Annotated in this window: 107 protein-coding genes, 2 tRNA genes and 1 pseudogene (2 of these 110 cut by a window edge); 50 read left to right on the top strand and 60 right to left on the bottom strand. The window is 59.1% G+C overall.

The window, feature by feature from the left end:
• The 3 genes in view from K1W69_RS13570 to K1W69_RS13560 are tightly spaced (at most 16 nt apart) and all read left to right on the top strand, a layout consistent with a single transcriptional unit that may run on beyond the window.
• On the top strand, window positions 1-440 hold the final stretch of the coding sequence (locus K1W69_RS13570) for an ABC transporter ATP-binding protein (protein WP_220228865.1). 1,414 nt of this gene lie to the left of the window's left edge; only the last 440 of its 1,854 coding nucleotides appear in the window; its start codon lies off the left edge, out of view; the stop codon is at window positions 438-440.
• Window positions 437-1,255, top strand: a complete 819-nt coding sequence (gene dapB / locus K1W69_RS13565) for a 4-hydroxy-tetrahydrodipicolinate reductase (RefSeq protein WP_220228864.1) — start codon at window positions 437-439, stop codon at window positions 1,253-1,255. The genes K1W69_RS13570 and dapB overlap by 4 nt, the downstream gene beginning before the upstream one ends.
• A gap of 16 nt (window positions 1,256-1,271) precedes the next feature.
• Window positions 1,272-1,907, top strand: coding sequence for a 2,3-bisphosphoglycerate-dependent phosphoglycerate mutase (locus tag K1W69_RS13560; RefSeq protein ID WP_220228863.1), 636 nt, complete (start codon window positions 1,272-1,274; stop codon window positions 1,905-1,907).
• A 9-nt stretch (window positions 1,908-1,916) separates the two neighbouring features.
• Here the strand turns inward: K1W69_RS13560 and K1W69_RS13555 are convergent, their stop codons facing one another.
• From K1W69_RS13555 to K1W69_RS13540, 4 genes are all read right to left on the bottom strand, one after another.
• Window positions 1,917-3,482: an inorganic phosphate transporter gene (locus tag K1W69_RS13555; protein WP_220229342.1), complete on the bottom strand. Its 1,566-nt coding sequence runs from the start codon at window positions 3,480-3,482 to the stop codon at window positions 1,917-1,919.
• Between the two features lie 178 nt (window positions 3,483-3,660).
• Entirely contained in the window at window positions 3,661-4,185 is a 525-nt protein-coding gene (locus K1W69_RS13550) for an NUDIX hydrolase (RefSeq protein ID WP_258571030.1), read from the bottom strand.
• Window positions 4,146-4,541 carry a (R)-mandelonitrile lyase gene (locus K1W69_RS13545; protein ID WP_220228862.1) on the bottom strand — a complete coding sequence of 132 codons (396 nt, stop codon included), beginning with the start codon at window positions 4,539-4,541 and terminating at the stop codon, window positions 4,146-4,148. Before K1W69_RS13545 ends, K1W69_RS13550 begins: the two co-directional genes overlap by 40 nt.
• A 201-nt stretch (window positions 4,542-4,742) precedes the next feature.
• Window positions 4,743-5,204 carry a MarR family winged helix-turn-helix transcriptional regulator gene (locus tag K1W69_RS13540; protein ID WP_220228861.1) on the bottom strand — a complete coding sequence of 154 codons (462 nt, stop codon included), beginning with the start codon at window positions 5,202-5,204 and terminating at the stop codon, window positions 4,743-4,745.
• Window positions 5,205-5,317: 113 nt separating this feature from the next.
• Between K1W69_RS13540 and K1W69_RS13535 the strand changes: the two genes are divergently transcribed.
• On the top strand, window positions 5,318-7,279 hold the full coding sequence (locus K1W69_RS13535) for an FAD-binding monooxygenase (RefSeq protein ID WP_220228860.1): 1,962 nt from the start codon (window positions 5,318-5,320) through the stop codon (window positions 7,277-7,279).
• Window positions 7,280-7,292: 13 nt separating this feature from the next.
• Here K1W69_RS13535 and hemW read toward each other — a convergent pair whose 3' ends face one another.
• Genes hemW through rph form a run of 4 tightly spaced genes read right to left on the bottom strand, consistent with a single transcriptional unit; the run spans window position 7,293 to window position 10,214 of the window.
• A complete protein-coding gene (hemW, locus tag K1W69_RS13530; RefSeq protein WP_220229340.1) occupies window positions 7,293-8,462 on the bottom strand; it encodes a radical SAM family heme chaperone HemW in 1,170 nt (389 codons plus the stop codon).
• Entirely contained in the window at window positions 8,459-9,070 is a 612-nt protein-coding gene (rdgB, locus tag K1W69_RS13525; RefSeq protein ID WP_220228859.1) for an RdgB/HAM1 family non-canonical purine NTP pyrophosphatase, read from the bottom strand. Before rdgB ends, hemW begins: the two co-directional genes overlap by 4 nt.
• A 7-nt stretch (window positions 9,071-9,077) precedes the next feature.
• Window positions 9,078-9,491, bottom strand: coding sequence for a VOC family protein (locus K1W69_RS13520; RefSeq protein WP_220228858.1), 414 nt, complete (start codon window positions 9,489-9,491; stop codon window positions 9,078-9,080).
• A 6-nt stretch (window positions 9,492-9,497) separates the two neighbouring features.
• Window positions 9,498-10,214 (bottom strand): ribonuclease PH, encoded by a 717-nt coding sequence (gene rph / locus K1W69_RS13515; RefSeq protein ID WP_220228857.1) that lies wholly within the window; start codon window positions 10,212-10,214, stop codon window positions 9,498-9,500.
• 198 nt (window positions 10,215-10,412) lie between these two features.
• On the opposite strand from rph, the gene hrcA reads away from it, so the two are divergent.
• Together hrcA and grpE are read left to right on the top strand one after the other, a co-directional pair.
• Complete coding sequence (gene hrcA, locus K1W69_RS13510; RefSeq protein ID WP_258571029.1) at window positions 10,413-11,489, top strand: heat-inducible transcriptional repressor HrcA; 1,077 nt, start codon at window positions 10,413-10,415, stop codon at window positions 11,487-11,489.
• 140 nt (window positions 11,490-11,629) lie between these two features.
• Window positions 11,630-12,283, top strand: a complete 654-nt coding sequence (gene grpE / locus K1W69_RS13505; protein ID WP_220228855.1) for a nucleotide exchange factor GrpE — start codon at window positions 11,630-11,632, stop codon at window positions 12,281-12,283.
• 26 nt (window positions 12,284-12,309) lie between these two features.
• Here the strand turns inward: grpE and K1W69_RS13500 are convergent, their stop codons facing one another.
• On the bottom strand, window positions 12,310-13,335 hold the full coding sequence (locus tag K1W69_RS13500; RefSeq protein ID WP_220228854.1) for an adenosine kinase: 1,026 nt from the start codon (window positions 13,333-13,335) through the stop codon (window positions 12,310-12,312).
• A gap of 193 nt (window positions 13,336-13,528) precedes the next feature.
• Between K1W69_RS13500 and K1W69_RS13495 the strand changes: the two genes are divergently transcribed.
• Complete coding sequence (locus K1W69_RS13495) at window positions 13,529-14,242, top strand: sulfate transporter family protein (protein WP_220228853.1); 714 nt, start codon at window positions 13,529-13,531, stop codon at window positions 14,240-14,242.
• Here K1W69_RS13495 and nth read toward each other — a convergent pair whose 3' ends face one another.
• Window positions 14,243-14,992 (bottom strand): endonuclease III, encoded by a 750-nt coding sequence (gene nth, locus K1W69_RS13490; RefSeq protein WP_220228852.1) that lies wholly within the window; start codon window positions 14,990-14,992, stop codon window positions 14,243-14,245.
• Between the two features lie 22 nt (window positions 14,993-15,014).
• Here nth and K1W69_RS13485 point away from each other — a divergent pair, with 22 nt between their 5' ends.
• Window positions 15,015-15,518 carry a DUF2244 domain-containing protein gene (locus K1W69_RS13485; RefSeq protein ID WP_220228851.1) on the top strand — a complete coding sequence of 168 codons (504 nt, stop codon included), beginning with the start codon at window positions 15,015-15,017 and terminating at the stop codon, window positions 15,516-15,518.
• Between the two features lie 12 nt (window positions 15,519-15,530).
• Here K1W69_RS13485 and K1W69_RS13480 read toward each other — a convergent pair whose 3' ends face one another.
• Window positions 15,531-16,778: a penicillin-binding protein activator gene (locus K1W69_RS13480; RefSeq protein ID WP_220228850.1), complete on the bottom strand. Its 1,248-nt coding sequence runs from the start codon at window positions 16,776-16,778 to the stop codon at window positions 15,531-15,533.
• A 141-nt stretch (window positions 16,779-16,919) separates the two neighbouring features.
• Here K1W69_RS13480 and rsmI point away from each other — a divergent pair, with 141 nt between their 5' ends.
• The gene (gene rsmI, locus K1W69_RS13475; protein ID WP_220228849.1) at window positions 16,920-17,804 is read left to right on the top strand and encodes a 16S rRNA (cytidine(1402)-2'-O)-methyltransferase; all 885 of its coding nucleotides are present in this window, start codon (window positions 16,920-16,922) and stop codon (window positions 17,802-17,804) included.
• Entirely contained in the window at window positions 17,801-18,172 is a 372-nt protein-coding gene (locus K1W69_RS13470; RefSeq protein WP_220228848.1) for a YraN family protein, read from the top strand. The genes rsmI and K1W69_RS13470 overlap by 4 nt, the downstream gene beginning before the upstream one ends.
• A 62-nt stretch (window positions 18,173-18,234) precedes the next feature.
• Here the strand turns inward: K1W69_RS13470 and K1W69_RS13465 are convergent, their stop codons facing one another.
• The 3 genes from K1W69_RS13465 to K1W69_RS13455 all read right to left on the bottom strand — a co-directional run bounded on the left by K1W69_RS13465 (window position 18,235) and on the right by K1W69_RS13455 (window position 20,396).
• Entirely contained in the window at window positions 18,235-19,227 is a 993-nt protein-coding gene (locus K1W69_RS13465; RefSeq protein WP_220228847.1) for a BMP family lipoprotein, read from the bottom strand.
• Window positions 19,228-19,407: 180 nt separating this feature from the next.
• On the bottom strand, window positions 19,408-20,067 hold the full coding sequence (msrA, locus tag K1W69_RS13460) for a peptide-methionine (S)-S-oxide reductase MsrA (RefSeq protein ID WP_370688261.1): 660 nt from the start codon (window positions 20,065-20,067) through the stop codon (window positions 19,408-19,410).
• A gap of 11 nt (window positions 20,068-20,078) precedes the next feature.
• The gene (locus K1W69_RS13455) at window positions 20,079-20,396 is read right to left on the bottom strand and encodes a hypothetical protein (RefSeq protein ID WP_220228845.1); all 318 of its coding nucleotides are present in this window, start codon (window positions 20,394-20,396) and stop codon (window positions 20,079-20,081) included.
• 254 nt (window positions 20,397-20,650) lie between these two features.
• On the opposite strand from K1W69_RS13455, the gene K1W69_RS13450 reads away from it, so the two are divergent.
• Window positions 20,651-20,740: transfer RNA gene (locus K1W69_RS13450), tRNA-Ser, on the top strand.
• 123 nt (window positions 20,741-20,863) lie between these two features.
• On the opposite strand, the gene K1W69_RS13445 is transcribed toward K1W69_RS13450, so the two are convergent.
• Window positions 20,864-20,975: transfer RNA gene (locus K1W69_RS13445), tRNA-OTHER, on the bottom strand.
• Between the two features lie 30 nt (window positions 20,976-21,005).
• On the bottom strand, window positions 21,006-21,425 hold the full coding sequence (locus tag K1W69_RS27470; RefSeq protein WP_370688260.1) for a helix-turn-helix domain-containing protein: 420 nt from the start codon (window positions 21,423-21,425) through the stop codon (window positions 21,006-21,008).
• A gap of 357 nt (window positions 21,426-21,782) precedes the next feature.
• On the opposite strand from K1W69_RS27470, the gene K1W69_RS13435 reads away from it, so the two are divergent.
• Both K1W69_RS13435 and K1W69_RS13430 read left to right on the top strand, forming a co-directional pair.
• Window positions 21,783-22,481 (top strand): DUF2971 domain-containing protein, encoded by a 699-nt coding sequence (locus K1W69_RS13435; protein ID WP_220228843.1) that lies wholly within the window; start codon window positions 21,783-21,785, stop codon window positions 22,479-22,481.
• Window positions 22,482-22,894: 413 nt separating this feature from the next.
• Window positions 22,895-24,193 (top strand): flavin-dependent oxidoreductase, encoded by a 1,299-nt coding sequence (locus K1W69_RS13430; RefSeq protein ID WP_220228842.1) that lies wholly within the window; start codon window positions 22,895-22,897, stop codon window positions 24,191-24,193.
• Between the two features lie 121 nt (window positions 24,194-24,314).
• Here the strand turns inward: K1W69_RS13430 and K1W69_RS13425 are convergent, their stop codons facing one another.
• Genes K1W69_RS13425 through K1W69_RS13400 form a run of 6 tightly spaced genes read right to left on the bottom strand, consistent with a single transcriptional unit; the run spans window position 24,315 to window position 31,933 of the window.
• Window positions 24,315-25,277, bottom strand: coding sequence for an alpha/beta hydrolase family protein (locus K1W69_RS13425; RefSeq protein WP_220228841.1), 963 nt, complete (start codon window positions 25,275-25,277; stop codon window positions 24,315-24,317).
• Window positions 25,277-26,308 carry an oligopeptide/dipeptide ABC transporter ATP-binding protein gene (locus K1W69_RS13420; protein ID WP_220228840.1) on the bottom strand — a complete coding sequence of 344 codons (1,032 nt, stop codon included), beginning with the start codon at window positions 26,306-26,308 and terminating at the stop codon, window positions 25,277-25,279. Before K1W69_RS13420 ends, K1W69_RS13425 begins: the two co-directional genes overlap by 1 nt.
• Window positions 26,305-28,218 carry a dipeptide/oligopeptide/nickel ABC transporter permease/ATP-binding protein gene (locus tag K1W69_RS13415; protein ID WP_220228839.1) on the bottom strand — a complete coding sequence of 638 codons (1,914 nt, stop codon included), beginning with the start codon at window positions 28,216-28,218 and terminating at the stop codon, window positions 26,305-26,307. Before K1W69_RS13415 ends, K1W69_RS13420 begins: the two co-directional genes overlap by 4 nt.
• Complete coding sequence (locus K1W69_RS13410; RefSeq protein ID WP_220228838.1) at window positions 28,215-29,159, bottom strand: ABC transporter permease; 945 nt, start codon at window positions 29,157-29,159, stop codon at window positions 28,215-28,217. The genes K1W69_RS13415 and K1W69_RS13410 overlap by 4 nt, the downstream gene beginning before the upstream one ends.
• Before the next feature lie 13 nt (window positions 29,160-29,172).
• Window positions 29,173-30,696: an ABC transporter substrate-binding protein gene (locus K1W69_RS13405; protein WP_220228837.1), complete on the bottom strand. Its 1,524-nt coding sequence runs from the start codon at window positions 30,694-30,696 to the stop codon at window positions 29,173-29,175.
• Between the two features lie 58 nt (window positions 30,697-30,754).
• Entirely contained in the window at window positions 30,755-31,933 is a 1,179-nt protein-coding gene (locus tag K1W69_RS13400) for a CaiB/BaiF CoA transferase family protein (RefSeq protein WP_220228836.1), read from the bottom strand.
• A gap of 173 nt (window positions 31,934-32,106) precedes the next feature.
• Between K1W69_RS13400 and K1W69_RS13395 the strand changes: the two genes are divergently transcribed.
• The 3 genes from K1W69_RS13395 to K1W69_RS13385 all read left to right on the top strand — a co-directional run bounded on the left by K1W69_RS13395 (window position 32,107) and on the right by K1W69_RS13385 (window position 36,292).
• Entirely contained in the window at window positions 32,107-33,057 is a 951-nt protein-coding gene (locus K1W69_RS13395) for a LysR family transcriptional regulator (protein ID WP_220228835.1), read from the top strand.
• A 114-nt stretch (window positions 33,058-33,171) separates the two neighbouring features.
• Window positions 33,172-34,233: a TRAP transporter substrate-binding protein gene (locus K1W69_RS13390; RefSeq protein ID WP_220228834.1), complete on the top strand. Its 1,062-nt coding sequence runs from the start codon at window positions 33,172-33,174 to the stop codon at window positions 34,231-34,233.
• 115 nt (window positions 34,234-34,348) lie between these two features.
• Window positions 34,349-36,292: a TRAP transporter large permease gene (locus K1W69_RS13385; RefSeq protein WP_220228833.1), complete on the top strand. Its 1,944-nt coding sequence runs from the start codon at window positions 34,349-34,351 to the stop codon at window positions 36,290-36,292.
• A gap of 641 nt (window positions 36,293-36,933) precedes the next feature.
• Here K1W69_RS13385 and K1W69_RS13380 read toward each other — a convergent pair.
• Window positions 36,934-38,145 carry a cytochrome P450 gene (locus K1W69_RS13380; protein ID WP_220228832.1) on the bottom strand — a complete coding sequence of 404 codons (1,212 nt, stop codon included), beginning with the start codon at window positions 38,143-38,145 and terminating at the stop codon, window positions 36,934-36,936.
• A 25-nt stretch (window positions 38,146-38,170) separates the two neighbouring features.
• On the bottom strand, window positions 38,171-38,578 hold the full coding sequence (locus K1W69_RS13375) for a carboxymuconolactone decarboxylase family protein (protein ID WP_220228831.1): 408 nt from the start codon (window positions 38,576-38,578) through the stop codon (window positions 38,171-38,173).
• Between the two features lie 122 nt (window positions 38,579-38,700).
• Here K1W69_RS13375 and K1W69_RS13370 point away from each other — a divergent pair, with 122 nt between their 5' ends.
• Entirely contained in the window at window positions 38,701-39,384 is a 684-nt protein-coding gene (locus K1W69_RS13370; RefSeq protein ID WP_220228830.1) for a GntR family transcriptional regulator, read from the top strand.
• A gap of 34 nt (window positions 39,385-39,418) precedes the next feature.
• On the opposite strand, the gene K1W69_RS13365 is transcribed toward K1W69_RS13370, so the two are convergent.
• The 4 genes from K1W69_RS13365 to K1W69_RS13350 all read right to left on the bottom strand — a co-directional run bounded on the left by K1W69_RS13365 (window position 39,419) and on the right by K1W69_RS13350 (window position 43,068).
• Complete coding sequence (locus K1W69_RS13365) at window positions 39,419-40,174, bottom strand: SDR family NAD(P)-dependent oxidoreductase (protein ID WP_220228829.1); 756 nt, start codon at window positions 40,172-40,174, stop codon at window positions 39,419-39,421.
• A gap of 40 nt (window positions 40,175-40,214) precedes the next feature.
• Window positions 40,215-41,003, bottom strand: coding sequence for an SDR family NAD(P)-dependent oxidoreductase (locus K1W69_RS13360; protein WP_220228828.1), 789 nt, complete (start codon window positions 41,001-41,003; stop codon window positions 40,215-40,217).
• Window positions 41,004-41,005: 2 nt separating this feature from the next.
• Window positions 41,006-42,190, bottom strand: a complete 1,185-nt coding sequence (locus tag K1W69_RS13355; protein ID WP_220228827.1) for a serine hydrolase domain-containing protein — start codon at window positions 42,188-42,190, stop codon at window positions 41,006-41,008.
• A gap of 77 nt (window positions 42,191-42,267) precedes the next feature.
• Window positions 42,268-43,068, bottom strand: a complete 801-nt coding sequence (locus K1W69_RS13350) for an N-acyl homoserine lactonase family protein (protein WP_220228826.1) — start codon at window positions 43,066-43,068, stop codon at window positions 42,268-42,270.
• Window positions 43,069-43,211: 143 nt separating this feature from the next.
• On the opposite strand from K1W69_RS13350, the gene K1W69_RS13345 reads away from it, so the two are divergent.
• The 7 genes from K1W69_RS13345 to K1W69_RS13315 all read left to right on the top strand — a co-directional run bounded on the left by K1W69_RS13345 (window position 43,212) and on the right by K1W69_RS13315 (window position 49,802).
• A complete protein-coding gene (locus K1W69_RS13345) occupies window positions 43,212-44,228 on the top strand; it encodes a TRAP transporter substrate-binding protein (RefSeq protein WP_220228825.1) in 1,017 nt (338 codons plus the stop codon).
• Window positions 44,229-44,301: 73 nt separating this feature from the next.
• Window positions 44,302-44,820, top strand: coding sequence for a TRAP transporter small permease subunit (locus K1W69_RS13340; protein WP_220228824.1), 519 nt, complete (start codon window positions 44,302-44,304; stop codon window positions 44,818-44,820).
• A complete protein-coding gene (locus tag K1W69_RS13335; protein ID WP_220228823.1) occupies window positions 44,813-46,129 on the top strand; it encodes a TRAP transporter large permease in 1,317 nt (438 codons plus the stop codon). Before K1W69_RS13340 ends, K1W69_RS13335 begins: the two co-directional genes overlap by 8 nt.
• Before the next feature lie 23 nt (window positions 46,130-46,152).
• Window positions 46,153-47,082, top strand: coding sequence for an NAD(P)-dependent oxidoreductase (locus K1W69_RS13330; RefSeq protein WP_220228822.1), 930 nt, complete (start codon window positions 46,153-46,155; stop codon window positions 47,080-47,082).
• Entirely contained in the window at window positions 47,079-47,795 is a 717-nt protein-coding gene (locus K1W69_RS13325) for an SDR family oxidoreductase (RefSeq protein WP_258571028.1), read from the top strand. The genes K1W69_RS13330 and K1W69_RS13325 overlap by 4 nt, the downstream gene beginning before the upstream one ends.
• 307 nt (window positions 47,796-48,102) lie before the next feature.
• Window positions 48,103-49,236, top strand: coding sequence for a TAXI family TRAP transporter solute-binding subunit (locus K1W69_RS13320; protein ID WP_220228820.1), 1,134 nt, complete (start codon window positions 48,103-48,105; stop codon window positions 49,234-49,236).
• A 110-nt stretch (window positions 49,237-49,346) separates the two neighbouring features.
• Window positions 49,347-49,802, top strand: coding sequence for a MaoC family dehydratase (locus K1W69_RS13315; protein ID WP_220228819.1), 456 nt, complete (start codon window positions 49,347-49,349; stop codon window positions 49,800-49,802).
• Window positions 49,803-49,810: 8 nt separating this feature from the next.
• On the opposite strand, the gene K1W69_RS13310 is transcribed toward K1W69_RS13315, so the two are convergent.
• From K1W69_RS13310 to K1W69_RS13290, 5 genes are all read right to left on the bottom strand, one after another.
• Window positions 49,811-50,560, bottom strand: a complete 750-nt coding sequence (locus K1W69_RS13310; protein WP_220228818.1) for an SDR family NAD(P)-dependent oxidoreductase — start codon at window positions 50,558-50,560, stop codon at window positions 49,811-49,813.
• Window positions 50,557-52,086, bottom strand: a complete 1,530-nt coding sequence (locus K1W69_RS13305) for a class I adenylate-forming enzyme family protein (RefSeq protein ID WP_220228817.1) — start codon at window positions 52,084-52,086, stop codon at window positions 50,557-50,559. The genes K1W69_RS13310 and K1W69_RS13305 overlap by 4 nt, the downstream gene beginning before the upstream one ends.
• Before the next feature lie 10 nt (window positions 52,087-52,096).
• Entirely contained in the window at window positions 52,097-52,555 is a 459-nt protein-coding gene (locus K1W69_RS13300; RefSeq protein WP_220228816.1) for a MaoC family dehydratase, read from the bottom strand.
• A complete protein-coding gene (locus K1W69_RS13295) occupies window positions 52,543-54,534 on the bottom strand; it encodes a TRAP transporter permease (RefSeq protein ID WP_220228815.1) in 1,992 nt (663 codons plus the stop codon). The genes K1W69_RS13300 and K1W69_RS13295 overlap by 13 nt, the downstream gene beginning before the upstream one ends.
• A gap of 81 nt (window positions 54,535-54,615) precedes the next feature.
• Window positions 54,616-55,512 (bottom strand): DUF6282 family protein, encoded by an 897-nt coding sequence (locus K1W69_RS13290; RefSeq protein WP_258571027.1) that lies wholly within the window; start codon window positions 55,510-55,512, stop codon window positions 54,616-54,618.
• A gap of 223 nt (window positions 55,513-55,735) precedes the next feature.
• On the opposite strand from K1W69_RS13290, the gene K1W69_RS13285 reads away from it, so the two are divergent.
• The 3 genes from K1W69_RS13285 to K1W69_RS13275 are packed head-to-tail and all read left to right on the top strand — an operon-like array spanning window position 55,736 to window position 58,103.
• Window positions 55,736-56,605 (top strand): fumarate hydratase, encoded by an 870-nt coding sequence (locus K1W69_RS13285; RefSeq protein WP_220228813.1) that lies wholly within the window; start codon window positions 55,736-55,738, stop codon window positions 56,603-56,605.
• A complete protein-coding gene (locus tag K1W69_RS13280) occupies window positions 56,598-57,221 on the top strand; it encodes a fumarate hydratase C-terminal domain-containing protein (RefSeq protein ID WP_220228812.1) in 624 nt (207 codons plus the stop codon). Before K1W69_RS13285 ends, K1W69_RS13280 begins: the two co-directional genes overlap by 8 nt.
• Before the next feature lie 33 nt (window positions 57,222-57,254).
• Window positions 57,255-58,103, top strand: a complete 849-nt coding sequence (locus K1W69_RS13275) for a cupin domain-containing protein (protein WP_220228811.1) — start codon at window positions 57,255-57,257, stop codon at window positions 58,101-58,103.
• 9 nt (window positions 58,104-58,112) lie between these two features.
• On the opposite strand, the gene K1W69_RS13270 is transcribed toward K1W69_RS13275, so the two are convergent.
• On the bottom strand, window positions 58,113-58,904 hold the full coding sequence (locus tag K1W69_RS13270; protein WP_220228810.1) for an HpcH/HpaI aldolase family protein: 792 nt from the start codon (window positions 58,902-58,904) through the stop codon (window positions 58,113-58,115).
• 161 nt (window positions 58,905-59,065) lie between these two features.
• Between K1W69_RS13270 and K1W69_RS13265 the strand changes: the two genes are divergently transcribed.
• The 5 genes from K1W69_RS13265 (at window position 59,066) to K1W69_RS13245 (ending at window position 65,119) form a co-directional block, all read left to right on the top strand.
• Window positions 59,066-60,142, top strand: a complete 1,077-nt coding sequence (locus K1W69_RS13265; RefSeq protein ID WP_220228809.1) for an Ldh family oxidoreductase — start codon at window positions 59,066-59,068, stop codon at window positions 60,140-60,142.
• Entirely contained in the window at window positions 60,139-61,155 is a 1,017-nt protein-coding gene (locus K1W69_RS13260) for an NAD(P)H-quinone oxidoreductase (RefSeq protein ID WP_258571026.1), read from the top strand. Before K1W69_RS13265 ends, K1W69_RS13260 begins: the two co-directional genes overlap by 4 nt.
• A 37-nt stretch (window positions 61,156-61,192) precedes the next feature.
• A complete protein-coding gene (locus tag K1W69_RS13255) occupies window positions 61,193-62,065 on the top strand; it encodes a DNA-binding transcriptional regulator (RefSeq protein ID WP_220228808.1) in 873 nt (290 codons plus the stop codon).
• A 188-nt stretch (window positions 62,066-62,253) separates the two neighbouring features.
• Complete coding sequence (gene recQ / locus K1W69_RS13250) at window positions 62,254-64,092, top strand: DNA helicase RecQ (RefSeq protein ID WP_220228807.1); 1,839 nt, start codon at window positions 62,254-62,256, stop codon at window positions 64,090-64,092.
• Between the two features lie 478 nt (window positions 64,093-64,570).
• Window positions 64,571-65,119, top strand: a complete 549-nt coding sequence (locus tag K1W69_RS13245; protein ID WP_220228806.1) for a lipocalin family protein — start codon at window positions 64,571-64,573, stop codon at window positions 65,117-65,119.
• 73 nt (window positions 65,120-65,192) lie between these two features.
• On the opposite strand, the gene K1W69_RS13240 is transcribed toward K1W69_RS13245, so the two are convergent.
• Window positions 65,193-66,296 (bottom strand): hypothetical protein, encoded by a 1,104-nt coding sequence (locus K1W69_RS13240; protein ID WP_220228805.1) that lies wholly within the window; start codon window positions 66,294-66,296, stop codon window positions 65,193-65,195.
• 516 nt (window positions 66,297-66,812) lie between these two features.
• Between K1W69_RS13240 and K1W69_RS13235 the strand changes: the two genes are divergently transcribed.
• From K1W69_RS13235 to K1W69_RS13225, 3 genes are read left to right on the top strand one after another with little or no spacing between them, the layout of a single operon-like run.
• Window positions 66,813-67,937, top strand: coding sequence for a UDP-galactopyranose/dTDP-fucopyranose mutase family protein (locus tag K1W69_RS13235; RefSeq protein ID WP_220229338.1), 1,125 nt, complete (start codon window positions 66,813-66,815; stop codon window positions 67,935-67,937).
• A gap of 12 nt (window positions 67,938-67,949) precedes the next feature.
• Complete coding sequence (locus K1W69_RS13230; protein ID WP_220228804.1) at window positions 67,950-68,936, top strand: glycosyltransferase family 2 protein; 987 nt, start codon at window positions 67,950-67,952, stop codon at window positions 68,934-68,936.
• Entirely contained in the window at window positions 68,937-70,181 is a 1,245-nt protein-coding gene (locus tag K1W69_RS13225; RefSeq protein ID WP_220228803.1) for a glycosyltransferase family 2 protein, read from the top strand.
• Between the two features lie 3 nt (window positions 70,182-70,184).
• Here the strand turns inward: K1W69_RS13225 and K1W69_RS13220 are convergent, their stop codons facing one another.
• The 3 genes and pseudogenes from K1W69_RS13220 to K1W69_RS27060 form a co-directional block, all read right to left on the bottom strand.
• Window positions 70,185-70,841: a hypothetical protein gene (locus tag K1W69_RS13220; RefSeq protein WP_258571025.1), complete on the bottom strand. Its 657-nt coding sequence runs from the start codon at window positions 70,839-70,841 to the stop codon at window positions 70,185-70,187.
• Window positions 70,842-70,847: 6 nt separating this feature from the next.
• Window positions 70,848-71,171 (bottom strand): annotated as a pseudogene (locus tag K1W69_RS27465) (glycosyltransferase); the annotation flags it as partial.
• Between the two features lie 672 nt (window positions 71,172-71,843).
• On the bottom strand, window positions 71,844-71,966 hold the full coding sequence (locus tag K1W69_RS27060) for a hypothetical protein (RefSeq protein ID WP_258571024.1): 123 nt from the start codon (window positions 71,964-71,966) through the stop codon (window positions 71,844-71,846).
• A 271-nt stretch (window positions 71,967-72,237) separates the two neighbouring features.
• Here K1W69_RS27060 and cysK point away from each other — a divergent pair, with 271 nt between their 5' ends.
• Complete coding sequence (cysK, locus tag K1W69_RS13215) at window positions 72,238-73,734, top strand: cysteine synthase A (RefSeq protein ID WP_220228801.1); 1,497 nt, start codon at window positions 72,238-72,240, stop codon at window positions 73,732-73,734.
• Window positions 73,735-73,754: 20 nt separating this feature from the next.
• On the opposite strand, the gene K1W69_RS13210 is transcribed toward cysK, so the two are convergent.
• From K1W69_RS13210 to K1W69_RS13200, 3 genes are all read right to left on the bottom strand, one after another.
• A complete protein-coding gene (locus tag K1W69_RS13210; protein ID WP_220228800.1) occupies window positions 73,755-74,987 on the bottom strand; it encodes an HlyD family secretion protein in 1,233 nt (410 codons plus the stop codon).
• A 3-nt stretch (window positions 74,988-74,990) separates the two neighbouring features.
• Window positions 74,991-75,443 carry a hypothetical protein gene (locus K1W69_RS13205; protein ID WP_258571023.1) on the bottom strand — a complete coding sequence of 151 codons (453 nt, stop codon included), beginning with the start codon at window positions 75,441-75,443 and terminating at the stop codon, window positions 74,991-74,993.
• A gap of 147 nt (window positions 75,444-75,590) precedes the next feature.
• On the bottom strand, window positions 75,591-76,463 hold the full coding sequence (locus K1W69_RS13200) for a sugar phosphate isomerase/epimerase family protein (RefSeq protein ID WP_220228799.1): 873 nt from the start codon (window positions 76,461-76,463) through the stop codon (window positions 75,591-75,593).
• 78 nt (window positions 76,464-76,541) lie between these two features.
• On the opposite strand from K1W69_RS13200, the gene K1W69_RS13195 reads away from it, so the two are divergent.
• Entirely contained in the window at window positions 76,542-77,012 is a 471-nt protein-coding gene (locus K1W69_RS13195; RefSeq protein WP_220228798.1) for a Rid family hydrolase, read from the top strand.
• 55 nt (window positions 77,013-77,067) lie between these two features.
• Here the strand turns inward: K1W69_RS13195 and K1W69_RS13190 are convergent, their stop codons facing one another.
• Window positions 77,068-77,457 carry a hypothetical protein gene (locus K1W69_RS13190; RefSeq protein ID WP_220228797.1) on the bottom strand — a complete coding sequence of 130 codons (390 nt, stop codon included), beginning with the start codon at window positions 77,455-77,457 and terminating at the stop codon, window positions 77,068-77,070.
• Window positions 77,458-77,570: 113 nt separating this feature from the next.
• Between K1W69_RS13190 and K1W69_RS13185 the strand changes: the two genes are divergently transcribed.
• Window positions 77,571-78,368 carry a helix-turn-helix transcriptional regulator gene (locus tag K1W69_RS13185; RefSeq protein ID WP_220228796.1) on the top strand — a complete coding sequence of 266 codons (798 nt, stop codon included), beginning with the start codon at window positions 77,571-77,573 and terminating at the stop codon, window positions 78,366-78,368.
• 6 nt (window positions 78,369-78,374) lie between these two features.
• On the opposite strand, the gene betC is transcribed toward K1W69_RS13185, so the two are convergent.
• The 5 genes from betC to K1W69_RS13160 form a co-directional block, all read right to left on the bottom strand.
• Window positions 78,375-79,883 carry a choline-sulfatase gene (betC, locus tag K1W69_RS13180; protein WP_220228795.1) on the bottom strand — a complete coding sequence of 503 codons (1,509 nt, stop codon included), beginning with the start codon at window positions 79,881-79,883 and terminating at the stop codon, window positions 78,375-78,377.
• A 16-nt stretch (window positions 79,884-79,899) separates the two neighbouring features.
• Window positions 79,900-80,958: a quaternary amine ABC transporter ATP-binding protein gene (locus tag K1W69_RS13175; protein WP_220228794.1), complete on the bottom strand. Its 1,059-nt coding sequence runs from the start codon at window positions 80,956-80,958 to the stop codon at window positions 79,900-79,902.
• 12 nt (window positions 80,959-80,970) lie between these two features.
• Complete coding sequence (locus K1W69_RS13170) at window positions 80,971-82,005, bottom strand: ABC transporter permease (protein ID WP_220228793.1); 1,035 nt, start codon at window positions 82,003-82,005, stop codon at window positions 80,971-80,973.
• A gap of 233 nt (window positions 82,006-82,238) precedes the next feature.
• Window positions 82,239-83,210, bottom strand: a complete 972-nt coding sequence (locus K1W69_RS13165; RefSeq protein ID WP_220228792.1) for an ABC transporter substrate-binding protein — start codon at window positions 83,208-83,210, stop codon at window positions 82,239-82,241.
• 157 nt (window positions 83,211-83,367) lie between these two features.
• Complete coding sequence (locus K1W69_RS13160) at window positions 83,368-84,243, bottom strand: LysR family transcriptional regulator (RefSeq protein WP_220228791.1); 876 nt, start codon at window positions 84,241-84,243, stop codon at window positions 83,368-83,370.
• Window positions 84,244-84,466: 223 nt separating this feature from the next.
• Between K1W69_RS13160 and K1W69_RS13155 the strand changes: the two genes are divergently transcribed.
• The 3 genes from K1W69_RS13155 (at window position 84,467) to K1W69_RS13145 (ending at window position 88,295) form a co-directional block, all read left to right on the top strand.
• Window positions 84,467-84,769 carry a hypothetical protein gene (locus K1W69_RS13155; RefSeq protein ID WP_220228790.1) on the top strand — a complete coding sequence of 101 codons (303 nt, stop codon included), beginning with the start codon at window positions 84,467-84,469 and terminating at the stop codon, window positions 84,767-84,769.
• Window positions 84,770-84,808: 39 nt separating this feature from the next.
• On the top strand, window positions 84,809-87,247 hold the full coding sequence (locus K1W69_RS13150; RefSeq protein ID WP_220228789.1) for a tetratricopeptide repeat protein: 2,439 nt from the start codon (window positions 84,809-84,811) through the stop codon (window positions 87,245-87,247).
• A gap of 226 nt (window positions 87,248-87,473) precedes the next feature.
• Window positions 87,474-88,295 carry a ferredoxin--NADP reductase gene (locus K1W69_RS13145; RefSeq protein ID WP_220229336.1) on the top strand — a complete coding sequence of 274 codons (822 nt, stop codon included), beginning with the start codon at window positions 87,474-87,476 and terminating at the stop codon, window positions 88,293-88,295.
• Window positions 88,296-88,313: 18 nt separating this feature from the next.
• On the opposite strand, the gene K1W69_RS13140 is transcribed toward K1W69_RS13145, so the two are convergent.
• Genes K1W69_RS13140 through K1W69_RS13120 form a run of 5 tightly spaced genes read right to left on the bottom strand, consistent with a single transcriptional unit; the run spans window position 88,314 to window position 94,814 of the window.
• Window positions 88,314-88,895: an amino acid synthesis family protein gene (locus K1W69_RS13140; protein WP_220228788.1), complete on the bottom strand. Its 582-nt coding sequence runs from the start codon at window positions 88,893-88,895 to the stop codon at window positions 88,314-88,316.
• Window positions 88,888-89,742 (bottom strand): UPF0280 family protein, encoded by an 855-nt coding sequence (locus tag K1W69_RS13135; RefSeq protein WP_220228787.1) that lies wholly within the window; start codon window positions 89,740-89,742, stop codon window positions 88,888-88,890. The genes K1W69_RS13140 and K1W69_RS13135 overlap by 8 nt, the downstream gene beginning before the upstream one ends.
• A 1-nt stretch (window position 89,743) precedes the next feature.
• The gene (locus K1W69_RS13130; protein ID WP_220228786.1) at window positions 89,744-91,210 is read right to left on the bottom strand and encodes a 6-hydroxynicotinate reductase; all 1,467 of its coding nucleotides are present in this window, start codon (window positions 91,208-91,210) and stop codon (window positions 89,744-89,746) included.
• Window positions 91,207-93,954 carry a molybdopterin-dependent oxidoreductase gene (locus K1W69_RS13125; RefSeq protein WP_220228785.1) on the bottom strand — a complete coding sequence of 916 codons (2,748 nt, stop codon included), beginning with the start codon at window positions 93,952-93,954 and terminating at the stop codon, window positions 91,207-91,209. Before K1W69_RS13125 ends, K1W69_RS13130 begins: the two co-directional genes overlap by 4 nt.
• A complete protein-coding gene (locus tag K1W69_RS13120) occupies window positions 93,951-94,814 on the bottom strand; it encodes an FAD binding domain-containing protein (RefSeq protein ID WP_220228784.1) in 864 nt (287 codons plus the stop codon). The genes K1W69_RS13125 and K1W69_RS13120 overlap by 4 nt, the downstream gene beginning before the upstream one ends.
• A gap of 127 nt (window positions 94,815-94,941) precedes the next feature.
• Here K1W69_RS13120 and K1W69_RS13115 point away from each other — a divergent pair, with 127 nt between their 5' ends.
• Together K1W69_RS13115 and pncA are read left to right on the top strand one after the other, a co-directional pair.
• Complete coding sequence (locus K1W69_RS13115) at window positions 94,942-95,379, top strand: MarR family winged helix-turn-helix transcriptional regulator (protein ID WP_220228783.1); 438 nt, start codon at window positions 94,942-94,944, stop codon at window positions 95,377-95,379.
• A gap of 23 nt (window positions 95,380-95,402) precedes the next feature.
• Complete coding sequence (pncA, locus tag K1W69_RS13110) at window positions 95,403-96,020, top strand: bifunctional nicotinamidase/pyrazinamidase (protein ID WP_220228782.1); 618 nt, start codon at window positions 95,403-95,405, stop codon at window positions 96,018-96,020.
• Here the strand turns inward: pncA and K1W69_RS13105 are convergent.
• From K1W69_RS13105 to K1W69_RS13080, 6 genes are all read right to left on the bottom strand, one after another.
• The gene (locus K1W69_RS13105; RefSeq protein WP_220228781.1) at window positions 96,017-96,712 is read right to left on the bottom strand and encodes an ABC transporter ATP-binding protein; all 696 of its coding nucleotides are present in this window, start codon (window positions 96,710-96,712) and stop codon (window positions 96,017-96,019) included. The genes pncA and K1W69_RS13105 overlap by 4 nt on opposite strands.
• Window positions 96,712-97,434 carry an ABC transporter ATP-binding protein gene (locus tag K1W69_RS13100; RefSeq protein ID WP_220228780.1) on the bottom strand — a complete coding sequence of 241 codons (723 nt, stop codon included), beginning with the start codon at window positions 97,432-97,434 and terminating at the stop codon, window positions 96,712-96,714. The genes K1W69_RS13105 and K1W69_RS13100 overlap by 1 nt, the downstream gene beginning before the upstream one ends.
• Window positions 97,422-98,366: a branched-chain amino acid ABC transporter permease gene (locus K1W69_RS13095; RefSeq protein ID WP_220228779.1), complete on the bottom strand. Its 945-nt coding sequence runs from the start codon at window positions 98,364-98,366 to the stop codon at window positions 97,422-97,424. The genes K1W69_RS13100 and K1W69_RS13095 overlap by 13 nt, the downstream gene beginning before the upstream one ends.
• Window positions 98,363-99,289 (bottom strand): branched-chain amino acid ABC transporter permease, encoded by a 927-nt coding sequence (locus K1W69_RS13090; RefSeq protein ID WP_220228778.1) that lies wholly within the window; start codon window positions 99,287-99,289, stop codon window positions 98,363-98,365. Before K1W69_RS13090 ends, K1W69_RS13095 begins: the two co-directional genes overlap by 4 nt.
• 66 nt (window positions 99,290-99,355) lie before the next feature.
• Window positions 99,356-100,660 (bottom strand): ABC transporter substrate-binding protein, encoded by a 1,305-nt coding sequence (locus tag K1W69_RS13085; protein ID WP_220228777.1) that lies wholly within the window; start codon window positions 100,658-100,660, stop codon window positions 99,356-99,358.
• Window positions 100,661-100,879: 219 nt separating this feature from the next.
• Window positions 100,880-102,316 (bottom strand): hypothetical protein, encoded by a 1,437-nt coding sequence (locus tag K1W69_RS13080; RefSeq protein ID WP_220228776.1) that lies wholly within the window; start codon window positions 102,314-102,316, stop codon window positions 100,880-100,882.
• 38 nt (window positions 102,317-102,354) lie between these two features.
• Here K1W69_RS13080 and K1W69_RS13075 point away from each other — a divergent pair, with 38 nt between their 5' ends.
• The 3 genes from K1W69_RS13075 to K1W69_RS13065 are packed head-to-tail and all read left to right on the top strand — an operon-like array spanning window position 102,355 to window position 107,002.
• Window positions 102,355-103,146, top strand: a complete 792-nt coding sequence (locus K1W69_RS13075) for a copper chaperone PCu(A)C domain-containing protein (protein WP_220228775.1) — start codon at window positions 102,355-102,357, stop codon at window positions 103,144-103,146.
• A 56-nt stretch (window positions 103,147-103,202) separates the two neighbouring features.
• Window positions 103,203-105,263, top strand: a complete 2,061-nt coding sequence (locus K1W69_RS13070) for a hydantoinase/oxoprolinase family protein (RefSeq protein WP_220228774.1) — start codon at window positions 103,203-103,205, stop codon at window positions 105,261-105,263.
• Window positions 105,260-107,002 carry a hydantoinase B/oxoprolinase family protein gene (locus K1W69_RS13065; RefSeq protein WP_220228773.1) on the top strand — a complete coding sequence of 581 codons (1,743 nt, stop codon included), beginning with the start codon at window positions 105,260-105,262 and terminating at the stop codon, window positions 107,000-107,002. Before K1W69_RS13070 ends, K1W69_RS13065 begins: the two co-directional genes overlap by 4 nt.
• A 17-nt stretch (window positions 107,003-107,019) precedes the next feature.
• On the opposite strand, the gene K1W69_RS13060 is transcribed toward K1W69_RS13065, so the two are convergent.
• Window positions 107,020-108,333, bottom strand: a complete 1,314-nt coding sequence (locus tag K1W69_RS13060; protein ID WP_220228772.1) for an adenylate/guanylate cyclase domain-containing protein — start codon at window positions 108,331-108,333, stop codon at window positions 107,020-107,022.
• A gap of 49 nt (window positions 108,334-108,382) precedes the next feature.
• Window positions 108,383-108,946: a LuxR C-terminal-related transcriptional regulator gene (locus K1W69_RS13055; protein WP_220228771.1), complete on the bottom strand. Its 564-nt coding sequence runs from the start codon at window positions 108,944-108,946 to the stop codon at window positions 108,383-108,385.
• Between the two features lie 151 nt (window positions 108,947-109,097).
• Between K1W69_RS13055 and K1W69_RS13050 the strand changes: the two genes are divergently transcribed.
• The 4 genes from K1W69_RS13050 to K1W69_RS13035 form a co-directional block, all read left to right on the top strand.
• The gene (locus K1W69_RS13050) at window positions 109,098-110,303 is read left to right on the top strand and encodes a substrate-binding domain-containing protein (protein WP_220228770.1); all 1,206 of its coding nucleotides are present in this window, start codon (window positions 109,098-109,100) and stop codon (window positions 110,301-110,303) included.
• 107 nt (window positions 110,304-110,410) lie between these two features.
• Entirely contained in the window at window positions 110,411-111,178 is a 768-nt protein-coding gene (locus K1W69_RS13045; RefSeq protein ID WP_220228769.1) for an ABC transporter ATP-binding protein, read from the top strand.
• Entirely contained in the window at window positions 111,175-111,897 is a 723-nt protein-coding gene (locus tag K1W69_RS13040; RefSeq protein ID WP_220228768.1) for an ABC transporter ATP-binding protein, read from the top strand. The genes K1W69_RS13045 and K1W69_RS13040 overlap by 4 nt, the downstream gene beginning before the upstream one ends.
• 9 nt (window positions 111,898-111,906) lie before the next feature.
• Window positions 111,907-112,820, top strand: partial view of a branched-chain amino acid ABC transporter permease gene (locus tag K1W69_RS13035; protein WP_258571022.1) — the 5' portion only. Its footprint extends 79 nt past the window's final position; the window shows 914 of its 993 coding nt (coding positions 1-914); the start codon lies at window positions 111,907-111,909; its stop codon lies off the right edge, out of view.

Raw genomic sequence — 112,820 nt, 5'->3', positions numbered from 1 at the left:
ACTTCATCCTCGAACAGCCGCATGGCTACGACACGCCGGTGGGTGAAGCGGGCATGAGCCTGTCCGGCGGTCAGCGCCAGCGCATATCCATCGCGCGGGCCCTGATTAGGAACGCGCCAATCCTGCTTCTGGACGAGGCGACGTCGGCGCTCGACACCGAATCCGAGGTTCTCGTCCAGAAAGCGCTTGAACAGGCGATGAGCGGCCGCACGGTCCTCGTTATTGCGCACAGGCTATCGACCGTCGCCCATGCCGACAAGATTGTGGTGCTGCTTGAAGGCAAGGTTGTCGAACAAGGCGACCATCGGTCTTTGTCGACCATGAAGGATGGCCTTTACGCGCGATTCCTCAAGATGCAGGACGTCGGCAAACGGCATGCGGAGAAGGAACTGCAGTTGCTGGACGGCGGTAAACCTCTGAAAGAGGACCCGGATCAATGAGCGATATGAGGCTCGCTGTCGCGGGCGCCGCCGGCCGGATGGGACAAGCGCTCATCCGTGCGATCGCCTCGATGGACGGCGTCGTGGTCTCGGCGGCTATCGAGCGAAGCGGATCGGATATTCTTGGAAGAGACGCCGGGGTTCAGGCTCAACTCGGAGAGATCGGCGTCGCCTTCACGGATGATTTTGAGGCGGCGATGGCCGTGTCAGACGGGTTGGTCGACTTCACCGCGCCGGATGTCAGCGTTGCGAACGCCGGCCTCGCCGCCCAATACGGGTTGGTTCACATTATCGGGACAACCGGTTGCGACGCTGCGCATGAGGAGAAAATTCGCAAAGCCGCCGAAAAGGCAATCATCGTCAAGTCAGGCAATATGAGTCTTGGCGTCAATCTGCTGTCCGTGCTTGTACGCCAGGCCGCCAAGGCTCTGGATCCTCAGGATTGGGACATCGAAATCGTCGAAATGCACCACCGCCACAAGGTGGATGCGCCGTCTGGTACGGCGCTGCTTCTCGGCCAAGCCGCTGCGGAAGGGCGTGACATTGACCTCGACGCGGCATCGATCCGGGTGCGCGACGGTCATACCGGGCCGCGCCCTGCCGGGTCGATTGGCTTTGCGACGCTGCGGGGCGGTTCGGTTGTCGGCGAACATACGGTGATGCTCGCTGGGGAAGGCGAATTGGTGGAACTTTCGCACAAGGCGACGGACCGTTCAATTTTTGCCCGCGGCGCGGTCAAGGCGGCGCTGTGGGCGCGCAACCGCGAGCCGGGGCTCTATTCCATGATTGACGTCCTGGGCTTATCCGAAAACTGATCGAAAGGTTATTTCCATGTCCGGCACCCTTGTGCTCGTCCGCCACGGCCAGAGCGAATGGAACCTCAAGAATCTGTTTACAGGCTGGAAGAATCCCGACCTTACCGAGAAGGGTGTAACGGAGGCGGAAGAGGGCGCGCGCGCCCTCAAGGAATATGGCATTCAGTTCGACATCGCCTTTACCTCTGTCCTCCTGCGCGCCGAGCGCACCTGCCAGATCATTCTTGACCTGATCGACCAGCCGGACCTTGAGACCATTCATGACGAAGCGCTGAACGAACGCGACTATGGCGATCTGGCTGGACTGAACAAGGATGACGCCAGGGAGAAATGGGGCGAGGAACAGGTGCATATCTGGCGCCGCTCCTACGATGTGCCGCCGCCTGGCGGAGAAAGTCTCAAGGACACTGGCGCGCGCGTGTGGCCCTATTACATGACCGAGATTCTGCCGCGCGTCCTGTCCGGACAGAAGGTCCTGGTCGCCGCGCACGGCAACTCGCTGCGCTCGCTGGTCATGGTTCTGGACAGGATGGGCCGGGACGAGATCACCGGGCTCAATCTCGCCACAGGCGTGCCGATGGTCTACCGCCTCAATGCGAATTCGACCGTGGCTTCGAAGGAAATTCTGGGCGACATGTCCGCCGCCCACTGACCATTCCGGTCAACCCAGCGACTGCATTGCCAGGAAGATCAGGGCCGACAGCAGCGTCGCCGCCGGCACGGTGACGATCCATGCCGCGACGATGCTGATGAAATGCTGACGGCGGACGAGCTTGCGCCGCGTTGCTTCCGGATTTCCTGCCACAGCTGCGCCATCCGCCACGAACATGTCCCCTGTATAAGCATAGTCGCTTGATTTCAGGGGTTTTGCGGTCTTGTTGCGATGTTGGCCATGACCCTTGCGCGCCATGTAGTCGGCGCGGCGCCTGGAGTTGGCGGTGTACCATTCGCGGAAGAAGCCGACGCCAAAGACAGCGCCGACTGCGATGTGAGTCGATGAGACGGGCAGCCCAAGAGCGGACGCGATAATGACCGTGATGGCCGCCGACAGCGCAACGCAATAGGCGCGCATCGGATTGAGTTTGGTGATCTGCTTTCCAACCATCCGGATTAATTTCGCGCCGAAGACAACAAGACCGAAGGAGATGCCGAGCCCGCCAATCATCATGACCCAGATCGGAATGCCTACATTGGCCGTCACTGCGCCGAATTCGGCGACATGGACGATGGCCGCCAGTGGACCGATGGCGTTGGCCACGTCATTGGCGCCATGGGCGAACGACAGAAGCGCAGCCGAAATGATCAACGGAAGCTGGAAGAGGCGCCGCAAGGACTGATTGCGGTTTGGAAGGCTCGCAGACTTGCGCTGAATGTAGGGTTTTGCCGCGACATAGCCGAGCGCGCAACCGGCGACGCCGATCAGCAATATGAGCAGCGGCGAAAGATGTATGATCTTCTTCACGCCTTTCATGGCGAGATAGGCCGAGAAGGCGCCCGTCATGACGGCGATCAGAATAGGCACCCAGAGCCGGGCCGCGGCGATCTTGTCCTGGCGATAGACGATAAAGGTCTTGATGAACGCAAGGAAAGCTGCGGCGATGACCCCGCCCAGAACCGGAGAAATCACCCAGCTTGCCGCAATGCCGCCGAGTATCGGCCATTCGACGGCTCCGAAGCCGGATGCAGCGATCCCGGCGCCCATGACGCCGCCGACGATTGCATGCGTGGTCGACACCGGCGCGCCAAGCCAGGTCGCCAGGTTGATCCAAAGGGCGGACGACATGAGCGCCGCCATCATCGCAAGAATGAACACACTCGGATCGGAAACCGTTTGTGGATCGATGATGCCCTTGGAGATCGTGGAAACCACGTCTCCGCCGGCAATCAACGCGCCGGCCGATTCGAAAACGGCCGCGATCAGCAGCGCAGTCGTGATGGACATGGCGCGCGACCCAACGGCCGGGCCGACATTGTTGGCGACGTCGTTGGCGCCGATATTGAGAGCCATGTAGGCGCCGATCGCAGTGGCGGCGACGATAAACGCCGCGCGCGGCTCGCCGGTCACGGATATGGCGGCGACCACGCCCGACAGCACTATGAACAGAAACCCCAAACCCGGAAGCACGAAGCCCCGCGACAGGAATCCGGTCGCCTCTTCGAGATGAACGAACTTGTCGAGATCCTTGTCGAGCGTGCTCTTTTTCAGCGCTGGATGTTTGGTTCTTATTGTTTCGCCCCCCGAATTTCGGAAACACCTATGCAGTTTTTGCCGGTAGTCTCAAATATATGTTCAAATTTGCGGCCTTCTTTTCTGAGGATAAGTTTGCGAAGCCAATGCCCCGCGCCCTTTCGGGCGACCCTGAGGTTTGTTGCGAGTCAGCGGCGGCGCATCTGCAATAAATGGCCTATTCCTCGTGCTCGATCCGTTTGATCAACGCATCGAGTCTCCCGCCCTCGAACAGTTCGCGCAAATCGGGTTCCTGGATGCGGTTTGCCGCTTCGACGGCGCCTAACCACTCCCTCTGGCGCTCGTTTCGCTCTGGAAAATCCTTCGCAAGTTTCGTCACCAGAACGGGATAGAAAACGACGCGGCACCTGACCGAATGGTTCTCCATTCTTTTGTCATAACTGTATTCTCCGGCGGGTTCGCCATGCAATTTTCCATAGATGCCGGCCTCTTCCCAGGCTTCCGTCATCACAGTCTCTGCGACATCTCCTCCGCTCAGCGGCCAGCCCTTGGGTATAATCCAGCGACCTGTGTCGCGGCTGGTCACAAGCAGGTACTCGACGGTTTTTTTCCTTATGCGATAGGGTAAAGCGGCGAACTGAATGCGCGGTGGCAGAGAGAATGCCCGGCCAGTCAGCAAGTCGAGGATGTTTGAAAGGACCATCAGGCTGGATACTGTTCCGCTGAGACGTGTTCCATCCAATCGACAGCCTTCCCGTCCTGCATTTCCTGTATCGCAATATGGGTCATCGCCGTCGAAGGCGAGGCGCCATGCCAGTGTTTTTCACCCGGCGCAAACCAAACCACATCGCCGGGCCGTAGTTCCTCAATTGGTCCGCCCTCGCGTTGCGCAAGTCCAAACCCGGCAGTGACCACCAGCGTCTGCCCCAGCGGATGCGTGTGCCAGGCGGTTCGGGCTCCGGGTTCGAACGTCACGCTGGCTCCGGCGACGCGCGCCGGTGACGGCGCTTCGAACAACGGATCGATCCGAACTCGTCCCGTAAACCACTCTTCAGGGCCCGGTCTGGAAGGGCGGGCGCCCGCTTTGCTGATATCCATAAAATCCCCCGCTTTCAGGTTGTGAACACCTGTTTGATGTATTTATAGCGTTTCCTGGGCGTTCGGTAAGGGCCGAGGAGCAATTGATGGAACCGTGACGGCGCCAACGATCGTGTCATGAGCACAGCGCAGTTCCCGCCCGGTCACGCAACGCGACGATGCGTCAGACGATCCTGACAAGGCAGGTTCTGGAGGAAGAATCTATCTGGTCGCCTTGAGCGGCGCGCGGCTGAGTTCGTTGACGGCGCCTACGGTCTTTGCGAGCAGGCGCATGAATTCCTGGGATTCAGTTTCGTCCAGACCTCTCAGCATGATGCGCTGGGCTTGCTCCACCGCAGGCTGGATCTCTCGAAGCGCCGTGTGGCCGCGTTCTGTGACTTGCAGTATGCGGGCGCGCCGGTCCGTCTCGCTCGGCTCCCTCGTCAGGAAGCCTTTCTGGGTCAGCCGATCGACGACGCCGGTAATCGTCGTCCGATCATAGGCGATCAGTCCGGCGAGCGTCGCCTGATCGATGCCCGGATTGACCCGGACCGCGGTCAGCGCCGCATACTGGACAGGCGTCATATCATATCCCGCGCGCGCAACCTCGGCCTGGAAGATCGCTACCGCGGCCTGCTGCAACCTGCGCACCAGATGACCCGGCATTACATCATAGCTGTCCATGCCTGTTTCCTTGTGATCGATCATGGTTTACAAGTATACTGATAATCAGTATACTGATCAATAGAAAACGCGAGCCCGGATTTGCCGCCGGGCGTGATGAGGAGGGCGTGTTGATGCAATTTCATCTCAACGGATTCAGAACTGGAGATCCGGCGATCTCCGAGGCTTCGACGACGCATCCGGCCTTTTCCAGGGAAAGACCGCCCGAGGCGGTCGACGTCCTGATTGTCGGTTGCGGCCCGGCCGGCCTTACCCTGGCGACGCAGCTGTCGGCCTTTCCGGACATAAAAACGATGATCGTTGATCAGAAACCCGGCCCGCTCGAACTGGGCCAGGCGGACGGCATTGCTTGTCGCACGATGGAGATGTTCCACGCTTTTGGATTCTGCGAAAAAGTTTTGAAGGAAGCCTACTGGGTCAACGAGACAACCTTCTGGAGACCTGACGACGCCCGGCCGGATTCAATCACACGACATGGAAGAGTTCAGGATGTGGAAGATGGCCTTTCCGAGTTCCCCCACGTCATTCTCAATCAGGCCCGGGTGCATGATTTCTATCTCGAGACCATGCGCGGATCACCATCCCGGATGGCGCCGTATTATTCTCGTCGATTGACCGACATGCAAATCGGGGACGGGGAAGGCTCTCCGGTCACCGCGCGTTTCGAAAGGGTCGATCAGGGTCACGAAGGCGAAACGGAAACCGTCAGCGCGCGCTATGTCGTCGGGTGCGACGGCGCCCGCAGCGCGGTTCGCCGGCTTCTGGGTCGCGAACTGCGCGGCGATTCGGCGAATCAGGCGTGGGGCGTAATGGACGTCCTTGCAGTGACGGATTTCCCGGATATCCGTCGCAAGTCGCTCATTCAGTCGACCGACGAGGGCAGCATCGTGCTGATACCGCGGGAAGGCGACTATCTGGTCCGCGTCTATGTGGAGCTCGACAAACTCAGTGAAAACGAGCGCGTGGCGAACCGCAACATCACCGTCGACCACCTTGTCGCGGCGGCGAAACGCATTCTCAATCCATACAGTTTCGATGTGAAAGAGGTTGCGTGGTGGTCGGTCTACGAGATCGGACAGCGGCTGTGCGACAAGTTCGATGATGTGCCGGAGGACAAGGTGGCGGAGCGCCTGCCACGAGTCTTCATTGCCGGCGACGCCTGCCACACGCACAGTCCAAAAGCCGGACAGGGCATGAATGTGTCGATGCAGGACGCCTTCAATCTCGGCTGGAAGCTCGCTGCGGTTCTGCGGGGCCAGACGCCGCCGGATTTGCTGCACAGCTATTCGGCCGAACGTCAGGCGATCGCTGGGGAACTGATCGATTTCGATCGGGAATGGGCCAGGATGCTGAGCGCGCCGTTGAAATCCGCCGACCATCCAGACGGCGTGGAGCCAGCCGATGTTCAGGATTATTTTGTACGCCATGGTCGCTACACGGCGGGGACCGCAACGCGCTATCGCCAATCCGTCATTTCCGCTGAACCGGCCCATCAGCACCTGGCGAAAGGGTTGATGATCGGCATGCGGTTGCATTCCGCTCCGGTTATCCGTCTGGCCGACGCAAAGCCGATCGAGCTTGGTCACGCCGCCACGGCTGACGGCCGGTGGCGCATCTATGTCTTTGCGCCTTCTGATGATCCTGCGGCTGCCGGTTCGTCGATTGAGGCGTTGTGCAAGTTCCTTTCGGGATCGCCGGATTCTCCAGTGTGCAAATACACTCCAGAGGAAGCCGATATCGATTCGGTGATAGACGTCCGCGCGGTATTCCAGCAGGGGCACAAGGACCTGGCGCTGGAAACTTTACCTGCCTTTCTGAAACCCGAAAAAGGGCGCTACGGTCTCATCGATTATACCAAGATGTTCTGCCCGGACCCTGCGCATGGCGACATATTCGATATGCGCGGCGTCAATCGCGATCATGGCTGCATGGTCGTGGTCAGACCGGACCAGTATGTGGCGCATGTGCTTCCGCTTGAAGCTCACGCGGACCTCGCCGCGTTCTTCGACGGCTTCATGCTCGAAGCACATCAGCGGGCGGCGACCGAAAAACTCAAGGAATCCGCAGCGCTATAGAGGCGGACCGTCCTCAGATCGCAAGGTCGGCGACGACCGCGTCCAGCACCATCATGCCCGCCGGCGTGCAGCGCAATCGCGCATTGCCGGCGCGCTCGATCAGTCCGTGGCTTTGCAGGAAGGTTTCTGTGCCGGGATCGATGGAGCGGCCTGAAAGGCTGCTCCACCGCACAAGATCCATGCCTTCTCTCAAACGCAGGCCCATCAGCATCAGTTCGTCCGCTTGCGCCGGATCGTCCAGCGGGTCAAACGCGTCGAAGCCGTCGCCGTCCTTCATCACCGCTTCAAGCCAGGTTTCCGGAAGGCGATGATTGGAGGTCGCGATCTTGCCTTCTTGCGTCGAAATCCTGCCATGCGCGCCCGCGCCAAGCCCGACGTAGTCGCCGTAGCGCCAATAGGTCAGGTTATGCCTGCTCTCCGCGCCAGGTCGCGCATGGTTGGAGATCTCGTAGGCGGGCAGACCGCGCGCCTCCGTCAGTTCCTGCGTTGCTTCGTAGAGTTCCGCTGAAAGGTCGCCGTCAGGCACGACGAGCTTGCCGGCCTTGTGCAGGTCGAAAAAACGTGTGCCGCGTTCGATGGTAAGCTGGTACAGAGACAGATGATCCACCGCATAGGACATCGCCTGATTGAGTTCGCGTTCCCATGCCTCCACGGTCTGTCCGGGTCGGGCGTAAATAAGATCGAAGGACATGCGGGGAAACAGCTCCCTGGCAAGCTCGATCGCGCGCAGGGCCTCAGCGACGTCGTGCAACCGCCCGAGCGACCGCAGGTCCGGATCGTTCAACGCCTGAATGCCGAGCGAGACGCGATTGACGCCGGCGTTGCGATATCCGCGAAAATTCTTTGCGTCGACGCTGGACGGATTGGCTTCAAGGGTAATTTCAGCCCCCTCGAGGAGCGGCCAGGCGGCGTCGATGAGTTCAAGAATCGCCTGAACGGTGGCCGGTCCCATGAGAGACGGCGTGCCGCCCCCGAAAAACACGCTGGTCGCGGCGCGTGGACCTGTCAGTTCCAGCATGCGCCGGATTTCGCGCGCGAAAGCGATAACGTAACGGTCCTGGTCGACCCCGCCGTGTCGGACATGGGAGTTGAAATCGCAATAGGGGCATTTGGCTGCGCAAAAGGGCCAATGCACATAGACGCCGAATCCGGGATCGGCAGGATCATGGGGCGGCACGGTCAGGGTCCGGCTTCAACGAGACACTGGTCTGCGAACTTGGCGAAAGCCCGGGTCCGGTGCGAGAGCGCCTGCTTTTCCTCAGCGCCCATCTCGCCGAAAGTACGCGCATGCCCTTCCGGAACAAAGATCGGGTCGTATCCGAACCCGCCGTCGCCGACAGGACTTTCCGTCAGCACGCCTTCCACCTCGCCACGGAAAAACTCGGTATGGCCGTCAGGCCAGGCGAGGCAGATGACCGACACAAACCGGGCGGAGCGTTTTTTTGGCGGGAGTCCGGAAAGTCGGTCCGTCACCTTCTTCATTGCCAGCCGGAAATCCTTGTCAGGACCCGCCCAGCGGGCCGAATAAATCCCGGGATCGCCGTTTAGAGCGTCGACAGACAGACCGGAATCATCTGCGAGAGCCGGCATGTTGGCGACTTTTGCGGCGGCGAGCGCCTTCAGCTCCGCATTGGCTTCAAATGTGGCGCCGGTTTCCTCGGGCTCGTCGAGGTCGAGATCGGCGGCCGTCGCCACTTCATAGCCGAGCGGGTCCATGAGCGCGCGCAATTCCCGCACCTTGCCCTGGTTGTGGCTGGCAATGACGATTTTTCTTTCGGTAAGCTTGCGCAATGGACTTCTACTCAAAATCCCACAGACGCGGCTCTGCGAATTCCACACTGTTGCCAGCCGGATCGCGGATGTAGATCGAACGGGCGCCATTGGGCCAGCGGAAATCCGCCTCGATATAAACTTCGTTGTCTTCCAGCATGTCCTTGATCGCGTCAAGTTCGTCGCCCGGCACGCTGAAACAGACATGTCCCTCGCCATGGCCGCCATGCGGAGGAACCGGCGTCTTGGCGCTGGTTGGAGGTTTGACCGTCTCCTCCGGATTGAAGATCATAAGCATGCCTTGGCCGCAACGGAAGAAGACATGGCGATTGCCGACACGCACTTCCTTTTCCAGGCCGATAATATTCCCGTAGAATATTTCCGCTGCGTTGAGATTTCTAACGTATAATACTGTTTCAAGAATGCCGGAGATGGCTGTCATGGCCTGTTATCCGATGGTTTGTTTTTGCAATTCGACAAGATTTGAAATACCTGCTTTGGCGAGATCGAGCATGGCCTGGAATTCGTCCTGGCTGAACGGCGCGCCTTCCGCCGTTCCCTGTATTTCCACGATCCCGCCCACGCCAGTCATGACGAAATTGGCGTCTGTCTCGGCGGACGAATCTTCCGCATAATCGAGATCGAGCACCGATTGATTCAGGAATATGCCGCAGGAAATTGCGGCGACGTGATCCTTCAGAACCTTTTCCGCTTTCACCATCTGGCGCTTTTCCATCCACTTCAGACAGTCGTAAAGCGCAATCCATGCTCCGGTGATTGATGCGGTGCGGGTTCCTCCATCGGCCTGGATGACATCGCAATCGATGGAAATCTGTCGCTCTCCGAGCGCTTCCAGATCCGTGATGGCGCGAAGCGACCGCCCGATCAGCCTCTGGATTTCCTGCGTGCGACCGCTCTGTTTGCCGGCGCTCGCTTCGCGGCGCATGCGTTCGCCCGTTGCTCGCGGCAGCATTCCGTATTCCGCCGTAACCCAACCGCGACCTGCGTTGCGCAACCATGGTGGAACCCGTTCTTCAAGGCTCGCCGTGCACAACACATGCGTATCGCCGAATCTGACCAGGCAAGAGCCCTCTGCGTGTTTGGAATAGCCTCTTTCAAAAGAGACGTCCCGCATCTGGTCGGGCTTTCTGCCTGATGGCCGCATCTTTTCACTCCCTTGGAACAACTTTACTGTTTCTGGTGCTATGTAACGCCCCTTGTGTATGCAAGCAAAGAAAAACACCTATATAGTGACGCGACAAATGCAGATTTTACGGTCGTCAGCGGCCTGATCGAAAGGATGGAACGGGCTGTAGATTGATCGACAGACAGCGACCGGAAAATGGCCGGTCACGGGGTTCGCATGAGTAATATGGCAAATTTCGATCTCTCCAACGCCATGTCGCATGACGAGCGGATGCGTGAAATATTCCGCCGTCTCGTGGAGACCTATCTGGAGTCCGGCGAGCCGGTAGGCTCAAGGAGCCTCTCCCGCATCCTGGCTCATCCCTTGTCGCCCGCGTCGATCCGAAACGTCATGAGCGATCTCGAGGAACTGGGATTGATCTATGCGCCGCATGTGAGCGCCGGACGCCTTCCGACCCAGCAGGGTCTGCGCTTCTTCGTTGACGCATTCATGGAGACTGGCGATCTTTCAACCGAAGAGCGCGACATGATTGAACGCCAGGTGCGCGGCGGCAACCGCGATCATTCGGTTGAAACGCTTCTGACCGAGGCGAGCCAGCTGCTTTCGGGTCTTTCGCGCGGCGCCGGGCTGGTTATCGCCAACAAGAGCGACGCCATCGTGCGCCATATCGAATTCGTCAGGCTGGATGCGACGCGCGCCCTTGTCATCATCGTCGGGGAGGGCGACCAGGTCGAGAACCGGATCATCGAGTTGCCTGTCGGCGTCACAGCGTCCCAGCTCGTCGAGGCTGCCAATTTTCTCAACGCGCACTTGGCCGGCCATACTCTGCCCGAGTTGCGCGGCAAGTTGCATCGCCTCAAGCAGACGGTCGCCGACGAACTGGATGCGCTGTCCCGCGACCTCGTCGAACGGGGCGTTGCAGTATGGTCGGGGTCGTCGGAAGGTCAGCCGGCCCGTCTGATCGTGCGCGGCCGCGCAAACCTGCTCGACACCATGCGAGACATCGAGGAGATCGACAAGCTGCGCATGCTCTTCGATGATCTGGAGAAAAAGGACGGACTGATCGAATTGCTCGACCTTGCCGAGGCCGGTTCCGGCGTTCGCATCTTCATCGGTTCGGAGAACAAGCTGTTTTCCCTTTCCGGCTCATCCCTTGTGGTTGCGCCCTATCGCGACAGCGATGACCGGATCGTCGGCGCGGTCGGCGTCATCGGTCCAACGCGGCTGAATTACTCCCGCATCGTCCCGATGGTCGACTACACCGCCCAGGTTGTGTCGAGAATGATTCGCTAGGTCGCTGCGCAAGACAGAGAGCATGGGTCGTGGCCAGGCTTTCAAGCCGCGATTCGGGTGGTTTCGTCCCTTGATTTTTTGTCGCGAAACCTCGATATGCGTCACGACATCGAAAATAAGAAAGAAGGACAAGTCACGTCATGACCGATGAGACGAAGAAACACGGTATTGACGACGAAGGTAAGACTGTGCCCGAGCAGGACGCCGTCAACGACTCTGCGCCGCAGGATGAAGTCATTGAACCGGAAGCCGGCGAGGGCGAATCAGCCGATCCGATGGGGCCGCTGGAAATTCTTGCCGCCGAAGCCGACGAGTGGAAAGACAAATATCTGCGCATGGCCGCCGAGATGGACAATCTGCGCCGCCGCACGGCTCGAGACGTCAAGGACGCGAAGTCCTATTCCGTTTCCGGTTTCGCGCGCGACATGCTTGGCGTGTCGGACAATCTGCGTCGCGCCCTCGACGCCATCCCCGCCGAAACGCGTGAGGCTGGCGAGGCTGGCCTGAAGGCGCTGATCGAAGGCGTCGAGATGACAGAGCGCTCGATGCTGTCGGCGCTGGAGCGCCATGGCGTGAAGAAGCTTGCGCCAAAAGGCGAGAAATTCGATCCGAATTTTCACCAGGCCATGTTCGAGGTGCCTGATCCGAACGTGCCCAACAACACGGTCGTTGACGTGGTTCAGGACGGTTACGTGATCGGCGAACGCGTGCTGCGGCCTGCGATGGTGGGGGTCGCCAAGGGCGGACCCAAACAGACGGAAGCCGCGAGCGTGGAAGCCGGCGATCAGGAATAGCCGGAAAGGTTAGAAAGCCGGGCCTGTCAGGCCCGGTCGCGCGCGTCCGTCGATGCGCCGTCTGAAAGACCCCGATCGATCGCCGCCTGTCTCAGTGAAAGCATGGGCCGAGGCCCGATCTGCTGGATTACCAGACCGGCGGCGAGACTTCCGAGATGTCCGCAATCTTCCAGCGTCCGGCCGTTGGTGTAGCCGTAGAGAAAGCCGGCGGCGTAGAGATCTCCCGCGCCAGTCGTGTCGACAAGCTCATTGATTTCGATGGCTGGAATAATGATCCGCTCTTCCTTCCTGGCGACGATGGAGCCATTCTCGCCCCGTGTGATGACGGCGAGGCTGCAATCCTGCGCCAGCAGGTCAACCGCAGTTTCCAGCGAAGCCGTCTGATACAGCGAAATCGCCTCATGCTCGTTGGCGAAGACGATGTCGACGGCGCCGCCGCGCATCAGCTCCAGAAATTCGTCGCGATAACGATCGACGCAGAATGGGTCTGACAACGTCATCGACATTTCCCGGCCGTTTTCGTGCGCAATCTTCGCGCACAACACGATCGCTTCCTTTGCGCGCGGCGGATCCCAAAGGTAACCTTCAAAATAGCTGACCTTCGCGGCCGCGACGATATCAGCCTCCACATCCTCCGGGCCGAGCTCCACGCAGGCGCCCAGATAGGTGTTCATGGAGCGTTCGCCGTCCGGCGTCACGAAAATCATGGAACGGGCTGTCGGTGGATAGTCCTTGAGGGCTTCTGTTCCGAACACCACACCCTGGGAGCGGATGTCGTGCCGATAGATGCCGCCGAGGTGATCGTCGGCGACCTTACCGAAGAATGCGGCCTTGCCGCCGAAACTCGCAACGCCGGCGGCCGTGTTTCCCGCACTGCCGCCCGAGGCCTCGATAGCCGGACCCATGCGGCTGTAGAGCAGTTCGGCCCGATCGGCGTCGATCAGGTTCATGGCCGCCTTGGTGATGTCGTTTTCGATCAGAAACGAGTCCTCGCATCTTGCGATGATGTCGACGATTGCGTTTCCGATGCAAAGAACATCCAGATCACTCATGCGGTCAGTCCCTCATTCCGTTGGTTCGATTGTGCGCTTCTTGATGACGAGAGTGATCTAGCCGTGTTTGTCGCCTTTGAAAAGCCGATGACCGGGGTTTTGGGAAATCGCGGCCATGCGACCTGTTTTCTTCGCGCTTGATTTGGTCAGGCGGATCACTATCTGCATCCCATGGCCCACCTGGACCCTTCCCATGATTCTTGAAGCCGTGCGGCTTGCTGGCCGCAACATGCTTGCGCCGGAAACGCGCGCCGCCTTCTGGCGAATTCTCGGATTGACCCTGCTGCTGCTTGTCGGCGGCTGGGTTTTGATTCGCGAGATATTCGTCGCCTATGTGGCGCCTTGGATCCAGACGTTCCTGCCGACGATGCCGGACTGGGTTGTCTGGATCGGTTCGCTCGCAGGCATCATCGCCTCGCTGGGTCTTGCCGCGGCTTTCGTTCTTCTGATCGCGCCGGTCACGGCGATTATCGCTGGCCTTTTTCTCGACGGCGTCGCTGAAGTCATCGAATCGCGCGATTACCCGGCCGATGCGCCGGGACAGGCGCTCCCCGTCGGCCGCGCCGCGATTTATACCGTGAAGTTCCTCGGCGTTGTCATCGCCGGCAATCTTCTGGCGCTCTTTTTGCTGCTGGTTCCGGGCGTCAATCTCATCGCATTTTTCCTCGTCAACGGATATCTGTTCGGCCGCGAATTCTTCGAGTTCGCCGCGCTGCGTTTCCGTAGCGAAGAAGAGGTCCGGCGGATGCGGTCGAAGCACGGGACAACGATTTTCCTGGGCGGTCTTGTCATCGCGGTGGTGCTCGCCATACCAATCGTCAACCTGCTGACGCCGATCTTCGGCGCCTCGATGATGGTCCATCTGCACAAGATGATTTCGCGCAAAGACCCCGAATTCGCCGCGTGATCAGGAAATCCGGGTGAGCGGCGCCGGAATATCCGTCGTCTTGGCCTTGTACTTGCAAAGGTCAGCGATCACGCAGGCGGCGCAATCCGGTTTTCTGGCCTTGCAGACGTAGCGTCCATGCAGAATGAGCCAGTGATGGGCGTGCAGCAGATAGCAGTCCGGCACGGTGCGCAGCAGATTTTGCTCGACCTTGTCCACGTCCTTCCCTGGCGCCAGGCCGATGCGATTTGCAATGCGAAAGATATGGGTGTCGACAGCCATGGTTGGCTGGCCGAAGGCCATGTTGAGCACCACATTGGCGGTTTTTCGTCCCACGCCGGGCAGCGCCGTCAGTGCGTCGCGGTCGGCCGGCACTTCTCCGTTATGGTCATGGATGAGCGCGCGCGACAGCAAGATGACGTTCTTCGCCTTGTTGCGGTAAAGACCGATCGTGCGGATATGCTCCCGCACCCTGTCTTCTCCGAGATCCAGCATCTTCTGGGGCGTGTCGGCAATCTGGAACAGAGCGCGGGTCGCCTTGTTCACGCCGGCGTCCGTCGCCTGCGCCGATAAAACCACTGCGACCAGAAGCGTATAGGCGTTGACGTGCTCCAGTTCGCCCGTCGGCCCGGGTCGTTGCACGGAGAAACGCCGGAAGATCTCGTCCAGTTCGCTCCGTGAATAGAGGCTTTTCGGAAGCCTTTTTCTCGGCTTGCGCCGCTTCGGCCCGCGTACGCCTGCAGGCGCTGATTCTGGTTTTGCCTTTTGCATTTTTTCTCTATATTCGCGTGTTATGGACAAAAGCAATTCTTCGGAGCGCGTCGCGCCGGATCCGGAGAAACCGATTTTCGAGGCCATGCTTACGCCGCACCGCTCTCTCGGCCGTGTGGGCTTTCTCGTCGTGATGGGCGTCGCCACTGTCATTACCCTGGCGCATTCGACGGTCTTCATGGTTTCCGGCGCCTGGCCTGTGGGCGCATTTTTCGGGCTCGATCTTGCGCTTCTTTTCGGGGCCTTTTGGCTGAATTACCGTTCGGCGCGCGCCAGGGAAACGGTGAGCGTTTCCCGGACCGATTTGCTGATCAACAAATACGCGCCTTCCGGGCGTTCCACCGAGTTTCACTGGAACCCGCTTTGGGCGCGGTTTCATGTTTCCCGGCACGACGAGATCGGAATCACGCGCATGGCCGTTTCCGGAGAAGGGCGCGCGACCGATATTGGCTCCTTTCTCAATCCGGAAGACCGGGAGACGTTCGCGGATGCTTTTTCAGGAGCTCTCGCAAGAGCGCGCCGCTGACGCAGGGCGGCATCAGTATTGGGCCGTGGTGATGGCGCCAGGATGGGCCGGCGCCGGTTGGAGCACGACCGCCTCGCCCTCCTGTATCTGGTAAATGGCGAGGCTTCGCGAACTCAGGCCGTCCGGAAGGAAACGGTAGGCGCCCGTGACGCCGAGATAGCCGCGGCTGTTTTCGAGATTTGAACGCGACAGCGCTTCAGGGTTTCCGGAGGCCAGCAGATCGGCGGCCAACATCACCGAATCGAAGCCAAGACCGCCGTTGACGGTCGGGTCGGCGCCAAATTTCTCGCGATAGTTTTCACGGAACGGCGTGAAATAGGTCTCGTCCATATCAGCAAAGATGCCGCCCTGTAGATAAGCGGATTTCAGATCGGACGATCGCCACTGTCCTGTGCCGATCAGGCGCTTTTCCGGGAGTTTTACGCCTTCCGACTGGAGAACCCGAGCAAGCGCAATGGGCGCCTGGCCTCCATCGGGAAGGAAAATCGCATCAGCCTCCTCGATCGCCGGAAGAACCTGCTCTACGGCGGTGACCAGCGATTGATTGTCGTAGCGATAGTAGGAAACTCCGGTCAGCCTGCCGCCGCGCTTTTTCAATGAAGCGCGCAATTGTTGCTCGACAAGCGCGCCATAGGCGCCTTCCGGCAGAATCGCAGCGATGGAGGGAGATCCGATGCTCACGGAATAGGAAATGACCCGGTCGACGACCTGGCTTGGCAGGAACGACATCAGGTAGACGCCGGGCGAAGCGGCTGTCGGATCGGAGGAAAAGGCGATTGCGTACCGCTTGCCGGGTCGGGTGACGCTTGCGGCCGAGGCGACGCTGGTTGAGAAGACCGGGCCAAGCACGAGAGCAGCGCCTTCGCGCATTGCCTCTTCGGCGCGCGCTCGCGCGCCTAGCGGGGTGCCGCCGGTGTCCTTGATGACAAGTTCCATCGTGTGCTCGCCGCGTGTCTCCAGCGCCAGTTCAGCGGCGTTGCGATATTCGGCGGCGACCCGCGCGCCATTTCCCGGCGCCGACAGCGGCAGAAGCATGGCGACGCGCGTCGGACCCGAGCCCAGCACTTCTCCGAGCGCGGGACCTGTCTTTGCCGGTAAACTTGTTACCTCGAACGCCGGTTCCACCTGGATATCCGTGGGCAGGCCGTAATTGACCGTCTGTTGGCATGAGGCGAGCGCCAAAGCGATGGTCGCAATGCTCAACGCCGTCAGGCGAGCGAACGCCCGTTTCGGTATGTCCCGCAATCCCCAGTCCCCCATCGTTTCGCCATTGGCGATACGAACGATTAGTATTGATTTAAATACCGTCGGTAAAGGGGGGACGCCGGTCGCCAGCCTGGCAATTGCCTGCGGCGGGCAAAGTATGCGAAACCCAAGGAAGGGATCGCGGAATCAGGGCGCATGGCAGGCAGTTTTCACATCGGAACGCAGGAAATTTCCGCAGGGATTATCGAGCCCGGCCTCTACCTTGTGGCCACGCCGATAGGCAATCTGCGCGATATAACGATACGCGCGCTGGAGACCATTGCAGCGGCCGATATCGTCGCCTGCGAAGATACGCGTGTTACGCGGAAGCTTCTTGATCGATACGCGATTTCCGTGCGGCCGCTTGCCTATCACGAGCACAATGCGGCGAAGGCCGGGCCGGCCTTGATCGCAGCTATCGAAGATGGCAAATCGGTCGCTCTCGTGTCTGACGCGGGAACGCCGCTTGTCTCCGATCCCGGATACAGACTTGTCGAACAGGCGATAGAGGCGGGTATTCGGGTGACGCCGGTTCCAGGCGCTTCGGCGCCGCTTGCCGCTCTCGTCGCCTCCGGCATGCCGACGGACGCATTTCTGTTTGCAGGCTTCCTGCCGAATCGCAAAAAGGCGCGCATCGACAGGCTGACCGAACTGAAGAGCGTACCGGGCACGCTTGTTTTCTTTGAGTCGCCGAAACGCCTTTCCGCTTCGCTGGCCGATTGCGCAGGCACGCTCGGCGGCGACCGGCCGGCTGCGGTTTGCCGTGAACTCACAAAGACCTACGAAGAAGTCCGGCGCGGCAGCCTGGAGGAGCTTTCCCGGCGCTATTCCGCTGCGGACAATGTCCGGGGCGAAATCGTGCTCGTGATCGGTCCTCCCGAAGCCAGGGAAATAGATGAAGTCGATGTCGATGGACTGCTCAGGGAGCTTGGCGAAACCCTTGCGCCGGGAAAGGCGGCGACAGAAGCTGCAAAAGTGACGGGTCTCTCCCGCAAGTGGCTCTACAGCCGGCTTCTCGAAATGAAGGCTGACGGCGCGTGAGCGGCGGCAAAACTGGCGTCGAAGCGCGTCGAAAGGCCTTCAGAAAAGGGCATTTGAGTGAATGGTTCGCAGCGCTGGCGCTTGTCCTGAAAGGCTATCGCCCGGTCGCCCGGAGGTACCGCACCCGCCATGGCGAAGTCGATCTCATCATGCGCAAGGGCGATCTGGCCGTCTTTGTGGAGGTGAAGGCGCGCGCCAGCGAACAGGCCGCCGTTGATGCGGTCACAGCGAACGCGGCCAGGCGCATTGCGGCTGCCGGCGATGTTTGGCTGTCACGGCAATCGGACGCTTCGCGCCTGTCTCTGCGTTATGACATCGTGGCGGTTATCCCGGGCCGCTGGCCGGTTCATTTCCCGAATGCGTTCTGAAAAAGAAAGCCGCCGGGCCATTCGACCCGGCGGCTTTCATGATCAACTTTTGTCGAATGCAATCAATAGGGGCATTTTTCGTCCGACATATAGTCGTGTACGACGATCTTGCCTTCAATGATATCCGACTTCGCCTGTTCAACGGCGTCGCGCATGTCCTGGCTCACCAGCGGCGCATTGTTTTCATCCATGGCGTAGTCAACGCCGTTTTCGGCGAGACCCAGAACATTGAAACCATAGGTGAACTTGTCTTCCTGCGCATCCTTGAAGGCGTTGTAGACGGCGACGTCCACGCGCTTCAGCATGGAGGTCAGCACGTGCCCGGGCTGCAGGCCGTTCTGGTTGGAGTCGACGCCGATGCCGAGTTTGCCCTCGTCGGCGGCCGCCTGCAGCACGCCGATGCCGGTGCCGCCGGCGGCGGCGTAGATGACGTCGGAACCCTGGGCGATCTGCGACTTGGTGATCTCGCCGCCCTTGACCGGGTTATTCCAGGCTTCCGGCGTGTCGCCGGTCATGGCTTCGAGGACTTTTGCGTCTTCCTTGGTGGCCATCACGCCGCCCTTGTAGCCGCACGCGAATTTGCGGATCAGCGGAATGTCCATGCCGCCGATGAAGCTCACTGTGCCGCTTTCGGACGCCATGGCCGCCATCACGCCCACGAGATAAGAGCCTTCCTGCTCCTTGTAGACGACCGAGCGGACATTCGGCTTGTCGACGACCATGTCGATGATCGCAAAATTGATGTCCGGATAGTCGGCGGCAACGTCTTCGAGGGCGGCCGCCCAGGAAAAGCCGGCCATGACAATCGGATTGTTGCCGTCGCGGGCGAAGCGGCGCAATGCCTGCTCGCGCTGCGCGTCGTTCTGGATTTCGAATTCCCGGTATTCGATACCGGTTTCTTCCTTGAACTTCTCCGCGCCGTTAAAGGCGGACTCGTTGAATGACTTGTCGAATTTTCCCCCGAGGTCATAGATGATCGCCGGTTTGATATCGGCGGCCAAAGCCGTGGCCGACATCGCGGCGAGTGCAAACATGCTGAGAAGTGTACGCTTCATTGTGACCAACCCTGTCGTTGTTCCGTTCATTATTGGTTTCCGCACCGCCAGTCCGGTTGCGGCGGGCCTTTGCGCTGTATGCGCAGCCGGCCTTAGCCCATCCTTGCACGGCTCATGGCAAGAATCACGCACAAAATGCAGGCAAAGGCCGCTCAGGCCCATGAAATGCGCAATTATGCTTTACACGCCAACCGGGCAGGCGACGCCGGTTCCCCTGACGCCGCAATAGCCGTTCGGGTTCTTCGCCAGATATTGCTGGTGGTAGTCTTCGGCGAAATAGAACGTGGGCGCCTTTTCTATCTCGGTGGTGATGGAACGGCCAAACCCGGCCTTGTTAAGGGCCGCCTGATAGTCTTTTCGGCTCTTTTCGGCCGCCACAAGCTGTGCATCATCAGAGGCGTAGATCGCGGAGCGGTAGGTGGTGCCGATGTCGTTGCCCTGGCGCATGCCCTGGGTCGGATCGTGACTTTCCCAGAACGCGCCGAGCAGATCTTCATAGGAAATTCTTTCCGGATCATAGACGACGAGGACCACTTCGGCGTGGCCGGTCAGGCCGGTGACTGTTTCCTCGTAGGTCGGGTTGGGCGTTATGCCGCCGGCATAGCCCACCGCCGTCACCCATACGCCGTCGAGCGACCAGAAAATTCGCTCTACGCCCCAAAAGCAGCCCATGGCGAACATGGCCGTCTTCATGCCCTCGGGATATGGTCCCTTGAGGGCGCGCCCGTTGACGAAATGGTTGGTTGCGGTCGGCAGCGGCGTGTCGCGGCCGGGCAATGCATCGGTCCGCGAGGGCATCTCCAGCTTGTGGCGCTTCGAAAAGAGGTCTGTGAACATGATTTGGCTCCTTGTCAGACGGAGAAGCGCCCGGCCGGTTTCGGCCGGCGCCATGCGATGAGATAGAAGAACAGCGCGATCGCCAGAAACACGGCCCAGGCCGGCTGCAGCAATATCCACTGCATAACCGGATCCCACAAATAGGGATGCAGGTTACCCTGGATGAGCGTTTGGCTCTGCGCGAGCGTTTCCGGGCTGACATTATACCATGCCGATCCGAGAGATGTGATCACGATCTGCGAAGAGGCTACCGACTTGATGGCGTCCTGCACGCCGGTGACTACGGCCATGATCAAGGCCAGCAGACTGATGGCGCGAAGCATAAATCTCATATTTTGGCTCCGTTGCACTTCCATATAGGGAGGCTCGCACAAGCCTTAAACCATGTCGGCCACACATGAAATCGAAACAGTGACGTTACGGTTGCGCGCAAATGCGCCAGTCACGCTGATGTCGGCGGTCGGCCGGTTTGCGGCTGTGTCATTTCTGTCATCTTCGCGCGAGATTCTGGTTGATCCTGATTTCGTCTTGACTATAGTGCGCGCCGTTCCGGAAGAAGTCCCACAGGGCCTGCCCGGCATATTGCGGAGAGGTGGCCGAGTGGTCGAAGGCGCACGCCTGGAAAGTGTGTAGGCGGGAAACCGTCTCGAGGGTTCGAATCCCTCTCTCTCCGCCATATTCCTTTTGGTTTCTTTATATAAACAAAAACAATCAGTTACATAATCTGCGAATTAAAGGTCTACCCCAATACGCTACCCCAAAATCGTCCTTTCTCTTTAAACATGTGAATCCTGAGAGGTGGAGGTGACGACAGGACTTGAACCTGCATCTACCCTGCCGTATTTTGTCTTCTGCTAGGATAACAAGAATACCAGCAAGCAAGGCGCTCTATCCGGTTGAGCTACGCCACCAAGACGCGGCATTCGCGAAAACGTTTGCCTCTATTTTTCCATCCTTTTCTTACCCTTCTTTATCCTGTCTGATACGAATGGCTCGAGCTTTTGATTTAGGAGATCAAGCTCGAAGTACATGTGCCCATCGGCTGTTTTCTTTCTCACCACTAAACTCTTTTTCTCCAGCGATCTAATCAGACGTTGAACTGTCCTCACGCTGACTCCCATTCGTTCTGCGATTGTACTAGTGCCCGGAAAAACAGGGTCTTTGCGCCTCCAGCGGTGGGCATTGAGATTGAGGAGTGCATTCAATTCCTCACTACTGATTCCCAATTGCCTTTGTTCGAGTAGTAGAATGTCAGGTACGATTTGAAAGCCAAACTCAGCGGCTGGCCCCCAAAGGTCAACCGCTGTCCGACCAGCAAGGTCCGGATCTCTATTCGCTATTTGCTCCGTCGTTTCGAACATCATGGGCCATTTAAAACACGAAAAAGTTGCTAAGACTAGCATCTATTTATATGAAACGCCATTTTTGTCGCATTTATTTAGAATTTGGTGAGGCGCACACCGGCGAGTTAGTCGTCTGCTGAACGGTAACGGTCGACAGACAGGATCAACACAAGGCGACGAAATATTGTTGAAACGCATCAAACGGCTCGAGCATCCTATCCTTTGGAAACCTCGATACACGGCTGTCAAATACGTATTTTGATATTATGTTGTGCGCCTGTCCTAGGCGAGAGCCCGTGCTAAAGCAGCCTGTTGTCCCAGGGTAAGTACATCCTTGGCTGCAATATACTTTTCGTTCACCTGAAGGAATCCTATATGGTCACGGTTGATCCACCAATATTGCCTCCCCGTTTATTTCGTTACCGTCCACTGGGTAGCATTGAATTGGCGGATCAAGAACTCGGTGCAATTTTAAACAACTTTCTATGGTGCAGCAGATATTCAGCTCTCAATGATCCGATGGAGGGATTCTTTGGCGCTTCTCCTTGGCTGTCAAAACAAACAACATACAAAAAATTAGCTGACGAGATTCTGAACCAAAAACACACTGTCGGTATCTGCTGCTTTAGCGATACAAATGATAACGAGCTGATGTGGACTCATTATGCCAGTAACTATGCCGGTATTTGTGTTGCATATAGCACGCATGATCTATGCGCAGGACTGGACGACAGCGTTCATATTGCGCGGGTGGCTTATAATAATACTCCGCCAAGGATAGGCAGAGCTGACAAGGACGACCCACAGCGCTCTGCTAGGAAAATACTATCTCACAAGAAGTCTTCTTGGTTCTACGAACGAGAGTGGCGTTTATTAACTAGTCAGCAGGGAGGAAGGGTCCCCGGACCATTGGAAATAGCTGGAAAATCTCCTGTGAAAGCGGTCTATCTGGGAGTCAGACTGGAAGACGGTGTTAAGCAGAAGTTAGTGTATTCCTTACGCATTCATAAAATTAAAATCTACGAAATGAAGGTATCTAACTATAATCATTCTTGGCCGCTACTTACTAGATGAGGGAATCTAATACTAATAATGTTTGTGGACTCTAATGAAAATAACCGCAACTCCGGAGAAACATTTTTACTTACTGCAAGCTGCGAAATGGTAAATTCAGGTGATTTTTAATTGCGACGCTGGCCGAATGTCACAATTCTATACGGACAGCCTGTCCCGCTAAGTCCAGTAACTTTCTGCGGGTAGTAGTGAGTTATTATTGAGGACCCCAGCAGAACCGAGATTGAGAAGAAAGCTAGGTCAAAGTGTAGCTTTCCATTCAAAGAACATTTTGCGACTTGGAGGCGATTGAATGCGAACCGCCAATACTGGGGATTGTAGATTAGGCTGCTAGGGCAAATTCACACAGCGTTAGACTATCGATTCCCCTTCCTTTATAGACTTGCCGCGAATGGTAGAAACGGGAGGATAAAGTGTCCGGGTGTCATGTACTGATCGCAGGAGGAGGAATTGGGGGGCTCGCGGTCGCACTGACCCTTGATCAAATTGGCGTTCCGTTTACGGTTTTCGAATCCGTCCAGCAACTGCGCCCGCTCGGCGTCGGCATCAACATCCAGCCGAACGCCGTTCGTGAACTCTACGATTTGGGTTTTACCGAGCAGGAGATGGACCAAATTGGCATCCCTGCCCGCGAATGGGCGCTGGTTGGCTTGAACGGCAACGATATCTATTGCGAAGAACGCGGTATCGGGGCCGGCTACAAGTGGCCGCAATACGCCGTGCATCGCGGCAGGTTCCACATGCTGCTGGCGAACAAGGTGAAGGAACGGGCTGGCTCCGATGCCATTCGTCTGGGATGCAAGGTCACCGGATACCAAAATCTGCAAGATGGCAGCGTTAACGCACAGATTGAAAAACCGGATGGGTCCACTGAAAGCGTCACGGGCACAATGCTGATCGGCGCTGATGGCATCCATTCTGCAATCCGTGCCCAAATGCATCCGAACCAGGCGCCGATCCATTGGGGTGGAGCCATCATGTGGCGCGGCACGTCTATGGCCAAACCTATCCGCACAGGGTCATCCTTTGTCGGACTTGGCACCCACAGGCACCGTATGGTGATCTATCCCATCTCGCATCCAGATCCCGACACCGGGCTCGCGATGATCAACTGGATAGCCGAACTGACGGTCGACAATTCGGAAGGCTGGCAGGGTAGCGGCTGGTTTCGCCCGGCAGGAATCGGCGATTTTATCCATCATTTCGAGGATTGGACCTATGATTGGCTCGATGTGCCGGCCTTTCTGAAACGGGCGGACGTCGTCTATGAAAACCCAATGATCGACCGCGATCCGGTGCCCACCTGGCGTGATGGCAATGTTCTACTTGTCGGTGACGCCGCCCATCCGATGTATCCCACGGGATCGAACGGCGCGAGCCAGGCCATTGTCGACGCACGCGAACTGGGAGCCATGCTTTTACGTTACGGGGTGGATGAACAGGCGCTCGTCGCCTTTGACGAAAAACTCTGTGGCCCGATTTCGCAGGTTGCGCTCCGAAACCGGGGCGCCGGTCCTTTCGGATTGCTCAATATCGTCGACCAGCGGTGCGGCGGAGAATTCGACACCATCGACGACGTTGTCTCACTCCAGGAGCGAACCGAATTCATGGCCCAGTACAAGAAGGCAGCAGGTTTTGCCATCGACACGCTCAATTCCGCCGCACCGACGATCCCGCCGGGTTCCTTGGTCCGGGATGTTGCAGACGTATGAGTGAAACTGCTGCGGCGCAACCTGTTATTCATTACAGAACAGTATATCTTCGTGCACTATCCTCTCGAGAGTATCCAATTCTTGCTACTTGCAACAACGTCATGTCCTGAGAGTTCTCAAGTTACTTACGCTTGAAAACCAATGGACAATCGTCGACTCGGCCGGCGAGCGCCGCCAGCCAATCCCTGGCAGCCGCGTCGCCAGCAAGATATGCATCCAGAAAGGCCAACGTAATTTGCAGCACCGCCTCCTTATGGGCGGGCACCGGCATCTGCTCCGGTATGGCAATGCCGCCGAGATAGTGATCGGCATCCGTCAGCACCGCGAGATATTTGTCGCCTGGCGGCGCGAATTCGTAGGGTTCGACCTTCCAGCGCCAGTCCTGCCCCTTCGCGCCACCATCGCGCGTGCCAGTCAAGTTGAGCATCGGTCCGTTGATACCGTCCCACGATCCATCGCGCAGACCTTGCTGATCCCGGCCCTGAGCGCTCATAAGAATGGCCGCGGAAAACCGGTCGTCCAAGAAATTGACCGAACCTTTTCCGGGCAGGTCGATTTCAGCACCGGCGAAAAGCTGGGACGTGTAAGCGCCAAAGGAATGCCCGGTGATCGCCCCCTTCGTCGGCAACAACCGTGCTCCGCAGGTTTGGTTGAATATCGTATCGAGATTGTCCATGACCAGGCGCACGATCTCAACCCGCTGCAGCCAGTATTCCGGCTTATGCAATATCTCGTACAGGCGCGCCTTCATCTGCGGGTGAGCAGCCCAGGCGACGCCGTCCTGTCCAGGCTCGTAGCCGAGATCGGGTTCTGCTTTCGCCACGGCATCGACCCAGTCTGGAAATGTCGGATTGATCACGAGGTACCCATGCGACGCCCAGTGGCAGCATAGCTCGGCATAGTGCCGACCGCTGGCGCTAAGGCCATGACAGAAGATCGCATAGCCCTTGATCTGGCCTGTGACGGGCCAGCGGCACACAAGCGGCAGCGGTGATATTGCGGCAAGGCCCTCCGGCGCCAGATCGTCGCGGACCTCAATTTCAGTGGATATTTGATTTGAGGGATAGTGTTGCAGTTTCGTCATCAGGGTATCCGTTTCTCGCGGGAGGGCTTTGTCGCGTGATGGCCCTCGACCTCGGGTGCGAGCAGAAAGCAATTCGCGACCCCGCCACCCGCGACCGGATATTCGGGCGGCATATCCGTCTGGCATCGCGGCATTGCCATCGGGCAGCGGTTCTTGTAGGGACAGCCGACATCGGCGACGCGCTGGGTATCAAGTGCAGGTTGCAACTTTCGACTTTCCCGGCGGGCGCGCTGTCGGTCCGGATCGAGCAGCGGAACCGCATCCAGCAGCGCTTTTGTGTAGGGATGCGCGGGATTCTTGTAGACCCGGTCCGACGGTCCCTCCTCGACAATGTGGCCGAGATACATGACCGCGATGCGGTCGGAGATGTGGTGGACCAGCGCAAGGTCGTGAGCGATCAGCAGATAAGCGATGCCGAGTGCATCCCGCCGCTCATAGAGGAGGTTGATGATCTGGTTCTGCGTCGATACGTCGAGCGCACTGACCGGCTCGTCGAGCACGATAAGCTTCGGCCGCAGCGCCAGCGCCGATGCGATTGCGATACGCTGGCGCTGGCCTCCTGAAAACTGGTGCGGATGGCGCGACAGGTGCTCTTCCTGCAGCGACACCAGCTTCAGCAGTTCGATTGCCCTCTCCCGCCTTTCGGCCTTGTTCATGTTCGTGTGAACACGCAACGGTTCGGTTACGATGCCCTCGACCGTCATCGACGGATTCAGAGACGAATAGGGATCCTGGAAAACCGCCTGGATCTGATTGCGAACCTCGGAGGGATAACGTGTCTTCATGGCGACGAGATCGTGGTCGCCGAAACGTATGGACCCCGATGAAGCGGGTACAAGACCAAGTACGGTGTTGGCGATCGACGATTTGCCCGAGCCGGACTCGCCCACAAGTCCGAGGGTCTCGCCGGCCCGAATCGCAAGGTTGGCGCCCTTTACCGCGAAGAAGGGCTTGCCTCGGAGGCCAAGCAGCGAGCGGCCCCAATAGGTCACCGACAGGTCGGTTATCTCGAGAAGCGGCCTGACGGTCATGTGCCTGGCCTGAGGTCCAGCTGATCGGCGCGCAGGCAACGCACCATCCGTTCGCCGCTAGTCAAGGCAACGGGCTGTTTGCAGGTCGCAACAGCAAAATCGCAGCGGTTGGAGAAGCGACAGCCGGCTGGCCACGCGCCCGGCCGCGGAACGTTTCCGCGGATCGTAGGCAGAGGCGGGTTGCGATCAGAGGCGTGCGGCATCGCGCTGAGCAGGCCGGCAGTGTAGGGATGTTTCGGATCGTGGAACAGCGTATCGACGCCTGCCATCTCCACCATCTCTCCGGCATACATAACGCTGATTCGATCACAGATGTCGGCGGCCACAGCCAGGTCGTGAGTGATGAACAGGATCGCCATCCCGAACTCGTCCTGCAGGTCGCGGAAGAGATCGAGGATTTCCTGCTGCACCGTCACGTCGAGCGCTGTCGTCGGCTCGTCGGCGATCAGCAGCGAAGGGTTGCAACTCAACGCGCGGGCAATCGCGATGCGTTGCGCCATTCCGCCGGAGAGTTCATGCGGATAGGCCTTGGCCCTTGCCCCGGGCTGGGGAATGCCCACCCGCTCGATCAGCGCCACAGCCCTGTCCCATGCTTGCCTTTGCGAAAGCCCCTGCTTGGCGCGCAGCACCTCGGCAATCTGGCTGCCGACGGTAAATGCCGGGTTCAGGCTGGTCGTCGGATCCTGGAAAACCATCGCCACCTCGTCACCGCGCAACTTCTCGATTTCGGCGGACGCGAGGCAACGCAGATCGATGCCGTCGAGTACGATCGAACCCCTCGTTATCCTCAGTCCTGCACCCATCAGACCCAGGATCGCCAGCCCGGTCATCGTCTTGCCGCTGCCGGACTCGCCAACGAGCCCCAGAGTTTCCCCTTGCGCAATCGAGAATGACAGGTCGGTGATGATCGGCAGTCCAGGATCGGAGCCAACCATCACTTCAAGACCCTCGACGCGAAGCACCTCGTTCTCACGGGTCTCCGGTCGCGCCGCCGGCGACGCCGCAGAGCGAGACGGCTCGAAAGTCGCGGTTCTGCCTTCCGGTGCGGTTGCGGCAATGCCGCGCCCGATCGAGTCGCGCAAGACATCACCGAGCAGGTTGACCGAAAGCACAGTCAGTATGATCGCGATCCCCGGCGGGATCGACAAAAACCAGTTGAGCTGCATGAATGCCGCCGCTGTATTCAGCATCGTTCCCCAGCTGGCCTGCGGCGGCTGTACGCCCAAACCGATGAAGCTCAGCCCTGCTTCCGATAAAAGCACCGCGCCGACGGTCAGGGTGACCTGCACGATCAGCGGCGGGGCGATATTCGGGAAAATGTGGCGAAACAGGATACGGCTGTCCGATGCGCCGATAACCCTGGCCGAGCGCACATAGATTTCCTCGCGTTCGGCCAGCACGACCCCGCGCGCCAACCGCAGGAACGAGGTTGAAAACAGGATGCCGAGCGCAATCATCGCCCGGTGCAGTCCGGGACCCAGGATTGCGATGATGACGATCGCCACCATGATGCCGGGGATTGAGACTATCGCCTCCACGATACGCATCACGACCCAATCCCACCAGCCGCCGCGATAGCCGATGAACAGGCCGATCGGAACGCCAAGCGCCACCGCGATAGCGGTCGCCTCTGTAGCGGCGATGACGGCGATGCGGCAGCCGTAGATCAGCCGCGACAGCACATCGCGGCCGAGATCGTCCGTTCCCAGCCAGTGTCGGGCGGACGGGCCCTGCAGCGCATTGATGAGGTTCTGCCGCAACGGGTCGTACGGTGCGATAACATCTGCGAAGACAGCCAGAAATACGAGCAGCGCCAGAATAGATACAGCAACGCCGACAAGGACGTTTGAAGCGCTGATCCGCCACGGCTTGCCAACGGCGCCGGCGCTTTCCGCATTCTCGACAGTCACGTCGGCCGCGCCTTGGGGTTGAGAAGCCCGTAGATCACGTCGGTGGCAAGCTGGACGGCGATCACCAGCCCGACCATGACCAGCACGAGCCCCTGAAGCATGGGGATGTCCTGCTGACGCACCGCCGCGATCGCAAGCGTGCCCAGTCCATTGATGGCGAACACCTGTTCGACGATCAGCGCGCCGCCAAGCAGCACGGTGATCTGGAAGGAAAGCACAGCAACCACCGGTATCATGGCGTTGGTCAGCGCATGTTTGAACAGGACGCGCCGGGCGGAAAGCCCCTGTGCGCGGGCTGCTCTCACATAGTCCTGCTGGAGTACGCCGACCATGGCCGAACGCACCTGCCTGGCAATGGCTGCGCTGGACGATGTGCCAAGCGCGATCGACGGCAGGATTACGCTGCGCAACCACTCCCACGGCGACTCCGTGATCGGCGTGAAGCCGGTGGCAGGAAACCAGCGCAGGCTGACCGCGAAAATGGCGACCAGGATCAGGCCAAACCAGAAGTTGGGAATGGCCTGGCCAAATGTCGCGCCGAGGGTGGCGAAGCGGTCGACCCAGGAGCGCGGGTGAAGGGCTGCCGCTACGCCCGCCGCAACCCCCACGACGATAGCGATGAATGCCGAAACGGCCGTCAGGGAAAGCGTAACGGGCAGTCGCTGCATCACGGCGCCCATCACGCTCACGCTATTGAAGTAGGACGACCCAAGGTCGCCCTGCAGCGCCCGGCCTAGCCATTGCAGGTACCGGACGTGGATGGGTTCGTTCAGGCCCATGCGCTCGCGCAGCATTTCATGCTGTTCCTCGGTGCCCGTATCGCCGAGAATCAGGTCGACCGGATCGCTCGGCAGCAGCGACGTAAACGAGAACGTCAGCACCGACACGATGAACAGCAGGGGCGCCAGCGCCAGAAGCCGCTGGAGGATGAGCCTGAACATTAAAACCCGCTTGTCAGTTGTTTGCCTTCAGGCCTCTAAGATTAATGGAATCTTCTCCGTAGCGGTATACCACGGTCGGATTGTCGTCCGTCGCATTGGAAACCCCGATCAGGATAGGAGAGTTGGCGACGAAGATCAGGAACTTCTCCTTCGCCAGTTGTTCCGCCATCTGCTGGTATACAGAGCTGCGTACTTCGGTGTCCACCGACTCCAGGCCGGCATTGGCCAGTGAAAGCAGTTCCTCGCTCGGCTTTGTCTGGAAAGGGTTGTAGGCTGCGTCTTCGTAGATGTATCGAAGCGCGACGAACTTCGGATCCGTGTTGGTGTTCCACACCAGGTTGGTGGCCGGGAAATCCGTCGTGCGGCTACGGCGGGCAAGCGTGCCCGGTTCGACCGGCACGATGTTCATCGTTATTCCGATTTCGTTGAAGAAGCCGGCGAGCGCCTCCAGCCGCGACTGGTAGATCGGGATCGAAGGCATATCGAAGCTGAACCCGTCCGGGAAGTTCGACTTGGCCATATACTCTCTGGCCTTCTCGACATCGTAGGCATAGGCGCCCTCGACATCCGGGTTGTAGGCCCAATGGCCCTTGCCGTAGGGCTGATACGAATCTTCCGACAGGCCGAACAGAATGGCTTTGCCGAACGCCGCGCGGTCAATCGAGTGCGCCATCGCCTGACGCACGTTCATGTCCGCAAACGCCGGAACCTGGGCGCCTTCGCGGTCGGAAATGATGACGTGATAGTTCAGTCCACCCGTGTTTCGGAAAAGCTTCAGGTCGGGCGAACTGTCGATGATTGCCGACTGTGGATTCGCCAGCCAGTTGCCGGCGTCGATCTGCCCGGTCTTCAACGCATTGAGGCGCGCTGTATCGTCCGGAATTTCCCAGACTTCATAGCGCTCCAGGCCGATCTTGTCCGGGTCCCAATAGGTCGGGTTCGGCGTATAGACCTGCACTTCGCCTTCACGCGATTCTTCCTTGCTGTGGACGTAAGGACCGGTGCCGATCGGGTTGCGGTCGATCGTCGGATCGGCCATCGCTTCCGGCGCCAGCATCATGCCGCCCGTGTGGGTGAGGCTGTCGATGATTGCCGGATCCTGCTCCTTCAGCTTGATCGTGAATGTGTACTCGTCGTTCGCCTCGGCGCTTTCGACGGTCTTCAGACCCTCGATGATCGCCAGTTGGACGCCACGGTTAATGTTGGCCGCCGCCACTTCGGCATTGAACGCCTCGCCGTTGCTGAACTTGACGCCCTCACGCAGCGTGATCTTCACGTTGAGGCCGTCGATCTCGTAGCCGGTCGCGAGCAGCGGAACGGGTTTGCCGTCCGGACCCCTCTCGAACAGTGATTCATAGACCGGACGCAGGTAGGGCACACCGCTGCCGCTTTGCTGTTGCGGATCCATGGTGATAAGCTTCACCTGTTCGGCATATTTGAATGTTCCGGATGGTTCGGCGCTTGCGATCGTCGCGCCGATGCCCATTGCAGCGCACGCCGCAAGTGAGACAAACAGTCTTCTCGTCATCGAGTTCATTTGCATTCCTCCCTTTTGAGGGTCAGGAGGCCCAGGGGCCTTCCCGACACATAGCCAGTCATGTCGCATTGGCCCGGCGGGGCGAGGCTAACGCCGCACCGGAATTCAGAAGATCGGTGTCCGCGCCAAGCCGCGGCGCAGCGGGCAGCGACGGCGCGCCAAGATCGCCCCAGCGGAAGGCGGGTCCAAGCGCCACCGGCTCGCCCTCGACGCCGATACCCGGCGTCTGCGGGTAGATAGTGGTGAGATATTCCCCCAGGTCACGCACCTTGGATGACGGGACGCCATTCTCGTTAAGCACGGTCTCAAGCGCATCCGCATTCATAGTCGCAAAGGCGCTGGAGAGTTCCTGGCGTAATTCGTCAGTCGCTGCATTCGCCAGAAACGCGCCATCGCCAAGCCCGACCGGCACGTAAGGCGGTTCAGCCAGATCAGGCCTGCCAAGCTCACGGCAGAGCGTCCTGAACTGGCCCATTGTGTTGGCCGCAACCGATATGTGGCCGTCCGCGGTCGCAAATGTTTCCGCGCCGGGGCTGCCGACGAAACCCCGATTGCCGACCCGCTCGGGCGCCTTGCCGGTCGCGATTGTATTGGCCGTCGGACCGGACATAAGAGCCAGCGCGCAGTCTACCATCGAAACGTCCAGTGTAATTGGCGCTTTGTCGCCACGCAGCCGACGCACGATTGCAGCCATTATCCCTTCAGCTGCGCTCATCCCCGTTGCGATGTCGATGACCGGAAAGCCGACCTTGACCGGAGCCTCGTCGGCTTTGCCGCCCTGCAGCGCCATCATGCCGGTTGCGGCCTGTATGACGTGGTCATAGGCGCCGCGTGTGCTGTTAGGCCCGTCATGCCCCCACCCGGAGATCGAACAATAGATAATGTCCGGCCGGACAGCTCTTATATCGTCCGCACCGAGACCGAAACGTTTGGCGACGCCCGGCCTGAAGTTTTCCACGAAGATGTCGCACTTCGCCGCGATCGCACGGATAGCGTCGCGCCCCTCCTCGGTGGCAAGATCCACGACGACCGATTTCTTGCCTGCGTTGAGAGCGCGGAACCCCGGCGGCAGGCCGTCGAACTCCGGCTGCATATCCAGACCCCTCATCGGATCGCCGCCGCCCGGCCGTTCGACCTTGATCACTTCGGCGCCGAGGCAGCGCAGGTGATGCGTGGCACACGGGCCGGCAAGGACATGGGTGAGGTCGAGCACTCGAAACCCGTCGAGTGGTAGCATGCGGATCTCCTGTCGTCGGGCGCCACGGGGGCGCGTCGTACGGGCCTGCGGTGCACAGGTAAAAGGCTCCTCCCAGAGCCACAGGCTTGACCTTAGAAACAGATCAGGTGTTACTGGTAGTTATATTTTCTAAGGCCAGTGTTTTGAATTGCTAAAGTCAACGGGAGTTTCGCATGGACCTCAGGCAAATCCGCTATTTCGTCGCGGCCTGCGAGGAGGGCTCACTCAGCGCGGCCGCAAACCGGCTGAACTGTACGGCGTCCGGCGTAAGCCAGCAGATGAGCGCGCTCGAAGGCCGGCTGCGCATCAGCCTCTTCGAGCGCACGCGGCGCGGAGTAAACCCGACCGCGGCCGGCTGGCGGCTCTATGATAGATGCCTCGCCGTGCTGAAGGCGGTTTCCGAAGCAGAGATGGAGATCAAGGACTTCTCGTCCGGGCTGAGCGGCTCGGTGTCGGCCGGCTTTGCGCCGGGTCTCGCGAAGGCCGTCCTGCCGGCGGCTCTCGCCCGCTTCGTGCGGGAGTTTCCGCGCATCGACGTCGACATAGCGAGTGGAACGGCAGACGCACTGGTGGCTGAAGCATCCGGCGGCGGACTCGACTTTTATGTCGGCCAGTTCGCGAAGCCCCAAACGGGACTGACGGCCTCCGTGATCGGCAAGTTCCCCGTGGCGCTGATTTCCGGATCGCGCCGCGGCCTGATGCCGATGCAGCCTGTCCGGCTCAACGAAACAACACCGCTCAAACTGTCGATCCCCTCGGCGACCCATAGTCTGAGGCCCAGGATTGACGCCGCGATCCGCAATGGCGAGATCACGGTAGAGCGCACCATATCGATTGCCAGCCTCTCGACCGGACTGGAATTCCTCAGCCTGACGGACTGGTCGACGATCCTTCCTTTCTGGATCTGCCTCAAGGAACTTGGCAACGACCGCTTGACGGTCAATCCCATCATCGAGCCGGTGCTGGATGTCGAACTCGCCCTCATTCATCCAACGCAGAGGCCCCTGTCGCGTGCCTCGCGCCAACTCCATGACTATTTTCGCGAGGAGCTCCAGCGCAGCAGCGAAGAATGGAAGCGGATGATCAGCCAACCTGCTTTAAGAACTGCTTACAGAACAATTTAGAAGAAATAAGTTTTCCTGATCTCTTGGCGAACCTAGGCTCGTTGTTGGAGGAGTGCGGCCGCTCAAGCCGCAGTTTGTTGCGCTGGCGTTGCTCGCGCGAGCTGGGAGGAAGACATGACCACTGACACAATCGAAGATAATGGTATTTCAGACCGCGGGCTGAGCCGCCGGGCCTTTGGAGGCCTGACGCTGGCCACAGTGGCCGGAGCGCAACTATTGAGCACGCCAGCAAACGCGGCCGAAATCGAGCTCAAGATGCAGTTCGCCTCGCCCGACGGCACGCCCTGGAACGATATGGACCGGCGGTTTGCCAAACAGATCGAGGGAATCATCGGCGACCGTGCGGAAGTCGTGTTCTTTCCGCCCAACTCCGTCACACCCTTCAAGGACTGGCTGCAATCGACAGGCGCCGGCCTGCTGGACATCGGGTTCGTCTGGCATCCGGTACTGCCGGGCAAATTCCCGCAGATGGAACTGTTCAGCCTGCCTGGCCTGTCGAAGAACCAGACCCTCGCCACGATCGTTTACTGGCGGCTGCGCGACCAGTATCCCGAAATGGGCAATCTCTACAGCGACGCGGACAACGTGGTCGACATCGCGACCTTCGTCGCCATGGGTTCGCACCTCCATACGAACGAGCCGGTTCGCACCCTCTCGGACGTGAAAGGCAAGGTTTACGCCGCGCAGGATTCTGCCGGCGTTGTCGTACTCGAGAAACTCGGCGCGAGTGCCAGCGTGATGGTCGGACCCGATGCTTATCTGGCGCTTCAACGCGGCGCGGTTGATGGCGTCCTGTGCGCTTGGGGCTGGGTAAACAATTTCAAGCTCAACGAAGTCACCACATATCATACACTGCTCAATCTCAACCCGGGCAGCTATTCGACCGTGATGAACAGAGACACATGGAACCGGTTGACGCCAGCCGAACAGGCGCACCTGTCCGACATGCAACTGACCTATTTCTTCTACAACACCACAAATGGCGCTGCGGCCGCGATGTCGAGCATTCCGCCCGAAAACCTGTTTACGATCAGTGCCGAGGATTCCGCTGCTCTGGCATCCAAGATGAGACCGTTCTGGGACGAATGGGTGAAGAAGGCGGATGCAGCAGGAATGCCCGGGCAGGAAATCCTCGACGAGGCCGTGCGCCTGATGAAACTCTACGATCAGAACTAGGCGTTATCGTCGGCTATCGCCGGCGGCGGCAACAACCTGATATTGTCTCCCGAACGGTGCCGACATCAATGCGTCGGCATCCGTCAGAGCCCGGTCATCCCTGAAAGGCAGCAAATTGGAGCAGGTAGCCGATTCCGACGAAGGCAATCAGGGCTTGGCCGCTGGCCTCGAACGGCTCTCCCAGGCTATCCGGCGTCTGATCGCTGCACCCAGTCGCTTATCGCTTTACCTTGGCGCCGCAGCCCTTGTGGCGATGATGCTGATCACTGTCGCCGATGTAACGCTGCGAAACCTGTTTTCGACGGTAGTTCCAGGCGGCATGGAAATTACCGGGCTTCTTATGATCATAGTGGCTCTGGCCACGCTTGTATGTGTGGAACGCGAAGGCGGTCACATCAGAGTCGATCTGCTGCTGCGGTTGATGCCCGACTGGCTGCGCGCGCCAATCCTGGCCGGTGGTCTGCTGTTGACGCTGGCGATCATAGGCGTGACCGGGTACCAGATATTCCTCCAGGCACGTTATCTCAGCGACAACCGCATCGTCACTGGCGTCACCGGCCTGCCGGAGTGGCCCTTCGTTGCTTGTGCGACCCTCTTCATTGTCCTGTACGCTTTGGCGCTTCTGGCCAATCTCGCTTCCGCTCTTGCAAATGCAAGCAGGAAAATTGACGGTCGTTCGATCACGGTTCTGCTAGCCTGCGCCGGCGCTGTCGGCCTGATCCTCCTGCTGGCGCTGGCTCCACAATACGCTCCGTTCGAACTGCCACGCGGCGTGCGCGGGATTTTCGCCATCAGCCTATGCTTTGTCCTGATCTTTCTCGGCGTCCATATAGCGGCTGCGATGGCCGCGACCTCACTCGTCGGAATCAGCATCCTGATCAACTCGACGGCCAGCCTAACCAGCCTTGGCACAACCACGATAGACGTCGTCAGCGACCAGACCTGGAGCGTCGTCCCGCTGTTCACATGGATGGGATTGATCGTCGTCGCGTCGGGCTTCGCAGAAGATCTCTACCGCTCAGCCTACCGCTGGATCGGTCACCTGCCAGGCGGACTGGCATCGGCCAGCACGGTCGCATGCGCCGGGCTTTCCTCCATTGTCGGCGACACGCTGTCTGGCGTCTACTCGATGGGCTCCATCGCGCTGCCGCAAATGCGCAAATACGATTACGACATGCGGCTTGCGACCGCTTCCATCGCGTGCGCAGCTACGATCGGCGTCATGATTCCTCCGAGCCTGGCTTTCATCGTCTACGGCATGATCACTGAGGTCTCGATCGGAAAGCTATTCATGGCCGGCATTCTGCCGGGCATCCTGTTCGCCTTCATCCTCGTCGGCCTGATTTCGATCCGCGCCAGGCTAAACCCCGAGCTCGCGCCGCGCGGTGAGGTCAGCACCTGGAACGAGCGGCTCTCGTCGAGCGCCAGGGTCTGGCCCATCGTCGCGCTGATGCTGCTCGTCCTCGGTGGTATCTACACCGGCGCCGTGACGCCAAACGAAGCCGGCGGGATCGGCGTGTTCGGCGCGCTTGTTATCTCCGTACTGACGCGCCGCCTTACCTGGGCGACGCTGTGGCAGTCGATCGAGCGGGCGCTGCTCCTTTCGGCCGCCATCATCATCATCTTCATGTTCGCGACTGCATTCAGCCGCTTCATCGCGATCAGCGGCCTCACGCAGCAGCTGGCCGATCTGATCATCGGATTCCAGCTGGGCAAATACCAGCTTATCGGCGCGATCCTGCTCTTTTATGTGCTGATCGGCATGTTCATGAACGCCCTGCCTGCGCTGGTGCTGACAGTGCCGCTGTTCTACCCGATCGCGATGAGCGCCGGATTCGATCCCGTCTGGTTCGGCGTCGTCGTGGTCATCATGGTCGAACTCGGCGTTGTCACTCCGCCGATCGGCGTCAACGTATTCGCCATCGCAGCAATAGCCAAGGACGTTCCGATGTACGACGTCTTCCGCGGCGTTCTGCCGTTCTGGTTCGCCTTTCTGATCCTGATCGTCCTGATCGTGGCCTTCCCGCAGATCAGCCTGTTTCTGCCGTCGCTGATGTGAGCGAAGGCGCCGTGGATGGACGGAGAACAGTTTAGTCTTTGGAGTCGGCGTACCTTACCCTGATAGCACCTGGCGGAGGCGCGCCCAGGGGCCGAATCCGGCGCGACTTTGAGACCGTGTGCCGATGGTAAAGGGACGTCTTGATAGGAATGCGACTACGGCAGCAACCGCCTATGCCTGGATCATCTGGAGCAATCCACTCGGAAAAGTTACCAAGTCAATCCAGGTGTCCACTAAGCCGCTGTAATCGTGAAAAACATCCCTCTATACGATTTCTTAAATGCACGCTGCCGAAACTGGGTTGAGAAAATCACGCATGCTCGTTGTCGCCGCTCCGAATTGCGGAGCCAACTAAAGTTTGTGTATCGTGGTGCTCGGACGCGCATTGTTCCCTAACACCCATTCCATAAATCGATTCTCGACCTGGCGCGCCACAGGCGCCAGCAGCGGAAGAACGTAGCATTTCCGCGCCCGATGCATGAAACTGCCGATTCCGACCACTTCTGCTAACCTGCCCTGTCGTTATGGCTTATCAGCACATTTCGGACGGGTATTGATTAAGAAAATAAACTTGTTAAATTTCCGGGATCATATTCGAATGGGGGCATAAAGAGTCCGTATCGTGGCAGCGCTATGAGTAACTAATGTAGCTTTGCCCTGAGCCTGCCGGTCTCGGTGACGGCGTTGGTCACCGTGCGGGTCCATTCCTGGCTCAGGCTGATGTGTGGAAAACGGATCCGTAGCGCCCGGACGACCTCGTGGATCTCCATGCGCGCCAGGGTTTGGCCGAGGCAGCTGTAGGGGCCGCCGCCGAACTGGAGCGATCGCTTAAGATCCCTGTCGAATTGGAATTTCTCAGGCGCCTGGAACATCGCTTCATCGCGGTTTGCAGACCGCAGGGAAATGAAAACCCAAGTGCCTGCCGGTAAGTCCAGCGCGTTCAGCCGGGTTTCCGCCTCCGCAAAGCGGAAGATCGTGCCGAAACGCGGGTTCAGACGCATTGCCTCTTCCACGCCGGGCTGAAGCAGCGTCTCGTCGGAAACGATCGCTCGCCACCGGTTGGGGTCCTCCAGCAGTGTGCCGAGCACCAGACCGATCTGGTGAACGGTATTGTCAACGCTGGCTTGCAGGAGGGCAATCCCCTCGTAGATCATTTCATCTTCGGTCTGATGACCGTCCAGAAACTGACGAATCATGATGGAAGAAAAATCCTCCCCCAGACCCGATCTCCGCCTCGATTCCAGATGTTCCTTGACGAAATCATAGGTGCAGTAGAACGCGTCGATCGATTCCTGGCGTCGCGAGACATCCGACGTCAGGATGGGGGCAAGCGTGCTGTCCGAGAGATGGGCTGCGAAGGCTGCCTTTTCGATCGGGGCAGCCACCAGATGACAATAGACCCGCGACGGTATTTTCCAAGCCAGAGCCTCCATAAGATCAACTTCCGGCCCGGTCCCAAACTCGTCAAGAACGTTGTCAACGATCTTGCGGATGGCCGTTTGCAGTTGTTTCAGGTGCGGGCCTAGGAGAAGTTTCACGAATGGCTTGCGCAAGTTGCGGCGACGCCCACCCTCGGTGGTTACGAGCATCCGGTTCCAGCATTCCCTGATCTCGCTTCCCTCGGTAATTCCGATGTCATCCAGCCGCCGCTGAAAGGTGGCGCCTTTCCCAAGATCCCGATGTTCGAGGACGTCGACGGCCTGTCGATAACGCAACACCTCGACACCGCGGTCGCTCCGCACCGCCCAGCCTGACTGCCTCAACCGTGCGAGCTGATCGACATCCTCTCCGATTTCCGGAACATGAGGAAGATCGGAGAGCGTCAGCGCCTGATTTTCAGGATCATGCCTCAAGTTTTCCTCCTGCTAAGGCGGCTTGTCAACGCCATCCGTCGGGCTTCATTTCCGACAGGACTTCGTTGGCTGCCTTAAAGGCGTCCAAACCGGCGGGAATGCCACAGTAGACCGTCGCGTGAAGGAGGATCTCGCGAATTTCCTCGACGCTCACACCGTTGTTGATGGCGCCGCGTACGTGAAGCTTGATTTCCGCAGCCCGGTTGAGCGCCGTCAGCATGGCGAGATTGAGCATGCTCCGGGTCTTCAGATCCAGCGTGTCCCTGCCCCAGGCATAGCCCCAGCACCACTCTGTCGTGATGTGCTGGAACGCCATCATGAAGTTATTAGCCGAATCCAGTGAACGGTCTACATATTCGGCGCCCAGCACCTGGCGGCGAAGCGACAGCCCCTCTTCGAAGAGATCACCAACGGTTTTGTTTTTGTCAGTCATGAGACCCTCTTGTTTTTTGACATACAACATACGGTATGGCAGGAAACATCTGAATGTTTTCCGCCAGTGGATCGTAAGATTCGCAACATGGCCCACATATTTGCGTACAGGGAGCTCACGGAATGACCGCCAAAAACGATATGTCCATGCGTGTGCAAACGTTGCCGGGCTTGCGGGAGCAGGTTGCCGAGCGGCTGCGCATGGCGATCGCGACTGGGCGGTTTCCGGCCGGAGCAAGGCTTATCGAACGCGAACTCTGTGAAATGATGGGGGTTTCCCGCACCTCTCTTCGGGAGGCGCTTCGCGAGTTGCAGGCCGACGGTCTCATCACGCTTCAGCCAAACCGGGGCCTGAGCGTCAGTGTTGTCAGCGAGAAGACGGCGCGGTCCATATACGAGGTTCGGGCGACGCTGGAGGGTCTGGCGGCGAGGCTTTTTGCCCGCAGCGCCACGGAAGAACAGATCAAGGCCCTGCATGAAAGTGTCGACCATCTTGCGCAGGTCTATGACAACTTCTCGGCCGAAGCGTTCATAGCCGCCAAGACCCGCTTCTACGACATTCTTCTTGAGGGCGCAGGGAACGAAGTGGCGGCTGAAATGCTTCGCCGCATTCACACGCGCGTATCGCAACTTCGCGTAGTTTCGTTGTCCAGCGAGGAACGCGCCCGTCAGTCGATCAGGGAACTGCGTGATTTTGTATCCGCTCTGGAAGACAGGGATGAACAACGGGCTTTCGATATCTGCGTGGCGCATGTCCAGGCTGCGGCCAAGGCCGCGATGAAGACCATATCGACGCGTGAAGACTGAGTTCGGAGGCGTGACGGGACGGGTTTGCATGGGATTACATTGACTTGACCGAGATGCCACCATCGACATGTAGTATTTCACCCGTAATGAATGACGCTTCGCGGCTCACAAGAAAGGCGATTGCAGAGGCGATCTCCTCCTCCGTACCCAATCTGCCCAAGGGTGTCTGCGCACGGCGCTTCGCGTAACCTGCCTCGTCGACGATGGCTCTCGCGCCGGGGGTCGGCACGGCGCCGGGCGTCACCGCATTTACGCGAATCCCCTGCGGCCCCAGTTCGACGGCAAGTTGTCGCGTCAGGGCGGCGATCGCGCCTTTCACGGCCGTATAGGACGCGGTGTTCGCTGTCCCCAGATCCGCCACTGGGGAAGCGATGTTGACGACCGCGGCAGGTTGATCTTCGCGGTGCGCCAACAGTGCCTGAACACCCCAGAAAGCGCCCTTGACCCCGACCGCCAACATGCGCTCGAGCGTCTCGTCCCGCACATTCTCGACCGGTTCGTATCGAATCCAGATCGCATCGTTGACGACCCCGGTCATTGGTCCGTACGTGGAAGTCAGCCGGGCAGCTGCATGGAAAATCGCCGACCGATCAGCGGCATCGGCCACCAGTGCGATCGCCTTGCCGCCGGAATCTTCAACAGAGCGGACGGAGGTCGCAGCCAGTTCTTCCGATATGTCGAACACGCCGACGGCGGCGCCCCGGCGGGCCAGAGTCAGCGCCGCAGCTGCGCCTATGCCGCGTCCGGCGCCGGTTACCAGGACTACCTGGCCAGAAAGATCACCCGTCATTTCGTTCTCCACGCATCAAGGTTGCCAGATCCTGGTGCAATCATCGTTCCATCGGCTCGGGCACACCACCGTAAAGCCCCCAGAGCTGGGTAGCGAGCGTGCCGGAATCAACCGGCAACTCGATACCCGTAATCGCGCCTGCATCCTCCGACAGGAGGAAAGCGATCGCATTGGCGACCTCCTCCGGGCGAACCAGTCGACCGAGCGCAGTCTCGCGGATCATAGTGTCGGGATTGCGCTCGCCCCTCGCATAGCTGGCTTCCACGGCGGGTGTACGGGTCGGGCCTGGACAGACGCAATTGACCCGTATGCCGCTACGGCCCCAGGCCACGGCGAGATTCCGTGAAATATTGATGATTGCGGCCTTTGTCGGGCCATAGGCCTGAAGCGGGCTGGAGTTGAACGCCGTGATCGAACCGACGGTAACGATCGATCCGGAACGGCGCTCCAACATCCCTCTGCCGAAGCAGGTGAGGGTACGAAACGTGCCGGTCAGATTGACCCTGAGTATGTCCTCCCACTCGGCGTAATCCTGCGATTCGGGCCGATGCGGATTTTCCAGGTGCGCCGCGACCGCGGCAAGTCCCTGACATGGTCCGACCTCGCGTTCGACGAAGGCTGCCGCCTCTTCGATACTTCTCTCGTCCGCAAGGTCGATGGCATGTGCGACTGCGCCATGTCGTTCGGCGACGGCCCTTGCCTGATCGATATCGATGTCCAGAACGACAACCTGCCAGCCATCAGAACGAAGACGCCTGACGCAAGCTTCTCCTATTCCGCCGGCGCCGCCAGTAACTGCCGCGACCGGAGCGTGGTCACCACCGGACATGATCATAGAACCTCGTACAGGGCTTCGATGATCCTGCGCGCCCGCGGACCGTTGTCACCGCGCGCATGCATCTTGTTGCAGGCATAGGCAAATCCGATATGCGCCTCGGGATCTCCGAAACCGATGGAGCCGCCAAAGCCGTGATGCCCGAAGGAACGCATCTGTGGGCCCATCCAGACCGATACAGGCGTATTCAGAAGCACTCCGCGCGCCTGGTGATATGGCCGCTCCTGCATCCGTTCAGTCTGGTTGTGCTGCTCGGTCAGCATGTCTTTGATTGTTTCCGGCCGCATCAGCCGGACGCCGTCGATTTCGCCACCACGGGATATGGCGGCATAGACACGAGCGACGGCGCGCGGATTGCCGTGGCCGCTGGCGCTGGTGATCTCGGCGCGTCGCCAGGCGGTCGAGTTCAACGTGACTGGCATAGGCTCATCGGGAAACTGTGTGAAACCCTTCGCGATCAGTGCGTCGGGATCGGTGTCGCGACGCGCCAGAAGGGTGCCTTCGACTGTCGGAACCAGGGTAGCGCAACGGTTTAGATCGGCATCGGAAAGATTGCCGTACTGGTAATCCATGCCAAGCGGGCCAGTCACCTCATCGGCGATGAATGCGGGAAACCGCTTGCCGGTTACGCGGCGCACGATCTCACCGAGAATGTTGCCCTGGGTATGGATATGATAGGCGGCGACGGTTCCGGGCTCCCACAAAGGCGCCTGCCGCTCCAGCGCTCCGACAATTGCATCGCAATCGAAGATGGCTCCGCGCCACATCGGCTCGAGCACGACCGGCAAGCCGGCGGTGTGATCGAGCACATGGCGCACGAGAACGCGTTCCTTGCCGTTACGCGCGAATTCCGGCCAGTATTCCGCGACTGGCATGTCCGGATCCACCTGCCCGCGATCGATCAGAATGTTGAACGCCATGCCGGCTATGCCCTTGGCGACGGACATCATGCAGACGATCGTGTCCTCGTTCCACGGCTTTGCATAGTCGGCGTCGCGGTAGCCGCCCCAGACGTCAATGACCTTGCGGCCGTCGACATAGATTGTGGTTGCTGAACCTATCTCTTCTTCATCGACGTAGTTGGCGGCAAATGCGTCGGCGACAGCTTCAAAAGCATCGTCGCACCAGCCGTGGATCTGAAACTCGTGTCCGCGCACAGACAGCGTTTTTTCTACCTGCATGGGTCCTCCCGAGGGACGTAAATCAATAACCAAGCGGATATCAGTTTGTATGACAGTATGTCAACACTACAGTCGACTCATCGTTTTGGTGGGAGATCCAGCCGCACGATGTCGGGGACCTCGGGATTCGGCGCCGGCCATCGCAAACGGACCTCCGGGTCGTGACCCGGAATGAGGAGATCGGGTTGTCCGCCTGCCAGGTCCTCGCAGAGGCGATACCCCTCCAGCATGTCGCCAACATGGAACACAAGTGGAAACGGAGCCCTGCGCGCGCGGTTCTCCGTGAAATGAAACGCGTCTGAAGCGAGCACCAGCGGTCCGCGTTCGGTCTCGACCCGCACCGCCTGCAAACCGCCGGTATGCCCGCCAACCCGATGCAGGGTGATACCGGGCGCGAGTTCCGACGTTCCCTCGTGAAAGCGTACGCGCCCCCCATGAACGAGACCGACGGCCTGCATGACATCGCGCACGTTGAACGGCGCGCTGAGGCAGGCATGACACATGAAGCGCCCGGTCGCATAGCGCATTTCCTCGTCCTGAAGATGGAATGTCGCTGAGGGAAAGGCTCCAAGGGATCCGGCGTGGTCATAGTGAAGATGCGTCAGGATGACGTCCCGCACCTTTGACGCATCGACACCTGCCTTGGCGAGGATCTCTACCGGCTGGTGAATCAAGCGGCGGCCGCGTTGTTGAGCCGATTCTGTATCGAAACCGGTGTCCACCACAATCTCACGCTCGTGCCCGCGTATCAGCCAGATGTAGTAATCCAGCGGCATTGCGCCGGCATGGAGATCCATCCCCGGCAGAAAATTCTCTGATCGGGGTCGATCCGGTTCGGTTGCGGCGTAGCGAAGCGCGAAAACTTCATAGGCGGGCATTTAGGTCTCCTCCATTTCGACAACTCCATCACTTGAATTACCATACCGTCATGCTGTATGACAAACTGTCTTTGTGGCAAAATCGGCATAGGCCGGCTTTGCCGGGGACGGCACAATCAAATATGAATCCCGGGAGGACCCCAATGAGAATCCTACACCTCTTGACGCCGGTCGCGGCGCTTTGCGCATTTGCGCTTTCGCCGGCAAACGCCCAAGACTATCCGGAAATGACTCTTCGCTATTCGTCGAACATCCCGGAAGTGGTCAACACATCCGAAATCGACAAGTACTTTTCGTCCGAAATCGAGAAGCGCAGCGGCGGCGCGATCAAAATCCAGCATTTCTGGGCCAACACACTAGGTGGAGAGGCCGAGATCGTCGACCTGGTCGGTTCCGGTGCGATCGATTTCGGCCTCATAGTCATGGGCAACCAGCAGGCGCGTATGCCATTCGCCGCTGTGACGAATGCGCTGCCTTTTACCTTCACCGATGGACCGAAACTGAACGAATTGACGCGTGACATCTTCAACAACAATCCTACCGTCAAGGCTGAACTGGATGCCGCCAACTTGCATCCGCTGCTATACCGCTATCTGCCGGACTACCGCCTCTACTGCAACGAGCCCCTTAAGACGCTGGGCGATCTGAAGAACAAGAAGGTACGGTCCTATGGATCGTTCGTGCCGATCATGTTCGAATCAATCGGTGCGGTTCCGGTCAACGTTCCGCCGGTCGAAATGATCCAGGCGATGCAATCGGGCGCGATGGACTGCACCTATATGTTTAATTCCGCCGTAAAGGCGTTCAAGGTCGATCAGGTCGCCGAATACGGCACCGACATCAGTTTCGGCGTCATCAGTGCGCATACGCTGTTCGTTTCAAAATCGAAGTGGGAATCATGGCCGGACAACGTCCGCGCCCTCATTGAGGAAGTCGCGGCGGATGCCGAGACATACGGAAACGAACTGATAGCGGAGGCTGAAAGCAAGGCAGTCGCCGGCCTCGAGGAATCGGGAATGGAGATTATCGAGTTCCAGGAGAAGGACGCGCTCAATGCTGCTGTTCCGGACATGCTGGAAATCTGGACTGCCAAAATGGGCGAACTCGGCAAGAGTGACGAGGCAAAGGAACTCGCAGACTACATTCGTGAAAACAAGTAATCAAACCTTGATGACAGGCGGCGAAACGGACAGGATCGTCGCCTGTTGCCATGTTGAATAAATGGTTGCCTGAATGCGGATACTTGCCGGACTTGATTATCTGTTACGCCGGATATCCCATCTGGGATTTCTTGTTGCGTCAACACTGTTGCTCTTCGTCGGCGTCATGGGCGCCGCGGACGTCGTTTCGACCAATCTCCTCCTCAGACCCATACCGGGAATGGTGGAGCTCTCTGGGGCCCTGCTGGCGGTGATCGTGTTTCTGGGCCTCGCGGAAGCGCAGGCGCAGGGCTCCAATATCATCATCGATGTCGCGACCCAGCACCTCGGACCAACTTCAAAACGTCTTGCGGCCATCTTCTCCCTGGCGATCGGCACGATCTTCATGGCGCTGATCGCTTTTAAAGCGACCAAGCTTGCCGGCACCGCGTGGCAGTTCAACGAGACGGCGCTCGGCGCTTTGGCCTTCCCGGTTGCGCCCTTCAAGAGCGTCGCCTGCTTCGGTGCGTGGCTGTCAGTCGCTGAATTTGCCCGACAGCTCGCTTACCGGCTGGCCGGCATCGAGATCCCCGGAGACCGCGACCATGATTGATCCGCTGGCCATGGGACTGATCGCAATTGCCGCGATGCTGATCCTGTCGGTCGCCGGCGTACCGGTCGGCATCGCCATGGGATCGGTAGCAGTCGTCGGCCTGTGGATTACAGGCGGATCCGCATTTGCGCTCGGCGTCCTGACCAACCTCCCCTTCGCGACTGCATCCGACTACAGCTTCGTCGTGATACCCATGTTCGTACTCATGGGGGCCATCGCATCATCATCCGGCATCACGCAGGAACTCTTCGGATTCAGCAACCTTATACTGCGATCGCGCCGCGGGGCTCTCTACCAGGCGACGATCCTGGCGTCAGCCGGCTTCGCCGCTATCTCCGGATCGACTCTGGTCAATGCCGCGCTCTTCACCCGGATCGCACTTTCCGAAATGCTGAAACTGGGCTACGACCGGGCTTACTCTGCCGGCTGCATTGCGGCAGCGGGCACGATCGCTGCGCTCATCCCACCCTCCATCAGTTTCGTCATCTACGGTCTCCTGACCGGTGAATCCGTTGCCGAATTGCTGATCGCCGGCGTCGTACCCGGCATCCTTACGGCGGCGACCTACATGATCGGCACAAGCATCCTGGTCAGGGTTCGCAAGAACATCGCACCCGAGCCACAGACGCGCGCGAAGTTGCGGGAAATCGGCGTGAGCGCCAGAGCCCTCTGGGCGACGTTCCTTCTTGCCGCCGTCGTCATCGGCGGCATCTATCTCGGATTCACGACGCCCTCCGGCGCAGGCGCACTGGGTGCTATCGGCGCAGTCGTCATCGCGCTTGCCCGACGTCGACTCTCGCGCGAGGCTTTCGCCAGTTGCCTGCGCTCAAGCGCGGGTGTTACGGCGGCCCTGTTCATGGTCATCATCGGCGGCCTGATGTTCACTCGCTTCTTCCTCGTTGCCGGTACTGTGACTTCCGCCACCGACCTGCTGCAGTCCTTCGAACTGTCACCCATCATATTCATTATACTGCTGGTGTTCGTCTTCATGGTGCTCGGCATGTTCATGGACCCGCTTGCCATGCAGGTAATGACCCTGCCGTTCGTCTATCCAATGGTGACGTCGCTGGGCTACGATGGCATATGGTTCGGCGTTATCATGGTCAAGCTGGTTGAACTCGCGGTTCTGACGCCGCCAGTGGGAATGAACCTGTTCGCAGTAATCGGCGCCTCGGAAGGCAAGGTCTCATTGTCCGATATCTATCGCGGAATACTCCCGTTTATCGTCATGGAAGCGCTCGTACTTGTTCTGCTGATTTCCTTCCCGGAACTCTCGCTGTGGCTTCCGGAACAAATGTTCTCGAATTGAACTGAAGAGAGAAAGAAGGCTCCATGCAAGAAAATCTTCCCAGGATCGGTTTCATCGGACTTGGCGCGATGGGAAAGCCGATGGCCAGATGCATTGCCAATGCGGGCTACAGCCTAACGGTTCTCGACGCCGACATGCAGCTTACGGAAAACGCCGCGCAAGATCTGCAAGCGGCGGCCGCGTCATCCGCCTCGGCCCTCGCCCAAGATTCCGATATCGTCGTGACCATGTTGCCAAACAGCGCCATCGTGAGCGAGGTCCTGAGCAGACCGAACGGGGTCTTTGCGGGACTGACGAAGGGTGGGCTGATCCTCGAAATGTCGAGCGGCGTCCCGGACATGACGAAAGAACTTGCCGCTACAGCAGAAAGAGCCGGGCTCGTCCTGCTGGATGCCCCCGTTTCCGGAGGCGTGCCTCGCGCCAGGACAGGCGAACTGGCGATCATGGTCGGTGGTGAGGACACGCCTTTCGAGGGCGCCAGGGCAGTGCTGGAAACAATGGGAACGGTGATGCGAACCGGACCGGTCGGCTCTGCTCACGCCATGAAGGCGCTGAACAATCTTGTGAGCGCCGGCGGTTTCCTGATTGGCGTCGAGGCGCTCCTGATCGGCTCGCGCTTCGGGCTCGACCCCTCCGTTATGGTCGACGTGCTCAATGCATCGACCGGTATGAACAATTCGACCCAGAAGAAATTCAAGCAATATGTGCTTTCGCGCAAGTTCGACGCCGGATTCGGGCTTGACCTTATGGTGAAGGATCTTGGCATTGCCCTGGGCGTCGCCGAGACGACGGAAACCGCCGCGCCGCTGGCCGGCCTGTGCCGGGAGATCTGGCGCGGCGCCCAGAAATATCTCGGTCCGGGCCAGGACCACACTGCGATGGCGCAGTTTTGTGAAATGATGGCGGGCAGCGTTCTGGAGGACTCTGACGAACGGGGTAATGCGAAAAAATGATCGAGGAGCGGCTGGATGGGCGGAGTGTCGTCGTGTTCGGGGGATCATCAGGTGTTGGACTGGCGGTTGCACAACGCGCTTCCCTTCTCGGCGGAACGGTCACCATTGCTTCGCGCAATCGGCAGCGCCTTGCCGCAGCGGCGGCGCAATGTGACGGGCTGGAAACCGCTTCGGTCGATGTGCGGGACGCGGATGCCGTCGCAAAGTTTTTCACAGGCAGAGATCCGTTTGACCACGTCGTGGTGTCGGCAGCAGAGCTTTCGACTTCAACGCTGCGAGACAGGCCCCTTTCTGAGGCCCGCGCTGCCGTGGAGAGTAAATTGTGGGGCGCGATCCATGTCGCCCACTCCGCCCGCATTCGCGACACCGGAAGCCTGACCCTGGTCTCGGGCATGCTCGGCGTGAGGCCATCGGGCGCAGCTACAATGCTCAGCGTTATCAATGCCGGCCTGGATACGCTGGCCAAGGCTCTCGCAACGGAAATGGCGCCGATACGGGTTAACTGCGCATCTCCGGGTCGGTTGGACACACCGTGGTGGGACCACTTATCGGACAGCCAGAGACACGACTTATTCTCCAAAACCGCCGCCGCATTGCCGGTCAAACGAGTTGGCACGGCTGACGAAGTGGCGGCTCAGATCATTCATCTAATGCTCAATGGCTTCTTGTCCGGCAGCGTCGTGCAGATCGACGGAGGCGGAAGCGCCGCCTGACACATGAAGAGGAATACGTCCGATGCGCGGATGATTTCGATCTCGGTGATGGAGTTTACCTTTCTCCGGAGCGAATAGGTTTGCGGATGGTTCGACGCGATCCTCCTTGTTGTCGAAGAAGCTTTGATCAAAGTCGGGGAATGGGTAGAGACAAACGTGGTCTTTGGGAGAGACCGGCGTGGGCGCAGAGCGTTTCGTGATGCGGAACGCTGGCCAATCAGGGATTACACCTCCTGTCCAATCACTCTACGATCCGCATCTGAATAATGCGGTTACTTAAACTGCACGTATTAAAGGGAGGATCAGTATGAAAACTGTTCATGCACTACTGGCAGGCGCAATGCTTTTTGCCGGGTCGGCTTTCACGGATGCGGCGGCCCAGGAGATTGAACTGCCGTCCACGGTGTCCTGGACGTCCTATGACGTCGGATCGTCGGGCTATGTCCAGGCTGTCGCCATCGGCGCCGCATTGAGCGACGCCTATTCGACCAACCTGCGCGTGCTTCCGGCGACGAGCGATGTTGCGCGCGTTCTTCCGGTCAAGCAGGGGCGGGTCGATTTTGCGCTCCTCGGTTCGGAATCCTTCAATGCCGTGGAAGGGACAGTCGCCTTCGCCGACCCGCAACTGGGTCCGCAGCAACTTCAGATGCTCTACGGCGCAAACTCCGACAACTGCTTCACGCTCGCCCTGCAGGGCGATCTGACGGTCAGCGGTCCTGACGATCTGCGTGGCAAGCGCCTCGGGTGGGTGGTCGGATCTCCGGCGCTGCAGGCAAACGTCGCAGCCTTCCTCGCATTCTACGGCCTGACATGGGACGACGTCGAAAAGGTTGACGTTCCAAGTTTCGCCGGATCCTGGGAAGCGTTTCTCAATGGCCAGGTCGACGCGATCACGACATTGACGACCGTGTCCTTCGCGACCCAGGCTGCAGCTTCGCCGTCCGGCCTCAACTGGTTGGCGCTGCCTGCTTCCGACAAGGAAGGATGGGAAAAGCTGCGCATGATCAAGCCGCAATTCGCACCGCGCGTCGGCACCGCCGGAGCAAACATGTCGAAGGACAAGTCGGTCGAATGCGCCGGTTTCCCGTTCCCGGTGCTGCTCGCCTATCCGGATCAGGACGAGGACATGATCTACAATCTGACAAAGGCGATTGACCTGCAGTACGATGAATTCGTGACCGCCGAGCCGAGCCTAGTCGGCTGGGCAGCCGATCGTCAGAACTTCCAGTGGAATGCGCCTTATCATGCTGGCGCCGTTCGCTACTGGAAGGAAAAAGGACTGTGGACCGATGCCGACACCGACTACAATGAAGCTCTGATCAAGCGCCAGGACATCCTGCAAAGCGCTTGGGAAGGTCTTCCCGAAGGCGAACGCAGCGAGAAATGGTCAGAAACGAGGACCAGGGCTCTCGAAGACGCGGGACTGCCGACCTACAACTGACGCATACCGGGCAGCGCCATTGTCCGACCAATAGTGAAAATTGCAATTTTGGCGGGGTCGTTCCCCGCCATAATTATTCAGGCAAAGCGGCAAACGACAGGGAGACATGAATGGCGCAGACACGCCTGTTCGAGGATTTCGAGGTTGGTGAAACCTGGACGAGCCGCAAGGAAACCATCACCGAAGAAGACATCATCGCGTTTGCGAAGGTCAATGATCCTCAGCCAATCCATACGGATCCCGCCACAGCCGCAAAGGGTCGCTTTGGAACCGTGATTGCCAGCGGTTGGCAGATCGCGGCGCTTTCCCTTCGCCTCTTTATCGAGGATGGAGGTTACGGCGATACCCCGATGGTCGGTCTTGGCGTGGACGAACTGCGATGGCGACAGGTAGTCAAGCCTGGCGATGTCCTTGAGGTGAAGCGTGAAGTCATAGAGACGCGGCGCTCAAAATCCAGGCCCGACCGCGGAGTCATAAGGACCAGGGTCGAGGTCAGCAACCAGAACGGCGAGGTCGTCCTCTCCTTGATTTCGTCAGGGCAGGTCCCGACCCGCACGTCCGGCTAAATTGCTTGTCACGGCAGGTGTCGACCCTCGTCGACAATGATCTCGACGCCGGTTGAACTGGTCAGATGAACGACGCAGGAATAGACGGCGTCGGCGACGGCGCCGACGTCGGTGACTTTCTTGAGGGGCGTATTGGCTGCAATCTTTTCCAGTGCGCCTGGCGCACGACCCTTTACGAATTCCGTGTCGACGGCGCCGGGCGAAACGGTCATGACGCGGATTGACGGCCCCATGACCTTTGCCAGAGCAATGGTCAGGGTGTGAACGCCGGCTTTGGATGCGCAGTAGGCGAGGTTGCTGCCGGTCCCGGTCGTCGCCGCTACGGAGCCGATATTGATCACCGCCGCTTGCGGCGCGGCCCTTAACAGTGGCGCGAGTGTACGGATGACCGCAAAAGGCCCACGCAGATTGACTCGCGTGATCTCGTCGAAGAGTTCATCTGTCAGATCGTCGAGATTCGCGGCGGGAACAGGAACCGTCCGGCCGGCTGAATTGACGAGCACATCGACCTCTCCAAACTTTGCGCTGATAGTTTTGGCTGCTTCGGCAAGGCTTCCGGCGTCGTCGATCTTCATGCGGATGGCGCAATGGCCGTCACCGGCAAGGCTGGCCGCCATCGCTTCCGCCTTGTCGGCGTCCGAGTGATATCCAAGCGCAATCCGCGCGCCATGCGTTGCGAAGAGCTGCGCCGTGGCGGCGCCGATGCCGCTTGCGCCGCCTGTTACGACAACGTTTTTGCCTTCCAGTGAGTAACTCATTGCACCTGTCTGAGCGCGGGATCACGCGCCAGCTCCTGTTTCAGTATCTTGCCAATCGACGACCGTGGTAGTTCTTTCCGCAAGGCGATGCCGGCGATCTTCTGCATGCGGCCGAGTCGTTCATTCGCCCATTCCCGCAGAGCGTCAGCATGGATCCGGCTGCCTGTTCGAGGCACGACGAAGCCAAACGGCGTTTCACCCCACCGGTCGCTGGCGGCGCCGACGACAGCTGCTTCCTCCACATCTGGGTGCTGGAGCAATATACTCTCCAGATCGCCGGGATAGATGTTGAAGCCGCCGGAAATGATCATGTCCTTCTTGCGGCCCTGCAGTGTCAGAAAGCCCTCTTCGTCGAACGATCCGAGATCGCCGGACCGGAAATAGGTTTCACCATCCGGCGCGCGCCATTCAAGGGCGGCCGTCGCTTCGGGCCGGTTCCAGTATCCCCTCATCATGAAAGGCGAGCGACCGACCACCTCGCCGATCTGTCCGGTCGGCAAAAGCTCGCCATTGTCGTTGATCACGCGAATGTCGTTGTCGGGCGCCGGCCTGCCAACAGTCTGCAGCTTGTCTGGAAAACGCTTGGCGTCGAGCATGAGGGTCACGCCGCCTTCAGTCAGGCCGTAGACCTCGACGAAGCGTCCGGGCCATCGCTTCAGGATGTCCTGTTTGACAGCGATGGGCATCGGAGCGCTGGTGCTCTGCTTGACCTTGAAGGACGAGAGGTCGCGATCGTCGAAACCGGGCGAAGCCAGGATCCGCTGATACTGCACCGGCACCAGCATGGTGTGTGTCGCCTTCAGGTTTTCGGCGACCTCGAGATATCTCTCGACGTCGAACTTCGGCATCACGACGACATGGGCGCCGTGGCTGAGGCCTGCCAGAAGCGGCATGAGCGTGGTGTTGGAATAGACCGGCGTCGACAGCAGCATGACGCTGTCCGGTCCGATGTCGAACACCCGGCGCGCCGCCTGGCGGTTGCGCATGCCGTGGTCGTGGACAATGCCTTTCGGTCGCCCGGTTGTTCCGGAGCTGTATATGATATTGAAACCGCTTTCCGGATCCATGGTTAGCGGTAGCGTGCCCGGATCGCCTGCAGTCAGAAAGGCTTCGAAACTGTTTGTGGAGGCGGCCTCGCTCTGCGTAGATAACACCGGCGCGCCGCACAGTCCTTCCAGCGCGGCCTCTCCGGATGCATTTGCAACGAGCATGGCGGGGGCGCAATCCTCGATCAGGACCGCGAGATCGCGGCGGAGCAACGAGGCGGGCAGAGGCACGGCGATACAGCCCGCCGCAATGCTCCCGAGATAGGCGACGATCGCCTCGACGGAGTTGCCGGACAGAATGCCGATGCGTTGTCCAGGCGCGACGCCGGTCGCCCGCGTGCTGCTGGCAAAGCGGGCAATGCTTTCCGCGAGCCGAGGCCAGCTCAGCGTATCCTGCCCTACCGTCAGGGCTGGCCTGTCGGCAGAAGAGCGAGCGCGATCGAATAGCGCGCCCAGAATTGTTTCGTTTTGAGACCTCATGCCGTCACCCTCATGGATCGGTTATGAGCAATATGTGTTCGGCCACCAGCGCCGGCTTTTGCGTATTCTCGATCTCGAAAGTCTGTTGCGTCGTGATGCGTGTTCCAAGCGAGTGGGGCTCTGCCGACAGCAGTTTCAGGGATAGCCTGACGCGCGCATTGACTGGCACAGGAGAGACGAAACGCAGCTTGTCGTATCCGTAGTTAAGGCCGCGACCGCGTTTGCGGACAGTGTAGACCTGTTTCTGCAATCCCGGCCCCATTGCGAGGACAAGAAGGCCGTGAGCGATCGTTTTCCCGTCAGGCATCTCATGCGTCGCCCGATCCGGATCGATATGAATCCAGTGGTCGTCGCCTGTGAGTTCCGCAAACCGGTCGAGCATGGATTGATCGATCGGCGCCCATTCGGAATGTCCGAGTTCCTGCCCTTCATGGGCTTTCAGGTCCATTGCCGTTTCTACTTCGACCATGCCGCTCCACCCAGTTTACCCTTGTTGGAGATCGCCGCGAACGCCAGCAGCGGCAGGGCGATCACGGCTGCAACGCCGAGCAATTCGAGGTCTGACCAGTGCGGAACTGCGTCGGATGGTAATGCGATCAGAATGGCCGCGAGTATCATCAGGAGCCGCAGCGGCAGGCCATACCACTGGTTTGGAAACAAGTGTCCGACCAATGGAATGTAGCCCTGGATGGCGCCAGCGTAGAGACCGATGCCGAGCACCGCCAAAACGAAGGCGACCACTGCCTCGTTCCATGGACCGGCCATGACCAGCGCCGGCTCGAAAACGAAAAAGAACGGGATGAAATAGATGACGCTGCCGAGCTTCATCGCCTCTACGCCTGTCCGCATCGGTTTGGTTTTCGCAACGCTCGCGGCGGCGAATGCGCCGAGGGCGACGGGCGGGGTAATGAAGGAAAGCATGCCCCAGTAGAAGATGAATAGGTGCACCGCCATGGGTTCAAGACCGACCTTGATCAGCGCGGGCGCCAGAAGGATAGCCAGGAAGATGTAGGCGGCTGTTGAGGTCATGCCGACGCCGAGAAGCAGCCCAGTCAGCGCTCCCATGATGAGCAACGGCAATGGATCTCCGCCGGCGATTCTCAGGAGATCGTTGACGAGCGTGGCCGCGACGCCTGTCATGGCGAGCGCGCCCATGATCATTCCGACAGCGGCGAGGATCGCGACCAGGTTCGCGAACAAGCTGCCCAGCGTGTCGATGAAAAGCAGCACGTCGCGCCATTTCCAGCGGTGCTTCTTGGAGAATATCTGGTTGAGCAGGATCAGAAGAGGGGTGGCGAAATACGGCGCCAGCGCCTCGCGGCGCATGACCAGCAGCATGAAGATCAAAAGAGCGAAGGCGAACACATAATACCAGCCTTCCTTCAGCGCCTGCCTGACAGACGGTAATTCCTCGGTCGGAAGACCTTCGAGGCCTTCCCGACCCGCGCGAGCGTCGATCTGCGCAAACAGCCCGAAGAAATAAAGGATAGAGGGAATGGCCGCGGCAAGCGCGACGTCGGCGTAGGGAACGCCCATGAAACTCGCCATGACGAACGCTGTTGCGCCCATGACGGGCGGCATCAGCACCCCGCCGGTCGAGGCGCAGGTTTCTACCCCCGCCGCGAACGTACCCGACATGCCGACCCTGCGCATTGCGGGAATGGTCAGCACGCCCGTCGTCAGCACGTTGGTGATCACCGATCCGCTCATCGAGCCCATCAGGCCGCTCGAGAAGATCGACACCTTGGCCGGTCCGCCCCGGACATGTCCGAGCAGACCGAAACTTACATCCATGAAGAACTGGCCCGCGCCCGTGCGCTGCAGGGCGGCGCCGAAGATGATGAAGCCGATGATGAGGCTCGCAAACGTCCTGAGCGGAATGCCGATAATGCTTTCCGAACCCATAGCGTGATAGGCCGCGACGTACTCGGCCGAGGAGCCAAATCCGGCGATCGCGGCCGGCAGATATTCCGTGTAGAGCGGATATGTGGACATCACGAAGACGATGATCGCCAGCGGAAGTCCGCCCGCCCTGCGGCCGGCTTCCAGCACCAGGACCCACATCGCGAAGGACGCTATGATCGCCCAGAACGGCGGTGCGACCTCCCAGCCGAGCAGCGAGATGCTGTAGGAATTGGCGAAGAAGAATGCGCAGGTCGCTATCAGGACGGCAACCAGCAGCCAGTCGAGAATACCCGGTGGACGATTGTAGAGATGCTTCGTCGGCGCCATCAGAAGGAAGCCGCATGATAGCGCCAGTGCGATGATGACGTAGTTGAACTGCAGTGTGATCAACGTGATGTCGACGAAGAAGCGTGTATTGAACGCCTGATTGATCGCCAGCAGCAGGATGGCGATGGTCGCAATTCGCACGTACCATCTCGCAAATGGCGGCAATGGCCGACCGGCCGTCTCGCGATCGAACGTGTCGACCTCTTGTTCACTCATGCGTCATACCTCGCCACCCGGCATCGATCCATGCCCGACCGGGTTTGCAAACCGGAACAGCCGCGGCGCCCCTTTTTAAGCTTACTGCAATCCGACGATGCGCGCAGGATTATCCTGAACCATCAGCTTCACTTCTTCGTCGGTATATCCGAGCGCGAGGCAGAGACGGATCATCTGTTTCAGTCCTTCGACGGGAGACGGATTGTCCACCTGCCCGAGGTCCGAACCGAGAGCGGAATGAGCGGGGCCGGCCGCGTCGATGTGTTCGCGCAATTCTTCCGGCGTAAAATAGTTGAACCGGGAATCGACATACAGGCAAGCCGACTGCTCGATCAGGGCTCCCATGCGGACGAGTTCGGCGACGTCGTCGGCCGTACAATGCAGGCCGTACATGGGATGGTTGACGAGAAGCCGCTTTACGCCGCGCGCCCTGGCTTCCTCGAACAGCACCCAGACCTCGCCGATATGGAGGTGGCCGGAAGACAGGATTGCATCGAATTCCGCAATCGAATCAAGAATTTCCTTGCACTCGTCAAGCAGGTCGCCGCGTGCGTCGAGAACCGTGACAGCGACCGGTTTCTTCAGCTGTACGTTGGTCGCCAGCCGCGACTTGCGATGGGTGTTGCGAATATGGTTGAGGGAATGCGCGGTCGGCATCCAGACCAGCCTGGCGCCGGACTTCAGATTGAAGTCGACCGCATGGGGATTCAGGCTGCCGACGGTGTTGTTGAGCACGACGCCGCCGTACATGGCCACGCCGTGATGGCCGAGAACGCGCTCCATGATTGGCAGGAACGGCGCCACCGAATAGTGATGATCCTTGAAAAGAATGCCCCGCATGCCGGCCGCAGCCGCCTCTTCCACAGCCTGGAAGTGATCGACCTGGCGGGCCATGACCGACGGGCCCGAATGGACGTGCAAATCCACCGCGCCCTTCATCAAGGCGTCGGCGCGTGATTCATCGATCGTATCTATCAAGCGAAGCGCTTCCGTGCGATTTTCTGCCGCTCCCATCCCTGGTCCTTTGCAATTCGACGTCTTGTGTTTTGTTGCGAAATCGTTTCGCGAACAGCCGCGCAATACAATTGACGTTTGCGCGCGTTTCATAATGCGGAATGCGTTTGCGCCCGATCTGTCATTCTCGCAATGGCGGGACTAGGTTCCCATCCATCGGCCCAGGAGTGGAGGAGAGTTGCGTCAGTTGCCCGTCACATATGAAATGATGAAATCGACGACCAGGGACCTCTACGAGTGGTCGTTGAAGAAAATTCCGGAGGATTCCAAGGTCGCTCTGCGTTCGGCCCTGGACGCTGAAACCGAGGACGCGCCGAAAAAGGCGCTCGGCTTCATGCTTAGGAGCGCTGAGCGCGCCGAGACCGAGGATACCTTGCTGTGTTCCGATTCGGGAGTCCCGACCTATTCGGTCAAGATCGGCACAGGCGTCGAGTTCGGCGGCGACATCAAGCAGGCGATTGTCGATGGCTTTGCGGATCTGGTCGAGACGATCGAACCGCCGATTCTCAAATTCGTGACCAACCCGCTAACGGGCGAGCGCAGCTACCGCGGCAAGGACATGCCGATCGTCTCGTGGGACATAATATCTGGCGCAGATTACATTGACGTGACCTGCGCGCCGAAGGCGCTGGGAGGCGGCCGTTGGGCGGCGCTTGAGATCTTTTCCTATCCGACGCTGGACGAGATCGAGGGCTGGATCATGGACATGGTGGTCAGGGCGGGATCGCAGCACTGTCCTCCCGTCACTATCGGCATCGGCATTGGCGGCTCCTTCGACCATGCCGCAAAGCTGGCAAAGCAGCAGACGCTGCGGCCCTTTGGAACGCCCAACCCCGAACCGATCCTCGCCGACATGGAAAAGCGCCTCCTGGAAGCGGTCAACTCGACCGGTTTCGGTCCAATGGGCACCGGAGGCGTCACGACCGCCTTGGGAGTTCACATCGACTATGCGTCGGGACATGGCTTCACCCCTGTTGCGATTGCGTTCAACTGCTGGATCAATCGGCGCACCCGCGCGAAGATCTACAATTCCGGCGAGGTGGAACGCATTGAGTGAGTATCGACTGAAGACGCCCCTCGACAGGGAAGATATCGACAAACTCAGAATCGGCGACGTCGTTTATCTCGACGGCGAGATCATCACGACCGCCGGTTTTCCGACCCACCAGCGGATCATGGATGCGATTGCCCGGAGCGAAGAACCGCCGATCAACCTGAAGGGCGCCGTCTTCCTGCACATGGGAAGCTGCAACATCGATACGCCGGACGGCGTCGTCACGGAATATGTAAACCCGACGACGAGCACGCGTTTCAACGCCTTCATGCCTACGCTGGTCCGCCACTTCGGCTTTACAGCGGTGGGCGGCAAAGGCGGGATGGATCAGTCCTGCGTCGACGCTCTGCAGGAAACCGGCTGTGTGTATTTCTCGATGATCGGCGGCGCGGCGCCCCTGCTGACGGAAGGCGTCAAGAGGCTCGTCGAAACGGGATGGGACGATCTCATCACGCAGTTTCGTTTGTCGCGTTTCGAGGTCGAGAATTTCGGCCCGCTCATGGTCGCGATCGATGCACACGGGCATTCGCGATACGCGGACCTTACCAAAGCGGCCACTGACAAGCTTTCCGAAATCAAGCGCAAACTGCGCGAAGGTCGGCAGGCTTCGACAAGCTGACAAGCGCCAACTCCAAGAGGCAAGGAGATCGAAATGACCCAGACCAGACCGGAGAGCCTGGCGGACCACTCAAAAGAACCACCACAGATTTCCGGGAGCAGTGAAGAGACCTGGATCACGCGCGGGGCGAACCTTGTCGTGGCCGTGAGCCGGCTGTCGCCCGGCGCATCGCTCGAGCGCGCGGACAATCCCGACGAATACTGGGTGATCCTGCCGGAAGCCCCCGCCCGGATCGAGGCCGGATCGGACCAGATCGACGCGCAGGGCGGAAGCATCACTATCGTGCCGCCCGGCAAGAGCTCCGTAATCTCTGCAGAGGGCGGCCTCGTAGTCCGGGTCTTCTCGAACCGCGCTACCGATCTGGCGGAAATGGCGGTCAATGCCGATACCTATTCGGACGGAGCGCCGGAGTGCGCGCCGCTCGTCGCCTGGCCAACTCCCACGGAAGGTTACAAGCTGAGAACCTATCTTCCGGAAGAGTACGATAGGCCGGATTCGAACATGCGCGTGTTCCGCAGCACCAACATCATGGTCAACGCCATGCGTAAGCGCACAGAGCCGCGCGACGTCACTGCTCTCAGTCCCCATTCGCATGCCGACTATGAACAGGCGTCGCTGCTGCTGGAAGGCAAGTACGTCCACCATCTGCGCTGGCCGTGGAGCAAGAACATGAACGAGTGGAAGCCGGACGAGGCGCTGGAGGCGGGAAGTCCGTCGGTGCTTATCATCCCGGCCCAGGTGATCCACACCAGCCGCAATGTCGGCGACGAGACGGCGTGGCTTATCGACCTCTTCTCACCGCCCAGGATGGATTTTTCCGAGCGTCCCGGATTCGTGTGCAACGCGGACGACTATCCGATGCCGGAAAAGGAAACCGTCTGACAGTCGGCGTCAGGCGCCATCGAGCGCCCGGATGTCTTCCAGCGCTTTCCTGGCGCCGGCGCGTAGGAAACTCTGATCGGCCGAATAGACGATGATCGAGGCCCCGATTTTTCTCAGCTTCTCGACTTCGGCGATGCTGGCCGCGAAGATCGCGACAGCCTTGTCGTGTTTTCTTGCTGCATCGGCGATCCGGCGCGATGCTTCCTCGATGACGTCGGCGTCGTTGGAGGGGGCGCCATAAGCCACCGTCAAGTCGCCGCGCCCGATGAAAAGCGCGTCGACCCCGTCCACAGCCGCGATCTCCTCGACATTGTCGACGGCTTCCGGGTCTTCGATCTGGGCGATTACCAGCGTTTCGGCGTCGGCGCGATCGACAAGATCCCAGCGCGCCTCGCCGCCGAAGCGACCGGCCCGCGTGCCCGCGGAAAAGCCGCGTCTGCCGCCGCGATAGCGACATGACAGAGCGATCTCTTCAGCTTGCTTTGCGTGCATGACATGTGGCACGACGACGCCGGCGGCGCCACAGTCGAGCACCGACAGAAGATGCCAGGAATTGCCGCTCGGAACGCGAACCAGAACCGGTATGCGATCGCGACCCGCGGCCTGCATGATATTGTCGAGCGCTGTACGATCGAGCGGCGCATGTTCCGCGTCCGCGACAACGAAATCATATCCGAGATCGCCGAGGATTTCCGTTGCATGACCCGTCGGGATCTTCACGAATGTGCCCGCGCACAACGCGCCGCCCAAAACACGTTCGCGGAAGCTGCCGGGCGCCGCCGGCCAGGACGTTTTCGACATGATTGAGAATCCTCCATTCGCGATTGGCGAAAGACTAAACAGCTAGGCCCGGCGCTTTCGACATCCCGTTGAGCTTGTTCCGCATCGTGGAATGTACCATTGTTCACATACGATGTGGGACTGGCCTGTGGCATGGACAATCGATGAGTATGGAGGAGACCATGACCATTCAGGATTGCGCGCAGCGCACGTTTCAGGTCGCCGTCGTGCGCGATCTGCTTGCTGGTATCTTTATCGCTGCAGGGCTTTCCAGGGCAGGCGCGGAAGAGGTATCGCTGGCGCTGATCGAGGCTGATCAGCAGGGATTGCCATCCCACGGCGTTGTTCAGGCGGAGAATTATGTCAACTATCTGGAAGCCGGTATGGCGCAGCCATCCGACGAGCCTGCGTCAGTCGAAGATCGCGGCGCCGTCACCATTATCGACGCCGGGCACATGCTCGGCCATCTGATCGCCGGAACGGCGATGCGACACGCAGTGCAAGCCGCGCGACAGTTTGGAATAGGCGTCTGCTCGGTCCGCCATTCCTTTCATTTCGGAGCGGCCGGGCGCTATGCGAAAATGGCGGCCGATGACAATCTCGTCGGCATCTGCATGACCAACGCCCGCGCCGTCATGCCGGCGCCAGGCGGCGCCGAGCCGCTGGTCGGGACCAACCCGCTGGCGATAGCGGTTCCTGCGGGTGACCATCCGCCGGTGGTCTTCGACATGGCGACGAGCCAGGGCGCTCTCGGCAAGATCCATATGGCCCGGCAGGCGGGTAAGCCGATCCCGGACGACTGGGCCGTCGACAGCGACGGTGCTCCGACCACCGATCCGGTCGCTGCGCTTGCGGGCATGCTGCTTCCTGCAGCCGGACCGAAGGGCTTCGGGCTGTCCTTCATGATCGATCTTCTGAGTGCGACGCTTTCAGCCGGCGCGCCCGGAACGGAGATCGGTCCGATGAAGGGCAATCTGACCAAGCCGATGGACTGCTCGCATCTGTTTATCGCCCTGGATCCGGCCTTCTTCCGTCCGACTGCGGATTTCCTGTCCGATGTGGACGTTGCAGTCGAGCGCGTGAAGTCGTCCCGTCGCGCCGCAGGGACCGATGAGCTCTTTGTTCCGGGCGAGCGCAAGCACCGGGCTCTTCAGACATCCCCGGACGCTGTCACCCTGTCGCCAGCCGCGCAGGCGAGCCTGGCAATCCTCGCGCGCGATCGCGGCGTCGCACTGCCAGACGAATGGGAGCAGGAATGACCATGCGTGTAGTCGAATTCGACGAGCCAGGCGGACCGGAGGTGCTGCATTTGCGCGAGCGCGCACGCCCTGCGCCAGGCCCGGGAGACGTCCTCGTCCGCGTGCTTGCCGCCGGCGTCAACCGGCCCGACATCCAGCAGCGGCGCGGTCTCTACCCGCCGCCGGCCGACGCCTCCGACATTTTGGGGCTCGATGTCGCTGGCGTCGTCGAGGCGATCGGATCAGGCGTCGACGGTCTCAAGGCCGGAGACGCAGTCTGCGCCTTGGTCAATGGCGGTGGATATGCGGATTACTGCGTTGTCCCGGCGCTGCAGTGCATGCCCTTGCCGGCAGGCTTCAGTTTCAGTCAGGCGGCGGCTCTTCCCGAAGTCTTCATGACGGCCTGGAACAACCTGATCTGGCTCGGCCGTCTCGAAATGGGCGAAAGCTTCATGATGCAGGGCGGGACCAGCGGCGTTGGTCTCGCAGCACTCCAGATCGCCAAACAGCTGCGTCAGGCCCGCACCTTCGCAACGGCCGGCACGGCGGAAAAGATCGAGGTTCTCAAGCAATTCGGCGTCGATGGTGCGGTCGACTATCACGGCGCGTGGGACGAGGAGCTTTGCGCGCTCAACGGCGGGGAAGGCTTTGATGTCATCATGGATGGACAGGCCGGTCCGTACACTGGCAGGCAATTGGATCTGTTGGCAAATGACGGCCGGCTCGTGCTGCTGGCAAGCCATCTGGGCGCAAATGCAGACGTGAATGTGCGGGCGATCGTGCGCCGCCGTCTGACGCTCACCGGGTCGACGCTTCGGCCGCGCCCGGCTGAATACAAGGGCCGGCTCGCCGCCGATCTTGTCGAATTGGTTTGGCCACTGCTTGCCTCCGGTGCTATCCGTATGCCCATATGTGCAAGCTTCCCGCTTGAGGAGGTTGCGAAAGCCCACGCGGTGCTGGATGCCAACGCCCAGATAGGCAAGGTCGTCCTGCACATGGATCCGGACAAGGCGGTGTCAGCTCCGGGAGGATAGAAACATGTATTGCTCCTTGGTTTAGACAGGCTGTTTCGTGGCGCATTATCCACCAGTCCAGTCCGTTGTCAGGGCCCTGACCCTTCTACGCTCGATCAATCAGCGGCGCGTTGCGACGGTGCGCGATCTCCATAAGGATACGGGCCTGCCGAAGCCGACAATCGTGCGTTTGCTTCATACGCTGGTCAGTGAGGGCTATGTCGCCAACGACAAGATGATCGGCGGCTATTGCGTGACCTCGCTCGTGCCCGCGCTCAGCGCCGGTTTCCACGGGGCGCCGATGATCGTTGAGGCGGCGCGGCCCTGGTGCAGCGATCTCACGCGTCGGCACAAATGGCCGATTGCGCTCGCCATGCTCGACGGCGCGCACGTTTCGGTCCGGTTCTCAACCATTCCGGACAGCCCGGTCTCGCCCTTTCACGCAACGTTGAACATGCGTCTCAGCCTGGTGTCCCGCGCCCTCGGTCGCGCCTATCTCGCGTGCTGTCCCGACGAGGAACGGGAGATCCTTGTCCAGTCGCTGAAGAAATCCACCAACCCGGAAGACAAGCCGAGCAATCTGGATGCCACGGTCGCCGGGGTGCGGTCCTTCGTGGCGAAACACGGCTACGCCATCCGCGATCCGCATGTGGAGCCGAAGAACTCCTCGACTATCGCCATGCCGATCTTTCATGGGGATCGTGTACTTGCCACGATCGGACTTACCTATTTCCGCTCGGCCGTCTCGGCGTCCAATCTCGATGAAGTTCTGGTGCCGTCGCTGCGGGAAGCGGTGGACGGGATCGAAGCCAGTTTCAGGTTGCTGACGTCCGGGCGGCCGGCAAGCGCGCTGGAAGACGACCGGAATTCAACGGGCCTCGCGGAACAGGAAGTGGCCCTTCCAACCATCGGATCAGGCAGGCTCCGGTAAGCAAGTGGCTTTGATCGAGTATGGCTTGTTCTACGGGCAAGCTTTCTGCTTCGAAATCTGCGTGCGCCAAAACCTGTGCTCTGACGGATCGAAAAAACTGTGACCAGTAGCGACGTCTTGTTAAACAGGATTTTTATTGCGATGTAGTCGCCAGTTGAGATTTTTACCTGGCTTCCGATTTTCACAGAATGAACCATCTGCAGACAGCACAAAGCGTTCTTAATGAGGCCTTCGGCTTCGACAGTTTCCGCCCGGGCCAGGAAGAAATTGTAGACAGGTTGTTGGCGGGTCGGAATGTTCTCGCTGTCATGCCGACCGGCGCCGGGAAGTCGCTTTGCTATCAAATACCAGCCATCGTGCGCGATGGATTGACGATTGTTGTATCGCCACTGGTTGCTCTCATGAACGATCAGGCGGCGGCGCTTGAGGCCAATGGCGTTGCTGTCGCTTGCATCCATTCCGGTAAATCCCGTGAAAACAACGTTATGGATTGGCGCAATGTGCAAGGCGGTGATGTAAAAATACTCTACCTGTCGCCTGAGAGGCTTATGACTGAACGAATGCTGACAGTTCTCGACGCCATCAAACCTGGCATGTTCATTGTTGACGAAGCACATTGTATCTCGAAATGGGGAACTGGATTTCGACCGGATTATGCAGCGCTCGAACACCTGAAGGCCCGCTATCCCGATGCAACGATTGGCGGGTTCACGGCCACGGCCGATGCCACGACCCGGAGCGACATTGCAGACAAACTCTTTGGCGGAGACGGCGACACAGTCGTCCATGGGTTTGATCGACCGAACATTTGGCTCGGCGTTGTGCCAAAGACACAATGGCGAAATCAGCTCATGGAATTCCTTGAAACGCGGCGTGGTCAATCCGGGATCGTTTATTGCGCCTCGCGACGCTTGACCGAAGAAGTCGCGTCATTTCTGTCCGAAAACGGGATCCGCGGCCTGCCTTATCATGCAGGAATGTCGAACGAAGATCGCCAACAGAACCAGGAGCTGTTCATGTCTGACGAGGCGATTGTCATGGTGGCGACGATCGCATTCGGAATGGGAATCGACAAATCGGATATCCGTTTCGTTTTTCATCTGAATTTACCCGGCAGTATGGAAGCCTATTACCAGGAAATCGGTCGCGCCGGCAGAGACGGCGCGCCGGCTGACGCCTTCATGATTTATGGATTGGACGATATCCGAACGCGCCGCCAATTCATCGAACAAGACAGCAGCGAAGAAGAATACAAGCGAAAGGAACACAAGCGTCTTGATACGCTGCTTGCCTATTGCGAGGCGACACAATGTCGCCGCGTGTTGCTCCTTTCCTACTTTGGTGAAGAGGAGGCCGAGGCCTGCGGAAATTGCGACGTCTGCCAAAATCCGCCGACCTTGATCGACGGAACCACCGAGGCGCAGATGCTTTTATCTGCGGTTGTGCGCTCTGGTGAACGATTTGGCGCAAACCATATCATCGACATTTTGACGGGCAGTTCGACCGAGCGGATTATCTCGCTTGGTCACGACAAATTGCCGACTTTCGGAGTTGGTAACGAACACTCCAAGCTCTTTTGGCGAGCCTTCATTCGCCAGGCCGTCGCCGGCGGTTATCTGGTTATTGACATTGGACGATTCGGGGGACTGCGGTTGAGCAGAACGGGTCGTCTGGTTTTGAAGGGCGCCCAGCAATTCTATTATCGGGAAATCAGCAACCCCAAAACCACTTCGCGCTCTGCGCGGTCCGAAAGCAGGACGGACGATTTTTCGGACGTAGACAGGGAGTTGTATCAACGGCTGAAAAGATTGCGTCGAGAGTTGGCGGACGAACGAAATGTTCCTGCTTACGTAATTTTTGCTGACAGGACGTTGCAGGAAATTACGCGTGAAAAGCCTGGGAATCTGGAACAGATGTCGGCCGTAAATGGCGTTGGTCCGAAAAAGCTGGAGGATTTCGGGAAACTGTTTCTTGATGCGGTCAGCGATCATTTGAATGCTGCCGATGATGCATCTGCAAGCAGTTGAGGATAAGACGAGCGCGATAAAATCACCATTTCGGACGTTCATATAAGAGCAAATCCGGCGCTAATGAATCAAATCGGAGAGAAAAAACCTGCAGACGCCGCCGAATGTCCTCCATAGGCGTCGGTGGATCGCACGGACTGTTTTCGCACTGGTTCTTCCAGTCTACGCGAACGAGAAAGCGAAATTCCAGCACGGTCTGCATTGAATATAGGCGCACATACAGTCAGTTGGATATGAAACAGAGGATGTTTGTCGTCAATCGCGTCCTCCTCACCACCAGTTAAAGCCAAAGCACCGTTTTCATTAAATTTTCTGGATTGTTAACGGTATTGACCGCTCCTCCATTGAGCAATGGAGGCTGTGGTGGCAAGTATTGAAAGGACGCATTTCTGTTTCAGTGCGATAAAATGGCGGTTCGTTTAAAAAATAGTCTTAATGTCATGCCAAAGGAAAAAAAACAGGGAGCATCGATTACATTATGACGACGGCGCGTCAGTTCTCCATTCTGGTTTGCGTGTTTCTGTGCGCGGTCGTCGCGGGATGCACGGCCAAACCCTATACGGTGGAGCCGGTCACTGATTTCGACGTCTCCCGATACACAGGAACCTGGTATGAAATCATGCGGCTCGACCATCGGTTCGAACGCAATCTGACCAATGTGACGGCCACCTATGAAATGCTGGAAGATGGCGGATTGCTGGTGACGAATCGCGGCTTCAATCGGAAGTCCTGCAAGTGGAAAACCGTGACAGGCAAGGCCTCTTTCCAGCAGGGCCCGAAGGTGGGCAGCCTATCCGTCCGGTTTTTCTGGCCGTTCGCCGCAGGCTATCACGTCTTCGAACTGGACAAGGAAAATTACAATTGGGCCGTCATATCGGGATCGAACAGGCGATATCTCTGGATCCTCGGGCGTGAACCTTCGATGCCGGAAGCTCTTAAGCAGCATCTGATCAGAAAGGCCCGCGCCGACGGCTTCGCCACGGACAAGCTCATCAAGGTTGATCAGGGGCCTGTCACCTGCGGGTAGTGTGTGGGATCATTTCTCATTCGCCGGGATTTGTACAGCCTGCTGCGCCGGTGCGGTTCAGGTACTGATTCAGTTAGAAACGAAGGAGGCGTTTCAAGAACCCGACACGGGGTTCACGCTTTATAATTATCGCCTCTGCTCGGTTTACCTCACTTTCTAGCTTTGATTTTTTACCTAGATCCAACGCAAACTGGAAAGCCGCAGCTATATCTTCAGATAGTTCCAACGAGGCTTCCAGTTTGTAAATGTTGGGAGGTAAATCATAGCGTTTCCAATCCGGGCTCAAATCGCCACAAGATCGATTGGCGTATCTTTTGATAAGTGCACAATTGTCGGCATCGAAGCGTCTTTGCACTTCCTTAGCAATCTCCATTCCGGGTTGCAGTCGATCAGTGCTTGGGAGGGACTTTAGCAATACTCGGAAATTTGATTCTAAGGACTTATCTACTCCGGTCCTGATCAAGCTGTTTGCGATCGCTAACGTTCCCCATCCTAGCGCTTCATTTACGCGAATTGATTCTGGGTAGGACGATCGTTTTAGTCCGACCATTTCGAAAATGGGATCTAAAATGTCCGGCGTTCTCTTGAAGGGAATAACAAGAATATTCTCACGCTTCCAGACAGCTTCCCACTTCGCGATTTGTCGAGAAAGTCCGAGCAGAGAATGTTTGGGCCCGATGTGGTCGCGAAGAAAAAAGTCGGTGGTGACCACCTGACCCATGCGGACAGCTTGCGATGCGTTTGAGACTAGGAAATCGATTTGTGGGCGGGCATGCACCACGATACGCGATACGGAGGAAAAACTGTCAACAAAAACCTTTAATCGATTAATCTCATCGATGCTTTTCAATCGTGTAAAGAGGTGTTCGTTTGACAGTATGACAAACTTAGGTTGCGATTTGTCAATTTCCTCTTTAATCGCCAAAGGCAAACTTTGCCTTAAGGCGGCTTGCTCCCATTGTGTCTTTGCCTTGGCTCTATTGAACAGTTCATCATCGAATGTTTCCGTTACTGCGAATGCTGGCAGCTTCACGTGGTTGGTTTTGCCTGGAGCAACTGGATACAGAACTCCATCTGCAAGGAGGCGCCGACGATTTCCGAAGCACCATTGCTGAAAGGAGGTTGTACCGGTCTTTGGTGTGCCGATGTGAATGATGGTTTGCGGTTTTGTGGTCATCGAGATGCAGGGACATGACTGGAATTAAAAGAATCGCGCAATGAACGGCGATTTTGCTGAAAAATGCGGCCAGTTCTTATGCCGTAGCGCCCGCAAGCCTCATTCAATATCTGATGAATCCCTACTGTGAGTGTTCTATGCAGTTTTGACGGGATGAAAGCCATTCCTAAATACCATTCGTTCAAATCTAAGCGGAAACCTGTCAAGCGCACTGTGAGCATGAGCGGAGATCCATGCTAACAAATTTCCAGCAAACGGATTATTTGCAAACCATACCTCGGAGGTTGCCATATCGAAACTGTTTCGCTACTAGCGATTGATAATTCTACGTATTTAATAAATCTGGTTCAAACATTCGAAGACCTAGCTGATGCTGTAGCACGAATTTGTTTGTACCGCGATTACAGGCCTTTGCAATAAGGGTTGAGCACGGATTCGGCACGTTGCGGTTGAATTGGACCCGACTGCTAAGTCTAAGACTTTCATCTCAACAAAAATAGCCAGGATGGATCTCGTATTGTGAAACGTATTTGTGCTGTCGGAGCTGGATTCAGCGGAGCGGTTATTGCACGCGAACTGGCTGAAAATGGTTTCAAGGTTCTCGTAGTCGATGAACGATCGCATGTCGCCGGAAATTGTCATACCGAGCGTGACAACGACACAGGGATCATGGTTCACCGTTACGGCCCACATATCTTTCACACCGCCAATGGCCAGGTATGGGACTATGTAAACCGGTTTTGTCCTATGATGCCTTATATCAACCGGGTGAAAGCTGTTGTTCGCGGACAGGTCTATACGATGCCGATAAACCTGCACACGATCAATCAATTCTTTGGAAAAGTTTTGTCACCAAAGGAGGCTCGATCTTTTATCTCCGGACTGGCTCGTGGCGACATTGAGGATCCCCGGAGTTTTGAAGAGCAAGGGTTAAAGTTCGTCGGGCCACAACTGTATGAAGCATTTTTCGACGGCTACACGAGAAAGCAATGGGGTATAGATCCGGCGAGGCTGCCTGCATCGATATTGAAAAGACTGCCACTGAGATTCAGCTATGACGATAATTATTTCAGTCATCCTTACCAGGGCATCCCCAAGGATGGTTACACTAGTCTGGTCTCAGGCATTCTTGCACACGAGTCGATCGAGGTCAGATTGAGCTGTCCTTATGAAGCCGTGGATGAAGAGTTCGCGCATGTGTTTTATTCAGGTCCATTAGACAGGTACTTTAATCACGATCTTGGAAGGTTGGGATATCGAACCCTTGATTTCGAACCCGTTTGGGAAGACGGCGAGTTTCAGGGGGCTGCGGTCATCAACTATCCGGATCCGGACGTTCCTTTTACACGAATATCCGAGCACAAGTTCTTTGCTCCATGGGAGATGGAAAAATTCGACAAGACTATTGCGTTTCGCGAATACAGTCGCTCTTGCGGGAAGGGTGACATACCCTATTACCCGATTAGGCTGATGAGCGATAAAAAGCTGCTCGAAGACTACGAGGACCGATGCAGGCAGGAAGAGGGCGTTACGTTTGTCGGGCGACTTGGAACCTATTCCTATATCGACATGGATGTGTCGATTGAAAATGCGCTGGCAGCCGCTCGGAGTTATATAAACACTAATAATCCTCGCCTATAACAAAGTAATAATATGAATTTATCATTTATAATTCCAATATATAATGTTGAGAATCACATTGCACAGACTGTACGTGATATAAACAGCAAGTATACGGAGCAACATGAGTTAATAATTGTGGATGATGGATCTACGGATAATTCACCGCAAATTGTAAAAGAGCTTCAGCGTGAAGTTCCAACCATTCGATATATTTCACTCGGCGTAAATCTTGGTGCGGGTGTTGCTAGAAACCGCGGGTTAAAAGAGGCGTCCGGAAAATACTTGCTGTTTTTCGATGCAGACGACCATCTTCGCACGGGAGTGCTCGAAAAAATGATCGCCGCGCTCGAATTCACGGGCGCCGACCTGTCGATAGCCAGGTACGAGTATGGAACGAATGCAGCGTCTTCTGATTCCGGTAGAATGCATCCTCCCGATGAAAGACGATGGGACGAGATTATCGGAGATGCGCCATCGCGGGTGACAACGATTCAACAGTCGCCCAGCTTGCTGCAAATGACGAATTACCCTTGGACAAAAGTCATCAGAGCGGACTACGCGAGAAAAATAGAACTTCGATTTTCCGAAACAAAAGTCAACAATGATATATTCGCGCACTGGCAGTCACTGATGCTGTCCGAGCGCGTTGTGATGATCAATGAATCCGTCTGTTTTCACATCGTTCCCGCCACGGGCAACAATATTACAAACCGGAAGAACGAAGAACGGTTCGACATTTTCAGGGCGCTTGATGACGTAGACGTCCTGTTCGATCAGAGACCCAGATTGAGAAAGCTGTACTATCAGAGGTTTATCCACTTCAAATTGGATATGGCCAAATGGGCGATAAACAAGATCGACAGACCCTACTATCCACGTTTCATTGAGGAACTCGAAAGATCATTCCGGGATCTGAGATTTGACGATTATCTCAGAGCAAAAAGTCGCATGCCGAAGTTGGCTGAAGAATTGCTGGACTGCCATTTCGGCCGGCCGAAGTTTGTGAAGGATGTTTAGATGCCGCTGCTTTCGATCATTGTGACCAGCTACAATGTAAAAGACTACATAGGTGACTGTATCCGCAATCTGATCGACCAGACGATCAAAGATATCGAGATCATTGTTGTAGACGACGGTTCAACCGATGGGTCGGCCGATATCATCAGCGAATTTGCTGCGAAGGATTCACGCATAATCCCGGTGCTGCAAAAGGCAAACAGCGTCGGTGGAGTAGCGACGCCTGCGAACATCGGCCTGGATATGGCGAGCGGAATCTTTGTCGGATTCGCCGATGGTGATGACATTTACGATCCTGCCATGTTTGCCAAACTTGTCGACGCGGCCGTATCGGAGGATTGCGCGCTGGCTATGTGCAATTACTATCTGACTGATTCTCTGACAGGCGATCTGACCGATCCGGCTGACGAGAGGAGATGGAAGGACTTCTCAGGCATCAAGGGCGTTAAGCTGGATGAGAAGAGCCGAAAGAAGTTTTTACAATTTATCGCAGTTCCCTGGCGCAAGGTGTATCGTCGTTCTCTACTGGAGGAAAACCGGATCAGGTTTCCTGTAGGAGATTTCTTCTTTGAAGATAACCCGTTTCACTGGGCTACAATCATAAAGTCGAACTCCATCGCTCTTGTCCCGGAAAAGTTGTGCAAACACCGTGTGAACCGCGTCGGACAAACGATGGATAGCGGTAGTAGTCAATTGTTCGGAATATTTGCGCATCATGAGATCATTGAGACATGGCTCAAAAAGGAGGGCGTATATCCGAATTACAGAGATGTTCTGTTGAGATGGACAATTGCTCAAATTGAATGGACGTCGAAGAAATGTGGTAAAGAGAAGTGGCCGGAGTTATTCTCACTACTATTTGCGATTGTTAATACATATAAGAAGAATAATATAAAGTACGTATTAGATAGATACAAAATAGGTAATCGGGGATCGAAATTAGTAGTTTTCATCAAAATTAATGATTATAAGACGTTTTCGCGAATATTAGATGGACGCATAGAACTTAAATATAGAAAAAATATATATTTCAATTACTTTACGCATGGTGTTTTTGCTGCAATAGCAGTGGCGGTTCGACCTCTGAAATTCAAGAAAAGCAGAAAAATCGAACAACCCTTATTGAGTAACGCATCCAAGAATGAGATTGATGACGTTTTAGTCGGAATATCCATGCTTGAAAAAAAGCTAATAGCAATCGATCGGAAGGTTCAATCGATAGAGAAGAAATTACCTGAAGATTGAATACTATGAATGACGTCTATCTGATTGGGTAATTCGCTCTGTATTCTTGATATCTTTCAAATTAGCGAGTGTTTCCGATAATTCAGAATAATATTTTGGGTGTTCTTCGGGGTTTATATATTTTAGCGTCAGATCCACAATTTCGTCATTGAGTTTGTGCTCGATTACATAGTGGTTTCCAGCTTTCAGCAACAACTTCTGGTAGTTGTTTGCCATAGTTTGCGGGAATCGGTCGAACATCTTCTTGAAATAGGAAAATGCTTCAAGCGAACCAATTTTATCAAGGTTTCTGCTGCTGTGAAATTTGCAGGGGTTGTCGTCATCAATCAGGATGCCGCACGCCTCCTGATATGTCCAAGACCCTTTGGTTCCGTCTCCTTCCACGTCGACATAGGAATAATCCGCTTCCTTGTATTTTGTCGCGTCAAGGTTGATGAATGCGCCAGCTGCCGCCAAAATTGCTGTAGGGCCAGTATTGGCGTACACACTGTGATTGTTGATGCGACTTCGCAATAGTTCAAAGAATATCTCCGCAGCATGAAGAAAAAATGGATGCTTGGATGCCCCGCCAATCGGAGTACCCAGAATAGTCAATTTGCCTTTGTCGCTCTTTACCCAAAAAAGATAAAGATCTTTCCCCTTTTCCTCAAAAAAATCCATTGAACATCGCGGCTTTGTATCACAATCAAGATACCAGCCGCCAAATTGATACAACAAAAGCATGCGCATTATATCAGATTTACATGCCGGAATACTGATAGATCTATAAGTATCTACATATTGTGGAAAAATATGGTCTAACAAGTTCAAGCATTCTTCGCCGCTAAAAACTTTGACTTTGTGCTTTGGGTTTAGAATTTTTGTGAATTTAATATTGTTCCTGTACCGATTTGATACCTCTCCCTCTTCCCAAAAATAAGAAATATTTTTGGGAATGTTTGTAGGTATCCGGTGACCTTTTCTGCTGGATAGAAACTCTAAGAAAGACATATTCGCTCACGAAAAATGGATAGGGCTGTGCAAGACAAATAAACGCCATCAAGCAATTGCATGGTATCTATATATCTATCGGCAGCACCGCCTTACTGCTTCTTTGCCAAGCATGTTGCACCGTTGCAATCGATATGACAGGTACGGCGCAATCGACTGCTTTTGCGAACTCCTAACCTTTTACCGCTGCATTCACAACTGAATGAGAAAAGCGCTCGATATCCTGGAGCATCGCGCGAACAAGGACCGAACTTGAATGCATGGCGTCTGCCGTTAACCAACCCCAATCAGCGCCACCGCAACACGGTCGTCATTATCCATGTTTCGGCTGCGTGCGCGCCGGGCGCTTCTTCGCAGAGCTGAGCGAATCGCCAGAAGAATTCCTCGTTCAACCTGGCGATTTCCACTGGGTCGGAAGTCGATCTGGCGAAAAGTTGCAGCCGCGGTTTGATTCACCAAAACCGCGCACATGACCGGCGTACAGCCTTCCATAGGCCTTCGGATCGCCAATCTCGTTGACACACACATCGTCCGGATTGACCGCTGCGGGTTCGACGCCGCATCATCGAGCTTTCGATAGGCTTCAATCGCCGGCATGACCGCGTCGATCGCGCTATGGCCGGGTCCGCACCCGTCGTCTGTCAGAATGAATTCCGGCGAAACTATTCCGATCTACACAACGAGGTCAGCGATCAGCGCGGACTTGGACAGCACAGCCCGGTCCTTCATGTGGGAGTAGCGGTCGTAATCGACCATATGCCCGGTTGAAGCCTCGTGCTTGTCGGTTGGGTTCATGGCCGGCGATCTCCCTTTTGCATCGAATTTGACGTTGGAATGCGGCGTCATGTCAGTGTTGACGCGAGAGTCGAGATCTGGGTGTTCAACCCAGAGTACGAGGCTTGCGTTTGCAATAGACAAATTCACCGCTTTCCATTCGAAACAATTGAAACACGAACCGCTCGTTGCAGCCGTTCGATTGAAACACGCCCTTCTTATGAGACCGGTCGAGCGGCGTCGCCGCAGGACAAAGCGTCGGTGTCGGCGCGCCGAAAAAGGGGTAGAAATCATGCAGGGCATCCGATCATCCATTCTCGATACGATCGGCGGCACGCCGGTCGTCCGGATCAACAATCTCGGACCCGACCACGTCGAGATCTACGCCAAACTCGAGGCGTTCAATCCGCTCGGTTCGGTCAAGGACCGACTGGCGCTCGGCGTCATCGAGGCGGCTGAACGAGACGGTTCCCTGAAACCCGGCCAGACAGTCGTGGAAGCGACGTCAGGCAATACCGGCATCGGTCTTGCGATGGTCTGCGCCCAGAAGGGCTATCCCCTCGTCATCGTGATGGCGGAGAGTTTCAGCGTCGAGCGCCGGCGGGTGATGCGGTTTCTCGGCGCCCGCGTGATCCTGACGCCGGCCGCTGAAAAAGGCACCGGCATGATTGCCAAGGCGAAGGAGCTCGCGGAGAAGCACGGCTGGTTCCTGACCCGGCAGTTCGAGAACGAAGCTAATTGCGACGTGCATTCGCGCACAACAGCGGTGGAAATTCTCGAAGACTTCCGCGAGATCGGCCTGGACTACTGGGTCTCGGGCTGCGGAACCGGCGGAACCGTGAAAGGCGTGGCGCGCGTTCTGAAGGAGAAGTCTCCGCAAACGCAGGTAATTGTGGCGGAGCCTGACAACGCGCAACTTCTTGCGAGCGGCGTCGCGCAATCGCGCCACGCCGATGGCAGCGCGGCATCAAGCCATCCCGGTTTCCGCCCTCATCTGATGCAGGGATGGACGCCCGATTTTATTCCGAAACTCGCAGGCGACGCAATGGACCTCGGCGTCGTCGACAGACTGCAGCCTGTCAGCGGCAAGGATGCCTTGCAATGCGCCAGAGATCTCGCCGCCAGGGAAGGCATATTCTGCGGCACGAGCGGCGGCGCTACCTTTGCAGCGGCGCTGAAGGTCGCGGAAACTGCGCCCGCGGGGTCCCGGATCCTGGCGATGATTCCGGATACTGGCGAGCGGTATCTTTCGACTCCGTTGTTCGAAGATGTCGCGGAAACCATGACGGACGAAGAGATGGAGATCGCCGCGTCGACGCCCGGCTATCGCTTCGACGCCGCACAACCTCGTGCGCCGGTGGGCGCTGCGCCGGTTGTCGCCGCCAAGTCGGAAGCGCTCGCTCATGTCGAGAGCGCCATTGCGAATCCGGATGAGCCCGTCGTCATGTTCGCCCTGGAATGGTGTGAATTCTGCTGGTCAGTTCGAAAACTGTTCGCTGCTGCCGGCATTCGCTACCGATCCATCGATCTCGATTCCGTCGCCTATCAGAAAAACGGGCTTGGCGGCGATATTCGCGCGGCTCTTCTGCAGATGACCGGTCAGCCGACGATTCCCCAGATCTTCATCGGGGGCGCTCATATTGGAGGCGCGACGGAGACGTTCGACGCCTTCAACGATGGAAGCCTGCAGCAAATGCTCGCCGCGTCGGGTCTAGAATGCGACATTGCACTGGACAGGGATGCATACAGCTTTCTTCCGAAGTGGCTGCATCCCCGAAAGGCGTCCTGACGGGCGATCTGCGCCTGGCGTCAGTGTCCGCCGAGCACCAGTGTTTCGACGGGCAGTCTCAGCGCCTGTACGCGCAGGATAGCCGCATGGACGACTCCCATGGCGCCGATGGCGTGCAGGAACACCGCGTGCAGGCCTGTGACCTCACCGGAGGCCAGTTTTTCGTGATTGCTGGTGTAGGCGTTTGCGACGCAACTGCTTCCAGGCGGGATGTTTTCCAGACCGCCTTCGAAGAGCGGCTCCATATAGACGGTTATGGTTCCCGGATTGGCGGTCTGCTGAACGTCGATGAGCTGATCGGAAGGGCGAATCTGGCCGGCGGCGATGACCGGCTGAATCCGTGTAATCACAAGCGGGATGATGGTGAACGGCTTGCCGATACAGGCGGCTTCCCCGATCATTCCGACCTTCAGGACTTGCGCTTCTATCTGGCCGAAGCCTGCAATCAGCGCCTTGCGGCCCGCTTCGCTTGGCACGAGAATGCCGGCGGGACGAAGCAGCGGATTGACGACGTCGCCGGGTCTCAGCGTAAATTGCTGGACAACGCCGGACACGCCGGCGACGACAAGCGTCTTGTCCAGCTCCACCTGGGCTTGCGCAAGCGCCGCCTCGGCGCTCTTCTTCTGGGCCGGCAGCAGGGTGTTGATCTTGGTTTCGACCGATTGCCTGTTTGCTATCGCTGACGCAACGCCGCCTTCGCGCGTGTCGACGACCGTTTGCAGCCGCTCGACCTCGCGCTGCGACACGGTGCTTGCATCGCGGTTGAGCAGCTCTTGCTTTGTATTGAGTTCGTCAAGAGCCTGCTTGTATGCGCCTTGCGCCTGCGTCACCTGACCATCGGCGCCAGCGAGTTCTTTCTCGGCCACCGCCAGCTGCGCATCAACTTCTGCGATCTGGGTCTGTGCGGCGTCCACGGCAGCCTGCTGCTTCGAGCTGTCGAGTCGGAAGAGGGGCGCGCCCGCTTCGACGGTTTCATTGTCCGTGACGTAGACTTCTTCCACGCGGCCGCCGATTTCCGGAAGAATGGTCACCGTGCGGAAGACCGCTGTCACCGAAGTCGTGGACGGATGATAGTAGAAGATGAGGGTAATCAGTGTGATGGTCAGAAGAAGGCAGGTGATGATGCCCCATCGCAGCTCGAACCATACCGAATAAAAGGTGATTTCATGGCCGACCCGCTTGCCCTGCACATAGCGCCGGAATAGGTAATCCGGCAGAATGGTGACCATGGAGCATAAGAGGAGTTCGATCATCGGTCAGCCCTTCCTCTGCCAGGGAAAAGGCTGTGCAGCCGCTGCTTGCTCATCATAGGACAATACGCCTGACTGCCCCTCTGGTCCTGGCGGCCGTCGTCTGCCCGACAGCTTTTCCAGCGATCTCGCCATCGAAGACAGCGGGGCGGTCAGGTCCGGAAGATCGATCATCGCCAGAAGCAGCGCCGCAATCCAGAATATCGCATTGTGCGTGAAGAGCGCGATCAGGGCCAGAATGGCGACCACTTCGTACTGCACCTTGCTCGTACGATGCGCGAGATGTTCAGGCAGGGCGTGGAGTTTGAGATAGAGCGTTCCGATCATCAGGACTGCGGCGATCAGGAAAGCAAGCATGATAAAAAACAGAGTGTCTGTCTGACCCGGCATTGCGACGAATGACGGCAAATGATCCGTCGCCGCCGGGTTCATGACCGCGGTCGCAGTTGTGTCGGCCATGAATACAATTCCCCCGCCAGCAAGGTCCCCGATAGTGGAAAGACTACTAGCCTCACGGTTGAGGCAAGTCCAGTATTACCGACAGTGAATACGCGCGTGAGATTTCTAATTTGGTTGAAGACTTCCTTTTCCGCCTTTATGAGCCCCTCATCGAGACTGGAACTGCGCCATTGTCGTGACGAAAGACCTTCCAGCGGCTTCCCGGATCGGCAAGCGTCGATGCTCCCGGGATATGATTTCGACGGACCAGAAATCATCGAATCCCGTTTTCCGAATCGCCTCCACGAAACCGGAGGGATCGAGCGCGCCTTGTCCGCAAAGCCGCCGGTTATGGATTGTATCCTCGAACAGGGAGCCGCGCACATCCGCATCGGCGTCGCTCAGCTCGACCGACACAATGGCGTTCTCCGGAACGCGGCTGACCGCCTCATAGGACGCGCCTCCCCGCGCCATGTGCCAGATGTCGAGCACCAGTCCTCCATATTCATGGTCCGCTCCGGCTACGATCTCCAGCCCGCGCTCCAACGTCGCCACGTTTGAAAACGGCATGATTTCCAGACCGATTTTGACGCCGGAATGCTTTGCTGTTTCGCATATGGCGGCGAAGCTTTCTATCGCCTTTTCGATGTCGATATCAGTCTTGTCGTAGTCGCCGGCGATCTTCAGATCGCGAGCGCCCAGAACAGTCGCCGCCTCGCAGAGTTCTTCAAGCATGCGGTTGGAGGCGGACTTCTTCTCCCCGCTGGCGAACCAGTCGACGAGCAGTTCGAGTTCGACATGCGGCATGTCGTGATCGTCGAGAATGTTGCGCATGGTTCCAAGGCCGATAAGACCGGCCTGATGCACCAGGTCCGCATGAATGAGGCCGACGCCGCGATAGCCCGCCTCTGCGGCCGCTTCGACGCGCTCGACGACAGAATGCGGACTGATTTCGCTCGGCGCGGACGGGTAGACGTCTCCGGCGATCGTCCAGTAGGCTGCCAGCAGGTCCGGGCTTTCATTATTCGATTGAGCCGTCATGACGGTCCTCGTGAAAATGGTGCATTACAGGGTTATTGCTACTATCCGTTGCAAGTTTCAGGCAAGAGGAGTTCGACCATGCGCAAGACGATCATTCCGGACGCTCTCCAGGATGTGCACGATCAATGGCATTTTGCGCCGGCGGTCGTCGCCAGGGGCATGATATTCTGTTCGGGGATCATCGGCACCAGCCCGGACGGCGCGGCGCCAGGAAAAGCCGCTCTGGAGGGAGCGCGGTCAACGCTTGGGGAAGGAGACGCCAAGCCGGTTGCCGCACTTCAGGCTGTGCGTGATCCGAAGGCGCAGTTCGAGACCGCCTTTGAAGCGCTGGCGTCAATCCTCGGCGAGGCCGGCGCGGGACTCGCCGATATCGTGGAACTGACGAGCTACCATGTCGACATGGACCAGCATATGGTAACGTTCGTGCAGGTCAGGGACGCCTATCTGAATCCGCCCTGGCCGGCCTGGACCGCCATCGGCGTAAAAAATCTCATCGTGCCGGGCGGACTTGTGGAACTGCGGGCGGTGGCGCTTGCGCCGGATGACTGAATCCGCAGATCCCGCAGCGCTTCAGGCGCTGCGGGGGTATGGCTGCATACGGCGTTCAGCCGGTTTTCTTCAGGCCCATGATTTGCAATTCAGCGAACAGGCCGACTGCGACGGCCTGGGCGATGACGAAGGCTTGACCGAGCGCAGTCGGGTTGGCCCAACCGGAAAAGAGAAACAGGATGCTCGCTAGGACCCAGGCGATATTGCAGCCGATGATGAGCTGCACCGTTTGTCTTTGAGGAGCCGGCGGTCGGGCCGTCCAGCCAACCAGGGCGGCGTAAGGCAGAAGCAGCACGCCGACGATCCTGAGAAACGTCGCGTCGAGACCTAAATATGGGGCAAGCAGTCCGGCTCCGATGGCGAGCATCAACGCCATTGCACCGGATGCGGCGAAATCCAGAAAGAGCGCAGTATGCAGCAGGGAACGTCGTGTAATGGCGGTCATGTCGGACCTCTCCGGTTCTGTTGATGATGGGCGCATCGTCTTCAAGTTGGATCGTGCGTTCAATTACGTCAGAGGTAATGGCCACGAGAAACACCCGGTGCTATCGATGGCGTATGGCCAGTTCCCAAACACCCGGCGGACAGATTCGCGAGTGGCGCGCGCGGCGGCGCATGAGCCAGCTTGATCTGGCGCTCGCAGCCGGCGTTTCACAGCGTCATCTGAGTTTTGTCGAAAGCGGTCGCTCGCGCCCAAGTCGCGAACTCGTTCTCAACCTGGGCCGCGAGCTGGCGATCCCGCCGCGGGAGCAGAACGTGATCCTGAACGCCGCCGGCTTCGCGCCCGTTTTCAACAAGCGCAGGCTTGACGATCCTGCGCTCGACACCGTCCGCCTGGCCGTCGAACGAGTGCTTGCAGCGCACGAACCCTTTCCCGCGCTCGCAGTCGATCGGGCCTGGTCTCTGGTGACGGCCAACAGGACGGCGCTGGCGCTCGTCTCAGCGTTGGCGTCGCCACGCCTTCTGGAGCCGCCCGTCAATGTGCTGCGATTGAGTCTTCATCCGGATGGATTCGCTCCGAGAATCCTGAATGTCCGCGAGTGGAAGCAGCACGTGCTTGCGCGCCTGAGGGGGCAAATAGAGGTGAGCTACGATCGCGAACTCGTAGCGCTTCATGACGAATTGTCGGCCTGGCCCGTTCCGGCTTCGGACACCCGTCCGAGCGATCCCAACGATGTCTATGTGCCGTTACAACTGTCCACGCCGGCGGGCGTCCTTTCTTTGATCAGCACGACCACGGTTTTCGGCACGCCGGTCGACGTCACCGTGTCGGAACTGGCGATCGAGGCGTTCTTTCCGGCGGATGGATCGGACCCGACAGCGGTGGAATGGCTGAAGGATCTGGCGTCAAGCTGAATCCGGTTACTCTCCGCGCGGGAATCGCTGGTTCTCCTCCACGACGTTGAGATCCATATGATTGCGCATATAGCGTTCGCTGGCCTTCATCAGCGGCTGGTAGTCCCATGGATAGTAGGCGCCCTTTCGCAGGGCCGGATAGACCACCCAACGCCGGGCCTGGCTTTCGCGCACCGCGGCGTCGAACGCCGCAAGATCCCAGCGCGCCTCCGACTGCCGCTTCAGATCAGCAAGAACATCGGCATGCGCCGGATCACCGGCGAGATTGCGCAGTTCATGCGGATCATGATCGAGATTGAAGAGCTGGTCGGGATCCAGCGCACAGCGATTGTATTTCCAGGGACCGGACCGCAGGCTCACAAGCGGCGCGTAGGAGGCTTCCGCCGCATACTCCATCATGACCGGCGCCTCGCGATCTTCGCCGTTCATCAGACCGACGAGCGAATGGCCGTCGGTCCAGGGCGCGATGTCACCCATCGACACGCCTGCGATGTCGCAGAGCGTCGGTGTGACGTCAACGGTCGAGACAGGCGTGTCGATGCGGCCGGGCGCCACGCCTTCTGCGCTGATCATGAGCGGAACCCGCGATGAACCTTCGTAGAAACTCATCTTGAACCACAGGCCGCGTTCCCCCAGCATGTCGCCGTGGTCCGAGACGAACAGGATCGTGGCTTCCTGGCGCGTGGCCTTCACCGCCGACAGGATCTCGCCGATCTTCTCGTCGAGATAGCTGATATTGGCGAAATAGGCCCGACGCGACCGGCGGATGTCTTCTTCCGTGATGTTGAAGCTGCGCCAGTCGTTTGCGTCGAAGATACGCTGGCTGTGCGCATCATGGTCTTCGTAAGCCATCGCCGCCACGTTCGGGAGAAGATGGTCGCAATCCTTGTAGAGGTCCCAGTAGCGCCGCCTGGCGACATACGGATCGTGAGGATGGGTGAAGCTGACGGTCAGGCACCAGGGCTGTCCGTCCTGTCGGCGCGACAGGTCATAGACCTTGCGCACGGCGTTGTAGGCGACCTCGTCGTCATATTCGAGCTGGTTGCTGATTTCGGCGACGCCGGCGCCGGTGACGCTGCCCATGTTGTGATACCACCACTCGATCCGCTCGCCGGGTTTGCGATAATCCGGCGTCCAGCCGAAATCCGCCGGATAGACGTCGGTGGTCAGCCGCTCCTCGAAGCCGTGCAGCTGATCGGGACCGACGAAATGCATCTTGCCCGACAGGCAGGTGTGATATCCGGCGTTGCGCAGGTGGTGCGCGAAGGTCGGGATGTCGGAGGCGAACTCCGCTGCGTTGTCATAGACCCGGGTGCGGCTCGGCAACTGGCCGGACATGAAACTTGCGCGGCCAGGCGCGCATAGAGGCGAAGCCGTGTAGCTGTTTGCAAATCGCGCCGACCGCTGCGCCAGCGCCCTGATATTCGGTACATGCAGCCAGTCTGCCGGACCGTCAGGGAAAAAGGTTCCGTTGAGCTGATCCACCATCAGGACCAGAATGTTTGACTTCGACATCGAACTATCCTGTCAGCTACATGACCCTGTCGGATCCCGAGGTCGGCCTTGCAGGGACAAGGGCGCGCACCAGGTCCTTCATGTGCAGGAGCCCCACATCCTCCCCGCCGCGCTGCACCCTGTAGGTCAGGTTGGTGTCGCCGCCGGAAATCTCTATGAGTTTTTCCAGATTGTCGTCAGCGTCGACGATGCCTGCTATGCCGCCGGCGTCGCCATCGAAATCACTCATCACCGAGCGAACTCTCAGAACACGGGCGCGATTGATGTCGCTGACGAAGTCCTCGATATAGGGGTCGTTGGGATTGAGAAGGATGTCCTGCGGTTCGCCCTGTTGGACGACATGCCCATCTTTCAGGATCACCAGGTGGTCGGAAAGCTTCAGCGCCTCGTCGAGATCGTGGGTGATGAAAACGATTGTCTTCTGCAGATCCTTTTGCAACTCCAGGAGCAGGTCTTGCATGTCGGTGCGGATCAGCGGATCGAGCGCCGAGAAGGCTTCGTCCATCAGCATGATGTCGCTATCCGATGCAAGCGCCCGGGCGATGCCGACTCGTTGCTGCATGCCGCCGGAGAGCTGATGCGGATGCTGGTTTTCCACGCCCGTCAGCCCGGTGCGGTTCAGCCATTTCAGCCCTTCGCGACTTGCGATTTCCTCACTTTCGCCCCGCACGACGCGGGCCATGCCTGCGTTCTGAAGCACGGTGCGGTGCGGCAGGAGCGCGAATTTCTGGAAGACCATAGACATTTTCTCGCGGCGTAGTTGCCGCAGTTTGGCCTCGCCATAGGCCAACACGTCCTCGCCGTCGACGATCACCTGGCCAGCAGTCGGTTCGATCAGCCGGTTCAGGTGTCGGATCAGGGTGGATTTGCCGGAGCCGGAAAGGCCCATGATGACCGTGATCTCGCCAGGCTGCATATCGACATTGATGTCCTGGAGGCCAAGGACATGGTGATATTTCTCGAGTAGATCGGGTTTGCTTGTTCCGTTCCTGACATGGGCAAGCGCCTTGTCCGGTTCGGCGCCGAAGATCTTGTAGAGACCGCGGATCGAGATCTTGGGTTCGCTGTTCGACATCGTTCCGTCTCCTCAGTGTGTCTGCGCTGAATTGACCCGCTGCAGGGCCGCCTTTGAGACGCGGTCGAGCAGGATGGCCAGAAGCACGATACAGAAGCCGGAGATCAGGCCGACGCCCAGTTCCAGATTGCGGATACCACGCAGCACGAGCACGCCGAGACCGGGGGCGGATACCAGCGATGCGATCACCACCATGGCAAGCGACATCATGATCGTCTGGTTGACGCCGGCCATGATGTTCGGCATCGCCAGCGGTATCTGGACTCCGAAGAGTTTCTGCCGCGAGGTCATGCCGAAAGCGTCCGCCGCCTCGATAACGTCCTTGTCGACGAGCCGGATTCCGAGGTCGGTCAGCCGGATAACGGGCACGATTGCGTAGAGAATGATGGCGATGCCGTAGAGCTTCGATTCGGTGACGCTGAAAAGAAAAATCAGCGGAATAAGATAGACGAAGGTCGGCAGCGTCTGCAGCATGTCGAGAACGGGTATGAGCGCACGCTGCAATGCATTGTTGCGCGACATGGCGATGCCGATCGGTACGCCGAGGACCACGCAAAGGACGGTGCAGACGAAAATGATCGAGAGTGTCTGCACCGAATAGGAGTAATGGTCGATCAGCGCCAGGAAGGCCATGGACAGGCCGACGAGCCACAGCATGGCGACGTTGCGGGTCGCGAACCACACCGCCAGAATGAAGAGGGGAATCAGTATGAACCAGGGGATTGCCTGGAAAATGTAGAGAGACCCGTCCAACGCCCAGCTGAGCGGCTGAGTAACGGGATCGAGTACGACTTTTAGCGCATCCTTGACGTCAAGAAAGGCGTTGGCGACGCCGTTGGTCATGTCCCGGGTCCGCGGAATGGCGTGGCAGGCCGCATTCAGATTGTCCAGTGAAGGAAAGGGTATGTCTGCGATCGAAACCGACTCTTCTGCGTCGCCCTTCGTCTGTTTGAGCAGCTCGGCCATGGTCATTGGTCCGGTGCTTTTGTCGGCGTCACACCACTCGCGCAGCCCCAATGCGTCAAACAGCCCGTCATAGTAAGCCATGGTTGGTCCCCTCGGAATGCGATGCGTATCCCTGACCGGAGACGGTCAATACACTGTTCACGCATTGAACGTCCGGTGTTGCCCAATACAGCTGCGAGACCGCTCGCGCCGTTCCCGTTCGCCGGGTCCCGGGCATGCAAGGATCAGGGTTTACGCATCGATCCATATATTCGGTTATTGACTGTTTTTCATGCAAACGAATTCGGGGCCCGCGACAGGCCCCGAATTGGTGTTTACTGCAACAATGCGCTGAGCTTTTCCTTTGCGTCGTCATTGATCCAGTTCGGCCAGACGTCCTTGTAGGTCGTCAGGAAATAGACGGCTGCTTCCTCCGGCGAGGCGGAATTCGCATCCTGCCATGCCAGCACTTCACCCATCTGCTTGTTCGTGAAGGAAACCTTGGACATCAGTTCCTCGATGTCCGGCTGACGCTCGGCGAAATCCGTCGTCACGGCTGTCACAACCGGCGCCACTGGATAGCTGGATACACCCGGCGTTTCGCATTCCGGCGTTGCGTTGCAGGCGTGAATGTCAGGCTTGTGCTCGCCAAGGTCGACCAGAGCCATCGGATACTTGCCAAGCACTGATGTCGGCGCCCAGTAATAGCCGAGCCACGGCTCGTCGTTTTCGAAGGCCGCAGCAATAGATGTCGCCATGGTTTCGCCCGAGCCGTGCTGAAATACCTCGAAACCCTTGCCTTCCAGGTCCAGCGCCTTGGCGAGGTTGCCGTTAATGTTCTTGCAGCCCCAACCGTCCGGGCACTGGTGGAAACGTCCTCCGACCAGATCGGGATTGGCCAACAGTCCGTCGAGCGTTGTTAGTTCGGGATGCTCGTCGACAACCGACTGGGGAATCCACCAGCCTTCGACGCCGCCGTCGGACAGCACATTGCCGACGGTCTTGATCTTGCCGGCTTCTTCCAGCGGCTTGTAGGCTGGCGCGCCATTAAGCCAAAGCTCGGTGACGATATCCGGCTTGCCGGTTTCGGCCACTGAAGCGATTGAGGGAACCGTGGAAGAGGGAACAGTGGTTACCTCACATCCGTAGCCTTGCTCCATCAGGAACTTCGATACCTGTGTTACGACGGCAGAGGACGCCCAGTTCATCTCGGTGATCGTAACCTCGCCGCACTCCGCTTGCGCCGCTGTGGCAAAGCCCAGCGTTCCGACAATGGCGGTTGCTGCGAAAAGTGTCGTGAATTTCATCTCATTCTCCTTGTCAGGGCCGGCATGCATCCATCGCTGGCGCCGCCGCCGGCCTCCCTTCTATTCTCAGTAGCAATGTTCACGATTGCGCCGGAATATTCACGCCTCGAAGACTAAGCGCTGGCTGTGCGAAAACCTATTGGGAGGGCGGCTGTTTTCAATCGGAAATACCGATTGAACCCTGATGTTGGATCAATTCATCCAGCATGTCCAGGGCGAGGCGGATCAACCCGTCGTGACGCTTGGTCACGTGGACCACAGAGTAGACCGGAAGCGAGATCAAGGGTGCGCCGGCGACATGTCGCAATTCGCTAATCATCTGCGTTGCCCCTGTTACGACATGTTTTGGCAGGTAGGCGCTGCCGCCGAACCTTTGCAGAAACGCGACGGTCATCTCTTCGTTTCCAACAGTCATTGGCGCCTGCCTCAAACCGGGCAAACGCTCATCGTGGTTCCGGTCGAAATAAGGTGTGTAGACTGTCCGCAGATACTGGTCCGGCCGGACGTCCTTGATATGTTCACAGAGAGTAGAAACCATAACGAAATCATGGTGATATATTTGTTCGACGTGGACATCAGGCATGAAGCGCGGACTGAACATCACGCCGATGTCGGTGGCTCCGATTTCGAGATCGCGCATGATCTGGGCTGAATAATCCACTTCAAAATGCAGCGCGAGGTCCCCGTCCCTTGCCCGCAAGGCTTCCGCCCAGTCGAGGAGCAGCGTGCGGCTCAGACTGAACTGGGCGGAGATCCTCAATGCGCCGCTGTAGTCTTCCAGCTTGCCGACTTCGTGCCGCGCTATGTCCCAGGTAGCGAGCAGGCTTCTGGAGTGTCCGACGAATTTGTGCCCTGCGGCGGTGGGGACGGCGCCGCCGCGCCCCCGTTGGAACAAACGCGCCCCAAGCATGTCCTCGAGCTGCCGGATCCGCGAAGATACAGTCGATTGACTGATGTCGAGACGATCCGCGGTGCGGTTGAAACTGCGAGTTTCTAGGAGATCGAGAAATGTCGTGAGCAGGTTTTTGTCCATTCGACCAATCGTAATTTTCGATTGTTATTGACCGGTTCTAGCCGGTCCCGACGCTAAATTGAAGCGTGTCCGAACCATTCTTTCGGGACTGAAAACATGGTCCGGTGACAGACCGCGTTACTTTGTTGCTGCAAGTATTGATGGATTTTGGGTTGTCAATCGCGTTGACTTTGCAACTATTCATCGTATCGTTACGCGGATCAGCGGACTTCGGGAGGCAATCATGCTGGAATTCCTGAGGAACAATGCGGACTGGATCTTCGGTTCCGGCGGAGCAGTTGCGGCGTTGCTTGCGGTCTACAAGACGATTTTTGCCGGCAAAAAGGCCGAGGAGGCGAGTTCCGAAGGGCAGTCTGCTTCGGCTCCGCCGCAGAGCGTGCTGAATACCGCCATTGTCGCTGCCGCCGTTGTGGCTGTTGTCGGCCTCGCCTTCATGTTTGCGAGTCCATCGGAAACGACCAGGGCGAACAATGGCAGTGCTGCTGTCAGCGGCGACAACAACCAGGTGACAATCTCAAGAGATTGAGGGTGGGTCAGCTGAGTTGCCGGTCCATCCGGAGGTGTAATGCAATCGTCGTTGAAGATATCGGTTTTGCTCGGTATGGCGCTTGTCCTCCTTGCGCCGGTTGTATCCGCCCGTGCGCAATTTTTCGTGGACCGGCTCGTCGCATCGGAGTGCAGTGCGGTGGTGAAGGGCGACGACAACGTCGTGACCGTCAATTGCTCCACCATTTCATCTGAACAGCTCGAGGAGATCATGACCGCGATCGACGGCGGATTGAGGCAGGCCGCCGACAACCGCGACCGATACATGGAGCAATATGTTCGCGCCGAGATCCGCTCATGGGCTGCCCAGAACATAGATCTTCCGGCCTATTTCGGATTTCAAGAGTCGCCAGTCGCCGCCGAAACGCGCCCGGTGCAGGTCGCCTACGGGGCAGGCAAGACGATGTTCGATAACCGTGACTATGCCAATTCGGCGCTGCTGCTTCGCGAAGCATTCGACAATGCCGAAAACAGGCAGAGCCGCGCCCGTATCGGCGAACTGGTGACGGCCAGCCTGTTTGCCAACGGCCAGCATATCGAGGGTCTTGAATTCATCTGCGAGCGCTATGCGTCGCTGCCGAAAAACGACCATCGCTACCGACACGACATTCACAGCCACGTGCGCGCCATAGCCGCCAAGCAGGGTTATCGAATCGCGCTGTCCACCGTTTCACTGCTGCGTTTCCGCCGCGGCTGCAATCGCGGGGACATGTCACCGATCTGGGCGGCAATTCCCATCGACATCGGTTGGGCGATCGAGCGCGGATGGCCGCGCAAATATGTCTACGACCATACCGGCCCGATCCCGCCGGCCGACCTCGAGCTCCTCAAGCGCCTGACGAGCGCCGGCGTCCCATTTGCTGACTACGGTCATTACGTCCTGCTGGAATTTGACGCGATTATCGAGAATTATCCGAATTCCTACCTCTACGAGGACGCTTTTGCGGCCCGTGTCGAGTTCGCCGGAAACGCAAGGGAAGCCGAACGTCTGGAAAAGGAATTCGAGGCTCGATATCCCGGCTCCACGCTGGTGCCGTACATGCGCAAGCAACTGGTGGAGAAATTCATTGCCGCCAACGATTTCGCCGCCGCAGCCACGGCCTCCAGTCGCATTGACCCGGCGGCCTTCCGAGCCTTCGAGGAAGAGCGCGACCTTTTCGACTTTTACCGGAGGCCGCTTGATGTCTTTCTGAAGAAACGGAAGGTGTGGCTGACGGATTTTCGCGCCCAGCTGCGCATTGGCAATTACGATGTTCTACCCGACATGTTCGAGCAATACCGGCTCGACATCCGTTCGCTTGAGGCCGAGCCCTACAACCTCACGCTCGACAATCTCGACACCTGCATTGACCAGCGTATGGAGGCTTTCAGGCTACATGTCTTTTATCCCGAGCGTGACACGGAAGACACCGTCGATCCGGCCGATCCCTGTGCAGACGAATTTTTCGTCGGTGATCTGGTTGCCGACGAGTTGCTCGGGCTCCGGTTCGCCATCGCCGACGCCAACGTCCTGTCGTTGCGGACGATCAATACGGCAAATAACTATATCGAGGAAGTCGCCCGGCGGCTCGACAATGGCTCGGACGAGGAAATCTGGGAAACGCTCGAGGATGTGCGGCTTTGTACGGACTACGAACTCGTGGAGCGTTACGAACAGGACCGCTGCCTTGCCGTCATGTGGGGTCTCGGCAAGAATGTCGGACACGAATTGCTGTTTTCGACCTACGATTATTGCGCGATCAACTGCTCGCCAGACTATCAGGTGAAGGCGCTTTACCTACATGCGAGCCATCTCAAGCGGCATCGCGATTTCGCCGAGAGCACCGCCCTTTTCAAACGGATCGCGCAAGATTATCCGCAATCCCATCTCGTTGACGATGCGTTGACGGAGGTCGGTTACTACTATTTTGCAATCAGGAAGGACTTCTCCACGGCGATCCGCCATTTCCAGACGGTCGTCGAAACTTATCCCGACCGAAATGCCTATGACAATGCTCTCAACTGGCTGGCAATCCTCTACAGGCATACGGGCGATTTCGGTAAATCGCTTGACTATTCGCTGAGGCTCGTGCGCACCGCCGCCGACCAGCGCCTGAAACGTTTCGCCAGCGAGCGGGTGGAGGAGTTGAGGCAGCTTTCGGACGAAACGCTCAGCCATGCAATGTCCGATACTGTCACGTTCTGCAATCGCTGGCACGACTTCTTCGGCAGCGGCTGGGAGCAGAGTTTCGTTGCGGTCTGCGACGTCAAACGTGGCTCGCAACCGTGGCGGGCCGGCGTCAGGCCAGGCATGCGCGTCCTGCTGCTTGCCGAGCAGCCTGTCGTCAGCGTCTACGAGATGGCCCGGTTGTCGAACGGCTCCACATCGTTGGAGATCGTGTTTGACGGAGGATGGAACGAGGAAACGTTCGAAACGATCAAGATACGGATGCCATTCCGCGCCCTTTCGCCGGGTTAGAGAAGTTTTTCCGCGATTTCCAGGTTTTTTGGAACAAATGGCTTGGCGGGGCCAAATAGGCGCCTGTAGTTTGCGCTGCATTGCACAAGCGTATGTGCAATCCCGATTGTCACCGGGGTCGAGCCTTGAAAAAAGGCTGCCGTTGGCTTAAATTCAAAAATTGTTTGTGTACAAACAAAACGCGTCACGGGAAAAAGCAGCAATGGAAGCACGGGTCGCAACCGATATGGATCAGCAGACGAACGGAACGCCTGGCAGCGGACAGATATTCGAACTGCCGAAAAACGTCTTTGCCGAAAAGGTGGTGGAGGTCCAGCACTATACCGACCGGCTTTTCCGTTTCAGGATCACCCGTCCGGCGAGTTTCCGCTTCCGCTCCGGCGAATTTGTGATGATTGGCCTGCCGAACAGCGACAAGCCGGTGTTCCGCGCCTATTCCATCGCCAGCCCTTCCTGGGACGAAGAGCTCGAGTTCTTTTCCATCAAGGTTCCGGATGGTCCGCTGACCGAGCATCTGCAAAAGATCCAGCCGGGCGACACAGTCCTCATGCGCAAGAAGCCGACTGGAACGCTGGTTCTCGACGCCCTTTTGCCAGGCAAGCGCCTGTTCCTGCTTTCCACCGGCACTGGCATCGCGCCTTTCGCCTCTGTCGTCCGCGATCCGGAGACCTACGAAAAGTTTGAAAAGGTCATCCTCACCCATACGTGTCGCCAGATCGCCGAACTGAAATATGGCTACGATCTGACGGATATCGCGAAAAACGACCCGCTGGTCGGCGAGGAAGCCAGTGAGAAGCTCGTCCACTTCCCGACGACCACGCAGGAAGAAAGCCCCGTCATGGGACGCATCACTACGCTGATCGAAACCGGCGCCATGGCTGCGAAACTGGGCATGGAACAACTCGATCCGGAAACCGACCGGGTGATGCTGTGCGGCTCGATGGCGATGATCCAGGATCTGAAGACGATGCTCGACGCGCGCGGCTTCGACGAGGGATCGAACAATCGCCCGTCCAGCTATGTGGTCGAGCGCGCTTTCGTCGACTGATCTGTATTCACGGCCTGATCAGCGCAGGCCGTCCTCTCCCTTGACGTCCTCTGCCGCCAGACCGCCCATCCGGTTGTGGACGCGCGGACCCTTGCTCATGGCGAGCGCGAACAGGATTTCGTCCGCCTTCGGTCCGTCCGGCACGCCAACCTCGATCCCGTCGAAATGGCTGCGCACGTATGCGGCGTTGATGTGGCCGAGGGGAATGTCGAGCCGCGTTCCGACGCCGCCCACTTTCTTGCAGGAAGGCACGATTGCCTTGGAATCGCCGAGACGTTCCCGCATGGCGTAGCCGCCCGGAACATGCCACAGCGCGCCGTGTTCGAGTTCGCCGGCTTCGCCGACGATAGCGCCCTTGCCGAAGCCGTCGATTCCATCCGGACCACCCAATGCCTCGATGAGCCTGTCGGTGAGCATGAGTCCCAGCGGCTTCAGATCATCCATGGCGCTCTGCAGTTCCTCGTGATAGCGCCCAGCGAAGGGGTTCTTCACCAGCGCCATGATTGCGCCGCGCTTGCGCGGCTTTGCGGAGACAGGCCCGCCGTCGTGAACGATCTCCTCGATGAAGATCATGGTCTTGCGGATCTTGAATTCAGGCATGGGTCATTTCCCCCTCGGTGTGAAAAAGCGCATGTGAGGCCTGCGTCATGCGCACCTGTCTGTCCAGGATCAGGATTGCGCCTCCGACAAGGCCTTCGGAAACCAGAATGTCGGCGTAGCGGAGACCGTTGTCGAGAGCTTCGATTGCTTCCGTTTCATCAAGCGGCGCGACGCCGGTGGTCACGAGTAGGTCTCCGAGATCGCTGTCGGGGGACAACGCGCAGGCCGGCTGACGTTTGATTTTTGTATTCCCCGGCAGATCGACCTGGTTCGCGATCATCGTTGCCGCGGCGTCGGCGCGCGCCGCATCGGCGGCGACTACGCTCACGCTGTCGGCGATTCCGAGCGAATGGCTACGGCCCCGCCAGCCTGACGTGGCGACGCCACGCCAGGGTTGCCGGGCGTCAACTGCGATTCCGGCGGGATGATCGTTTGCGACGACGGCGCGGATCGTCTCGCCTTTTGTCAGATGGAAGGCTGTGTCGCCGCCATTGTTGACATAGGCCTTGGAGAATTCGCCGCCATCCAGCAACGCGCCGAGAATTTCGTCAGCGACGGCGCCGGCGACCGCCGCCATTGGCGTTATGAACTCCCTGGTGAAAGGGGCGACAGCATTCTGCATTCTTGCGGCCACGGCTCCCCGGAACCGCCGATCGGCGTCAGCCTGACAGCGTAGTTCGGTCAACTCGCTCACCAGTTCGTCAAGCAAGCTTTCAAACCGCTCTGCGGCCCGCCGATAGGCGGCCTGTTGGTCTCCGCCAACGGTTTCAACAATCAGGTCGATCGGCCCGTGATGCAGGTGCATGCGCCGGCCATCGGGCAGCATCGCCGCAGACGCGCGTTGCATCTCAGCGCCTCTGTTTGCCGACAGCCCGAAAATCGTCGCCATATTCGCCGCCCTTTTCGAGCACGTCGGCAAGCGATCGCGCGGCGTCCGTGTGGCCGCCGAGGGACTGGTACTCTTCCTGTCGCATGGTGAACTCGATGGGCGCGACGAGAGCCGGCGTCGGTACATAACCGAAGGCGTTGTCGGGCGTGTCCATGACGTCGACCATGATGGTGATTCCACCGCCAGGCCAGACATAGGCGTCGGCGCCGCCGCAGGTAATGGTCGTCGCATTGTCGTGCACGGATCGTGTAAGCCGCACCGGATTGCGGGTGACGCCGGACCGTAGCGATCCGCCGGCGCCGCCCATGAAAAGAACGGTGCAGAGCGACGGCTCGCAATTCTCCTCGATAAGCTTCACGCTGGGCATCAACGCTTCGGGCAGGGGCTTGCGCTGTGGTTGGAGATCGTCATCGAGGACGTAAAATTCGTACTGCTCGCCGGTGGTGGACACCATCAGCAGGGTGAGCCCCGGCCGTGCTCCCTTCTTCGCATTCCAGGGGCCGAGGATTGTCAGCGGGTCCTCGATATTCGTGCCGCCCCAGCCGAGCCCCGGCTCGGCGACCTGGAAATAGCGACCGGGGGTCGATCGCCGACCGAGAATCTTGACGCCGGTGTCGGGCCAGCCGATGACCTTGCCCGCCTGATGCTCCGAGACGACGCCGGTAATGTGATCGTCGACAATCACTACTTCGTCGACCAGTCCTTTCCACTGCGATGCGAACATGCCGATCGTCGCCGACCCGCAGCCGACCCGCATGCGGAATTCTTCCTTGCCGTCGACAATGGGCGGCCTGCCGGCCTGGACGATGACCGTCGATCCGCCATCGATGGAAAGCTCCACGGGCAGTTTGTTGCAAAGGTCCATCATCGCCTTGCAGGTGGCGCGGCCTTCCGCCTTCGATCCGCCTGTCAGGTGGTCGACGCCGCCGAGCGACAGCATTTGCGAACCGTATTCGCTGGTGATCACCAGGCCGACGGCCTCGCCTTCGGCGCGCACGATGGCCCCTTCCGCGCCAAGATGCCGGTCGGTGTCGATTTTCACCTTGACGCCGCAGTAGGAAAAGATCGCTTCCGACACCACGGTGACGAAATCGGCGCCGTCCACGGCGCGGCTGACGATAAACGGGGCCGGTTTGTAGTCGGGATAGGTGGTGCCGGCGCCGACGGCGGTGACAGCCACTTCCTCGTCGTTGAACAGGGTTCCGTCCCACTCCGATTTGAGGAACGGCTTGATCGGGCCTCCCTCGGCGATTCGCTTGTCGAGGATCGTCAACGGATCGCAGCGCACGATCCGGCCGTTTTCGTTGGCGTAGCGGTCGCAGGCGCCGGTGCGCCCCTCGGCGATGTAGCACATGACGGGGCAGGCGTCGCAGCGGATCTTTTCAGGACGTGTCTTGTCCTGGGCGAGATTGGCGGGAGCGCTCATGATGTGGTCTCTTTGGCGCGGATGGCCGCCAGAACACGGTGGGGCAGCGCGGGAAGCCGCGTCAGCCGCGCGCCGCAGGCATGCCGGATTGCGTTCAGTATGGCTGGCGCCGTCGGTATCAGCGCGTGTTCTCCGAGTCCCTTGGCGCCGGACGGTCCTTCCGGATCGGGCTTTTCGATGAAGATCGTCTCGATGTCCGGTATGTCGCCGATGGTGGGGATGAGATAATCGTGCAGATTGGCTGTGCGGCCCGGCAGATATTCTTCCATCAGGGCCATACCGAGTCCCTGCGCTATGCCGCCCTCTATCTGGCCTTCGGCAAGCATCGGATTGATGACGCGGCCGAGATCGTGCGCCGCGACAACGCGACGGACATAGACGCGGCCGAGCGCGGTGTCGACGTCCACAACCGCCATCTGGGCGCCATAGCCGTAAACGGCGTAGGGGATTCCCTGTCCGTTTTCGTCGAGGCCAACCGTCGGCGGATCGTAGGTCTCCTCGGCTGAAAGGCAGTAGCCCAACTCGTTCGGCTCCATATCGGAAACCGCGATCAGCGTCGTCTCGTCATCGACGACGCGAATAACGCCGGAACCGGGATCGATCTCGATCCTGGCGTCGGCGGCCCGGTTGCTGAAGCGCAGGATCTGTTCGCGCAGCGCCGCGCCCGCCTTTTCAGCCGCCTTGCCGGTGACATAGGTCTGGCGCGAGGCGGACGTCTTTCCGCAGTCAGGCGTCAGCGCCGTGTCGGGGCCGACAAGTTCGAACCGGTCGATCGGAACGCCGAGCGCATCGGCGCAGATCTGGGTGATCACCGTATTGGAGCCCTGACCGATGTCGGTCGCGCCCTGATGCAGTTTCAGCCGCCCCTCGGACGTGACCCCCAGACGCACCGTCGAAGGATTCGAAAGCCCGGTATTGCCGCAGCCGTACCAGCAGGAGGCGACGCCGACGCCCCGCTTCATCGTCTCAGATGCAGCGTTGGAGCTTTCGCATTCCTCCAGCGCCTGTTTCCAGTGCGGGACAAGCGCATCGAGGCATTCGGCAATGCCGGCGCCGTTCATCTCCTGTCCGCATACAGAATGGTCGCCATCCCGCAGCGCGTTGAGCCGACGCAATTCCAGCCGATCAAAACCGCCGGCCTCGGCGATGTCTTCATAGAGCAGTTCCTGGATAAGGGCGGCCTGCGGCACGCCAAAACCGCGGAACGCGCCGCTCACCGGTCCGTGTGTGTGAACCGCCCGCGCCACGGCGTGGTAGTTCGGCGTTCGATACGGGCCGGTGGCGTGCACCGGAACGCGCACCGCCACGGTCGGGCCCCAGCTCGAATAGGCGCCGGTGTTGAAATCACCGTCGAAACGCATGGCCTGGATTCGGCCTTCGGCGTCTGCGCCGATCGTCGCCGCCATGATCGATGGATGGCGTTTCGTCGTCGAAGCCATGGATTCCTGCCGCGTAAAGACCATGCGGCACGGACGACCTGTTTTAAGGGTCACCAACCCGATCAGCGGTTGCAGCGATACGTCGAGCTTCGAGCCGAATCCGCCTCCCGCCGCGGCTGGAATGATGCGCAGCGCGCCGTTGGGCAGACCCAGGACGCGGGAGGTGTCCTGAAGATCCATATGCGGCGCCTGGGTGCAGGCGCGGATCGTCAGCACGTTGCCGTCCATCCAGGCCGATCCCGCCTCAGGTTCGATATAGGCGTGTTCGACATAGCCGGTCGAAAATTCTGCGCGGGCCGTATAGGCGGCGCCAGCCATAGCGGCGTCTGCATCGCCGGTCACGACCTTTCCGGCAATCAGGATGTTGCCCTCGCGATCAGCATGAATTCTCGCAGCCGCTGCATCGCGCGCTTCCGCCGGTTCCATCAACGGTGTTTGCGCATCCCATTCGACAGGGAAGTCCGACAGATCGAGATCACGAATGATTTCGGGATCTCCGGCCACGATTGCCACGGCCTCGCCGGCAAATCGCGCGCAACTTTCGGCAAGCGCAGGCTGGTCGGCGAAGGCCGGGATCACGCTGTAACTGTTTTCACCGGGTATGTCGCTGGCGGTGAACACCGCCTCGACGCCGTCTTTCCTGGCTATCCACGCCTCGATGTCGCCGAAGCGGAAATGCGCATGATTGTGCGGCGAGCGGATCGCGCGCACCAGAAGACCGCCTGCGGGCCAGTCATCCGCGCCGTACCTCTCTGTCCCTGCGACCTTGTCGTGGCCGTCGAGCCGTTCGATTCGTGATCCGATGGCGGCTCCGGCGGAAGGCGCCGGCGCTCTTTCTTTTAGCGCGTGGGCGCCGCAAACCGCCTCGACGATCTTGCTGTATCCGGTGCAGCGGCACAACACGCCGCCCAGCGCATCCTCCACCTCTTTCCGGTCAGGCTTGGGGTGGTCTTCGAGGAGCGCGGTCGCAGCTATCAGCATGCCCGGCGTGCAGATGCCGCACTGGGCCGCGCCGTGGCGCAGGAAGGATTCCTGCAGGGCCGACAGGGTTTCGGTCTGCAGCCCCTCGATAGTCCGCACCGATTTGCCGGTCATCTGCGCGACAGGCGTCAGACAGGAACAGACCGGTTCGCCATCCACGAGCACCGTGCAGGCGCCGCAGTCGCCGGCGTCGCAACCGCTCTTCGTGCCGGGCAGGCTCAGTTCTTCGCGCAGAACATCGCTCAGGCGCGTTGCCGGCGACGAACTCAGGGAACGGCCTTCGCCGTTTACCGTCAGCCTGATTTGCGCATGGTGGATGTTCATGCGGCGATCTCCGCTCCCGGCGTGGCGATCGCTACGATTGCCCGTCGCACCAGTTCGGCCGCCGAATGGCTGCGATAGGCGGCGTCGGCTCGAACATCGTCGATCGGCGAAAGGGATTCGGCGACCAGCTCATCGGTTGCGAGCGACGCCAGAGCCGCATTGGCCGGCTGTCCTTTCAGTCGTGTTTCCAGCGTATCGAGACGCCGCGCCACAGGGCTGCACGCGCCGACGGCGATCGCCGCGTCAGAAACCACGCCGGCTTCGATGACCAGCCGCGCAGCGACCATGGCGATCGAAATCACCAGATATTTGCGAGCGCCGAGCTTGAGGAAGGTCGAGACGCCACAGGCTGCTGTCTTCGGGATCACGATGGCGCTGACAATTTCGTCCGGGCGGAGCGCAGTTTGTCGCGGACCTTCGATGAATTCGGCGAGCGGCAGGGTCCGAACGCCCGCGATGGATGCGATCTCCACCGAGGCGTCGAGGCCGAGAAGGCACGGCGCGCCGTCGGCCGCCGGTGAGGCGTTGCAAAGGTTTCCGGCAACCGTCGCCGCGTTCTGGATCTGGACGGAACCCACTTCCCGGGCGGCCAGTTTTAGCGCATCGAATGCGGGCGGCAGGGGATGACGGATTATATCTGTCCAGGTCGTGGCGGCGCCGATCCGCCAGGCGTTCGGCTGTTCCACAATGCCGCGAAGTTCATTGACGCCGGTAAGATCGAGCACGGGACCTGAGAGGCTGGAATTTGGCGTCGCCGCAAGAAGATCTGTGCATCCGGCCGCAATTGTTCGGGACTGGCCGACACGGGATGCAAGCCAGGAAAGGGCGTCTTCGGTCTTGTCCGGCCGGTAGTAGTCCAAAGCCTTTTTCTCCGATCGGCTGCGACAAAATTCATTAGTATACAAATAGATTTTGCGCCCACAGCCTTATGGTGTCAATATGGAATGGGAAACGTCTTATTACACGCAACAGTCGGATCGGGGCGCGATGGGCGAGACACGACAAAACGCCGTTTGGCAGGATTACGTCCTGGATGAACAGGTTGGATTCATCATGCGCAGGGCAAGCCAGCGCCACCTCGGCATTTTCGCCTCACGCATTCCGGAGCTGACGCCGACGCAATTCGCCGCGCTCGCCAAGCTGTGCGAACTGGGCGCCGCCTCGCAAAACGAGCTCGGTCGCCGAACAGCCATGGATGCGGCCACGATAAAGGGCGTGATCGATCGGCTGCGCCGGCGCGGACTTGTCACCACGGTCAAAGACGCCAACGATCAGCGGCGGCTATTCGTGAAGGCGACCGCGGAGGGCGAGGAACTGTACGCCAGTTGCGTGGAGCCGGCCCGTATGATTTCGGACGAAACGTTGGCGCCGCTCAGCGAAAAGGAGCGGTTGATGTTTCTCCAGCTTCTGTCAAAACTGCAGTGACACGCAAGGGAGCTGTGACCCGCATGATAGACGACACATCCGCACTGTTGATCATTGACGTCCAGAAGGACTTCTGTCCCGGCGGCGCTTTGGCGGTCGAGGAAGGACACGCGGTCGCTGCGGTGATTAACGGCATACAGGACCGATTTCCGCTTCGCGTGCTGACGCAGGACTGGCACCCGGCCGACCATATGTCCTTTGCCGACAATCAGGGCGTCGAACCGTTCAGTGTGACCGAGGTTCATTATGGCGATCAGGTGATGTGGCCGCGCCACTGTGTCCAGGGCAGCGAAGGCGCCGCGTTCCACGAGGATCTCGACACCGACAGGGCCGATCTGGTCATTCGGAAGGGCATGAGGCCCGAAATAGACAGCTATTCCGCCTTTTTCGAAAACGACCGCACGACGCGGACGGGCCTGAGCGGCTACCTGAAGGACAGGGCCGTCGAGACGGTCTACGTCACGGGGCTAGCAACCGATTTTTGCGTCTACTATTCGGCGATCGACGCAATCAAGGAAGGCTTCTCGGTCGTCCTGGTCACGGACGCCTGCCGTCATATCGATCTGGACGGCTCGCTGGCGGCTGCGATGGCGGACATGAAGGAAAAGGGCGTCAAATTCGTCACGAGCGACGAACTCTAGACACCCACGTAACGCGTCAGCAGCGTATGGTCGTCGGCGAGGACCTTCGCGTCCACGGTATCCTGGATGCGGCCATTCTCGATGAAGACGACCCGGTCGGCGATCTCGATCACCGCGTCCACGCGCTGCTCGACAAGCACGATCGCCACGCCGTCCTTCTTCTTCTGCACGACCACATTGCGGATCAGTTCGATCATGGAAGGCTGCAGGCCTTCGGTGGGTTCGTCTAGCAGCAGCACCTTCGGTTCGAGGCAGAGCGCTCGGGCGGTCGCCAGCATCTGCTGTTCGCCGCCCGAAAGCGTTTCGGCCCTTTGCGCAAGCCGCTCGCGCAGGCGGGGAAACAGCTCCAGCACCGCTTCCCGAGTCTGTTTTGAGGAGCCGCGCGTCAGCAGTCCAATCTCGATATTTTCGGCGACCGTGAGTTCGGAAAACAGCCGTCGTCCCTGTGGAATATAGCCGATCCCGCGCTTCGGGACCTCGTGGGCGGGCAACCGGCTAATGTCCTCGCCGTCGAGCACGACGGAGCCTTCGGAAAGCGGCAGCAGACCCATGATCGCCTGCATGGTCGTCGTCTTGCCTGCGCCATTGCGGCCAAGCAGACACACGATCTCGCCGGCTTCAGCGTGAAAGGACACGTCGCGCAGGATCCGGGCGGCTCCGTAGCCGGCGTTGACGCCTTTGAGTTCCAGCATCAGTCCGTCCCCAGATAGGCCGCCTGAACGGCCTTGTTCCGCCGGATCTCTTCAGGCTCACCTTCCGCAAGCACTTCGCCGAAGTTCAGCACCGTGATGGCGTCGGCGATTTCCATCACCACGTCCATGTTGTGCTCGATCAGCAGGATTGTCGCCTCCGCGTTGAGTTCACGCACCAGCGCATTGAACTGACGGATCTCGCTGTCGGCGAGGCCCTGCGTCGGTTCGTCGAGGATCAGCAGTTTCGGATGCTGGGCGATGCCCATGGCGATTTCGAGAAGCCGCTGGTGTCCGTAACTCAAATCCTCGGCCGGCTGGTCGGTGCGTTCCGTCAGGCCGACGCGTTCGAGCGCGCTCGCCACTTCCCGATCGACGCTCGCCCGGTCGCCGCCGATATGGCGGCGGGCGGCAAGGGCGACGTTCTCGTAGAGGCTGAGGCGCGCGAAGACCGAAGTGATCTGGAACGTATAGGCCATGCCGAGCGCGATCCGCCGGTGCGCCGGAAGATTGCTGATGTCCCGGTCCATGAAGCGCACGCTGCCTGACGATGCGGCGATGCGCCCGCACAGCAGTCCGACGAAGGTGGATTTGCCGGCGCCGTTCGGTCCGATCAGCGCCCGGATCTGCCCCTCCGGCAATTCGAAATCCACGTTTTCCACGGCGCGGATACCGCCGAACGATCGCGACAGGCCTTTTGTCGAAAGCAGGTTTACGGAAGCCATGGCAGGAGCCTCCGTTTCACTTCGCCTGCGAGACCCTGCGGCGCGAACAAGGTCAACAGCACGAGCACCACGCCGGCGACCACCATATAGGCGCTGGTCAAACCGCTCGAGAAGTCGATCAGGTAGAACATGAAAAGCGTGCCGATGAATGGTCCGATAACGGTGCCGGCGCCGCCGAGAAGCACCCAAAGCAGCGGCAGAATCGAATATTGCACGGTGGCGAAGGTCGCGCCGACATAGCCGAAGAGCAGACCGTAGACGGCGCCGGCCGTGCCCGAAAGGGTTCCGGAAATGACGACGGCGATCAGTTTGTGCCGAAAGACGTCGTAACCCAGCATGCGCGCCCGCTCCTCGTTTTCGCGGATCGCGACGAGCACTCGGCCGAAGGACGAATGGACGAGCCGGAGCGTCAGGAGCAGGCAGACGGCCAGCACCAGGAAGGCGGCGAAATAGCGCACGGTCGGATCGGTAAGATCGAGACCGGCGATCGTCCTGAATTCCGGCTGGATGACGAAACCCTCGTCGCCGCGCGTGTAGGTCCCGAAATAGAGGATCGCCAGGTAGCCGGCCTGCGCCAGCATCAGCGTGACGATCATGAAGGCGACGCCGGTCGTCCTCAGCGCCACCGCGCCGACCACCGCCGACAGTACGAAGGCGGATAGGATGCCGACGGCGATAGCGGCAAGGGCCGATACGCCCAGATGCTGCATGGCGAGCCCCATGCCGTACATGCCGGCCGAAAAGAACAGCGCGTGGCCCAGGCTCAGAAGACCGACATAGCCGAACAGCACATTGTAGCCCATGGCGAAGACGGCGAGCACCATGATCCGCGACAGGTTGCCGTGATGGAAGGGCGAGATGACAAACTGGGCGATCACCAGCAACGCCAGCAGGCCCAGATGCAGGGCGAGCGATTTCGTCTCGGGCCTCATGCCGCGCGCTTGCCGAACAGGCCCTGCGGGCGGAATATCAGGATGAAGGCGACAAGCAGCGTCGACAGGATCTTGGCCAGCGTCGGCGAGAAGAACATCGAGATAACGCCGTCGCTCATGCCGATCAGCACGGCTGCGACCACCGTTCCGGACAGCGATCCAAGGCCGCCGATGATGACGACGATGAACGAAAGAAGCAGCGGGTCGCCGCCCATCAGATAGTGCGCCTGCTGGATTGGCACGATCAGCACTGCGCCGAGGGCGGCCAACCCGGCGCCGAAACCGAAAACGGACACATAGACGCGTTCGACATTGATGCCGAAGGCCTGCGCCATCTGCCGATCGAGCTGGGTGGCGCGCATATAAAGTCCGAGTTTGGTTCTGGACATCAGCGCCCATACGGCGAGAAGGATGGCGATCGCGGCGGCGATGACGAACAGCTTGTATGATGTGGTGCCGAGCCCCCAGGGCCAGATGATTTCAAAGCCGTTCTCGCCGAACTCGAACCAAGGCAGCGCCAGCCGCTGGTTGAAGGGCGGCTGCACCGGGCGGGCCTCCGGTCCGAAGGTCATCAATGTGACCTGCTGGATGATGTAGAGCAGGCCGATCGTGGCGACGATGGTGCGTTCCGGATCATATTCGACCCGTTTCAGCACGATCATGTCGGCGGCGGAAGCGATCAGGCCGACGAGTATCGGCGCAAGAACGAGGGCGAGCACGAAGCCGATCGCCGGATGGCCGACCGCCCAGGAGGCGACCCACCAGGCAAACACGGCGCCGAGCATGAAGAACTCGCCGTGGGCGACATTGACCACCCGCATGACGCCGAACACGATGCTGAGGCCGACGGCGGTCAGCGCCAGAACGGCGGCCATGACGGCGCCTTCCAGACTGGCGAGAAGGAGATAGGGCCCGAAATCCATATAGTGTCTGTTGAATATGCGGTTATGAAAAGGCCCGGACAGCGATAGCAGTCCGGGCCGTCATGATCAGAATGGCTGCTTCGTGTAGTCGACCTCGTCCGGATAGTATCCGGCCTCGATCGGTGTCGTGTGAACGACGTTCAGCTTCTTGTCCTTGACCTGCGAGATATACTGGTGACCGAAGGCCTGGTGTGTCTTGCCGTTGAACTCCTTCGTTCCCTGCGGGTGGTCGTCGGACGCCGGCATGTCGGTCATGGCTTCCACGGCCTCAATCAGGGCCGGGCGATCGTCCGGTCCCTTGTAGTCGCAGGATTCCATGCCCTTCTTGATGACGTTGAGGGTTTCCCAGCAGCCGAACATGTGGGCGTAGGTGGAGATGTCGCTCGAATCGGTGACCGACGAGCCCTGATCGTTGACGCCGACGGCCTCGCGGTAGTTCTTGTCGAAGGACGTCTGGTCAGCCTGGGCGTAGCGCGGATTGCCTTCCCAGAAATAGGTGCCTTCCAGGAACTCCAGGCCGGGGCTGTTGATGTCGACGGCTTCCAGGCTGTCGATGAAGCCAAATATTTCCGGTTTGTTGGAGCCGAAGAATTCGCCCATTTCCTTGACGAAGGTCAGAACCGCCGGTCCCACCATGACGTGGTAGATGACTTCCGTTTCGCGCGGGATCTTCGGGAAGTACTTCGTGAAGGACGTCTCGGTTGGCGGAATTGCGATCATCTCGATGACCTCGCCGCCCTGTTCCTTGATGGCGGCGGAGAAATAGTCGCGATGGTCGTGACCGAAGGCGAAGTCCGGGAAGATCATCGTGACCTTCTTGCCGAGATTGTCGGCAACGAACGGCGCCATGGCGATCACCTGGCTCCTGACATCGGTGATGCCGGGCTGCAGCGTGTAACGGTTGAGCATGCCGCTGGCCACGTGGTGGCCTTCCGAAACCACGAAATAGGGCAGCTTCAGTTCACCCGCCGTCGGCGCCGAGCCGATGACGACGTGGCTAAACAGCGTGCCGAAGGCGACATCGCAATTCGACTGCTTGGCGAATTTTTCCAGCACTTCGGCGCCGCGTTTCGGGTCGGTGCCGTCATCCTCGATCACGAGTTCGACCGGGCGTCCATTGATGCCGCCCATGTCGTTGATGCGGGCGACAGCGGCGTCTGATGTGCGTTCGTACCACCGGCCATAGGCTGCGCCGATGCCGGTCTTGTGACATTGAAAGCCGATCTTGATCGGTTCGGAGCTTTGGGCCTGGGCGTAACGCATCAGACCCGGCATGGCGCTGGCGCCCGCAAGAGCGCCGGCGCCGACGGCCATTTTCTGCAGCACGCCGCGGCGTGTATCGAGTATAGGCTTTATCAGTTTTTTTGCCATTTCGGTTCCCCTTCTGATTTGCCAGCCCGTCGCCTTGGCTGTGAAGTGAGTTTGTATGCGTACAAACAATTTGTCCAGAGGATTCTGGCGCATCCGCTGAACGGCGAGCATCTGCCCGTCCGGTCGGGATTCATGCAAACCCGCCCGCCGGACTCCTGCAATCGGATTTTAAAGCAAGTTTGGCCCTCAGGGAAATCAGGACTTCCTGTTCAGAAATCCCTACGCGCCCCTTGGCGATGCGAGCAGCCAGAGGCCGAAAGTCGTGTAGGCGATCATGAACAGCGCCGAGGGAATCTGGCTGAGCATTGCCTTGCGGTGATCCTTGTAAAGGTCGAGCGCGACGGCGTGCGATACGTAGATCGCCAGAATATGGCCGATCACGACGGCGCTCGCCTGCGTCACCCAGATCGTATGCACGCTCGAGAGCGTGTTGAAAAAGCCGGTGGTCACGTAGAATGTTCCGAGACCCAGATAGTCGGATCCGTCGGCGAAAGGGTCCGTTGCGGCCGCCAACGCATATTGTCCGTTGACGAGAAAGGACGTCAGGTAGTGGGCTATGTGGTAACCGAGTGTGATCGGCAGAACCGCGAGCGCAAAGCGCGAAAAGGCGAGCGGAAACGGGATCGTCGAGCGCGCCAGTTTTTCGCCGATGGCGATCACGACCGCGAACAGCGCCGGAACGAGAATCATGGAAGCGGCGAGCCCGGCGATATTGGCGCCGATAACCGCCGAACGGCCGGGAAATTCCAGCGGATTGATTCCCAGCTTCGCCAGCCACCAGAAGGTTTCGTTGAGACCGTCGAAGCTGCCGACGGCGAGAATGAGAAGCGCGAAGATGCCGGTGGTTACGCCCGGATTGCGATCCGTGACGATCTGCCAGCCCGGAAGGCCGAGTTGCAGGCGCCCCTCCTTCGCCCGGACTGCTGACAGCATGGCGAAGGAACGCAAAAGCACGGTGAAGCATTCGCCCCGCGCAAGCCAGGTTCCGGTTCCGAAAAGCACCATGCCGACAAGCGTGTAGAGCGAATAGGCGCCGACGGCGAAGGCAAGACGCGCCGGATCGTCCGGAGCGATATCGGCCAGCATGAATGCGGAGAACAGGAAAAATCCGAATATGGCCGGCCATTTACCCACCGGCTCCGGCAGGCGCAGAAATCCATGCTCTCCCGCGACGAGATGTCCGAGGCCGGCCCACGGATTGATGAAACGCCACAGATCGCCGAACAAACCCTGCAGGGTAAGAAACACCATCCACCACAACGTCCAGACAGCCAGCACGAGCGCGTTGGAAAAGGGATCGCGCGGTCCTGTCAAGCCAATGAAGATCAGGAGGACGAGAACCAGAAAACCGAGAAGGCTCGTCACGGTCGCAAGCCGGCCGCTTCGCGGTGTGTTGATGCCGGTGTTTAGAAAACTCCTCCGGATCGCGTCGGCCGGCAGGAAGGCAAGCACGACCACAGTCAACGCCACGGCCGCCACCCCTGACATCATGTAGATCTGCGTGGGAAGCAGAAGTACGAAAGCCTGCTCGGATGTATGAGCAAGGGCCTCATGGCTCCCCGCGAGGATAAATGCAATCAGTGAACTGACGTGCGCGCCAATCCTCTGGCCGCTGTGACATTTGGCGAACTTGTCGCCCGGAAACGATTTATGCATAGTCCGCATCTGGCAACGCATGAAGGTGGGCTGGTTTTTTGAAACGTGTTCTCGCAATTGTCGTCATTGTGCTTCTTGCAGGCGGGCTCTGGTGGGGCTGGTCGTCCTGGAACAGGGCGGGCCAGGTTCTGGTTTCGGGCGCCAAAGCCTCCCTCGTCGAAGGCGAAACTGACACGGTTCACATCTATCTGACAATCGAAAACAAGGGCAAGCCGGACAGGATCCTGTCCGCGTCGTCTTCGGATGCAGAGGAGGTCGTGCTCTACAATCCCGAATCCGAAGCCGGCATTCCGTTACCGTCAGAGGGGACGGCCTCCTTTGCCGCCGATGGAGCGCATGTCGTATTGAAGGGCGTGCAAGGCGACCTCTCCGATGGTCGACTGTTTCCGGTCGAAGTGGATTTCGAACGGGCGGGACCGGTTACGACGAAGGCGCGGCTTGGCGGAACGCCATCGGCTGGCGAGGCCGACCACGTCGGTCTTTTTGGCGTAGGCGATATCTGCCGTGTTGGCGAAGGCGAACCGGCGCCGAAGGTCTCGCTCGACGTCACGCATCTCGACGACGGCAAGGGCTGGAGAATCGATCTTGTTTCGGACGAATTCCGTTTCGACAAGAGTCTCGTCGACGGGCCGCATGTGCCGGGAACCGGTCATGCGCATCTCTATGTCGGCGGCCTCAAGATAAAGCGGCTCTACGAGCCCTCCGCCACGATCGGCGAACTGCCTCCCGGCGAACATACAGTCCGCGTGACGCTGAACACCAACGATCACAGGGCTTATGTTGTCGACGACAAGCCAGTGACTGCGGAGGCGGTCATCCGGGTGGATTGACAATCCCGTCGAATTAAATTCATTTGTATACCAATGAATTTTCAGGAACGGTGATCATGCGCGAGCAAGCTTCTGGACGCATTGTCGGTGTCGACGTGGGCGGGACATTCACCGACCTCGTGCTGCTCGATACGAAGTCGGGCGCCGTGCGGTTGGCGAAGGTGCCGAGCACGATCGACAATCAGGCCTATGGCGTGCTTGCCGCGTTGAAGGAAGCGGAAGTCGATCTGAAAGACGTGGATCTCATCATCCATGGCACGACGACCACCACCAACGCCGTTCTGGAGCGCAAGCTCTCGAAAACCGGGATGATCACGACAAAAGGGTTCCGCGACGTCCTGGAACTCGGCCGCCGCACCCGTCCCCAGGCCTATGGGATGAAGGGCGCATTCGAGCCGATTATCCCACGCAATCTCAGGCTGGAGGCGCCCGAGCGCATGGACTCCTCCGGTAAGGTGCTGACGCCGCTCGACGAGGACGCCGTACGCGCGGCCGCCCGACGTCTTCTCGACGCCGGGTGTGAATCGCTCGTCATTCACTTCCTGCACGCCTACGCCAATCCTGAACATGAACTGCGCGCCGCGGAAATTGTCCGCGAAATCTGGCCGAACGATTACATCACGACCGGCCATTCGCTGCTGTCGGAAAGCCGTGAGTTCGAGCGGGGAGTAACGGCAGCGGTCAACGCTTCGGTGCAGCCGCTTCTCGAGCGCTACATCCACCGCCTCGTCGACGAGTTGAAGACGCAGGGTTACGCTGGCGAACTGCTGGTTATGAACGGCAATGGCGGCATGGTCTCATCCGGCCTGGTTGCGAACGAGGCCGCCAAGACCGTTATGTCCGGTCCTGCCTCCGGCGTAATGGCCGCCGCCTTTACCGGCAAGGGCGCGGGGCTCCGCAATCTGATCAGCTACGACATGGGCGGCACCTCCACGGACGTCGCACTCATCCGGGACGCCCAACCATCGGTCTCAAGCGAAATCGAGATTGAATACGCCATGCCCATTCATGTGCCGATGGTGGATGTGCGCACAGTCGGCGCCGGCGGCGGTTCGATCGCCCGCGTCAATTCGGCCGGTCTGCTGGAGGTCGGGCCGGAGAGCGCCGGCGCCATGCCCGGACCCATCTGCTACGGCCGCGGCGGCGCCCGGCCGACCATTTCCGACGCCAACCTGTTGCTCGGACGTCTCGACCCGTCGAAGCTGAAATCGGTTGAAGGCGGCGTGTCGATCGAAACGATCGGGGACATCTTCCAGAAAGAACTCGGCGATCCGCTGGACCTCGATGCGATCGACGCCGCCGCGGCGGTCATCCGCATCGCCAATACGCGCATGGCAGGCGCAATCCGCATGGTGTCGGTTTCGCTTGGCATGGATCCGCGCGACTTTACATTGTTCGCCTTCGGCGGGGCCGGGCCACTGCATGCGGCCGCTCTTGCCCGCGAACTCGCAATTCCCCGCGTGCTCGTGCCGAGCCGACCCGGAATCACCAATGCGCTCGGTTGTCTTGTCGCCGATCTTCGCCATGATTTCACCAACACGATCAACCAGCCACTCGATCGCGTCGATGTCGACGTCTTGCATGCGATCATCGCTGGCCATATCGCAGAGGGAGAGGCCATGGTCGCAAAACAGAATGTCGACATTGGCTCGATCCGTCGCCTCTACAGCGTCGATATGCAATTCGCCGGCCAGAGCCACCTGATCCGCGTTGATATCGACACGCCGAAACCGGACCGCAAGATGCTGCGCCAATTGTTCGAGGAGGCCTATTACAGGCGCTTCCGCGTAGAGCTCAGCCAGATCAGGGCCAATCTGGTCAACGTCAACACATCCATTATCGGCGCGCGCGGGGCTGTCGATCTTTCGCGACTGATCGAGCCGGCCGGACGCAAGGCAAACCTGGAAGAAGCCAGGATGGCGACCCGACCCGTCCGGTTCGACGAAGGATTCCACGACACGCCGGTTTATTGGCGCGACCACCTTCCGGCCGGGTTCAGTCTTGAAGGCCCGGCTATCATCCAGCAGATGGACACGACCGTGCTTATCGAACCAGGCGACCGGGCGGACGGCGATCCGGTCGGCAACATCATCGTTACGGTGAGGCAGGTGCAATGACTCTCGATCCAATCACCCTCGGCGTCATCCAGGCAGGCCTCCAGCAGGTCTGCGACGAAATGGATCTGAGCTTCTCGCGCGCGGCTTTTTCACCGGTCATCGCCGAGGCCAATGACCGGTCCGACGGCATCTACTCGGCTAAGGACGGTTCGCTGATTGCTCAGGGCATCGGCGGGCTGCCGGTCTTTGTCGGCGCAATGCAATACTCCACCCGGACGCTGATCGAGATGATAAGTGAGGGCCGCGCGCTGCCGCCCGAACCCGAAGACATCTATATCGTCAACGATCCTTACCTCGGCGGCACCCACCTGATGGATGTTCGGTTCGCCAAGCCCTATTACCGGGACGGTGAAATCTTTTGCTGGCTTTCCAATACCGGCCACTGGCCGGATACGGGCGGTTCGGTGCCGGGTGGTTTTTCGGCGTCCGCGACTGCGGTCGAGCAGGAGGGTTTGCGCCTGCCGCCGGTCAAGCTCTTCAAGCAGGGCCGCATGGATCAGGAAATCTACGCGATCATCTGTTCCAATATTCGCGTGGCCGATCAGCGCATCGGCGACGTCAAGGCGCAGGCCGCGGCTCTCGCCAAGGGCGCAGAACGTCTGGATGCATTGCTCGACCGTTACGGCGACGACACGGTGCGTGAAGCAATCGGCGAACTGCGTCGTCGCGCCAATACGCAGATGCGAGCATGTATCGCGATGATTCCCGACGGCGTCTATGAATCGACCGCCTGGGTCGACAGCGACGGCGTGGTGGATGAGCCGCTCGCCATCAATCTCGCCATTACCAAGAGTGGCGACGAACTCGATTTTGATTTTTCGAAATCCAGTCCGCCTTGCATGGGGCCGATGAATTCTGTGCTCGCGACGACGCTGAGTTCCGTCTACCTGGCGATGCGCCACATCTTCCCGGAAGTGCCGATTAGCGCCGGCGCCTTCGAGCCGCTTAAGGTCCGTCGGCCGGAAGGCACCTTCCTCGACGCGCATTATCCGCGGCCGGTTTCAGGCTGTGCGGCGGAAGTCTCGCAGCGCATCGCGGAGGCCGTATTCGCCGCGCTCGTTTCGGCCCTTCCCGATCGGGTCACCGCAGCGCCGGCCGGAACCAGCGGCAATTTCGCGCTCGGCGGTCACGATCCGGAGCGCGGTCGCGATTTCGTCATGTACCAGCTTTCAGGCGGCGGCTATGGCGGAAACGCCGACCATGACGGCCTTGCCAATGGCTGCTCGACCATCGGGATTTCCAAGGCGCCGCCTGTCGAGATCATGGAGCAGGCCTTCCCGGTTCTCTATCACCGCTATGCGCTGCGTGAAGGTTCGGGCGGAGCCGGAAAGCACCGCGGCGGATTCGGTCTCGAGTACGAGCTGGAATTGAGGCGTGGCGACGCTCGCGCAAGTTTCGTCATGGATCATGGCCGCTACGGTCCGCAAGGCGCGCTTGGCGGCGCCGACGGCGCCCGCAACGAGGTCACGGTCTGGCAGAGCGGCCGCGCCCACACGCCGCCGCATCTGTCCAAGGAGCAGGACATCGCCATGGTGGCGGGCGACCACGTGCTGGTGCGCACGCCCGGCGGCGGCGGTTACGGCGATCCGTTCAAGCGCGAACCGGAAGCCGTGCTGAAGGACGTTCTCCTGGAACGCTATACGCGCGATCAGGCCCGTGACCTCTTCGGTGTGGTGATCTCCGGAGACCCTGGCGAAATCGATGCGGCCGAAACTGCGCGCTTGCGGCATGTCCGGTAGTGCGTATTCCGGCTCCATCACGGGGCGCGTGGCGTCGTGTACGGATTATTCGAGCCATATATTTCGATCTGTTCGTGCCTGCCGCGCAGGAATGTCGTATCGATGGCTTTCCAGAAAGCGAGATCGACGCCAGCCTGATCCAGAAGCTGCTTCGAGGCAAGAATCGGCCAGCCCGTTTCTTTGGTGAGCTCCTCCAGCCGCGCCGCAACATTCACCGTATCGCCGAGCACCGTGTATTCGAGCCGTGTCTCGTCCCCAATCGCGCCGAGAAACACTTCGCCGCGATGGAGGCCGACGCCGATCCTGACAGCCGGATCGCCTGACCGTTCCCTGCTCCACTCGTCCATCTCCTTGAGAAGAAGACCGGCGCAATGCACCGCCGCCGCCGCGTCGCGGTCGGAAGGGTCGCGAATACCGAAGACAACGAGTACGGCGTCGCCGATGAACTTGTCGATGACGCCGCCGCAACTGACGACGGCAGTGGAGACCCGGCGCCTGAATTCGGTCAGGAAAGCGCCGATCTCTTCCGGCGTCATCGTTTCCGAAAGCGGGGTGAAACCGCGTATGTCAGTGAAGAGGATAGCAACGTCCTGGCGCTTGCCGCGCCGCAGGGCGTCGAGGCCGGTTTCCGCCAGCCTGTCGGCGACTTCGCTTGGAAGATAGCGCGTCAGATTGGCGCCGCGCCACGTCTCGGTGATGGCGCGCGCCATCAGGGCGCGCGACCGTATGCCGGCGATCACCAGAACCACGCCCGCAAGGCATACCATCGCCAGCCGCATGGCGTTGGGCGGCAGCGCAAGGAAGAGGTTGGCCGATTCCGGGGGCGGTCCCGCGAGCTCGTAGTCCCAGACATCGACAAATGCGATGAGTACGAAGCCTGCGACAAGCAGCGCCATGAGATAGGCCTGAAGCGCGGGATTGAATCGAAGGGCGCCAAAGGAAATCGCAACCGGCACCAGCCACATGGAGGGAATGAGCAGCATGTAATTGGCCGGCAGAGCGGTGTTGATCAGGCCGAGCCAGACGCTGGCGACGATGAAGACGCCGTCTCCGGTGGCCGCGGCCCAGGCCATCCAGGGCCGGTAATGTCCGAATCTGACAATGACAACGGAAGCAAGGCCCAGCAGGAAATAGCCGAGCATGGTGGCCGCAGCCGTGAAGAGTTGTCGTTCGAGCACCGTTTCATCGCGCGGCGCGACTGTCATGACAGCGAACACGAAGACAACCCCGAGGGCCAGCGACACCACCATGCGCACGATGCCGACCGTGTGTTCAGCCTGCTTCTCGGCTTCCGCCATCAGGGCGTCGAGCTGGACAACGCGTTTGGTCATTGTTTGCCCTTGCAAATATTGACCGCCAGATCTCCGGGGTTTGCGGTATTCAAGCCCCCGGCATGCCCCCGACATGCGACAGCAATTCGGCGACGTTGCTTACATCGAACTTCTTTAAAAGTCTTGCCCGGTAGGCCTCGACCGTCCGCGGCGAAATCTCGAGAATGCGCGCGATATTCTTGCTGGTCCGGCCTTCGCCCAGATGCATGACGATCTGCCTTTCGCGCATGGTCATCTTGATGACGGGTCGTTCATGCGACAGGTCGGCCATACTCCATACGGCGTGGGCCAGCGGCTCGTTTCGCGTCAGCGAATTGCCGCGCACGCGGCACCAGAACAGCGTTCCGTCGCGGCGCGCCATGATTCGCTCGTCACTGTAGCGGCCTGTATCGCGCAGGGGCTGGACGCCGACATTGCCGATCTTCACGAATTCATCGAGCGATGGGTAGAGAATGGCGAACGACCGGTCGCGCAACTCGTCGCCCTCGTAGCCGAACATGTGCGCAAAAGCCTTGTTGTAGTAGCGAATGACGCGGTGTCGGGTCATGACAATTCCGACCGGCGCTTCCTCGAAGGCCGTGCTCAGCATCTCGTAATCAAGGGCGTCTGTCATCTCCATAGCGTATTTCTACCATCTTGCCCCGATGGCTCCAAGCGCGGGATAATATGGCATTGACGGCCGGGAGGAGACCTCAATTTAATCTTTCCGGTCAACGCGTTATCCGGAATGCCCCTGCCGTTTGCAGGCGGAGTTGGAGGAGAAAATGAAGAAACTGATATCGACACTCGCCATGGCGTCCGCCATGGCCGTGGCAGGTCTTTCCGTGCATGCCCAGGAAGATCCGGTCAAGATCGCTCTTGTGCATGGTCTTTCGGGCTCGACCTTCGAGGCCTTTTCGAAGCAGGCCCAGACCGGCTTCAAGATGGGGCTGGAATATGCGACCGACGGCACGATGAAAATCAAGGGTCACGACATCGAGATCATCGAGAAGGACACCCAGTTCAAGCCTGACGTCGCGCGCGCCGTGCTGGCCGAAGCCTATGGCGACGACGATGTGCTGATCGCCGTTGGAGGCACGTCTTCGGGCGTGACCAAGGGGATGCTGCCGATCGCCGAGGAATACGAGCGTATTCTGATCGTAGAACCCGCCGTCGCCGACTCGCTGACAGGACCCGATTCCAATCGCTACGTCTTCAAGACGTCCCGCAACTCGTCGATGGACATGCAGGCCCAGGCGCTTGCCCTGAAGCCTGACGAAAATCTGTATGTGGCCACGCTCGCCGAGGACTACGCCTTCGGCAAGGACGGCGTCGCCGCGTTCAAGAAAGCGCTGGAAGGCTCGGGCGCCACGGTCGTTGCCGAGGAATACGTGCCGCTGAAGACCACCGATTTCACGGCTGCGGCGGAACGCATGTTCAACGCGCTGAAGGACAAGGAAGGCCGCAAGGTCATCCTGATCTACGTTGCCGGCGGCGGAGACCCGATGGGCAAGATCAAGGCCATGGAGCCGGAGCGTTACGGCATCGAGATCTCGACCGGCGGACACATTCTGCCTGTGCTGCCGACCTACAAGCGCGTGCCCGGCATGGAAGGCGCTGTCTACTACTATTATGAAAGCCCGGACAATCCGATCAACGACTGGCTGGTCGAAGAACATGAGAAGCGCTTCGGTTCGCCTCCGGACTTCTTCACGGCCGGCGGCATGGCTGCGGCTCTGGCGGTCGCCAAGGCGCTTGAAAGCACCGACGACTGGTCGACCGAGAACCTGATCGCCGCCATGGAAGGCATGAAGTGGGACACGCCGAAAGGTGAAATGATGTTCCGTCCCGAGGACCATCAGGCCCTGCAGTCCATGTACCACTTCAAGATCAAGGTTGACGACGACGTCGAATGGGCCATTCCCGAGCTTGTGCGCGAAATCAAGCCCGAGGAAATGGACATCCCGATCGGACGCAACAACCAGGAATAAACGTCTCGCGCCTCTCCCGTCGTTGCGGCTTTGGCCGCGCGACGGGTCTTTTTTCGAGGCCGTGGACTGTTGTCGAATAATCCTGCAGACAAAGAGAAATCGATCCTATGTCGTCCGCATCACTGCGTACCGACAAGCTGACCCGGCAATTCGGCGGCCATACCGCCGTCAACGCTGTCAGCGCGTCCTTCCACCCTGGCGAACTGACGGTGATCGTCGGCCCTAACGGGGCTGGAAAGACGACCTACTTCAACCTGATCTCCGGGCAGCTCTGGCCGAGTTCGGGCCATATCTTCAAGGGCGAAACCGAGATCACGGGCTTCAGCCCGTCCTCCCGTGCGAAAGCCGGCGTCGGTCGCGCGTTCCAGCTCACCAATCTGTTTCCGCAGCTCTCCGTGCTCGAAAACGTCCGTCTGGCCGTCCAGGCCCAGCACGGTCTCGGACATGTCATCTTTCGCACGGCGCGCTCATTTAAAAAATTGCGGGACGAAGCCCACGCCTATCTCGAGGCGACCCGGCTCGATCGCGTGGCGCATCTGCCGGTCACAGCGCTGCCGCATGGCGATCAGCGCAAGCTTGAGATTGCGCTTCTCCTGGCGCTGAAACCCGACGTCTTCATGTTCGACGAACCGACGGCGGGCATGTCGGTGGACGAGGCGCCGGTCATCCTCGAACTGATCGAGGAGATCAAGAAGGATGCGTCGAAGACCGTTCTTCTGGTGGAGCACAAGATGGACGTGGTGCGCTCGCTCGCCGACCGCATCATCGTGCTGCACAATGGCGAACTTGTCGCCGACGGTCTTCCAGACGAAGTGATCGCGCTGCCGATTGTGCGCGAAATCTATCTCGGCATTCCGGCGGAGGACGCGGCATGAGCGCGCCGATCCTCAAGCTGGACGACGTCTATACCGACATCGCGCAATATCATGTGCTCCATGGCGTCTCGATGGACGTTCCCGAAGGCGGCGTCCATGTGCTGCTCGGTCGCAACGGCGCCGGCAAGACGACGACGCTGCGCACGATCATGGGCCTTTGGCAGGCCCGCCAGGGCGCCATCACCTTTCGCGGCAAAACAATCGCCGGCTTGCATACGTCGGATATCGCCCGTCACGGCATTGCCTATGTTCCGGAAAACATGGGTATCTTCGGTGGTCTCACCGTCGAGGAAAACATGCGTCTCGCCTCGACAGACGGCCAGTTCGATCCGGACCGGCTGAAATGGATATATATGCTGTTTCCGGCGCTGGAGACCTTCTGGACCAAATCGGCGTGGTCGCTCTCGGGCGGTCAGAAGCAGATGCTGGCGATTGCGCGGGCCATCATCGAGAAGCGCGACCTGATCCTGATCGACGAGCCGACAAAGGGTCTGGCGCCGGCCATCATCCACAACATGATATCGGCTTTCCGCGAAGTCGCACAGGAAACGACCATCTTGCTGGTCGAGCAGAATTTTCTTTTCGCCAAATCGCTGGGTCAGACGGTCGCCGTCATCGATGACGGCCATATCGTCCACACCGGTTCGATGGCGGCGCTGGTCGAGGATCAGGAGCTGCAGACGCGTCTGCTGAGCCTGTCGCTCGATTCGCATCAGTAGGAGGCGGTTTTGAAATCCCTTGGAGCAACATTCGAGAGGTTCGGCGGGGTCAATCTGCTCCCGGTTCTGATCGCGGTGATCGCATTGGTGCTGATCGGTTCGCCGTCGACCTGGATCACGCTGACCGTCGCCGGCCTCGCCATGGGCATGATGATCTTTCTCATGGCCTCGGGTCTCAGCCTCGTCTTCGGGCTCATGGACGTGCTCAACTTCGGTCATTCTGCCTTCGTGTCCTTCGGCGCTTTCGTCGCCGCGTCGGTGCTCGCCGGGCTGGGCGCCTGGGTCGCCGCCGACAGTGTCTTTCTAAACGTGCTCGCCATGCTTGCGGCGATCATCGCCGCCGCCCTCTTCGGCCTGCTCGCTGGCTGGTTCTTCGAACAGGTCATCATCAAGCCGGTCTATCGGGACCATCTGCGCCAGATCCTGATCACCATGGGCGCGTTGATCGTGGCGGAGCAGATAATTCTCACCATCTGGGGCGGCTCGCCGATTTCCGTTGCGCGACCGCATTTCCTGGCCGGATCGCTGATCATTGGCGACGTCTCGATCGAGACCTACCGCATCTTTGCCTTTGCGCTCGGACTGGCAGCCTATTTGGCGTTGTATTTCGTGCTGAACCGGACCCGGATCGGCCTTCTCGTACGCGCCGGCGTCGAGAATCGCGAGATGGTAGAAGCGCTGGGCTTCCGCATCGACCGGCTGTTCATCGGCGTCTTCATGGCGGGCTCGGCGCTGGCCGCCATCGGCGGCGCCATGTGGGCGGGATACCAGACGCTGATCACGCCGGCGATCGGCTCCGAGATGATGATCATCGTCTTTATCGTCATCATCATCGGCGGGCTCGGCTCGATAGAAGGTTCGCTGCTCGGCGCGCTGATGGTCGGGCTGATGGGCAACTACGTCGCCTTTCTGGCGCCCAAAAT

The organism is Flavimaribacter sediminis (assembly GCF_019492055.1).
Classification (GTDB): domain Bacteria; phylum Pseudomonadota; class Alphaproteobacteria; order Rhizobiales; family Rhizobiaceae; genus Flavimaribacter; species Flavimaribacter sediminis.
Note: the sequence above shows the minus strand (reverse complement) of the source record. Positions and strands in the feature narration are given on the sequence as shown.

What these genes read in the sequence shown, in the direction of transcription:
- K1W69_RS13270 (WP_220228810.1), bottom strand. Translation starts at nt 58,904, where the DNA reads ATGTCGAAAACGTCCTGGCCGGCGGCGCCCGGCAGCTTCCGCGAACGT.
- K1W69_RS13435 (WP_220228843.1), top strand. Translation starts at nt 21,783, where the DNA reads ATGGTCACGGTTGATCCACCAATATTGCCTCCCCGTTTATTTCGTTAC.
- K1W69_RS13220 (WP_258571025.1), bottom strand. Translation starts at nt 70,841, where the DNA reads ATGGATTTTTTTGAGGAAAAGGGGAAAGATCTTTATCTTTTTTGGGTA.
- K1W69_RS13080 (WP_220228776.1), bottom strand. Translation starts at nt 102,316, where the DNA reads ATGCATAAATCGTTTCCGGGCGACAAGTTCGCCAAATGTCACAGCGGC.
- K1W69_RS13165 (WP_220228792.1), bottom strand. Translation starts at nt 83,210, where the DNA reads ATGAAATTCACGACACTTTTCGCAGCAACCGCCATTGTCGGAACGCTG.
- K1W69_RS13425 (WP_220228841.1), bottom strand. Translation starts at nt 25,277, where the DNA reads ATGACGAAACTGCAACACTATCCCTCAAATCAAATATCCACTGAAATT.
- K1W69_RS13350 (WP_220228826.1), bottom strand. Translation starts at nt 43,068, where the DNA reads ATGCCCGCCTATGAAGTTTTCGCGCTTCGCTACGCCGCAACCGAACCG.
- K1W69_RS13205 (WP_258571023.1), bottom strand. Translation starts at nt 75,443, where the DNA reads ATGGCCGACACAACTGCGACCGCGGTCATGAACCCGGCGGCGACGGAT.
- K1W69_RS13480 (WP_220228850.1), bottom strand. Translation starts at nt 16,778, where the DNA reads ATGGGGGACTGGGGATTGCGGGACATACCGAAACGGGCGTTCGCTCGC.
- K1W69_RS13175 (WP_220228794.1), bottom strand. Translation starts at nt 80,958, where the DNA reads ATGTCGAACAGCGAACCCAAGATCTCGATCCGCGGTCTCTACAAGATC.
- K1W69_RS13060 (WP_220228772.1), bottom strand. Translation starts at nt 108,333, where the DNA reads ATGACCAAACGCGTTGTCCAGCTCGACGCCCTGATGGCGGAAGCCGAG.
- K1W69_RS13050 (WP_220228770.1), top strand. Translation starts at nt 109,098, where the DNA reads ATGAAGAAACTGATATCGACACTCGCCATGGCGTCCGCCATGGCCGTG.
- K1W69_RS13040 (WP_220228768.1), top strand. Translation starts at nt 111,175, where the DNA reads ATGAGCGCGCCGATCCTCAAGCTGGACGACGTCTATACCGACATCGCG.
- K1W69_RS13155 (WP_220228790.1), top strand. Translation starts at nt 84,467, where the DNA reads ATGCTGGAATTCCTGAGGAACAATGCGGACTGGATCTTCGGTTCCGGC.
- K1W69_RS13230 (WP_220228804.1), top strand. Translation starts at nt 67,950, where the DNA reads ATGAATTTATCATTTATAATTCCAATATATAATGTTGAGAATCACATT.
- K1W69_RS13405 (WP_220228837.1), bottom strand. Translation starts at nt 30,696, where the DNA reads ATGAACTCGATGACGAGAAGACTGTTTGTCTCACTTGCGGCGTGCGCT.
- K1W69_RS13540 (WP_220228861.1), bottom strand. Translation starts at nt 5,204, where the DNA reads ATGGACAGCTATGATGTAATGCCGGGTCATCTGGTGCGCAGGTTGCAG.
- rsmI (WP_220228849.1), top strand. Translation starts at nt 16,920, where the DNA reads ATGGCAGGCAGTTTTCACATCGGAACGCAGGAAATTTCCGCAGGGATT.
- K1W69_RS13140 (WP_220228788.1), bottom strand. Translation starts at nt 88,895, where the DNA reads ATGCCTGAATTCAAGATCCGCAAGACCATGATCTTCATCGAGGAGATC.
- K1W69_RS13320 (WP_220228820.1), top strand. Translation starts at nt 48,103, where the DNA reads ATGAAAACTGTTCATGCACTACTGGCAGGCGCAATGCTTTTTGCCGGG.
- K1W69_RS13340 (WP_220228824.1), top strand. Translation starts at nt 44,302, where the DNA reads ATGCGGATACTTGCCGGACTTGATTATCTGTTACGCCGGATATCCCAT.
- betC (WP_220228795.1), bottom strand. Translation starts at nt 79,883, where the DNA reads ATGTCGAAGTCAAACATTCTGGTCCTGATGGTGGATCAGCTCAACGGA.
- K1W69_RS13400 (WP_220228836.1), bottom strand. Translation starts at nt 31,933, where the DNA reads ATGCTACCACTCGACGGGTTTCGAGTGCTCGACCTCACCCATGTCCTT.
- K1W69_RS13190 (WP_220228797.1), bottom strand. Translation starts at nt 77,457, where the DNA reads ATGACCGCCATTACACGACGTTCCCTGCTGCATACTGCGCTCTTTCTG.
- K1W69_RS13055 (WP_220228771.1), bottom strand. Translation starts at nt 108,946, where the DNA reads ATGACAGACGCCCTTGATTACGAGATGCTGAGCACGGCCTTCGAGGAA.
- K1W69_RS13090 (WP_220228778.1), bottom strand. Translation starts at nt 99,289, where the DNA reads ATGGATTTCGGGCCCTATCTCCTTCTCGCCAGTCTGGAAGGCGCCGTC.
- K1W69_RS13455 (WP_220228845.1), bottom strand. Translation starts at nt 20,396, where the DNA reads ATGAGATTTATGCTTCGCGCCATCAGTCTGCTGGCCTTGATCATGGCC.
- K1W69_RS13410 (WP_220228838.1), bottom strand. Translation starts at nt 29,159, where the DNA reads ATGTTCAGGCTCATCCTCCAGCGGCTTCTGGCGCTGGCGCCCCTGCTG.
- hrcA (WP_258571029.1), top strand. Translation starts at nt 10,413, where the DNA reads ATGAGTAATATGGCAAATTTCGATCTCTCCAACGCCATGTCGCATGAC.
- K1W69_RS13185 (WP_220228796.1), top strand. Translation starts at nt 77,571, where the DNA reads ATGGCCAGTTCCCAAACACCCGGCGGACAGATTCGCGAGTGGCGCGCG.
- K1W69_RS13150 (WP_220228789.1), top strand. Translation starts at nt 84,809, where the DNA reads ATGCAATCGTCGTTGAAGATATCGGTTTTGCTCGGTATGGCGCTTGTC.
- K1W69_RS13360 (WP_220228828.1), bottom strand. Translation starts at nt 41,003, where the DNA reads ATGTCCGGTGGTGACCACGCTCCGGTCGCGGCAGTTACTGGCGGCGCC.
- K1W69_RS13170 (WP_220228793.1), bottom strand. Translation starts at nt 82,005, where the DNA reads ATGGCTTACTATGACGGGCTGTTTGACGCATTGGGGCTGCGCGAGTGG.
- K1W69_RS13535 (WP_220228860.1), top strand. Translation starts at nt 5,318, where the DNA reads ATGCAATTTCATCTCAACGGATTCAGAACTGGAGATCCGGCGATCTCC.
- K1W69_RS13365 (WP_220228829.1), bottom strand. Translation starts at nt 40,174, where the DNA reads ATGACGGGTGATCTTTCTGGCCAGGTAGTCCTGGTAACCGGCGCCGGA.
- K1W69_RS13315 (WP_220228819.1), top strand. Translation starts at nt 49,347, where the DNA reads ATGGCGCAGACACGCCTGTTCGAGGATTTCGAGGTTGGTGAAACCTGG.
- K1W69_RS13225 (WP_220228803.1), top strand. Translation starts at nt 68,937, where the DNA reads ATGCCGCTGCTTTCGATCATTGTGACCAGCTACAATGTAAAAGACTAC.
- K1W69_RS13300 (WP_220228816.1), bottom strand. Translation starts at nt 52,555, where the DNA reads ATGGTCGAAGTAGAAACGGCAATGGACCTGAAAGCCCATGAAGGGCAG.
- K1W69_RS13310 (WP_220228818.1), bottom strand. Translation starts at nt 50,560, where the DNA reads ATGAGTTACTCACTGGAAGGCAAAAACGTTGTCGTAACAGGCGGCGCA.
- K1W69_RS13240 (WP_220228805.1), bottom strand. Translation starts at nt 66,296, where the DNA reads ATGACCACAAAACCGCAAACCATCATTCACATCGGCACACCAAAGACC.
- K1W69_RS13335 (WP_220228823.1), top strand. Translation starts at nt 44,813, where the DNA reads ATGATTGATCCGCTGGCCATGGGACTGATCGCAATTGCCGCGATGCTG.
- K1W69_RS27470 (WP_370688260.1), bottom strand. Translation starts at nt 21,425, where the DNA reads ATGTTCGAAACGACGGAGCAAATAGCGAATAGAGATCCGGACCTTGCT.
- cysK (WP_220228801.1), top strand. Translation starts at nt 72,238, where the DNA reads ATGCAGGGCATCCGATCATCCATTCTCGATACGATCGGCGGCACGCCG.
- K1W69_RS13395 (WP_220228835.1), top strand. Translation starts at nt 32,107, where the DNA reads ATGGACCTCAGGCAAATCCGCTATTTCGTCGCGGCCTGCGAGGAGGGC.
- K1W69_RS13295 (WP_220228815.1), bottom strand. Translation starts at nt 54,534, where the DNA reads ATGAGTGAACAAGAGGTCGACACGTTCGATCGCGAGACGGCCGGTCGG.
- K1W69_RS13390 (WP_220228834.1), top strand. Translation starts at nt 33,172, where the DNA reads ATGACCACTGACACAATCGAAGATAATGGTATTTCAGACCGCGGGCTG.
- grpE (WP_220228855.1), top strand. Translation starts at nt 11,630, where the DNA reads ATGACCGATGAGACGAAGAAACACGGTATTGACGACGAAGGTAAGACT.
- K1W69_RS13420 (WP_220228840.1), bottom strand. Translation starts at nt 26,308, where the DNA reads ATGACCGTCAGGCCGCTTCTCGAGATAACCGACCTGTCGGTGACCTAT.
- K1W69_RS13545 (WP_220228862.1), bottom strand. Translation starts at nt 4,541, where the DNA reads ATGGATATCAGCAAAGCGGGCGCCCGCCCTTCCAGACCGGGCCCTGAA.
- K1W69_RS27060 (WP_258571024.1), bottom strand. Translation starts at nt 71,966, where the DNA reads ATGAACCCAACCGACAAGCACGAGGCTTCAACCGGGCATATGGTCGAT.
- recQ (WP_220228807.1), top strand. Translation starts at nt 62,254, where the DNA reads ATGAACCATCTGCAGACAGCACAAAGCGTTCTTAATGAGGCCTTCGGC.
- K1W69_RS13275 (WP_220228811.1), top strand. Translation starts at nt 57,255, where the DNA reads ATGACCCAGACCAGACCGGAGAGCCTGGCGGACCACTCAAAAGAACCA.
- K1W69_RS13485 (WP_220228851.1), top strand. Translation starts at nt 15,015, where the DNA reads ATGGACAAAAGCAATTCTTCGGAGCGCGTCGCGCCGGATCCGGAGAAA.
- K1W69_RS13260 (WP_258571026.1), top strand. Translation starts at nt 60,139, where the DNA reads ATGACCATGCGTGTAGTCGAATTCGACGAGCCAGGCGGACCGGAGGTG.
- K1W69_RS13325 (WP_258571028.1), top strand. Translation starts at nt 47,079, where the DNA reads ATGATCGAGGAGCGGCTGGATGGGCGGAGTGTCGTCGTGTTCGGGGGA.
- K1W69_RS13045 (WP_220228769.1), top strand. Translation starts at nt 110,411, where the DNA reads ATGTCGTCCGCATCACTGCGTACCGACAAGCTGACCCGGCAATTCGGC.
- K1W69_RS13105 (WP_220228781.1), bottom strand. Translation starts at nt 96,712, where the DNA reads ATGCTGGAACTCAAAGGCGTCAACGCCGGCTACGGAGCCGCCCGGATC.
- K1W69_RS13085 (WP_220228777.1), bottom strand. Translation starts at nt 100,660, where the DNA reads ATGGCAAAAAAACTGATAAAGCCTATACTCGATACACGCCGCGGCGTG.
- K1W69_RS13125 (WP_220228785.1), bottom strand. Translation starts at nt 93,954, where the DNA reads ATGAACATCCACCATGCGCAAATCAGGCTGACGGTAAACGGCGAAGGC.
- K1W69_RS13095 (WP_220228779.1), bottom strand. Translation starts at nt 98,366, where the DNA reads ATGAGGCCCGAGACGAAATCGCTCGCCCTGCATCTGGGCCTGCTGGCG.
- K1W69_RS13465 (WP_220228847.1), bottom strand. Translation starts at nt 19,227, where the DNA reads ATGAAGCGTACACTTCTCAGCATGTTTGCACTCGCCGCGATGTCGGCC.
- K1W69_RS13355 (WP_220228827.1), bottom strand. Translation starts at nt 42,190, where the DNA reads ATGCAGGTAGAAAAAACGCTGTCTGTGCGCGGACACGAGTTTCAGATC.
- dapB (WP_220228864.1), top strand. Translation starts at nt 437, where the DNA reads ATGAGCGATATGAGGCTCGCTGTCGCGGGCGCCGCCGGCCGGATGGGA.
- K1W69_RS13135 (WP_220228787.1), bottom strand. Translation starts at nt 89,742, where the DNA reads ATGCAACGCGCGTCTGCGGCGATGCTGCCCGATGGCCGGCGCATGCAC.
- K1W69_RS13245 (WP_220228806.1), top strand. Translation starts at nt 64,571, where the DNA reads ATGACGACGGCGCGTCAGTTCTCCATTCTGGTTTGCGTGTTTCTGTGC.
- K1W69_RS13375 (WP_220228831.1), bottom strand. Translation starts at nt 38,578, where the DNA reads ATGACTGACAAAAACAAAACCGTTGGTGATCTCTTCGAAGAGGGGCTG.
- K1W69_RS13200 (WP_220228799.1), bottom strand. Translation starts at nt 76,463, where the DNA reads ATGACGGCTCAATCGAATAATGAAAGCCCGGACCTGCTGGCAGCCTAC.
- K1W69_RS13070 (WP_220228774.1), top strand. Translation starts at nt 103,203, where the DNA reads ATGCGCGAGCAAGCTTCTGGACGCATTGTCGGTGTCGACGTGGGCGGG.
- K1W69_RS13370 (WP_220228830.1), top strand. Translation starts at nt 38,701, where the DNA reads ATGACCGCCAAAAACGATATGTCCATGCGTGTGCAAACGTTGCCGGGC.
- K1W69_RS13130 (WP_220228786.1), bottom strand. Translation starts at nt 91,210, where the DNA reads ATGAGCGCTCCCGCCAATCTCGCCCAGGACAAGACACGTCCTGAAAAG.
- K1W69_RS13210 (WP_220228800.1), bottom strand. Translation starts at nt 74,987, where the DNA reads ATGATCGAACTCCTCTTATGCTCCATGGTCACCATTCTGCCGGATTAC.
- K1W69_RS13100 (WP_220228780.1), bottom strand. Translation starts at nt 97,434, where the DNA reads ATGGCTTCCGTAAACCTGCTTTCGACAAAAGGCCTGTCGCGATCGTTC.
- K1W69_RS13145 (WP_220229336.1), top strand. Translation starts at nt 87,474, where the DNA reads ATGGATCAGCAGACGAACGGAACGCCTGGCAGCGGACAGATATTCGAA.
- K1W69_RS13560 (WP_220228863.1), top strand. Translation starts at nt 1,272, where the DNA reads ATGTCCGGCACCCTTGTGCTCGTCCGCCACGGCCAGAGCGAATGGAAC.
- K1W69_RS13500 (WP_220228854.1), bottom strand. Translation starts at nt 13,335, where the DNA reads ATGAGTGATCTGGATGTTCTTTGCATCGGAAACGCAATCGTCGACATC.
- K1W69_RS13330 (WP_220228822.1), top strand. Translation starts at nt 46,153, where the DNA reads ATGCAAGAAAATCTTCCCAGGATCGGTTTCATCGGACTTGGCGCGATG.
- pncA (WP_220228782.1), top strand. Translation starts at nt 95,403, where the DNA reads ATGATAGACGACACATCCGCACTGTTGATCATTGACGTCCAGAAGGAC.
- K1W69_RS13305 (WP_220228817.1), bottom strand. Translation starts at nt 52,086, where the DNA reads ATGAGGTCTCAAAACGAAACAATTCTGGGCGCGCTATTCGATCGCGCT.
- K1W69_RS13495 (WP_220228853.1), top strand. Translation starts at nt 13,529, where the DNA reads ATGATTCTTGAAGCCGTGCGGCTTGCTGGCCGCAACATGCTTGCGCCG.
- K1W69_RS13065 (WP_220228773.1), top strand. Translation starts at nt 105,260, where the DNA reads ATGACTCTCGATCCAATCACCCTCGGCGTCATCCAGGCAGGCCTCCAG.
- K1W69_RS13345 (WP_220228825.1), top strand. Translation starts at nt 43,212, where the DNA reads ATGAGAATCCTACACCTCTTGACGCCGGTCGCGGCGCTTTGCGCATTT.
- K1W69_RS13265 (WP_220228809.1), top strand. Translation starts at nt 59,066, where the DNA reads ATGACCATTCAGGATTGCGCGCAGCGCACGTTTCAGGTCGCCGTCGTG.
- K1W69_RS13195 (WP_220228798.1), top strand. Translation starts at nt 76,542, where the DNA reads ATGCGCAAGACGATCATTCCGGACGCTCTCCAGGATGTGCACGATCAA.
- nth (WP_220228852.1), bottom strand. Translation starts at nt 14,992, where the DNA reads ATGCAAAAGGCAAAACCAGAATCAGCGCCTGCAGGCGTACGCGGGCCG.
- rph (WP_220228857.1), bottom strand. Translation starts at nt 10,214, where the DNA reads ATGCGGCCATCAGGCAGAAAGCCCGACCAGATGCGGGACGTCTCTTTT.
- K1W69_RS13160 (WP_220228791.1), bottom strand. Translation starts at nt 84,243, where the DNA reads ATGGACAAAAACCTGCTCACGACATTTCTCGATCTCCTAGAAACTCGC.
- K1W69_RS13115 (WP_220228783.1), top strand. Translation starts at nt 94,942, where the DNA reads ATGGGCGAGACACGACAAAACGCCGTTTGGCAGGATTACGTCCTGGAT.
- K1W69_RS13520 (WP_220228858.1), bottom strand. Translation starts at nt 9,491, where the DNA reads ATGACAGCCATCTCCGGCATTCTTGAAACAGTATTATACGTTAGAAAT.